Consider the following 90,474-nt stretch of genomic DNA (forward strand, 5'->3'; position numbering starts at 1 on the left):
TTTCGGAATCCCCCAAAACGAGCTTTATCGATTCAGCAATTTATCGACGTGTCCTTAGGTCACGGTCAGCGCGCCAGCATCCAGGCCAACCGCCTCATCACCTCGCGGTCGCGCGGCGCCGTCGTCAAGGCGCGCGTCGTCCGTCATTCCGCGCGCTCCGCTCCGCTTGGCACCCACCTCAGCTATCTGCGTCGCGAGGGTGTCAGCCGGGACGGGGAGAAGGGGCATCTGTTCGGCCCGGGCACGGAGAATGCCGATGGCGCGGATTTCGCCGCGCGCGCCCAGGACGATCGTCACCATTTCCGCTTCATCGTCTCGCCGGACGACGCTCTCGAAATGGCGGACCTCAACGCCTTCACCCGCGATCTGGTGGGGCAGATGGAGAAGGACCTCGACACGCGGCTCGACTGGGTGGCGGTCGATCACTGGAACACCGAGCATCCCCACATTCACCTGATCGTGCGTGGCGTCCGCGACGATGGCCAGGATCTGGTCATCGCGCGTGACTACATCAAGGAAGGTATGCGCGACCGGGCTCGCGATCTGGTTACCCAGGAACTGGGTCCGCGCACCGATCTCGATATCCGCCACAGGCTCGAAAGCCAGATCCAGTCCGAGCGGTGGACGCAACTCGATCGGCAGTTGCTTCGCGACAGCCGTGACAGCGGGATCATCGATCTCGCGCCATCTCGCCTAAGGCAACCGGACGAGTATCACGCTTTGAAAATCGGTCGCCTGCGCAAGCTCGAGACCCTTGGCCTTGCCCAACAGGCCGGGCCCGGCCAATGGGCAATCGACGAACGGGCCGAAGCAACACTGCGCGCGCTTGGCGAGCGCGGCGACATCATCAAGCGCATCCACCGCGCGATGAGAGCGGCTGGCATCGAGCGTGGCTTAGCCAATTATGTCCTGGCCGCGGAAAGCCTGGAGACGCCGGTAATCGGCCGGCTGGTCGATCGTGGGCTCGATGACGAACTGATCGGCACGGCCTATGCCGTTGTCGACGGCGTCGACGGACGCACCCATCACATCAAGCTTTCCGATCTGGAGGCGGCTGGCGACGGCGCACCGGGATCGATCGTCGAGCTGCGCAAATTCGATGATGCGCGCGGTCAACGCCGGGCCGCACTCGCAGTGCGCTCCGATCTTGGAGTGGATCAGCAGATTACAGCATCGGGTGCGACCTGGCTCGACCGTCAGGCAATCGCGCGCGAACCGGCCGCACTGGCCGAGTCCGGCTTCGGCGCCGAGGTTCGCGACGCCCTCGACCGGCGCGCCGAACATCTTGTCAAACAGGGGCTCGCGGAGCGGGAAGGCAGACGCGTCATCTTCACCCGAAGCCTGCTCGATACACTGCGGCGGGCGGAACTGGGGAGGCTTGGCGACAGGCTGGCGGCCGACACGGGCAAGCCCTTCCAGCGCGCCGCCAGCGGAGACTTTGTTGCCGGCGCCTATCGCCAGCGCCTGTCACTGGCCTCCGGCCGTTTCGCCATGATCGACGACGGGCTCGGCTTCCAGCTCGTCCCCTGGACGCCCTCACTCGAAAAGCATCTCGGCCAGCACGTCTCCGGTGTCGTGCGCGGCGATGGCGGCATCGACTGGAGTTGTGGCCGCAAGAAGGGGCTCGGCCTCTGAAAACCAGATGAAAGGCACACGCCATGTCCGCCACCAAAATCCTGTGGGGCCAGATCCTCACGGTCTTCCTGATCGTCCTCTTGACGACCTGGGCGGCGACCCAATGGACCGCATGGCAACTCGGTTTCCAGGCCGGGCTTGGTCCACCCTGGTTCGAGATTGCTGGGTTGCCCGTTTACTATCCGCCCGCTCTGTTCTGGTGGTGGTATTTCTACGACGCCTACGCCCCGTCTATCTTCGTGAAAGGCGGCTTGATCGCCGTGTCTGGTGGCTTCCTCTCGATCATTGTTGCCATCGGCATGTCGGTGTGGCGGGCGCGCGAAGCCAAGACTGTTCAGACCTACGGGTCGGCACGCTGGGCCGAAAGGCGAGAGGTCGAGGCAGCGGGCCTGATCGACAACGATGGTGTCGTGCTCGGGCGTTATGATCGCCATTATCTGCGCCACGATGGGCCTGAGCACGTGTTGTGCTTCGCCCCGACCCGGTCCGGCAAAGGCGTCGGCCTGGTGGTGCCTTCGCTTCTGACCTGGCCGGGCTCGGCGATCGTCCACGACATCAAGGGCGAGAATTGGCAGCTCACCGCAGGCTTTCGCGCTCTGCACGGTCGCGTGCTGCTTTTCGATCCGACCAATTCGAGATCTTCAGCCTACAATCCGCTTCTGGAAGTCCGCCGCGGCGAATGGGAGGTCCGCGACGTCCAGAACATCGCCGACATTCTCGTCGATCCGGAAGGTAGCCTGGAAAAGCGCAACCATTGGGAAAAGACCAGTCACGCGCTGCTGGTCGGCGCGATCCTCCACGTTCTGTACGCCGAGCAGGACAAGACGCTCGCCGGCGTCGCCGCCTTTCTTTCCGATCCGAAGCGCCCGATAGAATCGACGCTTGCCGCGATGATGAAGACCGCGCATCTCGGTGACGCCGGCCCGCATCCGGTCATCGCCAGTGCGGCGCGCGAGCTGCTCAACAAATCCGACAATGAACGCTCTGGCGTGCTGTCCACCGCGATGTCCTTCCTCGGTCTCTATCGCGATCCGGTTGTCGCCGGCGTGACCCGGCGCTGCGACTGGCGAATTTCCGACATTGTCGGCGGAAGGCGACCGGCAACGCTCTATCTCGTGGTGCCGCCTTCGGACATCAACCGGACCAAACCGCTCATCCGCCTCATCCTCAATCAGATCGGTCGCCGCCTCACCGAGGACCTGACTACCAAGACAACCCGCCACCGGTTGCTTCTGATGTTGGATGAGTTCCCGGCGCTGGGCCGCCTCGACTTCTTCGAGAGCGCGCTGGCTTTCATGGCCGGCTATGGCCTGAAAAGCTTTCTCATCGCGCAGTCGCTCAACCAGATCGAGAAGGCCTACGGTCCCAACAACTCGGTCCTCGATAATTGTCATGTCCGCGTCAGCTTCGCCACGAACGACGAGAGGACTGCCAAGCGGGTCTCGGACGCACTCGGCACGGCAACCGAAATGCGGGCGATGAAGAACTATGCCGGTCACCGGCTTTCGCCTTGGCTCGGGCATCTCATGGTGTCGCGGCAAGAGACGGCGCGGCAGTTGCTCACTCCTGGCGAGATCATGCAGCTTCCGCCGACCGACGAGATCGTCATGGTGGCGGGCGCGCCGCCGATCAGGGCCAAGAAGGCCCGGTATTACGAGGACGCCAGTTTCAAGGAGCGCGTGTTGCCGCCACCCGAACTGGCGCGGTCGCAAGAGGCCGTACCTGATGATTGGAGCCAGTTGCCGGTCCTGGCTCACTTGGAGGTCACGCAGGCTTCCGGAACGCTGCAGCAGGACGACGGAGATCCGACGGGATCGGAGCGCCGCCTGCAGGCCGAACTCAATCGGGCGCAGGCGGTCGAGAAAGCGGCGCCGATCGAAAACGAATTCGATATGGAACCGGACGACGATGCCGACGACGATGATGCGGTGCGCAACCGACGCCTGGCGCGCCTCATGCAGGGCGTTGCGCGGCAGGTTTCCCTAGACCCCGATGACGGCATGGAGTTGTAGGCGCCATGACGGCTCGCAAAAAGAAGGCGCAGATTTCCGTCTATCTCGATCAGAGCATCATGACGATGCTCGGCGATTATGCGGCACGGCGCGGTCAACCCCAATCCATGATTGCGGAAGCAGCACTGGCTTCCTTCCTGTCGCCGGATGCGGACGCACGCCGCGAGGCCGCTATCGCCAAACGCCTCGACCAGGTCGATCGCCGCCTGGCCAGGCAGGAGCGCGATATCGGCATTGCGGTCGAGACACTGGCGGTGTTCGTCCGCTTCTGGCTCGCGACAACGCCGGCGTTGCCCGAGCCCGCCGCCCAGGCCGCACGCGCCAAGGCGGCCGAACGTTACGAAGCCTTCGTGACGGCCTTGGGCAGGCGCCTGGCGAAGGGGCCGAAACTGCGGCAGGAGATTTCCGAAGATATCAATCCGATGGATAGCAGCGGAAACCCACCCTGACGGATTGCAGGCCAATAGTCGGCTAGCTTGGAGCCTGATGGCCATGCTCATGATAATGATGGCGATACGCGACGCCTCTGGCGGTCACGCGACGATAATGTCGTTGCACCGGTGACGACGATGATGATCAGCAGCGGCAACAGGATGGGCGAGCAAGTCCCGGCAGCCGGTTCGCCGCACACCTCGATCAGTCGATGGCATCAGCCTTGTCGTCGGCGAGGAGGGCCGCCCGCTTGCCGATAGCCGACTTGACCGCGTCGACAAGCTGTTCAGGAAAGCCGCGGGGCAGCGAGACGATCACCTCGTCGGCCTGCTTCTCCACGTTTTCAGCAATGTCATCGAAAACTCTGCGCATGACAGGGGTACCCACACCGGCAATGTCAGCGGTCTGCAGGAAGTGGCGTGGCATGATGTCAGGTACCGAATAGTGCCTGTTCTTGCCGACCGACATTGCCAGTTTGAATTTTTTGCGAGGAATCTGTCCGGTATCAAGGCTGGGCTGCGCGGTCAGCACGTCGTACAGGGGCGTCATGCGGAATCGTCCGCCTGGGCTGAGAAAAATACTGAAATTCTTGGCGTGGCCGTCGGTCGCGCCAATCAGCCAGAACAAGATGCAGGTGCGCAAGAAGGTGGCGATGTCTTGATCAGGCGTATCGCTACCCTTCAAAAGTTCGACAATCTCCCGCATCCCGGGACCGCCATCGGACTGGTACTTTCGCGTCGGCGGCACCGACAGCGCCTGACAGATATCTTCCTGCGGCAGGCGCAGGAGGCGGCCGTCGCGGGCCCACAGCCGGTCGAAGCGCTCTACGATCAGCGTGCGGCGCTCGCCGAAGTCAGCGATCTCCGCCTGGGCAGCAGGAACGCCAAACGCTTGCAGCAGCTTGAGACACAGATACTCGTTCTCGACGCTGTTGGAGAGATCGATGCCGTTCGGCAGCCGGCCGATCTGCGGCTTCAGGATATGGGTGGTCGCTGCCGTGCCGATCGGTTTAAACCAGCCTCCGTCCTTGCGCAGCAGCGCGGTCTTTTCCTGAGCGCCGGCAATCGAGATGCGAAAGTCCTCGTCCTCGCCGAGGCCTAGCGGGGCCGCAGCAAGGTTCTCGATTATTCCGGCGACGTCCTCGTTGCTGACCGGCTTGCCTTCGACACTGCCGGGAGGGCCTGGATCCATGCCATCGATCAGGAATTGCAACGCGCCGACGCAGTCATGGCCGAGCGCAGCCAGCATGCTGTAGGCATCCGTGCCGTCGGCGCCGACGCGTTCGGCAACACGCCTGCGTATGGCATCATTGTCGGGAAGCAGGTTGTCGAAGACGTTGGTCACCGGCGTGCCGATATAGCGGTCTTCCCGCAAGGGAAGCGAGAGTGAGATCGGGAAGGTGCCGCGCCAGTCCAGCCATTCGCGTGCGTATTGGAAGTCGATGGCGCCCGTCGATTCCCTGCGCAGTACGCCGACCGAACGCCCGTTCAGGAACACGTTCAGGGGGATGTGAGCCCGTCGCCGTGCCATCAGAACAGGTCCTCGATATCAGCAGAGCTGCCTTTGCTGCGCGCGCGCACGACGAGTTCAAGGTCGAGGGCGGAGAGGGCGGCCATCAAGGTGCGGAGTTGCATCGCGGGCTCGCCGGCCTCGAGGCGGGAGACCGTACCCTGGCGCAGGTGGATCTGGTTGCTGAGCGAGCCTTGCGTGAGTCCGGCGTTCTTGCGGGCGCGGCGCAGAATGGCCCCGAGTTGTTTTTCGTTGCGAGCGATCTGGTCTGTCATGATGGGTCTCCACGTCTGCAATATACGCGATCGCGTATTAACCGTCAATATACGGAGTTGCGTATAAAATGGAGATATACGCGATCACGTATATAAAGAAGATATACGCGATCGCGTATGATGCCGACGCGTCAGCTGGCAAGCGGTGGTCTTGGCGCCCCAGCTGAAACGAGCCCTGCAATCATAGGGACTAGCACCTAGTGACCCGACCCAAGAGGCCATATCGAGCCAGTATTACGCGCTCCGTTTTCGGACTCCAGGTAAACAGCCGAGAATAGAAACGAGATTGCAATTAAAAAATAGATTATTAACTTAATTCTACTCCACTTGTTCATTAAATTTTTCCACTATTATTGATCTATAGCTTCATTTCCATGGTATCATTGGTTTAGAAAAGTAACGACGGCAATCGGAGTGTCAAACAACACGCAGACTTCGACCGCTGCTCCATCGTGCGCGGTCAGGCAGCACCAGCCGGCAATCGACGCCTATGTCCCGGTAGGTGAAGGCGCTCGTGTTGAGCCGTCCCAGGAGGGATGTGCCAGCAACCGTGCCGACCCTGAATGCGACCGATTGCAATCCTGGAATGCCTGCCCCGTCCGGCCTTTCGTTCTGAGATTCTGCATCAAGGCAGACAAGTTGGCCAAGTACGTCTGGCCGCCCCGCCAGTACGCAGCCCTGCGCCACGTCAGCAAGTTCGATCTCGCTGGATACAAAGACGTTGGAGGCCGTCGCGGTGGCGCTCTGCGACAAGAAATCGATGATGCCAAGGGGCTCGGCGAACTCGAAATGCCGAAGCATCGGATGGGCCCGCAGCAGCTTGTATCGGCGCAGAGCTCGGCGGTCGCTGTCTCCCACGCGGATATAGAAAACCGGACCTGGCGGTCCCTTCGCCATGAAGGCCGCGAGGCCGTTGATCTGAGCGTCGGATTTCTCATGTATTGAGCAGCAGTCCTGCAAATCGTGCAGGCGAAGGCCCTGGATCTCGACAATCGGGATGCCGAGACTAGCGATCACCGCAATATCCTTCTTGCGGATCTCCAGGCTCTCGTCGACCAAAAGGGCGGCGCCGTCCAGACGCTGCGCCAGTGATCCGATGGCGGTCTCGATGGGGCAGTGGCTGCGAACCACGTGACAGACCGTGTAGCCTTGGCCGCTGATCGCTTCGAGGAATCCCGCTATGGCAGCCTGAGTCTTGCGGTTGAAGCGGATGCTGTCGTCGCTGCCCTGCAGCGCGATTAGGCCGATCGTGTTGGTCCGTCCAGTCCGAAGCGAGCGGCCGGCAAGCTGGGGTTGGTATTTAAGACGCTTGATTTCGTTCTCGATGATGGCGCGTGTCCGCTCGCTCACCAGGTCCCATCGTTCATTGACGACGTTGGAAACGCTCATGACGGACACGCCAGCCGCCGCCGCCACATCTTTCAGCGTCACCTGATCTCTGATCTTCCGGCCAGCCATCAAATCCCTTCCCGGGGTACTTGTAGCGTTAAATAGACTGCCCGGCGCTGCGAGGCAATCTCAGGAGGATTTTTGGCGTCGGAACCTCCCCTGAATGGTGAAGGCATTTAACGATAAATTCGAATTTTACACTGGGCGCAAAGTCCGGAACTTACGCTAAATACCTTAAATTAAACGATCTTTTTTGAAAAAGAGGCCGAAAGGGCGAGGCCGCAACAAAGCCCTTGACAGGTGTCGCCGAAAATCATTACCTTTAACGTTAAAGATAAGCGTTCAACCGCAAGAAAGGGGAATGACCATGAAAGGAAATTTCAACCTGTCCAGACGGGGATTTCTGGCTGCCGGCGCAGGAATCGCTACCATCGCGACGTTTGGAGGCACGGGAAAGCTCTCGGCGGCCGGCACCGGCAAGATCGGGTTCGCGATGGAGACGTTCACGGTCCCGAGATGGAAGAATTTGGACCGGCCGAGCTTTGAGCAGGCCGTCAAGGCCGCAGGTTTCGAGCCGATCGTCAATCAAGCGGACTTCAAGGTGGAGCAGCAGCTTGCTGATGTCGAGAACCTGCTTACCGTGGGAATAGATGCGCTCGCCATTGTCGCGGTGGTCGCCGAAGCCGGCGTCAACATGGCAAAGCGCGCCAAGCGTGCCGGTGTGCCCGTGTTGGCCTACAACACCGCGATCCCTTCGAAGGAGGTTGATGTCTACGTGGCCCGCAACAACCGCGGTGTTGGTCGCAAGGCGGCTCAGGCAGCGCTCGACGCCGGTGTGCTTAGGGGCAATTGGGTGGTGACCTCGGGCCAGGCTGGCAACACCGTGGCCGAAGAGATTACCAAAGGCTACTACGACATCATGCAGCCGCTGATCGACAAGGGCGAGTTGAAGGTGGTCAGCCACCTGTTTCACGATGGCTGGGATCCGGACGCGGCGCGTCGCCAAGCGGAAGATTCGCTGACGGCCAATCACAACGACATCGCCGGCTTCCTTTGCAACAACGACGGCATGGCGGGCGGCGTCATCGGCGCGCTCGAAAAGGTCGGGCTCGCCGGCAAGGCGTTCGTGACCGGCCAGGATGCGACCATCGAGGGCTGCCGACACATCCTGCTCGGCAACATGGCACTGTCGAGCTTCACCCTGTTCGATCAGATGGGCAAGATCTCCGGCGAGCTTTGCGCGAAGTTGGCGAAGGGCGAGGCGCTCGGTATTTCCGAAACCTACGATGCCGGAAATGGTGTGACACTGCCTTACGTTCCGGTCGAGGACCGCAATATCACCCGGGACAACATGGTCGAATACCTGAAGGCGTATAGCCCGATCTACGTCGATAGCAAGGCAATCCTCGACAGCATTCCGAAGGACAAATGGCCGGCCGGGGCGGACCAACTCTAACGGTCATCCAAGCCGGCGGACCCAGCCGCCGGTCCGAGGTCGAGCGCTCGAGAAGCCTCCCACTCGAGCGCTCGACCTGCCACTTCAGCAACGGGCTTGCGCGCCGGATGTCTTTTGCGGACACAATCCATGGTTCGCCGCCTGAATAGGAACTGGACCATGAACGCCAAAATAGCAGAAACGGCTATGTCGACCGAAAATGTCACGGCAACCGCCCCTTCCAGGCAGTCTTTCGAAGCGGAGCGAAGCAACTGGCGCATCATCATTCTGATCCTGGCGACGCTTGCCATCTGGATAGGCTTTCATGCCTGGACCGGCGTCTTCATAAGCCCACGCAATTTGTCCAATCTAGCGGTCCAGGCGGCGATAACCGCCATCATCGCTGCAGGCCTGTGCTGGCTGCTAGTGGCCCGTGAAATCGATCTGTCGGTCGGGTCGCTGCTTGCCATGTGCGGCGTGCTCTGCATGCTGCTGCTGCAGAAGGCCGGGCTTGATGCCTATCTCACAATCCTCATCGTGCTTCTGGTTGGTGTCGGTGTCGGGCTTCTCCAGGGCGGATTGCGCGTAACGCTTGGGATTCCCTCCTTCATCATCACCTTGGCCGGCTTTTCTTGGCTACGCGGCCTTGCCTACGTCCTGTCGGGCGCCGAAACGCTGTCGGGCGCCGGCGACACCTTCTATGAAATCGCCAATGGCGAAATCCCAACTACCATAAGCCTGTTCATCATCCTGGCACTCGCCGCCATCTATCTCCACGGGTGGGTGCGTGTATATACGGCGCTGCTCGGCCCCCAGAAATATGAGCGGCGCGCCGTCAATCTGGTTATCCTGGCACTGTCGCTATGCGCCGCCGCCTTGTCGGCCTGGGTGTTTGCCACTCGCAACGGCATTCCCTATCCGTTGGCCTTCCTAGCACTTTTGGTATTCGTGATGGAGTATAGCGGACGGCACACGCGCTTTGGCCGATACGTCTATGCCATCGGTGGAAACCCGACCTCGGCGAAGCGCGCAGGTATCAACGTCAACCGCATGGTCCTGGCACTGTTCGGGCTGATGGGCGCACTGACCGCAGTCGCAGCAATCATACAGACATCCAGGCTCGACGCTGGACCCCCGAACGTTGGGCTATTCGTCAATTTAAGCGCTCTCAGCGCGGCAATTATCGGCGGCACCTCCCTCTTTGGCGGGGAAGGCAGGGTTCTTGGCACCGTGATCGGGGCGCTACTCATGGCGAGTATCAACAATGGGCTCAGCCTCGCGGGGGTCGACACCTTCTATCAGATGATCATCACCGGCGGTCTGCTCATCGTTGCTGTGTCGGCCGATCACGCGGCCCAGAGGAGGCCTAGATGAGCACTTCAGTAACGTCGGCGTCGGCAGTTTCAGTGCGCGATCTGCGCAAGAACTATGGCGCCGTGGAGGCCACGCGGGGCGTCAGCTTCGAGATATTCCCCGGCGAGATCGTTGGACTTGTCGGCGACAATGGCGCAGGAAAGTCGACACTGACGAAGATGATCGCGGGCGATGTACCACCGACCTCTGGCGAGATCCGGATCGGCGGCACTTCGGTTCAGAGTTCCTCGACCACCTGGGCGCGCGACCACGGCGTGGAAATGGTCTATCAGGACCTGGCGCTGTGCGACAATCTCGATATCTGCGCCAACATCTTCCTCGGACGCGAGATAACCCGTCGTAGCGTGCTGGGTTACGCTCGGCTGAGCCACGACGTCATGATGGCGAAGGCGCAGCAGCTTCTCACCATGCTTGAAGTCAAGCTGCCGAACCTGCGCGAGCCAGTGACGGCCCTGTCCGGTGGTCAGCGCCAGATGGTCGCCATTGCCCGTTCGGTCGCCTATGAGCCGAAGCTTGTCATCATGGATGAACCAACCGCCGCGTTGTCGGTTTCGGCCGGCCAGCCGGTACTCGAGCTAATTCGGCGCCTGCCGCAACGCAACGTCGCTATCCTCTTGATCAGCCACCGGCTCAGCGACGTGCTCACCACCGCCGATCGTATCCTGGTGCTAAGGCGCGGCAAGATCGTCGCTGCGGTCCGGGCATCGGAGATAGACGAGGGCGAACTGCTTCACCTCATGGCCGGCATAAACGTGCCGAACGAAGATTGATGCCACCCGTGCGGGCTTGTTTGCGCCCCACACCGGCAGGAAAGGAACGACATGTCTTACATACTGGGTATCGACGTCGGCGGCACCTTCACCGACTTCGTAGCCTATAATGAGCAGAGCCGCGAAGTGACCGTCTGGAAGGATTTTTCGACGCCAGGCGATCCGTCCGACGGCATACTCAACGGCCTGAAGCAGTTTCCGCGCCGCAACGAGATCTCCGGCATCCGCTTGGGGACCACCATCGCAACCAACGCGATCCTGGAACGCAATGGCGCCAACGTCGCCTTCGTGACCACCCAGGGCTTTCGAGACGTCCCCTTCATCCAGCGCGGCAATCGCCGCTTCCATTTCAATTCACGCTGGGTGAAGCCGGAGCCATTGCTCCAGCGCGCCAACAGTTTCGAGGTCATCGAACGCGTGGACTGCGAGGGCAACATCATCCTTCCCCTGGACATGGATAGCCTGCGTCGCGTCGCCGACCGCATCGCCGAACGTGGCGATATCAAAGCGATCTCGGTTTGCCTCTTGTTTTCCTATATCAATCCCCAGAACGAGATCACGGCGCGCGACTATCTCGCGTCTCGCTTTCCGGACCTGCCGATCTCGATCTCCTACGATGTCCTACCAAAATGGAAGGAATATGAGCGGGCCTCGACAACAATAGCAGACGCCTATGTGAAGCCGATCGTCACCGATCAACTCGGCGAGCTCGAGAGCCGGATCGCCGAGGCAGTCGGGGCGGCCCGCGTGGTGGTGACCAAATCGAATGGCGGGCAGACAACCGTCGCAGGAGCCTGCGAGGCGCCGGTCCAGATGACCTTGTCGGGCCCGACAGGTGGCGTGGTGGCGGCGCAGTTCATAGGCAGCGTGACCGGCGAAAAGAACTTCGTCACCATCGACATGGGCGGCACGTCGACCGACTGCTCGCTGATTGTGAACGGCACCGCATCGCTCACAACCGATTTTGAAGTGGAATGGGGCATTCCAATCCAGGTGCCGATGCTGGACGTGCGTACAATTGGCGCCGGCGGAGGCTCGATCGCCTGGATCGACAAGGGCGGGCTGCTCCGCGTCGGTCCGCAGAGCGCCCGGTCGCGCCCCGGTCCCATTTGCTATGGTCGCGGAGGGACCGAGCCGACAGTGACGGACGCAAACTTGGTGCTGGGCCGCATCAATCCCGACAATTTCCTTGGTGGCACGGTGGCGCTCGACGCCGATGGCGCGCGCGCCGGCGTCAAGCGTTTGGCCGAGCGCCTCAGCCTCAGTGTCGATGACGCCGCCCTAGCGGTGATCAAGATCGTCAACAACAATATGGTTGGCGCAGTCCGCAGTGTGCTGATTGAAAAGGGTGAGTCACCTGACAAGTTCTCGCTGATGTTCTTCGGCGGGGCCGGGCCAGTGCATGCCTGCGATCTGCTGAAAGACCTTTCGATGTCACGGGCTATCATACCGGTCCATCCCGGTCAGTTCTCGGCGTTCGGATTCACCGCGACCGACGCCCGTGTCGACCGCCAGCGGACGGTGCAGATGACCTCGAATCGCATGGACCACGGTCGCGCCACGCAGCATCTCAAGGAACTTGAGGCCGACTGCCTGGCGCAACTCCACGCCCAAGGGTTCGCGGGCGATATCAGCGTCGAGCGCCGCGTCGAACTGCGCTATCACGGCCAGAACTACGAGCTCTCGTTGCCGCTCCGCTTCACCATATTCAACGACGCCACTGCGAAGGAACTGTGGGCCGGCTTCGACAAGGCGCACGAAGAGCGCTTCGGCTTCAACATTCCTGGTGAGTTCATCGAGATCGTGAACTTCAACGTAACGGCAGTCAAACGGCTTTCAAAACCGCAGGTGCCAAAGCTGGCCAGGACAAGCTTTGCACCGAAGCCGATTTCAATGCGGTCCGTTGGTTATGACGAAGGACGCCACGACACGCCGGTATATCGGCGCGAGGAACTGATGGCCGGCGACACGATCCAAGGCCCCGCGGTCATCGAAGAGGCTGTGTCCCTGGTCGTGTTGCATCCCGACCAGGAACTGCTCGTAGACGACTACGGCAACCTCCACGTTTCGGAAAGGCAAGCGCGATGAAGTTCTCAGACAACGGCTATTACCTCGAAGAGTACACGAAGTGCGACAACTGCGGGATTCTGCTCTACCGGTCGCCGATCCGCATCACCACAGACGGCGCCAACAAGCGCTACTGCTCCGACTGGTGCGTTGATTGGGACATGAAGCGCGAATCCGAGATCGCAAACCAGAAGCGTGGCGCAGATAGCGTCGAGCCGAAACGGCAACGCGTGGCAACGGGAAAATGACGATGCAGGGCAGACACGCCAAGAATATGGTCCAGATGAGCATTCTGGACGGCCGCCTGGTCCAGATTGCGAAGGAGATGGGCATCACTTTGATGATGACGTCTTATTCGACCATCTTCAACGAGGGCCTGGACTTCACCTGCGGCTTGGCCGACGCCAAGGGCAACCTGATCGGGACCGGTGACTTTCAACCGTCAATGATCGGCGGCTTGCCGCTGGTTATCCAAACGATCACCCAGGAGATCCCTGTCGAGACTCTTGAGGAGGGCGACGTGATCGTTCACAACGATCCGTATCGCGGTGGCATGCATACGCCCGAACACACTTTCATTCAGCCGGTGTTCGTCGACAAGACATTCGTCGGCTACTCGGTGGCGATCGGGCATGTTGCGGAGGTCGGCGGCATGGTGCCGGGGGCCTTCGCCGGCGAGGCGACCGAAATCTTCCACGAAGGCCTGCGCGTTCCTCCGGTGAAGATACGGCGTCGCGGCAAGGACGTGGAAGACATCTGGCGCCTTATGCTGGCCAACTACCGCACGCCCAGGCAGAACTTCGGCGATTTCCGCGCAATGATCAGCGCAGTCCAGCTCGGCGAGCAGCGCATGCGGGCGCTGGTCACCGAATTCGGTCTCGACCGCTTCACGCAGCTGACCGATAGCCTGCTCGACTATTCGGAGGCGCGCATGCGGGCCGAGCTCAAGGAATTTCCGAACGGCTGCTACAGTTTCGAGGATTATATGGAGGACGATGGCATCGAGAAGCGACGCTACAAGATCGCAGTCGACGTCTTTGTCCAAGACGACGAGATCGTTGTGGACTTCCGCCGCTCGGACAAGCAGGCTAAGGGTCCGATCAACGGCGTTCTTTCCGTTGCGCTCTCGGCCTCATACAACGCTATACTTCACCTGACCGACCCAAGTATCCCGAAGAATTCAGGCTGCTTCCGCCCGATTCGGGTAGTCGCTCCGCCCGGTCTGGTGGTCAACGCCAACTATCCAGCGCCTGAAGTCGGCGGCAACACCGAAACCCATATCCGCATCTGCTACACGGTCATCGGCGCATTGGCGGCGGCCGTGCCGGAACGAGCCTTCGCGACCGATGGCGGCACCCACTCGAACTTCCTGTTCGGCGGCTACAATGCGCGGACCGAGGAGTACGTCGTCTGCTACGATCTTTCCACCCCCGGCTGGGGCGGGCGCAGCCATGCCGATGGCAACAGCGCCTGCAACGCTATTAACGGCAATTCGCGGCTGAACCCTGTCGAGGTGTTCGAGACGCGTTTTCCATGGCGCATTGATGCTCATGAATTCGTCTCCGATACCGGCGGGCCTGGCGAATATCGCGGCGGCCTGGCACTGCGTAAAAAGATGACTTGCCTCGCCGAGGAACTCACGCTCTCCTTCATGTCGGATCGACAGGAACTGGCGCCGTGGGGGCTCTTCAAGGGCCAGGCCGGCGGCTGCGGCAGCCTACATATCAAGCGGTCCGGGTCTCAGGACTGGAAGGATTTCCATCAGGATAGCGGCAAGGTCTCGGCCTCGAAATTCTCGAACGCCAAGGTCTATCAAGGCGACCAGGTAATCGTCGTGGCGCCAGGCGGTGGAGGTTATGGCGACTCGCGCAAGCGCGATCCCGAGGCCATCCGAAAGGATCTTGCCGCAGGTTGGATCACTGAGACCGGCGCGGCCACCTATCGCTAGGATCGGACAAAGGCAGGCACTATCCATGAACGGTCAGGCAGTTGCGACGCGGCCAGCGGGGCACAAATATCTCGTCGTCGGCGCGTCCCGCGGAATCGGTCTCGGGCTGGTCAAAGTGCTGACGGCGCAGGGTCGGCAGGTGGTGGCAACCAGCAGGGATGGTGGCGCCCACGCGCCAGCGGCGCATTGGCTGGGGCTTGACATCACAGACAGCGCTTCCCGCGAGCGCCTTGTCGATACGCCGCTTCTTGAAGGCACAACCCATATCGTCATCGCGGCAGGGATCATGCCCAAGGATATCGATGAGACTCTCGACCCGGCAGTCGTGGCCGCGATTTTTGACACTAACAGCGTGGCGCCAGCCGTGCTGGCTGACATGTTGGCGCGGCGGCTCGGTCCATCCCTGAGCCACATCATGCTCCTTGGTTCGCGTATGGGCTCGGTCCGACTTAATACAAAGGGGGACGACTGGATCTATCGCGCCAGCAAGGCGGCACTGAATTCGGCCGCCAAGAGCTTCTACGATCGATGCGGCCGAGGGACTTTCGCCGTCACGGTCGCCCATCCAGGCTGGGTGCGCACCGACATGGGGGGCACGGAAGCCGACATCGATGTATCGACCTCTGTTCGCGGCCTGGTGGCGTTGCTCGAGGACGGGTCGGGCGCGAGCGCCTTTCGTTATTGCGACTACAGGGGGAAGTCACTGCCCTACTGAACGTCAATCGAGTACGAAAGCCACCTCGATCGGCGCACTCATGGCGCGAAAGGCTTCAAGCCGTTCCGCAGCCTTGCGGCTTGAGGTGAGCAGATGCCGGGTGAGACGGTCGCGTGCCAGCAGAAAGTCCTGCGCTTCGATCGCGTCAACGATCCCGAGATGCTCGTCGATAAAGGCATCAATCGACTCCGGACCGCGGACCGCGCGTTGAATGTGCTTGCCCGCGACCAATACGCAACGGGTCCGCTTCAAGGCCTCAAGCAATTCACCATTCGTGCCGTGACGCAAGGTATCGACATGAAGAACCTCCGATGGCGCTTGGCCTTCAAAGTCGGTCAGTTCGCGCCCAAATCGACGGTGCCCTTGCGAATAATCACGTTGCCGTAGAACAAGGTTTCGCCAGTGGCTATGACGGCGAATGCCTGCTTGGCGCGCTCGTAAAATGCGAAACGCTCAATCCGAGCAAGCTTTGTTGGCCGACCGGGCAAGGCATCGAGCACCGCCTGTATTGCGATATGTGCCGGTACGATTTTGTCCGGATCGCCGATGACTTCCATGCCCATCACCGGATCCGGCTCGGAATCGTCCACCGGCATCACCGATAGCACTGCCTTCAACATGCGCGGCAAATCGCTCGCTTCCATGCGGACCAGACGCTTCGACACCGTTTGTGCGGGGAAGCTCCCATCGGCGATAACAATTTCGTCGCCATGGCCCATGGCACGCAACGCGTGGAGAATGTCGGCATTCAGGATAGGGTCGATCCCAATCAGCATGATGGAGTATCCTTCAGGTCAGATCGTGGAGATCGGTGGTGATGGCCGGACCGATCGAGAATTCTGAAAAGCGGACACTCAGTCCGCTGCGCTCCGGCGTACAGGCTGTCGGACCGACCGCGTAGGAGGCCGCGGACGGGAAGGGCGCGAGGCGCAACAGCGGCCAGAATTTACCGTCCCGCGAGGCTTGAATGCGCAGGGCGCCTTTGGCAAGCGTCACCCGGATGTAAAAGTCCTCCAGTTCCTTGAAGGGCTTCGAGACCGACCAGTCGGATTTGCCGTCCGTTATGACTGTGCTGAGGAAGAGTTCGCCATCGGTGAACTCCACGCCGGTCTTGACCCAGCGCTTGTCATCGATGCGAACCATGAGCCCCGCCTGATCATACAGGGTCCGAAACTCGCCCTGGATGCGAATCACGGCGGTGAAACCGTCGGTTGCCGGAACGCCGAGAAAATGGCCGCTGTCCCGAGTAAAGTCGTAGTAGGTTTCTCGCCAGAAATCGGTCTTGGCATCCGTCGTCATGGTGAGGCTGGCATCCTCCGCCAACCAGTTTGCCGGCTGGTTGAGCCATACGCCGTCTTTCAGGTTGATTTTCATTTCGTTTCCTCTGGTGAGAATGATGGTCGTGACTCCGCCACCGACCGCAGGCGATAGGCATCAATCGCGTTGAGATGGAAAAATCGGTCGGCCAATGCGGGATTGGCATCGGCCAACCGGCCTGCGATTTCTCTCACGTCCTTGTAGCCAGCAGCCAATGTGCAAACTGGCCAATCAGAGCCGAACATTATGCGCTCGGGCCCGAAAGCATCCAATGCCACCTGCATGCAATGATCGAAATCTTCGGTCCGCCATGATCCCCATTCCGCTTCGGTCACGAGGCCGGAAATCTTGCACCAGACATTTCCATGCGCTGCGAGCTTTTCGAGGCCGGATTGCCAGGAGGTGATAGCCCCTGATGCGATCGGAGGCTTGGCCATATGATCCAGCACGAACCGGCCGCTTGGAAATTGTCGCACCAGATCGATGGCGGCAGGAACCTCCCGGGTTCGCACAAGCAGGTCGAAGGTCAACCCCGCCTCGAAAACGGCCGACACGCCAGCACGGACCGCTGGCCGTCGCAGCCAATCGGCATCCGGCTCGTCGTGAACATTGTGGCGGATGCCGACAAGTCGTTCCCCGCCCGGGAGAGTGCGCAGCTTTGCGATCTGGCGCGAGCAGTCGTTCGCTTGAAGATCGACCCAGCCGACGACACCCGCGACGAAGGCATGATCTTTGGCAATGGCAAGAAAGTCGCGGGTCTCCTCCCGATCATGACGGCATTGCACCAGGATGGTTGAATCGATGTGGGCTTCCGCCATCAGCGGCAGCAGGTCGCCGGGGCCGAAATCACGCCGTAGTGGGCGCATGGCGTCGCCGACCATCCATGGGTAGCTGCCTGTCGCCAGGTTCCAGAAATGTTGGTGAGCGTCGATCACGCGCGCTTGCATGCGGTTCAGACAGTGGGGGCTTGGGGTGAGATCAGTCCCGAGGATCGCAGATCGTCCCACATGGCCGCCGGGATGGGGTGCCGGAACAGCGCATCGTTTTCGATGATCTCCTCGCGGCTTCTGGCCCCGGTCAGGACGCTTGCGACCGCAGGATGAAACATCGGAAACTGAATGGCGGCGGCCTTCAGCGGCACGCCATGACGCAAGCAGACCCTTTCGAGTTGCAGAGCGCGGTCGATCAGCCCCTTGTCGGCCTCCTGGTAGTTGAATTTCGCGCCAGCTCCGGGATTTGCGAGAAGGCCGCTGTTGTACACGCCGCCAATGATGATCGAGATCTGCTTTTCCACGCAAAGTGGCAGGAGTTCGTCAAGCGCACCCTGTTCGAGGAGCGTGTAGCGGCCGGCAAGAAGGAAGCAATCGAAGACGCCGTGGCGCGCGAACTTCACCAGCATTTCGCTCTGGTTCATGCCCGCACCGACTGCGCCGATCTGGCCTTCCGAGCGCAGCTTGTCCAATGCCTTGTAGGCCCCGTCCATCGCCTGCGCATAATGTGCGTCAGGATCGTGGATGTGCAGCACATCTATGCGGTCGAGGCCGAGGCGCCGCAGGCTTTCCTCGACCGAAGTCATGACCCCGTCATAGCTGAAATCGAAGACCGGGCGCTCGGGGGGCGTACCCTTGTAGTAGTCGTCCTCGCCCTGCGGTTCTTGGGGAAGCCGCAGCAGCCTGCCAACCTTGGTGCATAGAATATAGCTGTCGCGCGGTTTGGTTTTCAGGAAGGAACCCAGGCGTTGTTCGGCCATGCCGTTACCGTATTGGGGGGCCGTGTCGAAGAATCGTATGCCGAGATCCCAGGCAGCTTCCATTGTTTCAAATGCGGCGGCATCGCTTGTCGCGGAGTACAGCCCGCCGATCGCCGTCGTCCCCAGACCCAGGGCTGTGGCCTTGAGCGAGGTGCGGCCCAGCGGCCTCAGTCCAGATGTTTCTTGCATAAAAGATTCGTCCCAAACGCGCCCCAAAAGGTCCGCTTGGAAGCTAATTCCCACCCTATTTCTCTAATGTCAATAAATTTCTCCAAGGAAAATTATCTTGCAAGTGAGCAATTTTTTTGTCACCTTCTTCATGCTCATTTCGGGAAGTGTAGGCTGCATCCATGAACGCTAAGCATGCAAACGGCGTCGCCTATTGCGATGGCAAGTTCGTCCCTGCCGGCGAAGCCAAGATATCCGTTCTGGATTGGGGTTTCTCCCGTTCCGATGTCACCTACGACGTCGTGCATGTGCGGGACGGGAGTTTCTTTCGTTTGGACGATCACCTTGCGCGGTTCGAGCGATCGATGCTTGGCGTCAGGTTGGCTCCACCTCATTCGATGGCGGAGATTGCTTCGATAGCAGAGCGATGCGTTGCCCTTTCTGGGCTGCGGGATGCCTATGTGGCTATGGTCTGCACCCGAGGTCGCCCTCGCGTTTTCGGTTCCAGGCGGCCGCAGGACTGCGACAACAAGCTTATCGTCTACGCCATTCCATGGATCGACGTCATCCCGCTCGATGTGCAGGCCCGCGGAGCCCATCTCCATATCGCTTCGGTGCCCCGAATCCCCCCGGCCTCCATTGACCCGACCGTCAAGAACTACCATTGGGGCGATCTGACCCGCGGCCTCTTCGAGGCCCATGATGCCGGAGCCGACACCGCCGTCCTGCTGGATTGCGACGGTTATGTCACCGAGGGGCCGGGGTTCAACGTCTTCATCGTGCGCCACGGCGAAGTGCTCACCCCCGATCGCGGCGTGCTCGAGGGCATCACGCGCCGCTCTGTGCTCGAACTTTGCGAAATGCTCGCCATTCCGGCACGGATTGCGCCGTTGCGGAAGCAGGATTTGCTGTCGGCGGACGAGATGTTCTGCACAACGACGGCGGGCGGCGTCATGCCCGTATCGCGCATCGACGATCACGTCATGAGCGGCGGCAAACCAGGAAAATTAAGCGTGCGGCTCAAGTCATTCTATTGGGAACAGCACAAGGCAGGTTGGTACCAGACACCAGTTAACTACTCCGCATAGAAAACTCAACGAAGGGGAATGAAAATGAAAAGACGTGAATTTCTGTCTCTGACCACCACCATGGCAGCTGGCGCATTGGCATCGTCCGCGTTCAAGCCAGCCAAAGCGGCCGGCAAGGAACTACGCATCCTGACCTGGGAGGGATATGCCGACGACCAGTGGGTTAAAGCCTTCGAACAAAAGACCGGATCGACCGTAAGCATCAGCTACACCGGCAGCGTCGATGAGATCTTCGCCAAGATGACAGCGTCGGGTGGCGCTGATTTCGACGTCATCGCCATCGAGACGTCATCCTACAAGCGGCTGACGCAGGAGAAGCTTCTTCAGCCTGTCGATCTCGCCAAAGTCCCGCAGTCGAGCAATCTTTTGCCGGCTTTCCGTTCCGTGTCGGCGATTATTTTCGATGGCAAGCCGTACGCGGTTCCCTTCGCCTGGGGTTCCATTCCGCTGATCTACAGCACCGACACGTTCAAAACCGCTCCTGACAGCTGGAGCATTCTTTGGGACCCGAAATACAAGGGGCGCATCATCGTGATGGATGATGCCAACAACGCGATCGTCACCACGGCGCTCTTGCTCGGCTTCAAGGATCCTTTCAACCTCTCGGCCGACCAGTTCTTGCAGGTCAAGGCCAAGCTTCTGGAGCAAAAGGCCAATGTCGCGAGCTATTATGCTGGCTTCGACGACGGCGTCAGTATTTTCGCTCAAGGAGGCATCGATCTCATGATGTCGATGGGTGAGCCTCAGGCGCCGATGTTGCGCAGCCGTGGCGCCAATGTCGGGCTTACAATTCCGAAGGAAGGCGCGATCGGCTGGATCGATTGCTGGGCGATCAGCGCCAAGGCCCGCGACACCGAGCTCGCTCACGCATGGGTCGACGCCATGCTTGAAAAGGCGGTTGGAACCTACATCAGCGAAAAGACCGGTTACGGTAACACCACCAATGGTGACGCCAATGAAAAGATCGGCTTGACCTATTCCGACAGGCTTGTCTTCCTCCAGGCGCCGGAAGATTTCGGCCGTCGCATCGAGTTGTGGAACGAGATCAAGGCAACTCCGGTTCAACAATGACTGCTGCACTCTCCGAAGAAGAGGTCGTCAGACCGAACGTCATCCAGCTGGTTGGCGTAACCAAGTCCTATAGGAACCTCAACGTTCTGAAACCGGTCGATCTCGACATCAAGGACGGTGAGTTCCTCACCATCCTTGGACCATCAGGATCGGGAAAGACGACAATCTTGCGGATGATCGGCGGCTTCACGCCGCCGACATCCGGCCGCATCTTGCTGCGCGGCGCCGATATCTCCCAGGTGCCGATCTTCAGGCGACCATTCAATACGGTGTTCCAGGACTACGCGCTTTTCCCTCATATGACGGTGGCAAAGAACGTGGCTTACGGGTTGCGGATCAGGCGCAGACCGGCTGAGGAGATCAAGACAAAGGTCGCTGCCGTCCTTGAAACCGTCAACCTGACTGACAAGGCCGAACGCTATCCCAGCGAATTGAGTGGTGGCCAGCGCCAGCGCGTGGCGCTGGCGAGAGCCATCGTGTGCGAGCCGCAGGTCATCCTCCTGGACGAGCCGCTGGCAGCGCTGGACGCCGAGTTGCGGCGTTCGATGCAGGAATTTCTGAAAGACCTGCAGCGGCGCATACGCACGACATTCGTGTTCATCACACATGATCAGGAAGAGGCGATCTCTATGTCGGATCGCATCGCCGTCATGGACCACGGCAATCTGATTCAGGTCGGCACGCCTCAAGAAATCTACTACAAGCCGCGAACCGAGTTCGTGGCGAAGTTCTTTGGCGAGAACAACCTGTTGCCGGCGCAGCCCGACAACAATGCCGCCAACATCCTGGAAAGTCCGCTTGGCAAACATTCTCTGCCCGCATCGGCCAAGGGTGGCGGCAGCTTTCTGCTGGCGATAAGACCGGAGAGCTTTTCCATCCATGACGGCAGCGAGTTGCGTCAGGGCCAATCAGTTTGCGTGGGGCGTCTGGAAAACGTCACGTTTCTCGGCGCCACAACCCAGTTGTCGCTAAACGTGGGCAAGGCGCAACAGACGATCAAGGTCAGGGTGCCGACGGGTCAATCCGGCAATAACCTAGCCTTTGGCGATGACGTGCCGCTGCGTTGGTCCGAGGCCGACGTCAACGTGCTGCCGCGAGGATGACATGATGACCGTCGTTTCCGCTGAGCTCGCTGACACCAGTGTTGGACCGCCTCGCTGGCTTGCCTCGCCAGGCAAGATCGTTGTGAGGCTACTCGTCTATGGCGTGCCCACGGTGATGATCCTGGCACCGCTGATGTCGTTCCTGGCCTACAGCTTTCTCGAACAGAAGGACAATATCGTTACCGGCCATCTGACCCTGGCAAACTACGCGGCGTTCTTCCAAAGCGGCAGCTACCTCTACGTGTTCTTCGGAACCGTAAAACTTGCCTTCGTCGTGGCGACGGTGGCGTTGTTCCTGGGCTACATCATCTCCTACCTGATCTGGCGGCTGGAGGGCTCGACGCGCTATCTGCTGCTCCTGCTTAGTGCGCTGCCGCTGGTCATGAACTATGTGGTCAAGATCTATGCGATGCGAAGCATTCTCGGCTTCAACGGTTTCCTGAATTCCTTCCTGATGGCGTCGGGCATCATCAATGCGCCGAGCAAACTGTTCATCTTCAACCAGACCGCTGTCATGCTGGCGATGGCTGTGATCTACCTGCCATTTGGAATCCTTCCGATCTTTCTGGCGCTGGAGCGCATACCGCAATCTCTGCTGAGTGCCGCGGCCGATCTCGGCGCCAAGCCGGGGCAGATATTCCTGACTGTCATCCTGCCGCTCAGCCTGCCGGGCTCGATTGCCGGCGCGCTGTTTGTCATGGTCATCGCACTCGGCGACTATCTAACGCCCCAGATGGTGGGAGGAAGCGAGGGCTTCACCTTCGGCCGCGCCATATGGAGCCAGTTCGGCATGGCATTCAACTGGCCTTTCGGGGCAGCACTCGCCGTGGTGTTGCTCGTCACCGTCATAGCGCTGATAGGCCTGGCCTCCCTCATCGCGCGAAAAGCGAGGTTGGGATGACCAGGTTGGAACGCCTCACCATCGCACTTCTGTGGGTTGTCGGCGGCTTTACATTCATGGTGCTCTACGCGCCAGCGCTGATCGTAATCCTGTTTTCATTTTTCGCCATGAAGAACCATCAGATCGACTGGTCGAACTTCAGCCTGGAATGGTACGGGCGGCTGGCGGACAATTCGCAGCTTTTGGCAGCCCTTTACAATTCGATCGTCGTCGGGATCTGCGCTGTGGTCAGCGCGACGATCATATCATTGGCGCTGGCCTACTACATGAAAACCGGTGTGCGGCGTGGCCGCGCCTACGTCGAGTTCATCATCTTTCTGCCATTCGTGCTGCCGGCTATCATCACGGGAATCTCGCTGCTGGTCGCATTCCGAGAAATCGGGCTGGAGCGAAGCCTGATCACGGTCACGATCGGCCACATCGTGCTGATCCTGGCGGTGGTCTATCGTATGGTCACAATCAGGCTCGACACACTTGAGAATTCGCAGATAGAGGCATCTCTCGATCTCGGCGCAAACGGTCTCGAAACCTTCCTCTATGTTGTTCTCCCGCAGTTGCGATCGGCACTGTTGACCAGCTCGCTGCTTGCTTTTGCGCTGTCGTTCGACGAAACATTGGTCACGTTCTTTCTCGTCGGCGGAGAGACGACGCTGCCCATGCGGCTCTGGGCAATGATGCGAACCGGCTTTACCCCTGAGATAAATGCGCTCGTTTCTGTCGTGCTGTGCGTAACGTTGTTGTTCGCGGCGTTGGGTGCAATGTCGCTCCGCGAAAGTATTGAACGCAAGCCATAGCGTGGCGAAGATTGTGGTCTAGGCAATTGGAAACGACGGCAAGATATGAACAAAAAAACCAAAGACCTTGGAAAATTGCTGAAGGAACGGCGCGCCTATCATGGATGGACGCTTGCCGAAGTCAGCTCCATGACCGGCATTGCCACTTCGACATTGTCGAAGATCGAGAACGGTCACATCTCACCGAATTTCGACACCATATTGAAGCTGTCGCACGGCCTTGGTGTCGAGATCGGCGATCTGCTGAATTCGCCGCCCAGCGAGCCCACGCCACCGCTTGTGGTTGCACGGCGCAGCATCAGCCGCAATTTCGAAGGCCAGAGGCTCGATCGCCAGCATTACAGCTACAGCTATCTGTCCGCCGACGTGGCGCACAAGCGCATCATTCCGATCTATATCGAGGTGCAGGCGATGACCCCCGAGGAGATGGGGCCACTGACCGCTCATGTGGGCGAGGAATTCATGCTCGTCCTGAGTGGCAAGGTGCGTCTGTACAGCGAGTATTATGAGCCGATGGATCTGGAGCAGGGAGACAGCGTCTATCTCGATAGCACCATGAAACACGGGTACATGTCGCTGCACGAGCCAACCAGTTCCATTCTCGTTTGCTGCTCGAGCGCCACGCCGAATCTGGCGCAGACGTTGCGGGAGATCATCAAGGACCAGATCATCCAGGAATCCCACTCCGGCCCGAAGGCCGACTGAGCGGCGATGCCTGTGTCCCGGCGCTAATCGATCAGATAGGACATATGCGAGACAACGCTGATTTTGCGAAACGCCCGCAAGCGCTCAACGGCCTTGTCGCTCGACCGCTGCAGATGTTCGCCCAGCGCGCTCTGCGCCGCAGCGGCGTTGCCGGCATCGATGGCGTCCATGATTTCCAGATGCTCGTCCATGAAGGCGTCGATCGGCAATCTGCCCCGCACCGCCCTCTGGATGTGCTTGCCCGCGACGAGGATGCCGCGCGTGCGGACGAGGGTTTCCAGTATGTCGGAATTGGAACTGTACTGCAGCAGATTCACATGCAGGTCCTCCTCGAGCCGATCCAGTTCGGCCGGTTCCACCAGCGGAAATTTTGCCGAGGCCTGCGTCAGGCGCCCGCGCATTTCGGAAAGTGTGTCGGAAGGAATGCGGGCCATCGCGGTGCGCAAAGCAGCCGGCTCAAGCAACAGCCGTATTTCATACAAATCCTGGAATCGGCGCTCGTCGAGCGGATTTATCCACCACCGGGATTTCTCGTCACTTATCACGATGCCGTTCTTCGCCGCATGGTTCAGAATGTCTCCGGCAACGGTCCTGCCCACCTTGTAGTGGCGCGCCAGAGCCAGCTCGTTGATGCGGCAGCTTCCAAACACCGCGCGCAGGACGACCGTTTCCTCGAAGTCGTAATAGTAGGATTGCCAGGCGAAGGCCTTGGCGTTCTTCGGCGCTTCAAGCTCGAGCATCTCGCCCGTTATCTTCAGCCGCAGCGGCGGCCCGCCGTTTCCAGCCAGCACGCCGCGGCCCTCGAACCGCCGCACCAGCCCTTCTGCCTCCAGCGTGGCAAGCGCCTGCTTGACCGGCGACCGGCTGGAGCCAAAGAGGGCGGCAATCGGTCCCTCGAGCAAGACAGTGCCTTCTGGAACGGATCCGCCGAGGACAGCCCTTCTGAGGGTGTCGGCGATGGATTCATAAGCGAGCGGGCGATGCCCCATGCGACCACTTCCGAGACGTCAGGTTACCGCCCCTATTTGCCAAGGGACGAATTCGGAGTCACCATAATTGTAACCTTCGCTCAGCGTGCGTTCGCCCGAAGCGATGGCGACAATCTTTTCGAAAATGCGCTCGCCTGCCTTGGCGATGCTGTCGCTTCCATCGATGATGCCGCCGCAATTGATGTCCATGTCCTCGCTCATATGCTCGAACATCGCGTTGTTCGTGGCAACCTTGATGCAGGGCGCCGGCTTGAACCCGGACACGGAGCCGCGACCCGTCGTGAACACGATCAGGTTGCACCCGCCCGCGACCTGTCCGGTGACGGCGACCGGGTCGTAGCCGGGCGTGTCCATGAAGACGAAACCGGGTTCCCGGATAGGTTCGGCGTATTCATAGACTTCTCGCAACGGCATCGATCCGCCCTTGGCGACCGCCCCCAGGGATTTCTCGAGGATCGTGGTCAGGCCGCCCTCCTTGTTGCCGTGCGAGGGATTGTTGTTGAGCTCAGCGCCGTTCTTTGCGGTGTAGTCGCGCCACCAGTCAATTCGCGCCATCAGCTTGCGGGCGATCTCCGGTGTCGCCGCGCGGCGCGTCAGCAGATGTTCGGCGCCGTAGATTTCGGGCGTTTCACTGAGCACAGCGGTGCCGCCATGCCTGACCAGAAGATCGGCGGCATAACCGAGCGCCGGGTTGGCGGTGATGCCGGAATAGCCGTCGGATCCGCCGCACTGAAGCGCCAGCTTGATGCCGGAAAGCGAAACGGTCGTCCGTTGCTCGTCGTTGATGGCTGGCAGCATCTCGCGAATGATGCCAATCGCTTCTTCGATCGTTTTGCGGGTGCCGCCAAGCTGCTGGATCGTCATGGTCCGCAGCATTGGGCCTTCCTTCAGGTCGAAGGCCTCGACGAGATGGCTAATCTGGTTCGTCTCGCAGCCGAGTCCGATCATCAGGATGGCGGCGAAATTCGGGTTCCTCGCGTAGCCACTCAGCGTTCGGCGCAGATACTGATATCCCTCGGTGTTCGTGGGGATCGCACATCCCGTACCGTGAGTGAGCGCTACGACGCCGTCGACATTGGTGAATTCACCAAAGCCGTTTGTCTTGAAATGCTCGGCGACCGCGCGAGCCACGGTCGCCGAGCAGTTCACCGAGGTGATGATGCCGATATAGTTCCTGGTGCCGACCAGCCCGGACGTGCGCTGATATCCCTGGAAGGTCCTGCGCTGGTCTTCGGGCAGCAAAGGCGTCTGCCCGCCATCGACGGCGAATTCATGCGAAACCGTGCTGTCGAGCATTGCGAGATTGTGCAGATGGACGTGGCTGCCGGGTCGGATATCGGTGCTCGCCCGGCCGATGACCTGTCCATATTTGGTCACCGGGTCGCCTTCGCGGATCGCGCGCAGGGCAAGCTTGTGGCCGCTAGGGATTGTTGCCTCCGCGACAATCCCGCCGAGGTCTTCGGCCGCTTCTATCCGCCTCGTGGCGACAGCGACATTGTCGGCGTCATGCAGTCGGATGATGGCCGGAGCGGACTGAGAAATTGGCACCTTCATCTCCATTAATGAGTATTGCGTGCAAAAATCATTTATGTTAAACAGGCTGAAAGTCAAGAGAAGACTTTGATTCAGAAAGGCCCTTGGGGGAGTTTTCGAAAATGGCTAAGGATCAACCGTATTCGGGCCTGTTTCCAGTCGCGCCGACGCCCTTCACGGAAACCGGAGAGATCGATGTTGCCGGTCAGCGCCGCGTTCTGGATTGCATGATCGATCAGAAGGTCGACGGCATATGCATCCTGGCCAATTATTCAGAGCAGTTCCTGCTGTCCGATGACGAGCGGAAACAACTCACGGAACTATGCCTGGAGCATGTGGCGGGCCGCGTGCCCGTTATGGTCACATGCAGCCATTTCAGCACCGGGATCGCCAGCGAGCGCGCACGCCATGCGGCGGATTGCGGCGCCAGCCTGATCATGTTGATGCCACCCTATCATGGCGCCGGTATCAAGCTCGATGAAGCTTCGATCCTGGAGCATTTCGCTGGGGTCGCGGACGCGGCACGTTTGCCGATCATGATCCAGGATGCGCCGTTGAGCGGCGTTTCCCTCTCAGTCGAATTCCTCGTCAGTCTGGCGCGCTCCCTGCCTCTGGTACGCTATTTCAAGATCGAGGTGCCGGGCACGGCCGGCAAGCTACGTGACCTGATCGAGAGGGGTGGCGACGCGATCGAGGGACCCTTCGATGGCGAGGAAGCGATCACCTTGATGGCCGATCTCGACGCCGGTGCCACCGGCGTCATGTCGAGCGCCTTGCTTCCGGACCTCATCGGCCCGGTCATCCAGCATCATCGCGACGGCAACAGGCAGGAGGCGATGAAGGCTTACGAGCGTATCCTGCCGCTGATCAACTATGAAAACCGACAATGCGGCTTGCGGGCGGCAAAGACCGTCATGGCTGAAGGCAAGGTCATCAAATCCGATCATGTCAGGCATCCACTGAAACCCCTGCATCCGGCGACGCGCGATGGCCTGCTCGAACTCGCGCGCAGCGTCGATCCCATAGCTCTGAACTGGGGCAGGTGACGTTTGCCAGTGCCGTGCACACCGATGACGTCGTCACGGACGGCGCCAGAAACGGCGCGCCGCTCGCAGCACGGACCTGCATCCAGAAACTGTGCGAACTGCGGAAGGGACTTGCCTTAGATGCTGTCGGGTCTTAAGCGCCAAAATATCGAGATCACCGGGAAGACGCGTCTTCTTGGGATCCTCGCGCATCCAACCGAACACGTAAAAGCGCCGCCTGAGATCAACCGCATTGCGAGGCTGAGGGGCGCGGATGCGGTCATGGTGCCGCTGAATGTAGCGCCGGCCGATCTGGAGGCCCTTGTTGGTGGACTGCGCGGGGTCAAGAGTTTCGACGGAGCGATCGTCACGGTGCCGCACAAGCAAGCGATCATCCGGCTTTGCGATGAGGTCAGCCCGCGGGCTCGCGCCGTTGGTGCCGCAAACGTCCTGCGCCGCGATACTGATGGGCGGATCATCGGCGATCAGCTCGACGGCATCGGTTTTGTGGAAGGGCTGCGGCACGCCGGCGTCGAATTGGAGGGCAAGTCTGCCTACCTCGTCGGCGCAGGAGGGGCGGCGAATGCGATAGCCTTTGCACTGGTCGAAGCAGGCGTGCGGTGTCTTACCCTTGCCAACCGCACACAGGCCAAGATCGGGGCCCTGCGCGAAAAGCTGATCGTTGCGCACGGTAGCATCGACGTGCGACTGGGGTCCGCAAACCCGGTCGGCCACGATCTCGTCGTGAATGGCACGACGCTGGGCATGAATGGATCCGACCCGCTTCCGCTCGACACCGCCATGCTGTCGCCAGGCATGGTGGTGGCCGAAGTCATCATGGAGCCCGAGATAACGCCGCTTCTCGAGGCTGCTCGCGGCATCGGCTGCAGGATCCATCTCGGCCGGCACATGCTTGAGCATCAGCTTCAACTCATGGCCAACTTCCTCGGCCTCTAGGCATTTCATCAGCCCCCAGTGGACCGGCAAACAAATGTTCCAGACCCCGAAAAGAGATGTCGTAATGCAAGATCTGGCTATCAATGGCGGCCCTCGCGCCATCGAAGGAACCCTTCCGAGCTTTCGCGATGCATCCGGGCGCACGCTCGGCGACGAAGAGATGAAAGAGTTGTCAGACGTGCTCAAGTCGGGCAGCCTTTCCTTTCTCGTGGGTCCGAAAACCGGCGAGTTCGAAAGGCAATTTGCGGCGAGATATGGTGTCAGCCATGCGGTTGCCGTCAGCAGCGGGACGGCGGCACTTCATACTGCCGTCATCTATCTCAATCCCGAACCTGGTGACGAGATCATCCTCTCGCCGGTAACGGATGTCGGCACCGTTATTCCCATCATTTCCCAACTCGCCATCCCGGTTTTTGCCGATGTCGATCCCCATACCCACAACATCGACCCGACGTCCATCGAGCGGAACATCAGCACGCGTACCCGGGCGATCATCGTCACGCACGTCTACGGTCATCCGGCGGACATGGATGCGATCATGGCGATCGCGAAGAAACACAACCTCTTCGTCATCGAGGACTGCGCACAAGCTCATCTCGCCTTGTACAAGGGAAAGCTGTGCGGCACCTTGGGTAATCTCGGCTGTTTCAGTTTCCAGCAGTCGAAACACATGACCACTGGCGACGGTGGCATGGTGATTAGCAATGAGGACGAGCGTTTCGGGCGCGGGCTCAGACATTGCAGCGACAAGGGATGGCCGCGCGAAAGGGGAGGCCGCGACCATCTGTTTCTCGCGCCGAACTACCACATGACGGAGTTGCAAGCTGCGGTGGGCCTGGCGCAGCTGAAAAAGCTGGACCAGTTTGTCAAGGCGCGGGTTAGCGCCGCCGACAGGCTGACCGCGCTGCTTTCCGGTACCGATGTCATTCCGGTCCTACCGTTGCCAGGGACAACCGGCGTCTATTTCTTCTACTCATTTCGCCTGGATCCCCACAGATTGTCGCGGCCGATCCCGGAAGTCATGAAAGCCCTGACGGCTGAGGGCATCGACGGTTTCATCGGCTATCCCGGTCAGATCCCCCTCTATCGATATCCCTTGATCAGGGAACACAAAACGTTCGGCAGTTCGGGCCTACCGTTCACCCTCGATGGCGTTCGCAAGGATGACTTTGACACCGAACTTTGTCCGGTGGCCGAGCGTGCCTGCCGAGAAACCATCTGCATGTGGTGGACGGACAGAATGGAGGACCATCATCTCGGGCAGATCGCCGATGCGATCCGCAAGGTGATCACGACTTATCGAAACTGAGATATGTCTGACCGGGCGCCGATGTGACGTCTCACTCTCGGACGAATCTGCTCGGGCCCGCGAGGAATTTGTACTTTTGCGACAAACCTCTGTGCATGACAGAGCCGCGCGTTCAGGACTGCAACGCAGCCCAGGTCGGAGGTAGTGTGGGACACCATGGCGGCTTTCGATCATTCAGCCTTGGTCGCGTACATCTGATCGGCGTTGCGGAAGTCCGCCATGGGAGAGTACCAACACTTAAAGGAACCGCTCGAGGGAATCGCGCTGACGTTCGTGTTCGCGGCTGCGACAAGCATGCCATCGCGTAGATGGCGGCGCGCAAGCTCCTGCTCACCGAAGGACCGGCGAAATTGCGAGAAGCACCATTCCATAGCTGAGGCAGCTACCCCAAAGCCGAATGTACAGAATCGCTACTCCGTCATGTTCTGCGCGGTTGCATCAGCAGTGAAGCGCTTTAGGACAAAGCCGTCCCGCGCTGCTTCCGTAGGTGTCGGGCGCCGGCTGGCGGAAGCCAAGAGGCGGCGCGCGGCCATGTGGTCTGCCGGCCGGTTAATCGATTCCACCGAGGTGAGCACGCCCTTTCGAAAGCACAGAACCGAGAGGCCGTTGGCTTCCCGCAGTTCGACGAATTCGTCGCATCCTGCAGCGAGCCCAGCAATCTGAAGCTTCAGGTTACCCTGATCCGACCAGAACCAAGGAACGGCGCTGTATTGCGCGTGTTCGCCTTTTGCCAGCCGCGCGGCGAGAAGCCGCGCCTGGTCAGTCGCATTCTGAACCGACTCCAGCCGACACCGCGTACCCGCAAGATCAAACAGGAAGTTGCAGCAATCCCCGATCGCGAAGATATTCGGATCGCTCGTGGTCAGTTGCCCGTCCACGATGATGCCGTTATCCACTTCTAGCCCGCAATCGCGCGCGAGCACGTCGTTGGGAATAACGCCGATGCCTGTGACGACGCAGTCCGCAGGCAGGAGCTGGCCGGATGATGTTTCGACACCCGTAACCGTTCCGCCCAATCCGGTGATACGGCCGACACCTTCTCCGAAAAGAAGTCTAGTGCCTTGCTGTGAGTGATACGCTTCGAAATAAGCGGACACTGCGGGACTGACCGCTCGGACCATGGCACGGGAAGCGGCGTCAACAACAGTGACGTCCAGCCCCAAGTGTCTTGCGACCGACGCGAATTCGAGCCCGACAAAGCCCGCGCCGATGATGACTGTCTGTCGGCAGCCGTTCCGGAGCGCGCTCTTCAACCTGTCCGCGTCGCCCAGTGTCGCGAGGCCATGGACCCGTTCGAGATCCGCGCCCTCCACTCGCAATTCCCGGCGGCAAGCCCCCATGGCGAGCACGAGCCGGTCGTACTCCACCGCGTCGCCGCGATCGAGGAGGACGCGCCGGCTTTTGCGATCAATGGCGGTGGCGGTGGCGGCAATGCGCTGGATACGGTTCTCGACGAAGAAGTCTTCCGGGCGGAAGATGAGTTCGGAGAGCGGAAGCTTGTCCAACAAATAGGCCTTCGACAGCGGCGGGCGCTGGTAGGGAAGGCCAGGCTCGTCACCTACGAGGACGATCGCTCCTCCGTACCCGGCCAGTCGCAGGGAAAGCACAAGCTGGAATCCGGCCTGGCCGGCTCCAACGATGACGATGCGTTCGTTCATACCTGACGCGCCGGGAGACGGACCCGCAGCCCGTCGAGGTCGCCCGTCAGCTTGACCTGGCAGCCAAGCCGGCTTTCCGAGGTCCGTCCTTCGGCGGTGCCTTCCAGAAGTTCGTCTTCCTCTTCCGAGAGTGATTTGAGGCGCTCGTCGGAGATGTATACGTGGCAGGTTGCGCACATCGCGTTCCCTCCGCACTCCCCAACGATGCCGTCAATGCCGTTGCTCGTAGCAACCGCCATGATGCTCATCCCCTCCCGCACGCTGATGCTGCGCTCGCTTCCGTCAGGCGACACAAATATTATCCGCATTGGATGCTCCGGATCATTCGATTTCCATCGGCAGGCTTCGCAGCCCGCGCAAGGTGTTGTTAAAAGCTCGGACCGGTTCCCCGGTGATCCGGATGCGCTTGACCTTCCGGGCCAACGCGCTGAGGATCAATTCGCCTTCCAGCCGTGCTACGAGCTGTCCAACGCACATGTGGATGCCCGCGCCGAATCCGACGTGCCCACTCGTGACGCGGCGAATGTCATAGTGTTCGGGCCGCTCCCATTTTCGGCCGTCCCGATTTGCGGCGCCAAGGAACATAAGGACCTTTGACCCTTCGGGAATGACATGGCCTCCGACCTCCGCTGCACGAGTGGTGGTCCGGAAAAAAGTCTGAACGGGAGACTCAAACCGGATACCTTCCTCGAAGGCATTCCTGGCGAGTTGCGGTTCGGACCTCAACGCTTCCCACTGGTCGTCGAAACGCGCGAGACAGTACAGCGCGGCTCCAATTCCATTTACAGTGGTGTCGATGCCTGCTGTCAGCAGGGAGCGCACGAGGAGCACAGCCTCTTCGGACGTTATCTGGCCGGCATCGACAGCCGCATGAACCTCGGCGCCAAACCCCGCGCCGGCCAGATTTTCCCGACGGCATTGTTCCGTCACGTATGCGACATGCGGAGTCGCCTTGGCGATTGCCTGGTCTCGCAGTTCGTTGGGAGGCCCGAACGCATTGAACGCCAATCCCGCGTATGGCAGTAGGTGTTCCCGGCCTTCCGCGCCCAGCCCCACGGCATCGGGAAATACGGACATTGGGTAGGCTTCGGCCAGGTCCCCAATCCCGTCGAAGCGACCCCTGACGAGCAGCGCGTCGACCGTACGTTCCGCGGAGGCCTCGAAAGACTCCCTTAGCTTCTTCACCGTTACCGGGGAAAGAACCTTCGAAAGTATCTTTCGCGCCCGGTCGTGCTCCGGCGGGTCTTTCTCAAGAACGAGGCTCGGCGGCCGCCAGGGTTTCTCCTTGGCGAAGTCCGCCAGGCCGACGCCGCGGCTCGAACAGAACGTTTGCCAATCCATAAGGACCTGATGGACCTGCTCGTACCGGGCAACTCCATAAATGCCATATCTTGAGAGGTAGAATAACGGGCCGCACTCCCGCAGTTCCTCATGGATGGGGAACGGGTCCTTGAAAAACTCGATGGAAAAGGGGTCAAAGTCGGAGACTGGCAAAGCTCCGCCGTTACCGCGGCGACCTTCCGTGGCGGGCTGTTCCTGTGGGACTGTCATGGGAAGCTCCTTCAACGTGATACCGCGTCTCTCAGCATGTGCGGCAAGGCCTCGCTGCGTGGGCATGGCGTTGCTCCAGGCGGCTGCATCGTGAACGTTCCGTCGTCTATCACTTTTTGGCTCGCGTCTGATGATGGCGCGGGTCTCGGCGTCGGTCTTGACCGACCGCGACAACCGGTTTGCGCTTTGGCCGCCTGCTTTCGTTGGTCGCTTTCGATCATCCTGTCGACGATCTCGGCGCCACATAGGCGCCAGCCGACCTAGTTAGCCCGATTGGGACAACGTTCGATCAGGCCTGTCAAAAACCGCCGATATTCGGCGTTCTCCTGAGCGAAACGGACTATCGGTGCCGTCGCGGCCCCGAAACTCTCCAGATAACCTCCCCCACAGCGCGTGGCTGTGGCCTCCTCAGTCCTCGGCATTCCGGCCCGAAACACTGCGCCTCGGATCGGTATTGCCCAGAATAATATTGATGTTCGCCTCCCAGCGCGTCGGGTCCTCAACCGACGAAGCCAAATTAGACGCCCTTAGAAAATTTGCCTAGCAAATTTTAGTAATAAGCATTATTTGAATTATGGATTTTAGGCGGCTCGACTTGAACCTCATGCAGGTGTTTGAGGTGCTATACGCGCAGCGGAGCGTAACGCTCGCCGCTCGCGTATTGGGCATGAGCCAGCCGACGATGAGTGTTGCGCTGAACAAGATGCGCATCTTCTTCAAAGATGAATTGTTCGTGAGGCAGGCGGGCTCCATGCAGCCTACTCCGTTCGCGGACTCGATCGCCGATCCCATCGGTCGGATTCTGCACACGATCAGGAGTGAACTCCTGCAAGAGAGGAGTTTCGATCCGGCTACGACCGACCGGGTATTCTCGGTGAGCATGTCCGACATCGGCGAGCTTGTTTGGTTGCCGGCGCTTCTGCGGGTCCTGCGTGAGCAGGCTCCGAACGCGTCCATCCGCTGCCTTTCCCTAAAGCCAAACGAACTCAAGGAAGCGATGGCGAACGGGTCGCTTGACCTCGCTGTCGGGTATTTCCCCGATCTCTCGGAGGCTTCATTTTTCCAGCAGAAGCTTTTCGACCATCCTTTCGCCTGCATCGTGCAGCGGAATCATCCAAGGATTGGCAACACAATCAGTATTGAAGAGTTCCTTGAAGCCGGGCATGCCATCGTCGCCGCGGAAGGCCGTAGTCAGGAAATTTTCGAGAAACGTATGCTCGACCTCGGGCTGAAGCGACGCGTGCTTCTGCGGTCCCCACACTACATGAGCCTGCCAATTCTGATCGCGCATTCCGACATGGTATCCGTCGTGCCGCGGGCGGTTGCCCAGCTTGCCGTGCAGACAGCGAATGTCAAAGCTCTGGAGCCACCATTCGACATACCTCCTATCGAGCTCAAACAATTTTGGCATCGACGCGTAAATGGCGATCTAGCTGTCATCTGGTTTCGAGGTCAGGTCGCACGACACTTCCTGAATCGTGATCCCACCTCCGATCCCGCGTCGACCTTGTTCGGACCGGTTTGAAAGTGGCCGGGACCCGTCAGCCGGCTGCGCTACGTGGTTTTTGGGGCAACGGACGTTCGCCGAAATGCCGTTCAAGTCAGGGTCGCCGACCAGGACATTACCTTACAAGTTCGGCCGAACCAGTCGTTGCTCGATGCGCTGATGAGGGCAGGGGTCGAGATGATCTACGACTGTCAACGTGGCGAATGCGGGCTTTGCGCCGCCAAGATTTCTCAACTTGAGGGGGTAACAACGGTCGACCACCGCGACGTCTTCGTCAGCGATCGAGAAAAACGAAAACCAATACATGTGCATTTGCGTCTCGCGATTGACCACCTGCCTCACGGTGATCGATATCGGCTATCGCTGACACGGGAGAAATAGTCACTGCATCGGTTGAGGCTGGTTTAGCCGACATCGCCTCCTAATCGAAAGTGATCGGGCCGGTCAGGTCGCCGCTGGCCTGGATGATGCAGAAATGTCCAAGGATTGATTAGATTTTTCTATTGTCTCCGATGATCGACTATCGCTACCGTCCACTCGTCATTGGAACTTCGAAACGCTTGAGCGACGACGCTCAGTCCAGTTTCGCTTGCCTCAATGCCATGGACGCTGGAAGCGGGGACCGGGGAGTGGCAAGAGCACACCATATGGGTAGGAAAATGGACGCGGCTCTGGAAGAAGATGTTTATGATGCGGTAATTATCGGCTCTGGGCCGTCGGGGGCGATAACCGCACATACACTCGCTATGGCAGGTTTCAGGGTCATTTGTCTGGAGCAGGGAGACTACGCGCTTCCGTCGGATTATGCCGCCAACCACGACATGTGGGAACTCGTTGCCCGGGGTCATTGGCAGGCTGAACCAAATCGCCGGGGAAATCCGGCTGACTATCCTTTGAACGTCTCCGAGACCGATCTTGCGCCATCGATGTACAATGCGGTTGGCGGTTCCACCATCCACTATAGCGCTCTCTGGTCGCGGCTTGCACCGTCGGATTTTCGCGTTCGTACTCTTGACGGCGTCGCCGACGATTGGCCGATTAGCTATGACAAGCTTGCTCCATTCTACGACGAGGTCGACGATTTTATCGGTGTGTCCGGCGTGGAAGGCGACACGGCTTATCCTGAAGGACTTTCGCCTAAGCTGCCCCCGATGCCCCTCGGCAAGCTTGGCTTGAAGGCCGCCGGGGCAATGAACGAGTTGGGCTGGCATTGGTGGCCACACGCAAACGCGATCCCCAGCCAGAAGATTGGCTCGCTTGCAGCATGCGCGCGTTGGGGCACCTGCATACAAGGGTGTCCCGAAGGTGCCAAAGCGTCGTTCGACATGGCGTATTGGCCCGCGGCCATCAAAGCTGGCGCTAAGTTGGTCACCGGTGCTCGTGTTTCCAGGATTACGACAGATGAGAGCGGTGCTGCGACGGGTGCTGCGTGGATCAGCAAGGGAACGCGGTATCACACGCGGGCCAAACAGGTCGTTGTTTGCGCCAATGGCATAGGCACGCCAAGGCTGCTTCTGCTTTCGGCAAGCGAGCAGCATCCTCATGGGCTGGCCAATTCATCCGGACTGGTGGGCAAGAACCTGATGCTGCACCCGAACTGTACCGTTATCGGCTACTATGACGAGGATCTGGAATCCTGGCGCGGTCCTGTCGGGTCCGTCATCAGTTCAATGCAGTTCTTTGAAACTGATCGTTCTCGCGGCTTCGTGCGTGGTCCGAAATTGCATGCCTGTCCAACGCCTGGGCTGCTGTTCAATGGTATCGACCCCCACAGGCTTTTGCCATTCGATGCGCTTTGGGGCGCGAACTTCCATCACGTCATTCGGGATGCGCGCAACGCGATCTTCTGGGGGGCAAATATCGACGACCTGCCAGAAGAAAGCAATCGGGTTACCCTGGATCCCGATCTTTGCGATGGTGATGGTATTCCCGCACCAAAAATCAGCTATCGGTACAGCGAAAATACGTTGAAGATGCGCAGTTACGTCATGGGGAAGCTCGCTGAAATTCATAAGGTGGCAGGGGCAAAGAAGCTCGTTGAGATCGCTGACTTGAAAGGCGAGCCCGGGCACCTGCTCGGAACCGGCAGGATGGGTCAAGATGCGAAGACCTCCGTGGTTGACGAATATGGCCGAGCTCATGACGTCCCCAATCTGGTCATCTCCGACGGGAGCATATTCGTGACCGGCGGCGCCGCGAACCCAACCAGCACGATTGCGGCGCTCGCGCTGCGCAACGCAAAACAGCTTATCGCGACCTTAAACGAGGCAAATTGACAATGGTTACTGTTCAGCAAGCCCACACAAATGAGCGCCTTTCCGTTTCCATGCCCCGGCAGGCTCCTCCTCGCAACTTCACCGACCTGGAAATGCAAACGCTGCGGGTTGTTGCCGACACTTTGATACCGGCCGCTAACGGAAATCCGTCCGGTAGCGGCCTCGCAAAATTCGAAAGTCTCGTCACCCGCGCGGCGGCAATCCTCGACAAACACTTCGCAACACTGACGGCAATCCTCGGCGAGCTGTCGGCGATACCTTCGGAACAGATGTGGGACCGGCTTCGTGAATTGGAGGCGCAGGACAACGAGACCTTTTATCTCCTCTCCACGTTGCTCGCAGGTGCATATTTATATTCCGATGAGATGAAAGCCGAACTGCAATACCCCGCACCACACCGAAACCCTCCTGGTCTTTTCGATGCCGCAGACGAACTCTCAACCGGTATTCTAGACCCAGTGATCGAACGGGGGCCAATCTTCGTTCGCGTCGATTGAGGTGAAAAAGTAGGATATGGGCCCGCGCCGTATCGAGCGCCTCATAGAACCCCAGTTCATCACGCCATTGTTGAAGAGCGCTGCACCATCTTGAATGGCCAGAGGATCTTATGATGTCCATAGCGGGCCCAATCGATCTGTCGATGCAATCGGTTATTTGGAGCAAGACCCTCGCCGAGCCGATCATCCGCTTCCCCACATTGGAAGAAGACCAAGTTGCCGACGTTTTGGTGATTGGAGGCGGGTTTTGTGGTCTGAGCGCCGCAATCCATGCAGCCCGCCATGGTGCCAGCGTTGTTCTTGTCGATGCGCGAACTGTGGGCGCGGGTGCATCCGGAAGAAATGGCGGCAATAGCATCCCACATTTCCCGGGGACGATGACACCTTCAGACGTTGCGTCGATCCTTGGTGCGAAGAAAGCGCAGGCTCTTTGCGAACTGGTCGTAGCCGGCTCGGACATGGTTTTCCAGCAAGCAGCTGAATTTCAAATCAACTGCTCGCCTGCGCAAAATGGCTGGATGCAGCCGGCGCACTCACAACACTCACTGCCAAAAGTTCGGCGCGCCTATGAACAATGGAAGGCTCTCGGAGCGCCGGTCCAGTGGCACTCCGCCGCTGACACCCACGACCTCCTTGGCGCCGTTGGCTATATCGGTGGCTGGTCGAACCCGACCGGCGGCTCGGTCAACCCCTACGGCTTGGCGCTGGGCCTTGCAAGGGTGGCGATGAAGGCGGGTGTTCGCATTTTTGAGAATACGTCAATCCAGAGCATCGAACAAACGACCACCCTGCCGGTCGCGGTTTGCGGCGAATTGCGGGTGAAAGCGAGCATCATCCTTATCGCCACCGGCGGCTACACTGGGGATGTCTTTAAAGAAGTACAGCGCTCTGCAATCCCTGTTAATCTTTATCAGGTTGCAACCAAGCCGCTGCGCAAAGAGCTTCGGGCATCTATCTTGAGAGCCCAGATGTGCTTTTCAGATCGCCGTAAGTCTGGCGGTTTCGGCAGGCTAGATGCCGAGGGCCGGTTAATCACGGGAGGGGCGGTGTTCGCACTTGGCAACAGCAGACGCTACGGTGAAAGTCACGCCCGCACCCGACTGAAACTCCTCTACCCGCAGTTGTCGGAGCAAGACGTCGCCCTGGAGGCCTACTGGGAGGGGTTTTGCGCGATGTCTGAATCACACCTCCCCCATGTCTTGCGGCTTGGAGCCAACGTCTTCTCGCTCGTCGGGTTTTCGACCCGCGGTCTCAATCTAGCTCAAAACCTCGGTCGGCTTCTGGGTGAGTTCGCAGCTGGGAAAGCAGCGTTGGAGGACGTACCGGTGGCACTTGTGGAGCGTAGGCGAGATATTGCTTACTGGCCCATCAAATCCTGCGCCGCGCGTTACATTTTCCCATGGTTTCAGGCACAAGACCGCTTAGGTCTATCGTAGGAGCTCGCCTGGTCTTCGCTCAAGGAGAAGCCTTAGCACCACCGTTGAACTCACGTTGGCCAGTGTCGGCTGAATTGAGCAGTGACTACGGGCGGACCGGCATTCTTGTTAACAGCACTGGCATCGTCACATATTGGCCGGTCGCCGAATGCAGTGACGAGGAATGGCAGCGCGTCCTCTCTGAAAATCGAAAGGCCCGGGGAAGCAGGCCTGGTTCACGAAGCTCACTGCGGCAGCTCGCGACACAAACCAAGCTCCAGGATTTTCGCCACCAGACGCGCAGCATGCATACGCCCGCTGTCAGCTACAAGCGCCACCGTCTTTCCTGCCGAGATAATTGCCGACGCGATCTGGCTGTAGTTTCAGCTCCGGCTAAGTCGGCGGAATGCCGCAGGAACCGGGCATGTTGGTTTCCTCCGAGACGATCCGCCGTCTGAATAAGAAGGATTCGGGCGTCGACCCGTGGGTGACGCGACAGAAGCACTTAGTCCAATGTTTTGTTGGATTTTACCATTGTCTGATAGCAGGCTGCATGATTACGTCGATCAGGCTGCGGTGACGGAAGCTTCCGGGACGGCCAGTACACATGGAGCAACGGAAATAGCCGCGATAGCGGCGCTGCATTTCAGATGGTAGCCGCAGAAGACGGCGCCACCTGGCTCGCACAGGAATGTCACGACAGTCATAAACCATACGGGAACAATGGTGGAGGCATACATGTCTAACGGTATCAATCATTGGGAAATGAGCCGCCGAACGGCCTTGAAGGCTGCTGCTGCGCTGTTCGCTGCCTATAATCTCAGTTCGTCTGGAGCGCGTGCCGCTAGCGGCAAAAGCCTCAACATTCTGAATACAAATCTGCTTTTTTGCGACGTCCTGGCAAAGGTGATCCCGAAGGTTTATACCGATGCGGAAATCACAGCCGAAGAAAATCCTCAAAACGAGCACTATGAAAAGCTCCTGGTTGAGATGTCGCAAGGTTCCTCGACCTACGATCTCTTAGTCTTGGACAATATGTTTTCTCATCAGTTTCTCGTCAACAAGTGGGTGAAAGCGGTTGATGACATCAAGGCTGATGATCCATCACTTCCGGCCTTGAAGTACGAAAACGTCGCCCCGGCGTCTTTGAAATATCTGCAGTATGAGGGCAAAAATTTCGGCATACCGATGACGCTTTCGACTCCGATCTTCGTCTATAGAAAGGATTTGTTCGAGGCCAAGGGTCTTTCGGTCCCCACGAACTGGGACGATTATCGAAAATGCGCTGAGGCGCTTCACACCGATGAAGTTGCTGGCAATATCTTGCTGCTTGGCGGCCAGGACGCTCACATGTCGGGGGACTGGGCGACCCGACTGATGAGCATGACAAAGCTAGGCCCGGACGACGATGGCGTGCTGGACAGCGCGCTCCGGCCGGTGTTCAATTCGGAAGGCCAGGGTGCAAGGGCCATCGAGCGAATTAAGGAAGTGCTCCCGTTTGCGCCGAAAGGTGCCGAAGGTCTCGATTATCCTGATGGCGTCTCGCTTTTCTCGCAGGGAAAAGCCGCGATGTTCATCAGCTGGTCGGATGTGTTCGCTGGCATGGAGAACGGCCCATTGAAGGGCAAAATTGGATATGCAGCCGTTCCAAGTGAGAAATACCAGCAGCAAATGACCGGCGGCCTTTCGCTGGCTGTCAGTGCCTTTTCGAATAATCCGAGCGAAGCTTACAAATTCCTGGATTGGATGCTGAAGGGCGAGGGCTACAGGCTCTTTCTGGAGAACGGCGAGACAAATCTTGTGCTGAAGTCGCAACTTGACGATCCGGCAGTGCGGGCAAAAATTCCGTCTCTGAATGTGTACGAGGATTTCAAGAAGCGAGGGACCACTACGATCGCGTTGACCCCTTATCGAGCTCCGAACGCGGTTGAAGTGCAGCGCGTTTTATACGAAGAAATTTTAGCCGCCGTCCTCGGCAGAAAGACCCCTGAACAAGCGATGAAGGACGCCGAAGTTCGCGTCCAGGGTGTTATCCGCTAACTTCGCACAAAATGTATAGAGGAATGGCCCCTGGAGGTCATTCCTCTCGTGTACGGGGAATTGTCGTGAGCATGACGGATTCAATTTCAACGGCAAAAGTGGGTGGCGATAAGGCGCAGAGGGCAGGGGAGCGCCGCGCCGGCTTGTTGCTTCTCACGCCAGCTTTCGTTCTGATGAACGTCGTCGGTTTTTTCCCGATGGTGTATTCGCTTTACATTTCTCTGACGGACTACAACCCCTCGCACGGCGGCATTGCTCGCTTCGTAGGCCTGGGAAACTACGCTAAGGCATTTTTTGATCTTCAATATTGGCATGCCCTGGGGCTCACTTTTGTTTTCGTCACACTGAGTGTGACGTCGTCACTGATACTCGCTGTGCTGTTGTCCCTGCTCTTCAATATGCGTTATCCCGGATTCTTCTTGTTACGCACGATCATATTGATTCCGATGTTGATTACGCCAATCGCGGTCGGGATCGTGTGGCGTGTCATGATGATGCCGGATCTCGGAGTGCTCAACTACATTCTAACCGTCATTGGCTTGCAGCCGCAACTTTGGACTTCCTCATCAAGCACCGCGCTCTTATCAATTGTTCTCGTGGATATTTGGCAATGGACGCCCTTTATGTTTCTTATCGTCTTTGCCGGCATTTCTTCGTTGCCAAAGAGTCCGTTTGAGGCTGCCGCGATCGACGGAGCGGGTGCCATAAGGGTATTTTTCTCGATAACCTTGCCGCTCCTCAGGCCGGTCATCGTTATCGCAACCCTCCTGCGCATCGTGGATGCTTTCCGGACATACGACGCTGCATTCATTATGACACGAGGCGGCCCCGATTTCGCAACCGACCTCGTTAGCGTTTATCTGCAGAGAGTAAACTTCCGAGTTTTTGATCTTGGCTACGGCTCCGCATTGTCGTGGATTACCCTCGTGATCCTGACTGTCATTATTTTGATCTTTACGAAGCTCTCCGGTTTCACACGCATCATTTCCGAAAAAGAAGGCCGGTAGGAGTTGTCAATGTCCGCACATCGAGCCCCTATTCGCCGCTTCTCCAAGATGATCCTTGTCTACATCCTGGCGCTTCTTGCCACAGCCTTTTTTGCTTTCCCAATTTTTTGGATGATCACTGCCTCTTTGAAAAGCGACCAAAGTATTACGACGTACCCGCCGGTATGGGTTTTCGCTCCGACTCTGCAAAACTATGTCAAGCTGGTCGAAGAACTTGGCATAATGAAAATGTTCATCAATAGCGCAGTCATAGTAGGCTTGTCCACATGTCTGGCAATGGTCTGCGGAACGCTTGCTGCCTATGCGCTGGCACGATTCGATATAAGAAACAAACAGTTGATCGCGTTCGAAGTTTTATCAATCCGCATGTTGCCGCCGATCGTTAGCGTTGTTCCGATGTTCATCCTGGCTCGCTGGCTTGGTGTGTTCGATACTTACTGGTTGCTTATCGCCGCATATGCCCTTTCCGGTCTCCCTTTTGTGGTTTGGGTCATGCGCGTCTTCATTCAGGACATTCCGCAGTCAATCGAAGAAGCCGCGTTGATCGACGGTTGTTCAAGGCTTGAAGCTTTTTGGCGAGTGATGTTGCCCCTGCTGTTGCCGGGGCTGGCCGCGACCATGGTCATCGTTTTCATGTTTGCCTGGAACGAGTTTCTCTTGGCGTCGATGCTGACATCGAATGCGGCCAAAACGCTGCCGGTCATAGCGGCTAATACTTTGAACGCAAAATCCATCGCGTGGGGCATGGCCTCAGCGGCGGGGGTCATCATGTCACTGCCTGTCGTTGTGCTTGTCCTGCTGATGCAACGCTATCTTGTTCGCGGCCTGACGCTAGGCGCGGTAAAGGGCTAGAGGAGATTATCGTGGGCATTCAGATCAGGAACGTGCAAAAGCGGTTCGGCGCCGTTACCGTCGTCAATGGAGTGTCGGTTGATATTGCCGATGGTGAGTTTTTCGTCATGCTGGGCGAGTCAGGCTGCGGGAAAACGACCACGCTGCGAATGGTCGCAGGGCTAGAATTGCCTACATCCGGCTCCATTCATATCAATGGCAAGGACGTGACCTTTGCAGAGCCCCGCCATCGCGACATCGCGATGGCATTCCAAGACTATGGGCTATACCCGAACATGACGGTTTTCGAGAACATCGCGTTTCCGTTGAAGATTCGTAAAGTGCCACAGGCCGATCGCCGCAGAAAGGTCGAGGAAACGGCCGGTAGGCTCGGGATTGCCGATTACCTTAGCCGCAAGCCCTTTCAGCTTTCCGGTGGTCAACGGCAGCGCGTTTCGCTTGCTCGAGCTCTGGTTCGAAATCCCAAGGTCTTCCTTATGGATGAGCCGCTTTCGAATCTTGACGCTAAGCTTCGCGCAGTCATGAGGACTGAGATCAAGAAGCTTGTCTCCGACCTCGGGATCACGACTATCTATGTAACCCACGACCAGATCGAGGCTATGTCCATGGCCGATCGCATAGCGGTTATGCGGAGAGGCGACATGGTACAGGTCGGATCACCGCTAGAGATCTATGACAGGCCCCTGACGCGCTTTGTGGCGGACTTTATGGGATCGCCACCTATGAACCTTTTTCCTGCATCTCTGAAGACGCCAGGTCGTCCGACCTGTCAGATACAAGAATTTGTAGACTCTATTCCCGATGACGAGCAGGCTTTGATCGCGGGTAGACTGGATTCAACAGGTCAGTTCAGCGCCGGCATTCGACCTGAACATTTGAAGCTTGTCCAACCAGGTTCTGCTGGCTCCGCGCGTGCGGTCGTGGATTTTGTCGAACCATTGGGTCAAACCACCAACGTATATCTGACGGCGGGAGAAACCCGTTTCATTGCGGTCACAGATCGATGCAATCGGCAGGTTGGTGATGTGGTTGGCGTGTACGCCCCGCCCGAATTCGTGCGTGTTATAGCCAACTAGCAGCGCTTTCTGTTCTCGGCGGGATGCATTCAGGCAGGTTGTCGAGGCAGCCGGCATTCCGACCTCTGACGATGACTTACTGGAATCGATTTCCGATGGAGGCCCATCTTGCTGCAGACTCAATCCCATCTTTCGCCCCGTATTTACGGCCACTTTATCGACGGCGTGCTGTCTGATCCCTCACAAACTTTGATCGACCGACATTCACCGGTGAACGGATCACTGCTTGCCCGCTTTTCGGCCGGCACGCCGAAAGATGTTGATGACGCCGTCTCGGCAGCGGTCAGAGCATTCCATCGCGAGGACTGGGCGCATCTCACCGGCTCCGCCCGCGCTAAATTGCTCAATAAATTTGCCGACCTGATCGCTGACCATGCCGACCATCTCGTCCAGATGGAGGCGGAAGAGGCAGCTAAAGCGATAAAGATCTCCGTCCATGAACTGGCAATGGTTGTTGAAATGACCCGTTTTGCGGCCTCGCTTGCCATCACGGCGAAAGGTGAAGCGCATACGCAGTTGGGTCCTGGAGTACTTGGTCTCGTGACGAAAGAACCGTCCGGGGTCGTTGGAATGATCGTACCGTGGAACTTTCCCCTGGTCTGCCTTTTCCAGAAACTTCCCTACGCGCTCGCTGCTGGCTGCACTGTGGTCATCAAGCCATCGGAACTGACCTCCAGCACCGCCCTGGAAATCGCGAAGCTAGCGACGAAAGCCGGTATTCCTCCGGGTGTTATCAACGTTGTGACAGGCAACGGTGCGATCGTGGGTGAAGCTCTCACCGGCCACCCCGATGTTTCGATGATCTCGTTCACCGGATCCACTGCCGTCGGACGGCGGATCGGCGCAAAATGTGGCGAGAGCGTAAAACGCGTTGCGTTGGAGCTTGGAGGAAAAGGTGCGAACATCGTGTTTGCCGATGCGGATCTCGACGCCGCACTGGATGGCATCCTTTTCGGTTTTGTCTTCAATCAGGGTGAGGTCTGCGCAGCCGGAGCGCGCTTGATCATTGAGGACAGCATTGCCGATGACTTCGTGTCGAAACTTGCGGAGCGTGCCAAGCTGATCAATGTCGGCCATCCGACGGATGAGCAGGCCGACATGAGTGCGCTTATTCACGAAAGCCACATGCACAAAGTCCTGGCTTATATTGCAGAAGGCCAAAAGGAAGGGGCTGTCGTGATTTGTGGCGGACAGCGTCTTCGCGGCCAGGAGTACGATGACGGCTATTTCATTGGTCCGACAATCCTGACTGAAGTCACGGCAGACATGCGAGTTTTCCGAGAGGAGATATTTGGACCGGTTCTATGCGTCACAAGGTTCAAAAGCCTGGAGGAGGCAATTAACCTTGCCAATCTCACCGAATATGGGTTGGCAAACGGCGTGTGGAGCAAGGACATCGACAAGGTTCTTCTGACCACGCGGAAGCTGAAATCGGGGACCGTTTTTGCCAACACCTATCTGGAGGGGGCCGTGCAGCTGCCGCAAGGTGGCGTCAAGCAAAGCGGTTTCGGCCGTGAGAACGGCCTGGACGCGCTTCATGAATACATGGAGACCAAGCAGACCTACGTGAAGCTAGGCCCACGTCTACCAATCCTTGCCCACACCATCGCGTAATTCTTCGGAGGATCTGTTTTGCCAAACGATAGAAGGCGCATCGCGGTTATTGGTTTTGGAGCGATGGTACGCAGCTTGCAGGCGTCGTTTCGCAGGTCTGGCAATCATTTTGAAGTTGCAGCGACGCTGGTTCCTAGGGAGTTCGCCCCGGCGCCGAGCGAACTGGGCGGGGTGAGGCTCTTCAATGATGTTGCGGACCTGATCGACTGGCATCCCTCACTCGTTGTTGAATGCGCGAGTCACGACGCTGTCCGTGACTTCGTTCCCGCGTTGTTGCGAAAAGGAATCGACACCATCATCGTTTCCGTGGGCAGTCTGAGTGACAAGACGCTGCTGGACAGCCTTGAAGCCGCCGCGACAAAGGGAGGTAGTCGCCTAACTGCAGTATCAGGTGCCATTGGGGGTCTTGATGTCCTGAGATCCGCAAGAAGCGCGGGACTAAGCTCCGTCGCTTATACCGGAACCAAACCTCCCAACGCCTGGACGGGTACACCGGCAGCGGATGCAGTTGACTTGGCGTCTCTTAGCCAGCCGACAGTAATATATAAAGGCAATGCAGAGCAGGCTGCACGACTTTATCCCAAAAACGCTAATGTGACCGCCGCGGTGGCCCTCGCTGGCATCGGCTTCGAGGCAACCAGCGTCGTGCTAATTGCAGACCCTGACGCGACTACGAACCTCCATCGAGTAGAGGCGACGGGTGCTTTTGGCAGTTTCTCGATTGAGCTTCAAAACAAGCCTTTGCCTGATAACCCAAAAACATCCTGGTTGGCGGCTTTAAGCATCGAAGAAGCCATTGTTCGGCACTTTAGAGCGATCGATGTTTAGCCAGCTCGGCTTGTCCTTGTCGATCGAGTACGTCATCGGGCGAAGCTTTCAGTGCGCAAGAAAGTATTGAGGGAACTCAATGAAGATATTGGTCCCCGTCAAGCGGGTAGTTGACTACAACGTAAAGATCCGCGTCAAGCCGGATGGCTCGGGCGTCGATCTGACCAACGTGAAGATGTCGATGAACCCGTTCGACGAGATTTCGGTCGAAGAAGCGCTTCGTCTGAAGGAAGCCGGCAAGGCCGACGAAGTGGTTGTCGTGTCGATCGGCCCGCCCAAGGCCGAGGAGACACTGCGCACCGCGCTCGCCATGGGCGCTGACCGGGCAATCCTGGTCGAGACCGAAGATCAGGTGGAGCCGTTGGCGGTTGCCAAGATCCTCAGGGGTATCGCCGATGCCGAAAAGCCTGGCCTGATCATTGTCGGCAAGCAAGCGATCGACGACGACTCGAACCAGACTGGCCAGATGCTGGCCGCCCTCCTCGGTTGGGTCCAGGCGACCTTCGCCTCGAAGATCGAGATCGGCGATGGCAAGGCAACCGTGACCCGGGAAGTCGATGGCGGCCTGCAGACGATCGACATCAAGATGCCGGCGGTTGTCACGACTGACCTGCGCCTGAACGAACCACGTTACGCCTCGCTGCCCAACATTATGAAGGCCAAGAAGAAGCCGCTCGACAAGAAGTCGCCAGCCGATTTCGGCATCGATACTGCAGCCCGCCTCAAGGTTCTGAAGACGGAGGAGCCGCGTGGCCGCGAGGCCGGCATCAAGGTCAAGTCGGTTGCCGAGCTCATCGACAAGCTGAAAAACGAAGCCGGCGTCCTCTAAGGTCCCGAAAACGAGATTTCATCATGCCTATTCTTCTTCTGGCTGATCACGACAACGCCACCCTGTCCGACCTGACCGCAAAGGCGCTGACAGCCGCTTCCAAGATCGGCGGCGATGTGCATGTGCTGGTTGCCGGCAAGGGCGCCAAGGCTGCCGCCGATGCAGCTGCAAAGCTATCCGGCGTTTCGAAGGTACTGCTTGCCGAGGGCGACGATCTTGCCAACAATCTCGCGGAGCCCTTGGCAGCCCTCATCGTCTCGCTCGCCGGCACTTACGATACCATCATCTCGGCCGCCACCTCGGTCGGCAAGAACGTACTTCCGCGCGTGGCGGGCCTGCTCGACGTCGCGCAGATCTCCGAGATCATCGAAGTCGTTTCGGCCGATACTTTCAAGCGTCCGATCTACGCCGGCAATGCCATCCAGACCGTGCAAGTAGCCGGCGCCAAGAGGATCATAACCGTGCGTACCTCTTCATTTGCCCCCGCCGCCTCCCAAGGCCCCCTTGCTGCCGTTGAGAAAATCTCAACGGCAGCTCTTTCTTCTTCTCTCTCGGCATTCGTTAAGGATGAACTGTCAACATCGGATCGACCTGAACTGACCTCCGCCAAAATCATTATTTCCGGCGGCCGTGCACTCGGCTCCGCGGAGAAGTTCGAGGAAGTCATTCTTCCCGTCGCCGACAAGCTCGGTGCCGCCGTCGGCGCTTCGCGCGCGGCGGTCGATGCGGGTTACGCGCCGAACGACTGGCAGGTCGGCCAGACCGGCAAGGTCGTCGCCCCGGAACTCTACATCGCCTGTGGCATCTCGGGTGCCATCCAGCACCTCGCCGGCATGAAGGATTCGAAGGTCATCGTCGCCATCAATAAGGATGAGGAAGCCCCGATCTTCCAAGTCGCCGACTACGGTCTCGTCGCTGGCCTCTTCGAGGCCCTACCGGAGCTGGAAAAAGGGCTTCGATAGAAACGTGCTGGACTTCTTTCAAGACACGCATGACTGCTTAGCAAAAGTCTGGAGAGAGCGATGGATACGAGCCTCGCATCCACGTGAAAGTCTCACTCGCTCGCCGTCCAATAGAGTCTGCCGCGCCGCCTGACATTCGCGTCCGGTCCAGGAGCGGCTGCTTGGCAAGCTGAAGCCTCTGTCGTCCATCGAACCTCGGCTGCCAGCGCCGCTCACCACCTTGAAACGTCGAGGTTAGGCTTCGGGTGGTATCTGCACCCTCCCTTGACGCTTAAATCTGATCGACGGGCAGGGCTTGTTCGGCGATCGGGCCTTTGGTTGCCAGCCGACGAAAAGCGATTGGCGATAGGCCCGTGTTCGTAGTGAAAAATCGAGTGAAGTAAGCCGCATCATCATACCCGAGCGTAAAAGAAATTTCCTTTACGCTCAAGTTTGTATTCGCTAAATACGAACGAGCCTGCTCCAAACTGCGCGCCTTTATATTTGAGTGTACGGTTTTACCGGTTGCTTGAACGGAGACCTTATTTAGATTTGAAAACGACATGTTCATTCGGTCAGCATAAAATTGCACATTTTTATGAGTTTTATAATATCTGTCGATAAGTTGCGACAATATTTCAATCTTACTTTTCCCTGCCGGATCGGCGGTATCGGTCGTTTTAACGCCGAACTGAAGCACGTTCCTTTCAGAAACAATCCTTAGAAATTCAACCATAAAAGAAAGGACTGCTGCTTCTCGTGCTATTATATAGGGATATGTCTCCGTGCTGTGCTCGTATATAACGCGTTCTATTGCCATCAAGATCTCTGGATTTCGATCTCTTTCGATCTGTTCGATGATGGTTATATGTTTGACCAAATCACTGGCGAGAAATCCCTTCTGAGCTAGTCGATCAAAATACGCAGTGCTAATTGTTATTACATGGCCAAACGTTTTCGTATCGATGTAGGAGTAGAAACCATGCTCCAGATTCGGCGGGATCATAACAAGGCTATTGCTGCCAAAATGATGCTGTCCGTCTGGATATATAAGCGTTGATCGCCCCTCGGAAATATAGACGAATTGATACAGATCGACATGCACATGCAAGTCGATATTTGACATTAGGTTGTTACTTCTAACGAGAATCGACTCGGCATTTGAGAAGATTGATCGACCAAACTCAGGGCTCTCGCCGTAGAGAGAATAGGCTGGCGCGCGGCTTGAGCCATTTACACGCGGCTTCGTTGTTTTCTGCATCGCGGATCACCTCTCAAATCTCAAACTCCAGCATTGCGGGAATGAGGAGAATGTCCAACATGATGTTGGATATTACCATTGCCCGCTTTGAGCGAAAGTGATTTCTTCAACTCAGGCATGGATTGAATGGCTACGACTTACGCAACTTTTGATTGTGTATGGTCGACGCTTCAATACACCCGTGAAGCATGTCCTGCGGGCTCCACCGAGTATCCAGGGTGGCCGAAGACGGAGGGCCGCTTGGGGAGACCGGGCGGAAACGGGCATCGCGTTTGTGCAATGTGGGGAGGAGGACCGAAGTCGTGCCATTTGACACCATCGGCGGCATCACGCTGCACCATCGCCACATCAAGGCGGCTGGCAACGGGGGCCCGATCGTGTTCATCAATTCGCTCGGCACCGACTTCCGCATCTGGGACCAGATCCTGTCGAACCTGGACGGGGAAATGCCGCTGCTGGTCTACGACAAGCGCGGCCACGGGCTCTCCAATAGCGGCGACATCAGGTCGATCGACGATCATGTCGAGGATCTCTCGGGGCTCATCGATCATTTCGGCTTGAAGAAGGTCGTGTTGTGCGGCCTGTCGGTCGGCGGTCTGATCGCGCAAGGGTTTTACATCAGGCACCCTGACATGGTCCAAGGCTTGATCTTGTGCGACACGGCACACAAGATCGGTACGCCCGAGAGCTGGAACGCGCGGATTTCGGCCGTCGAGCGCGACGGCATCGAGGCGATCGCAGACGGCGTAATGAAAGTGTGGTTCACGCCGAATTTCCATGACGCGCGCGCTGCCGACCTTGCTGGATACCGCAACATGCTGACCAGGCAGGCGCTGCCTGGCTATGTCAAAACCTGCATGGCGGTCCGCGACGCTGATTTCACCCACGCGACACACCGCATCGCCATACCGACGCTCTGCGTCGCTGGCGACCAGGATGGCTCCACGCCTCCCGATCTTGTTCGCTCGTTGGCCGAGATGATCCCCGGTGCGCGCTTCGAGATCATCCGCGAAGCCGGACACATTCCCTGCGTCGAACAGCCTGAAGCACTGACCGCCTTGATCCGCGATTTTGTCGCATCGCTTGCCCCTGGAGCAGAAACCCATGGATGAAGTCCCCGGCAACTCAGCCAGATATCGCAGTGGCCTCGCAATCCGTCGGTCCGTGCTCGGCGACCGCCATGTCGACCGAGCCGCGAATGCCGCCACTGATTTCGACCGGCCTTTCCAGAGCCTGATCACCGAGGCGGCTTGGGGAACCGTGTGGGCGCGACCTGGTCTGTCCAGGCGCGAGCGCTCGATCGTGACGTTGGCGCTGCTGGCGGCGCTCGGTCACGATGAAGAGGTCGCCATGCATGTGCGCGCCACCGCCAACACCGGGGCGTCACGCGACGATATCTGCGAAGCGTTCCTGCATGTCGGGATCTATGCCGGCGTACCGGCGGCCAACCGTGCCTTCAAGATCGCCAAGGGGGTATTTTCGGAAATGGACGAAAGCCAGGATGTCAATGTCCGCTAACCCCGGTTCGAACCGGACGCCGGAGACCGGCGCCTTCTTCCAGCGCGACCGGACATGGCATCCGCCCGCACTGACGCCGGGCTACAAGAGTTCGGTGCTGCGCTCGCCGCAAAAGGCGCTTTTGTCCTTCGACAACACGCTTTCGGAAATAGCCGGACCGGTCTTCGGCCACGCCATGCTAGGCGAACTCGACGCCGACCTGATCCACAATTTCGCCAGGCCGGGCGAGAGCGCCATCGGTGAGCGCATCATCGTCCATGGGCGGGTGCTCGACGAGCGCGGCGTTGGCGTTGCCGGCGTGCTCATCGAATTCTGGCAGGCCAATGCCGGCGGCCGCTACCGCCACAAGAAGGACGGCTATCTGGCCCCGCTCGACCCGAATTTCGGCGGCTGCGGCCGCACCATCACCGATGAGCGCGGCTTCTATGCTTTCCGCACCGTCAAACCCGGCCCCTATCCCTGGCCGAACGGTCCCAATGACTGGCGCCCGGCGCATATCCATTTCTCGGTTTTCGGCCATGGCTTTGCCCAGCGGCTGATCACGCAGATGTATTTCGAGGGTGATCCGCTGATCTGGAAATGCCCGATCGTGCGCGGCATCGCCGACAAGGCGGCCATCGAGGCGCTGACGGCCATTCTCGACACGCAGGCGACAATCCCGATGGATGCGCTCGCCTACAAGTTCGACATCGTGCTGCGTGGCCGGCGCTCGTCGCTGTTCGAAAACCGGCTGGAGGGCAATTGATGGCGCAATCGCTCGACCGGCTCAGGGAGAGCCCCTCGCAGACCGCGGGCCCTTACGTCCATATCGGACTGACGCCGAATTTCTGCGGCATTAGCGGCGTCTATGCGACCGACCTCGGCGCTACCATGGTCAACGACAAGACCAAGGGCGAGCGGATCGGTCTCAAGATCCGGGTGCTCGACGGCACCGGCACGCCGCTCAAGGATGCGTTGATCGAGATCTGGCAAGCGGATGCGGACGGGCTGTACAATTCGCCCGCCGAATTGCGCGGTGCCGCCGATCCGAATTTCCAGGGCTGGGGCCGCTGCCCGACCGACATGGAGACGGGCCTATGCGATTTCGAAACGATCAAGCCCGGCCGCGTGCCGTACCAGGACGGGCGACTGATGGCGCCGCATGTCAGCCTTTGGATCGTCGCTCGTGGCATCAACATCGGCCTGCAGACGCGGCTGTATTTTTCCGATGAGGCGCAGGCCAATGCGCAGGATCCTATCCTGGCGCGCATTGAGCACCGCGTTCGCGTGCCGACACTGATCGCCGAGCGCCAGGACAACACTTACGTCTTCGACGTCCATCTCCAGGGCGACAAGGAGACGGTCTTCTTCGACAGCTGACCGGCACCATGACCGTATCGCCTTTCGATCATCCGCTGCTTTCCAGCCTTCTCGGCGACGAAGAGACCGCCAGGCATTTTTCTGTCGAAGCAGAAATCGCCGCGGCGTTGGCATTTGAGGGCGCGCTGGCGGAGGCGGAGGCCGACAACGGTATTGTCGGCCTGGACGCCGCCGCAGCGATCGTTGCGGCGCTGAACTCGTTCAGGCCAGACACAGGCTTGCTACGTGCCGGCGTGGCGAAGGATGGCGTCATGGTTCCGGAACTGGTGCGCCAGATCAGGGCGGCGGTCGGCGAACCGCACGGCGCTTCCGTTCATTTCGGTGCAACCAGCCAGGATGTCATCGACACGGCGCTGGTGCTGCGGCTGAAGTCCGTGGTCGACCATCTCAGTCTGCTGCTGACCGAAAACATCGTGCGCCTTTCGGCGCTCGATGATCGTTTCGGGGGCAGAGCGCTTACCGGAATGACGCGGATGCGGCCGGCGATCCCTATTCGAGCGCTGGATCGCGTAGCCACATGGCTGGTGCCGCTGCTGCGTCATCAGCAAAGATTGTCGGACCAGTCCGCACGTCTGCTTGTGGTTCAGTTCGGTGGTGCCGCCGGCACGCTGGAAAAGCTTGGCGGCAAGGGGCCGGCCGTGCGTGCCGCACTTGCCGCAAAACTCGGCCTTGCCGATGCGCCGCAATGGCAGTGCCAGCGCGACACCCTTGCGGATTTTGCCGGCTGGCTGTCGCTGGTGACCGGCAGCCTCGGCAAGTTCGGCCAGGACATTGCGCTGATGGCGCAAAGGGGCACCGAAATCGCGCTATCGGGCGGTGGCGGCTCGTCGGCCATGCCGCACAAGCAGAACCCGGTGAAGGCCGAAGCGCTGGTGGCGCTCGCCCGCTTCAACGCCACGCAGCTTTCCGGCATGCATCAGGCGCTGGTGCATGAGCAGGAGCGCTCGGGCGCGGCCTGGACGCTGGAATGGCTGCTGCTGCCGCAGATGATCGTCGCCACCGCCGCGTCATTGCGGCTGGCCGCCGAACTGGCCGCGCAGATCGAAAACCTGGGGCACTGATGCGTACACAAGTCGTCATCGTCGGTTCGGGTCCGTCCGGCTTGTTGCTCGGGCAGCTGCTGGCCGGCATCGGTGTCGAAACCGTCATCCTCGAGCGTTCGAGCCGCGAGCATGTGCTTTCCCGCGTGCGCGCCGGTGTGCTCGAGCAGGGCACGGTGGCATTGCTGCAGGAGGCGGGCGCCGCGGCACGGCTGCGCGCCGAGGGGCTGCCGCACACAGGCTTCTCGCTGGCTTTCAACGACGGCCTGCACCGCATCGACCTCGAGGCTTTGACTGGCGGCAGGCATGTTACCGTCTACGGCCAGACCGAAGTGACGCATGATCTGATGGACAAGCGCGATGCGGCAGGACTGACCACGATCTACGAGGCGGCAAACGTTGCGCTCCATCGTTTCGACGGTGACGCACCTTTCGCCACCTACGACAAGGGCGGTGTCACCGAGCGCATCGACTGCGATTTCATCGCCGGTTGCGACGGCTATCATGGCGTCAGCCGCAAATCGGTGCCGGAGCGCGCGCTGAAGACGTTCGAGCGGCAATATCCGTTCGGTTGGCTCGGCGTGCTGGCCGAAGTGCCGCCGGCCGACCACGAACTGGTCTACGCCAATCACGAGCGCGGTTTTGCGCTGTGCTCGATGCGGTCGACGCACCGCAGCCGCTACTATGTGCAATGTCCTCTCGACGACCAGGTCGAGGCGTGGTCGGACGACCGCTTCTGGGAAGAGTTGCGCCGCCGCTTGCCGCCGCAGACAGCGGCTGCGGTCACCACAGGTCCATCCTTCGAGAAATCGATCGCGCCGCTGCGCTCCTTCGTTGCCGAGCCGCTGCGCTTCGGCCGGCTGTTCCTGGTCGGCGACGCCGCCCACATCGTCCCGCCGACGGGCGCCAAGGGCCTCAACCTCGCTGCCAGCGACGTGCGCTATCTGTTTTCAGGCCTAAGCGATTTCTATGTCGAGAAATCACGTGCCGGTATCGACGCCTATTCGGGCAAGGCGCTGGCGCGGGTGTGGAAGGCGGTGCGCTTTTCCTGGTGGATGACGACGATGCTGCACCGCTTCCCTGATACCGGCGACTTTGGCCAGCGCATCCAGGAGGCCGAGCTCGACTACCTCGTGCATTCGCAAGCGGCGTCGACCGCGCTCGCCGAGAATTATGTCGGGCTGCCTTACTAGGGTGTGCCGATATTCAGGTGAGGCCGGCCTGCAATGGAGGCTATTTGCGCGTCGGGTGCTGACATGTGGACGTATTTGGACCCGCCCTATTGCTATAGAGCGGCTGGATCGGGAACGTTGGTTATGACTGCAGACGTATATCAGGCTTCCTGATGCGGCTGGACAACGTGTCGCCCGAGCCCGATCGATTTTCGCGCGCTTCCACCCACTGGCTCCTAGACACCTGGAGCCATCTCAGCCAGTTCATGACGCGCCATCCGGCGACACCATCGCCACCGGGACACGCTCCTCGTCGGGCCGGGCATGGAGGCTCTTGAGCACATTGTCCAAGCCTTAGCTGGATTTTACCATTGTTGCCGGCAATGGATGGTGAGCATGTCGCGACACAGGATATGTCGTCGCACACTTTTTCGGAGATACAGTGTCGCGATCGTTTTTTTGCTTGAGACGCGCACTGAAATGCAGCCCCTGAAGAGACGCTCTCGGCACCTGGGCGCCAGCGCTCCGCAAATCGTTCTCGACCAGACTGTCGTCGAGCTTATCGGGCTTCTCGGCCAGCTCACAAACGTCTATCTCGCCTCTGGGGCTGCCATTGCATCATGGTGACGGATCGTTCCAGCCTCCGAGTCGGCCAGGAAGTCGGCGTGACCGCGCCTCAGGAATTCGTCCGGTTCATCACCGATTAAAGCAGTATTTTTGCGGGAGGAATCCTTCGTGAATTCACCGAGCTCATTGAACCCGCCACGCTTATACAGACATTTCATCAACGGCCGGTTCGCAGCACCCTCGAAGAGCCTCGGCGCGAGATTTTCACTCGCCGACGGTGGTCCGCCTCCGCGTTTGTCCTCGGGCAAGGCCGAGGACGTTGACATCTTGGTCGTTGCGCGCAACGCCTTCAAACGGGAGAGCGGGGCAGCCATGACGGGGTCTTCGCGTGCCGCCCCGCTGCACAGGTTTCGCGGACTTGATATGCCAAAACCCCGAGCGCCTTATCAGGATCGAGGGCGCCGTCGCCTGAGCGGTAGCCGACTTTCACGACACGCAGTCATACCCGTGGCCGAACGCGCCGCGCGCGACGTAAGCAAATTTCAAAATGCACAGGCGAGGCAACCATGAGCGTGACAAGTGCTGACGACGATAGCTATGACGTGCTGATCATCGGCGCCGGGCCTTCCGGTGCCATCACCGCGCATGCGGTGGCCGGCGCGGGCTTCAAGGTCATATGCCTTGAGCAGGGCGACTACGCACTTCCGTCGGACTATCCGGCAAACTTTGATATGTGGGAGCTGGTGGCGCGTGGCCACTGGCAGGCCGAGCCCAACCGCCGCCGTAATCCTGCGGACTACCCGCTGGAGGTGTCCGACACCGACCTCGCCCCTTCAATGTACAGCGCCGTAGGCGGATCCACCATTCATTTCAGCGCCCTTTGGGCACGCCTCGCCCCTTCCGACTTTCGCGTGCGCACGTTGGACGGGGTAGCGAGCGACTGGCCGATAAGCTACGAAACCCTCTCTCCTTTCTATGACAAGGTGGACGACTTCATCGGGGTATCCGGACTGGAAGGTGATCCCGCCTATCCAGAGGGCTACGCTCCCAAGATGCCCCCGCTGCCTCTAGGAAAGTTCGGCAGGAAGGCTGCCGAAGCGATGAATGCACTGCAGTGGCACTGGTGGCCCCATGCAAACGCGATCCCTAGTCAAAAGATCGGCTCCCTTGCCGCCTGTGCCCGTTGGGGCACCTGCACACAGGGCTGCCCCGAGGGAGCTAAGGCATCCTTTGATCTGGCTTACTGGCCCAGTGCCATCAAGGCCGGTGCCAAATTGGTCACCGGCGCACGCGTGTCCAAGATCACCACCGACGCGGGCGGTGCGGCGACCGGCGCCACGTGGATTTCCAAGGGTGAAGAACGCCATACCAAGGCCAAACAGGTCGTCGTCTGCGCCAACGGCATCGGCACCCCGAGGCTGCTCCTGCTGTCGGCAAGCGAACGTCATCCCCAAGGATTGGCCAATTCGTCGGGTCTCGTCGGCAAGAACCTGATGCTGCACCCGAACTGCGCCGTCATTGGATACTACGACGAAGAACTCGAATCGTGGCGCGGGCCGGCGGGTTCCGCGGCCAGTTCCATGCAATTCTATGAAACGGATCGCTCGCGGGGTTTCGTGCGCGGCAGCAAGATGCATGCCTGCCCCACGCCGGGATTGCTGTTCAACGGCGTGGACCCGCACAGACTTCTGCCTTTCGAGGATTTGTGGGGCCCGAGTTTCCATCAAGTTATCCGTGACGCGAGAAACGCGATTTTCTGGGCGGCGAACATAGATGACCTCCCCGAGGAAAGTAACCGAGTCACTCTCGACCCCACGCTTCGCGATAGTGACGGCATTCCGGCGCCTAAAATAAGCTATCGATATAGCGAGAACACGCTGAAGATCCGTGACTTTACCGTGGCTCGTCTGTCCGAGATCCACAGGGCCGCCGGAGCTAAGAAAACCATCGAGATAAATGACCTGCAAGGGGAGCCCGGTCACCTTCTCGGGACCGCCAGGATGGGAAGCGACCCCAAAACTTCCGTTGTGGATGAATACGGCAGGGCGCACGACGTGCCGAACCTGACTATCTCGGACGGAAGCATCTTCGTCACCGGGGGCGCGGCAAACCCCACCAGCACCATTGCGGCGCTGGCGCTTCGCAATGCCGAGAAACTCGTTCAGACCTTGTTGGAAGCCAATTGAAATGAACAACAGCCAGTCCATCGTCAAAGGGGAGCGGCTGTCGGTGTCAGCACCGAAGCCGGTTCACGCGCCGCCTTTTTCTCCGGAGGAAATCCGTACACTTGGGATTTTCGCCGATACCCTGCTCAAACCCGAGCTCAACCACGCTGTGCTGCAAAGCAACCCTCCCGGTCTGTTCGACGCGGCCGATCAACTCTCCGATGGCAAAGTGCGCACTCAGGCGAAGCAAAAGTTCCCGCTCGCATAAGACGGCTGGCGATCCGCCGGTCAAAAACGACGAATGGGATCGGACCAGCGGTTCAACGAAGCGTTGGCCCTGAGCTGAAAACTCGACGAAGGGGCTGCGCTCCGCGATGAACGATGCCGAGATCGCGCTGCCGTAACGGTTCGCGCAGGATTTCGCGGCCCACTTCGTCGCGATCGAAGACATGTCCTCCTTGCGGGGGAGGTGATTGAACACGGTCATCCGCCCGACGTCGGCGGCCGCGATGTCATCCCCCGTCACATGATCGACGCCCCGCTTCAGTGGAGCGACCCTTTGATAATACCAGTCGACATGCAAATGCATCTCGATGTCGGTGGTCAGATCTGCCTCTGACCATTGCCTGCGGCATTGAGCAAAAAGTCCAGCTATTTATTGGATTTTACCATTGTTCCCACCCGAGTTAAATGGTGTTCTTGGCCTGCCTTCGCGGCAACAGGCGGAAAAGTAATTCACGCCACCTGCAGAGCTGCGCGCGGAAAAGTTCGGCTCTTTTCGAGCGTTGTTCTCTATCTGTCAGGCGTAGCGAAAGCGCCCTTGTTGAGGAAATTTGAAAGTCGGCGACGCCCGGCGAGACTGGTCGGATAAGTCGATTTGGCAAGATTTTAAAGCATCGTCTAGGACAAGTGGAGCACCATGCAGAATACGGTTCCGTTTAAGGTCAGCACGAAGGCGCCAGTTGAAGCAGTACTCGTAGCAGCAAACGAGGGGACGCCGGTGGGCCTCGGCTCCGAAGACGGCGGCTCGGCGCTGGTAAAGGTATCGCCAATTAGTCACAAATACACTCACTTCGCTGTCGTGGGTGTGGATTTGCCGAAAGGCGGGCACCTCCGTTCGCGGGCCTATGAACTGAACGAACGGTTGGTCATCTGTTTTTCCGGGAAAGGTCGGGTGTTCTGCGGCGGCAAGCAGCACGCGGTCTCCAAGGGCACATTCATGTTCTGGGGCCGCGGCGTCGCCGTGAAAGTGGAGCAGGAGGGCGAAGAGCCGCTTCGCCTCTCCGTGATCTCCTTCCCCCCCGGCCCGGACTCTCGTTTTGATCTCTTCCCGGTGGGTGGAAAGGGCGCCGAGGCTTCGAAGGAGTCGGCAGCTATGTTGGGCGTCGAAGATGGCGACGCCGCCGACGGCGACTTTGACGGTCATTTTATCATCGTGCAGGATGATGAGGGGGAAGAGTATTGGCAGGCTGCACCCAGCCTGGGTTACGTCAGCATCATGATTGCTGCACCTGCTTTGCCTCTGACCTATTTCTGCGCGGCATCGCAGCTCCTGGAGCCTGGCGCCAACGTTCGGCACCACGGTCACGTGATGTCCGAGGAGATCGTGATCGTTACCCACGGTAAGGGCCTCGCAATTTTGGGCGATGTCGCATACCCGATCGCCGAGGGCGATTTGATCGTTTTGCCCCCGACCCTGATGCACCACTTCGTCAATAACGGTACGGAACCGCTGAAATATGGCGGCGTCTTTCTGCCCCCCAGTGTGGAGGGGGCCTTAAGGGAAACGGGAGTGCGTAAGCTTCCCGGCGCGGAAAGGCCAACGGCCATCCCTCGCAATCCAACGACGGAAAAGCTTCTCGTAGACAAGTACGGGTTTATCATCCCCGGCATCTGAGTTCCGAGTTGAGCATCGTCATCCGCAGTCTTAAAAGGGATAACTCCATGGCACTTCCATTAGACGGCATTCGCATCTGTGATCTGTCCCAGATCATGTTTGGGCCGTGTGGCACCCAAGTGCTTGGCGATTTCGGCGCCGATATCATCAAGATCGAGAAACCCGGTCTGGGGGACATCAGTCGGGCGATCGACCGTCATCGCCCGAACAAGGGCGACGAGAGCTCCAACTTCATGGCTATGAACCGAAACAAGAGAAGTTTGGCACTCGACATGAAGACCGAGGAGGGTAGGGAAATCCTCCGGAAGATCGCCAGAGAGTCCGATGTCTTCGTCCATAATTTCCGGCCGGGCGTCATCGAGCGTCTTGGATTGGGTTATGAGGATATCCGTAAGGACAACGATCGGATCATCTACGTCGAGGGCTCGGGGTTTGGCACGACCGGTCCTCTGTCGCAGAAGGGCGGGATGGACTTCGTGGCCCAGGCTCTCGCCGGCGTCGCGCACGGCAACAAGGATCCAAGCGGAAAGCCGCAGCTGTTTCCTGTTTCGGCGGCCGACTTCTCCGCTGGAATGATCCTCGTCCAAAGCGTTCTTCTGGCACTCCTTCATCGTGAACGAGCAGGTCGGGGGCAGAAAATCGAGATCAACCTGCTCGACGTATTTCTGGTCATGCAGCAGCAGGAGGTCACGCAGAAGCTTCGCACGGGCCACGACTTCAATCCGCTCGAGTCAGACCCCATGGACATTTTCGCCGCATCCGACGGATTTGTTGCGGTCATAGCGGTGCTTAGGCCAAATCCGGTTTCTGATGTCTGCCGAGCCCTGGAAATACCCGACATCACGACCGATCCCGAATTCGCTACGCTGGCACAGCAGATGGCGAACAGAACCGAATACAGACGGCGCATAAGCGAGGGGTTCAGCAAGTTCACGACAGAAGAGTGCCTCACGCGGCTCGACAGGGTAGATATTCTGTGCAGTCCGGTGCTCCCGCTTGGCGAAACGCTTAAGCATCCTCAAGTGAAGGAAAACAATATCCTCATTGAGCTCGATCATCCCAAACACGGACTTCTTCGTACGGTGGGTAACGCGATCAAGTCCTCAGAATTTCCACAAATCGCGTTGAAGCCGCCGCCGTTGTTGGGACAGCACTCCGAAGAGATTTTGGCGGAGTACGGCTATTCCCAGGATCAGATCGGCCAGCTGATCGAAAAGAAGGTGATCGATACCCAGCGGGCCTGATTCGCGCGGCGATCAGGTCAGAAGTCCCAACGACACGGTGAGATCGAACAATGGTACTGGCTTACAATCGTGAAGGAACCGGCGCCCGGACGATCTTGCTTGTGACGGGCCTCGGCGGGCATGCAAACTTCTGGAACGCCCATCGGCCCAAACTGGCAGAACGCTTCACGGTCCTGAGCTTCGACCAGCGAGGCTGCGGCGCCAATCGCGCGCGGGAAGGCGTACACACCCTCCAGGAAATTGTCGGAGATGCCATCGACATTCTCGCCGAGGCGGAAGCCAGCAGGGTCACCGTAGTCGGACATTCGATGGGCGGTGTCATCGCCCAGTGCCTGGTGCTCGATCATCCTGAGCTTTTTGAGGCTGCGGTCTTCAGCGGGACGTTCTGCGCTTTCGACAGGTATATGGAATTCATAAACGACCTGCGGCAACGTGTGCTTGACGCCGCCGGCACGGTGACTTGCGGCCATCTTTCTGCGATCCTTGCGATGCCCGGTGGCGACGTCCTCGATCCGAATTACGATCTTATGGGTCGTATTCAGAATATCACCCAAAGCATGGCGGATGAGGTCTTGTCCGCCCGGATGAGGGCACCCTACAAGTTCGATCGGCGAGAAGAATTACGCAGCGTCGAACTGCCTAGTTTGGTGATCGGTGCGTCGGACGACATGCTCGCTGCCGAATATCAATCCCGCGAGATCGCGGCTCTCATCAAAGGCGCCAGGTTGGAGATAATGAACGGCGGTCATTTTTTTCCCAACACGCGCCCGCAAAGATATTGGGAGATACTGGAAGGCTTCCTTCGATCCACAGATCGATAGCGCTCGCACAATCGTGGATTGAAGCTCGGCAAGGCAAGTTCCAAAGCTGGAACTCGTAACCGGTAAGGAGCGTGCATGTATGCCCTGATGAACATCTATTTTGCGGACCCTGTCCCGCCGGAAAGTAACGTCACGGACGTGATCGTTGTCGGCTCCGGCGCTGCCGCCCTTACCGCGGCGTTGACCGTGGCCGTTGCAGGAAAGACCGTTCGTATCATCGAGAAGACGGATGTGCTCGGCGGCACGAGTGCCATGTCTGGTGGAATGACCTGGCTTCCCGTCAATCACTACGCCGCACGGGCCGGTCTGTCGGACAGCTTCGCCGAGGCTCTCGCCTATATGCGGGCCGCCTCTCCCAAAGGATGGCAGGAAACGGAAGACGAGCTGTGGAAAAGCCAGATCGAAAACGGCCCGCAGATGCTCAAGCTGGTCGAGGCCCACAGTCCGCTGAGGTTCAGCCTAACCCAGATACCGGACCCCTTCGAGGAGTGCGAAGGCGCAAAATCGAGCAGAATTCTGGCGGTTGAGCCCCTTAGCAAAGCGATTCTCGGTTGGTGGCGCGGCCGCGTACGGCGGTCCACCTTGCCGCAGAGGCTCACCTTCCAGGAAACCGTGGACGCGAAGCTGGACCGTCATCCCATCCTCGGCATGCTTCAATCGCTGCCCCTGCTGTTTCGACGATGGTGGTCGGACTCAATGGCCCAGGGAAACGGCTTGATCATCGGCCTGCTCAAGGGCTGCCTGGACCAAGGCTGCCTGATAGAACTGTCCACCCGCGCGACGACGCTCAAAACCGATGACGCCGGCGTGGTGACGGGCGTTCAGGTGGAGCGGTACGGTGCGCTTCACACCTTTGAGGCGCGTAGCGCCGTGGTACTGGCGACAGGCGGCTTCGAATGGGATGAGCAGATGCTGGCCACCTACTTTCCCAGCGAGGTAGACTTCAAAAGCTCGCCGAGCAGCAATGAAGGTGACGGACACAAAATGGCGCAGGCTGTCGGTGCAACTTTCGCCCACATGGATCAGGGCAATATCGTCATTCAGCCCCCGGTCAAATATGAGGGCGAGCTACACGGACTTCCCTTGAGAATACACGCGGAGCCTGACGCTATCATCGTGGACAGGCACGGGCGTCGTTTTGCGAGCGAGTACGAGTTTTGGGTGTACGATCGCATCATGGACAGAAACGAAGCGGGAGAGCTAATCCACCAGCCTGCATGGGTCATCAGCCACTGGCCTATGGTTAAAAGGACGCCGTTGATCCGGTGGTACCGCCGGTACAAACGTGATTGGCTTCTCAAAGCGTCGTCGATAGAGGAATTGGCTGAGCGGACCAAACTGCCCGTTCAGAACCTGAAGGACACGGTGGAGCGTTTCAACGGTTTCGCGCGCACCGGAAGGGATCTCGATTTCCAGCGCGGGACTTCGAATGCCTACGAGAGAAAGCTTGCGGCGAACTTGGGGCTGATGGAGGAGATCGATACTCCGCCATACGTCGCCTACCGGTTCAGACCCTCCTTGCTCGGTACCAAGGGCGGAGTGCGCACAAATGCCCGGGGTCAGGCGCTCCGCGCCGACGGCACCGTCATTCCGGGGCTTTACTGCGCCGGTAATGTGATGGCCAGCCCGACCGGTGCGCGCACGCCGAGCCAGGTCGGTACCACCCTCGGCCCGTACATGACATGGGGCTTCATCTGCGGCCAAACTATCCTCCAAAGCAACCGCTGATGCAAACAATAGTACCCCACCCAGCCTTCGGAACTTTTATTGCCCTGAATGCCCCCGGCATTACCGGAATTCATGAACGCCCTAAACAATCGTGCTCGGAAGAACTGGAGAATTCATGACTTTAGCGGACAATCATTCCGACAAGGTGATGCTGGAGCGCCCGGCCGAGTACGTCGCCTTGATAAGATTCGACCGGCCCGAAAAAAAGAATGCGCTGCACAGTTCCATGATCGTTGAGTTGGGTCGCCTGCTTACACAATTGGAAACCGACAGCTCCGTCCGTTGTGTCGTCATCACCGGTTCGGATTCAAGCTTCGCGGCCGGCGCGGATATCAAGGAAATGGTGGCGTTCGGACCTATGGCGGTGGCGAACAGTCCGGCCAGGGTAGCCGCCTGGCGGGCGATCGAGTTCTTCGGCAAGCCTCTTATCGCGGCGGTGAACGGTATTGCGTTCGGTGCCGGATGCGAGCTTGCAATGGTGTGCGATTTCATCGTCGCCGGCGACAACGCCGAATTCGGGCAACCCGAGATCAAGATCGGCGGCATGGCAGGCGACGGAGGAACTCAGCGGCTTCCGCGCAAGCTGTCTCCCAATCTGGCGTCCTACATGCTCCTGACGGGAGAGCCCATCAATGCCGAGCGGGCCCTTCAATTCGGATTTGCGGTGGAAGTGTGCACGGTGGCCGACACCGTTCCTCGCGCCGTGCAAATTGCGGCGACGATCGCGCAGCGTGCCCCTGCCGCAGTGCGTGCAACGAAGGCCTGCATCCGAACTGCAGTCGGCGCCACGGCCGAAAACGGCCTTGCGTTCGAGCAAAGCGCTATCGCCCGTCTGACCATGACGGACGACTCCAAGGAGGGCATGCTCGCGTTTACGGAGAAGCGCCCGCCTGACTTTACCGGGACCTGACCTTATAGAGCAGGCACTTGAGAGCCGGAACAGGATGGTTCTTCGCTAGGTGAGATTCATCGCCCGCAACGGCGAACGGTTCGTTGCTGCCGATCCAGACGGTGGCGGTTGGCAGCCCCCGGCGATCAGTGGCGGCTGGAAACGCGTCAGCCGCGGCGCGAGCGGTGCCGGCGGAGGGTCTTCAAAGGAGAATGTAGACCGCATCCACGAGGATCGCCGCAACCAGCCGCTCGCCCAGTTCGTGCGCGTTCGCGAAATGAGCAGTACCTCCCGCTAGCCCGAGCAGCTGCGGGAAGGCGACAGTTCGGACGAGCAGTGGTGACATCAATTGTCGCGGTTCGGCGGGCGTCCCAACCAAAGAGAGGCACATCTGCTTCAGACTGCCCTCTTCATGGCCGCTCCCGCTTGATGGTTTAAGCTGGCTGCAATGTTTGCGACATGGCTTCCCTGGTAGCGGGCTCCGCCTAATTCGATCGCGGAGGGCTGACGCGAGCCGTCCGTGCCAGTGATCGTCGATGCGCCGTAGGGCGAGCCGCCAAGGATTTCGCCCAAACCGAGCTGTCCTTCGAAGGCGTAAGGTAGCCCCACCACCACCATGCCGTGGTGAAGCAGCGTTGGGATGAAGCCCAGCAGTGTGGACTCCTGGCCGCCATGCTGCGTGGCGGTTGCGGTGAAGACCGAACCGACCTTGCCTAAAAGCTTGCCCGATGCCCAAAGACCGCCGGTCTGGTCCCAGAAATTGCGCATCTGTGAAGCCACGGTTCCGAAACGAGTGCCGGCGCCGACGATGATGGCGTCATACTGATCCAGTTCGTTGGGATCCGCGATGGGGGCTTCCTGATCCATCTTGAAAAAGGACGCCCGCGCCACTTCGTCCGGCACCAGTTCCGGAACGCGCTTGACCGTCACTTCCGCGCCAGCATCGCGAGCGCCTTCGGCAACGGCTTTGGCCATGGTTTCGATGTGGCCATAGGCCGAGTGATATAGAACGAGAACTTTTGCCATTATCTACTCCGGTGGGTTATCGCCTCGCAGGGAGGCCAATGAGGGTTTTATTGAAGAGTCACAGCGGCTTGCTTCAGCGCGGCATCCCCACTTCGATCGAAAGATCGCCTATCGAAGCTATGTGCGCGTCGATCCTGTCACCGGGAAACACCGGCCCGACCCCTTCGGGAGTGCCCGTCATGATCACGTCGCCAGGATGGAGGGTGTAGAAGCTCGACGCGTATTCGATCAGACGTGCAACGCCGAAGATTAGAAACCTGGTGTTGGACCTCTGTCTCTCGATCCCGTTGACGGACAGTCGCAGGTCGAGTGCGTCGGCGGACGGAATTTCATCGGACGTCACCAGCCACGGGCCAAGCACGCAGTGAGTGTCAGGCGACTTCCGAAACGTCGGAAATTCCTTGCCACGGATGGTCATATCCAATCCCACGGTGAAGCCGAGGACATGGCTTAAGGCATCTTCCTTCCGGATGGCCCGCGCTTCCTTCCCGATAACGACGGCCAGCTCTACTTCATGGTCGGTGCGCCGGTCGGCGAATCTCGGCGTGAATCTGTCCGACGGCCCGATCAGGGAACTGCCCGCTTTGAGGAACAGCCCGAACTCGTCAAGATTGGTATAAGTCGTTCCGTTATTGATCTGGCTGTCTGCGTTCGCCTCTTCGATGTGGGCTTTGTAATTAATCGGCGCCCCGATGATCTTCCCGGGGTTTGCGACCGGGGCGTCCAGCCTTGTGTCGCGCAGCGCGTGGCGCGTGGAACTCTTCGACACCGCATCGCGCAGTCTTGCCGTGTCCGTCAGCTGGTTTGCGATCCAGTCACCCGCAGGGACGGGCCAGGGAGGGCTGCGATCGTAAGCGTCCGTTACATCGATGACCTCATCCCTGTCCACAACACCAATCCGATTGGAGTTGAATCTACATATTTTCATCCAGACCAACCCCACCTGCGGAGATGCATCATTATTATTGCATTTGCAATTGTTGCATATGCATTATATTAGCTTGAGGTGGCTGTCAATCGCGCCGAAGGCCCCGGCAACGAGGACTCATAGATGACCAATAAACCTGATTTGGCACCGGCAACGGACCGGTCTGCCTACTACTCCGAACTCAGCAAACTGCAGCTGGCACCTTTATGGGAGAGACTGAAGGGGCTGGTTCCCACAGATCCAAAGCCGGCTTCAGTGCCTTATCACTGGGCGTGGCAAACTGTACGTCCACTGCTGATCAAGGCCGGAGAGACGATCACCGCCGAGGAGGCCGAGCGTCGAGTTCTGGTGCTGGAAAACCCGGGACTGCAGGGAAAGTCGCAAATCACCGACACGCTGTACGCAGGTTTGCAGCTGATACTTCCAAAAGAGGTGGCGCCGGCGCATCGGCACACACAGTCAGCCTTGCGCTTCATGCTCGAGGGCACCGGGGGTTTCACAGCGGTCGATGGCGAAAGGACGACAATGCGGCGCGGGGATCTGATCCTGACCCCCTATTGGACGTGGCATGACCACGGTCACCACGGCGACGAACCCGTCATCTGGCTCGACGGCTTGGACGTACCGCTTGTGAGTTTCCTGAAGGCGGGCTTCCGGGAAGAACACCGCGAAAATTCGCAAGTGCTGACACGTCCCGAGGGCGACTCCCTGGCCCGGTACGGCAGCGGTTTGCTGCCCGTCGATCTGACGCCGGTTTCTTCCACGTCGCCTGTGTTCAATTACCCGTATGAAAGAACGCGGGAAGCGTTGGAAGCTATGCGCGGTTCCGCCCACATCGATAGGCACTTCGGGATCTGCATGCGTTACGTCAATCCGGTGACCGGGGATTGGGCAATTCCGACGATCGGAACGACGATCCGCCTATTGCCCAAGAACTTCTCGTCGGCCTTCTATCGGTCCACGGACAGCTGCGCATTCGTGGTCTTGGAAGGTGAGCCGTCTATCATCATCGAGGGTCAGGCTCCAGTGCACCTGAAACCCAACGACGTATTCGCGGTCCCCGGCTGGATCAGGTACAGGTTCGAGGGCGGGGACGCGGACAGCGTGGTATTTTCCTTTTCGGATCGGCCCGTGCATCAAAAGCTCGGTTTGCTTCGTGAAGAGCGCCTCTGAATAGCCCGTAGTTCGCCCTGCCTTTTGGAGCGGACTCTTATGGAAAGCGGGGTCAGATCCACCGTTGGATTTGGGGTGCAGGCGAATTCCGGGGGGAAAGTCAGTGCCCATTGCTGTTGTCCTTCCTGCGGGGTCCGGATTAGGTTCCGTCATCACTTGGCAAGTGCGCCGAGTTGTATGGCAGGCAAGCAAAGGACGCTAAATGGGCGACAGTACTTACAAGCTCGACGAACGGCTGTCCTACCTGTCCAACCGGGTCGCCTTCGCAATCAACGAACGGTTCCTGCTCAAGCTGCAGCCGTATGATCTGACGATCCCCATGTGGCGGGTCCTTGTCGTTCTGCATGACCGCGGCGAGCAAAAGCTCATCGATCTCTCGGGACTGACATCTATCGAAGGATCGACGCTCTCCCGGCTGACGGAAGCGATGCACGATCGCAAACTGATTCGCAAAGCTCGATCCACTCGAAGCAAGCGAGAGATAGTGATCTCCTTAAGGTCTTCCGGTTTGTCGCTGGTGGAGGCGCTGATACCCGAGGCGCTGAAACTGGAGATGTTGATGCTTGGCGATATGGCCGAAGGCGATATCGCTACGACGAGACGCGTCCTGAAAACCATGTATTCCTTGCTCACTCGCGATTCATTGCCCCTCGGCGAGGATCAAGGTTCTTAAGCGACACGAGCGTCTGCCGAGCGGCTTACGCCTCGAGTCACTTGTCCGTCCGCCTCTCTGCTCTTGGGACGCGACACATCTAGGCGACCGCGGATTTGGGTAGCTTGCTCGAATTCCCGATGCGGCTGCTCGAAGTAGCGCCAAGCCTCAACGCAGGCAGGCGGCTGTTCAGCATAGTCGAGACGATACCCCAGGATCTTGCGAGCCTTGTTGAAGCGCGTGGATCCCGCATGGGCCTGGTCAAGAATGGGGAAACGGCGTTCGTCACTGTGACGAGAGGCGGGCGGTGAGCGCGCCGCTCCCGACGGATCGCTTTAGGCACCCGGTCTTGGCGCTTCGCGAATGGATTGAAGCAGGATCCTGAAGGTGGGCGAGGGGGCTGTGTCGGTACGCATCGTTTGTCGAGAGGCGGCACTAGACTTTGAATATTGGATATTATAGATTGGATATAAGAATGGTGTAAGGTGCGCCATCGAACGCGAGAGGAAAAATATGAATCAGTGGACAGGGGTGCTTCCCGCCGTAACCACAAAGCTGAATCAGGATGGCTCGATCAATGTGCAGGCTAATCAGTCTGCCATTGACAGGCTGATCACAAATGGCGTGTCGGGGGTGATCGTTTTGCCGATGCTTGGCGAAAATGCCTGCCTAACTCCTTCCGAGAAGGAACTCGTCATCCGCAGCGCGCAGGAAGCGGCCGCCGGGCGGGTTCCAGTGCTGTCGGGATTGGCCGAGATCACCCAGTCCGACGCCAATTCGCGGGCTCGTGAATTCGAGAAGCTTGGTGTGGATGGCTTGATGGCGTTCCCTACTCTCGGATACAAGTCCGATCCGCGAGAGACAACCGAATGGTACAGGAGCCTCGCCAAGGCCAGCGGGCTCCCGATCATGATCTATAACAATCCGATCGCTTACGGCGTCGACGTCACGCCCCAGATTTTGAAGGAACTGGCCGACTCGCCGACCATCGTTGCCGTAAAGGATGAGGCCGGTGATGTCCGCCGCGTGACCGATATGTATATTGCGCTCGGCAATCGGTATCAGATTTTCTGCGGTGTTGACGATCAGATCGTCGAGAGCGTCGCGCTCGGTTCGGTCGGCTGGGTGTCGGGCATGACGAATGTCTGGCCCAAGGAATGCGTCACGCTCTTCAACCTCTGCAACCAGGGTCGCAAGGAAGAGGCGCTGCGGCTTTACAGGTTGCTCACGCCAGCCTTCCACCTCGATACTCACGTGAAGCTCGTCCAGTACATCAAGCTCTCCGAGAGCTTGGTCTATGGCGCGCCAGAGTGGGTGCGTGGACCGCGCCTGCCGCTCGTCGGCGACGAGAGGGAATTCGTGACGCGCACCATCAAAGACGCGATCAAGCAGCTCGAGAGCTACTCGCTCCCGAAGGCGGCATGATCTCCAGATTGTCATATTGAGAAGAAGCGGCGGACGGTTTGCACTAGGTTGTCCGCCTTTCTTCATTGCCGAGTTTTGGATCCGGAGTGAGACAGGTGCGTTCGAAAAAATATGATTACATTGTCGTGGGTTCCGGCGCGGCGGGTTCCATTGTCGCCGCCCGGCTCGGCGAAGACCGCAATGTCAGCGTTCTGGTCCTTGAGGCGGGGCCGCACGACAATTCGATCTATGTTCGCATGCCTGCCGCGATGTCCTATCCGCTGACCGACAAGAAGCGAACGTGGGAATTCGAAACAGGGCCCGAGGCGGCTCTCGATGGCCGCATGGTCACCCATCTCCGCGGCAAGATGCTTGGCGGTTCTGGATCCCTGAACGGCATGGTCTATGTCCGGGGAAATCCGCGCGACTTCGACCGCTGGGCGGAAGATGGTTTGCCCAACTGGTCCTATGCCCATTGCCTTCCATACTTCAAGAAACTGGAATCGTACGACAAGGGAAGCAACGAATACCGAGGCGGGCAGGGGCCAATCCGGATCACGACCCTGAAGGCCGAGCTCGAACCCTTCCGGGCGTTCCTGGAAGCCGGGCAACAGGCTGGGCACCCGTTGAGCGAAGATTACAACGGCTATCGCCAGGAAGGCGTACACGCCTATCAGGCCAACATCGACAACGGCATTCGTGCCAGTGGCGGCAGGGCCTATCTTCGCCCCGCCCTCAAGCGCGGCAATGTCGAACTGGTTTTGAATGCCCTGGTTCACAAGGTCGATTTCAGCGGCAAGAAGGCTGTCGGCGTCACCTTCGAGAAGAATGGCGCGGTTCAGTCGGTTGAAGCCGAGCGCGAGGTCATCCTGTGCGGTGGCGCCTTCAATTCGCCGCAAGTGCTTCTCCTGTCCGGCGTCGGTCCAGCAGCGGAACTCGCAGCCTATGGCATCAAGAGCGTGGCCGATGTTCCCGGTGTGGGAAAAGGCTTGCAGGACCATGTCGCCGTATCCATCAAGTATCGTGCCTCGCATAAGGGCGTGTCGCCCGCGGTCGACATGAACCTCCTCAAGATGGCGTTCATTGGCGCGCAATGGCTGTTCTTCAGGAAGGGCTTGGGCATTACCAACCTCTGGGAAGTCGGCTCTTTCTTCAAAAGCAGTGACTCCGTCGAGTATGCCAACATCCAGCACGAGTTCCTGCCGATGCTGGGCGAGCTGATGCACGGAAAGGTCAACATCGAGGAAGGGTTCCAGTACCAGGTCTGCCTTGGCCGGCCGGAAAGCCGCGGCGCGGTGACGCTCAAATCAGCTGACCCAAGACTGCACCCGTCAATCGTGTTGAATTATCTCCAGCAGCAGCAAGACAGGCGAAATCTGATCGACGGCGTTCGTCATACCGACGAGATCATCCAACAAAAGGGCTGGGACAGCATCCGCGGCGAAGCCATCGTCCCCGGCTTGCGCAAGCAATCCGACGAGGAGATTTTTTCCTGGCTCAAGGAGAATATGGGGACCCAATACCATCCGTGCTCGAGTTGCCGGATGGGCAATGACGACTTGGCTGTCGTTGACGACGAAGGCCGGGTCCATGGTGTCGAACAGCTCCGGGTGATCGATGCATCGGTCATGCCGCGCATTCCCAACGGCAATCTCCACTGCCCGACGATGATGATCGCCGAGAAGATGGTCGATCGCGTGCGAGGTCGCCAGGCGCTGCCGCCGCAAATCGCTCACTACGCCGACGAAAGACGCCCGGGCTGAAAGCCACCGGGGGGCATCGGTCGCAGGGCCGAACTGCCCGACCGAGCCCGCGCCAAAATCGAGACAAGGATGCAAAGGACGACGGCATCACAAATGATTTGACTGCGAATTTATTATATCCAATATCCATTATAAAAGCGTGAATGAACCAACACGAAAGGGGAAGTACCATGGCGATTGAACCGAAGACGTCTATGCTCGAAACAATCCAACTCACCCGACGTACCGCGCTGCTCGGACTTGCAGGGGCCGGCCTTGGAGTGTCGACGGGACGGCTGTTCGTGACACCCGCCCGTGCAGCGGCGGGTGGCTCATTGCAGATTATGGCGTGGGAAGGCTACGACATGACGAATGAGCTGCGAGACTGGCGGTCGGCGAATGGTGTCACCGCGGAAACCTCCTCGATCGCGTCTCAGGACGATGTCCAGGCCAAGTTTATCGCCGGCAATCCGCCCCCCATCGATCTTGCCGAATACAATCAGGCCTATAGCAAGCTTTACATCAAGGACATGAAGATCGTTTCGCCAATCGATATGTCGAAAATACCGAATTACAACGCGGACAATCTCTTCGATGTGTTCTTCGACAAGCCGACATGGTTCTCAGACGGCAAGCATTGGGGGTCGCCCTATATATGGGGCTTCAACACCCTGCTCTATAATTCCGACATGATGAAAAAACCCAAATCCTACAAGGATTTGCTCGATCCGAGTCTGAAAGGAAAGATCGCGATCATGGACGATGCGACGGGCAACTGGCCGTTGATCGCCCGGTTGGTTGGCTTGGGAGACAACTATCCGCTTCTGACGCGCGAGGAATTAGGCAAGGCGTTCGAGAACTTCGTCCTGTATCGGAACCAGGCTCGCCTGATCTCGATCAATCAGGGCGATGTCGCGAATTTCGTCGCGTCGAAGGAAGTCGCGGCGGTTCTCGTAGCGGATCCGTCGATCATCACGCAGGTGCACGCGCAAGGCGTGCCGCTCGAAATGGCGATCCCCGAGGAGGGGCCGGTGCTGTGGGTCGACGCCTGGTTCATTCCCGTATCGGCCGACAACATCGACACCGCGCACGCCTTCATCAACCAGTCCCTCGATCCCCAGATACAGGCCAAGGTCGCGACGGCGGTCGTGCAGGCACCGGTCTCGAAGAAGGCCGTCGAGTTCCTGGGCGCAGACGCTCGAGCTAGGATCGACTATTCGAAGATCGACGAGATATTCGCCTCCGGCTTGCCGGGGATCCCGCCGGTCGACGATGATGGCGAGCACGCGACCTATGCGGACTGGGTCCAGGCCTGGCAGGAATTCAAGGCAGGCTTGTAATCGCTCACAGCCGATCGTCGGAGCCGGTCGATGAGGCCGGCTCCGGCACTTCTTTGTCAAAGGAGTTGCGATGACCCCATCACAAAGAACCGGAGGCATCCTGGCCGCGCCGGCGGCAACCTATATGCTTTTGTTCTTCGTGGTGCCCGCCATATTGCTGTTCTCCTATAGTTTCTGGATATCGTCCGGCTTCCGCATTGTTCCGGATTTCGTGCTGACCAATTACATCTCGGCGATACGATCGCCGCTCTTTCTGCGTGTGACCTACAACGCCATCGTAATCGGACTCGTCACCGCATCCGTAACACTCTGCCTATCCATCCCTGTCGGATATTACCTGACTTACGTCGCCAGATCGAAGATCATCTTCTACCTCATTCTCGTCACCTGGTTCTCCAGCTACCTCGTCAGAATCTATGCCTGGCGCACATTGCTCGGCACAAACGGCTTGCTCAACGCAGTGTTGCTACAGCTCGGAATCGTCGACACACCCGTCCAGGCGTTTCTGTTCAGCCCATTCGCGGTCGCGATCACGCTGACCCATATCTACCTGCCATTCGCGATCCTGATGGTCGTCTCGGCGATGAGCGAGATCAAGGCCGAGCTTATCGAGGCGTCGCGGGATCTCGGCACATCGGCCTTGGGGGCTTTCTTCCGGGTTGTCGCTCCCAACGCTGCACAAGGCCTCATCGGCGCTTTCATGCTGACCTTCATCCTGGTGGCGGGTGACTACGTCACGCCGCAGATGGTCGGCGGGTCCTCTGGTCAAACGACGGGCCTGCTCATCGCGGACCAGTTCCGCAAGACCGGCAATTGGCCGCTCGGCGCCGCCCAGGCCTTTCTCATGTTTCTTGTCTCGCTGGTCATCTATGCGCTCGTGCTCGCTCTGGGCCGCCTCACAGGGCTCATTCCGGCCAGGCGCAAGACGAAACCCGCCAGGGAGGTTGCATGATGTTACTGAAGGCCGTCGTCTACGCGACCCTAGCATATCTCCTGATCCCGCTCGTCGTGATCATCTTGTTCAGCTTCAATGCCGAGCAGTCGTTTTCCTTTCCCATCAACGGTTACAGCCTGCGCTGGTATGCGCTGATCTTCGAGGATCCGCAGCTAGGCCAGGCGCTTGTCAAAAGTCTGATGATCGCCACGGCGACAGCAATCGTCACCCTTGTCCTTGGCACGGCCGCATCCCTTGCCTGGTTGCGGCTGGGCAGATTTGGCAGAAGCGTTCTCGAAATCCTCTGCATCACGCCAATCGCCCTGCCTGGGCTCTTCCTTGGTGTCTCATTGCTGGTCTTGGCCGCGCAACTGGGCGTCCGGCTTTCGACGGTCACGATCGTCGTTTCTCACGTCGTTCTGTCGGTGCCGATGCTCATGATCGCGATGCGGGCCCGGCTTGCGCTTTTCGATCGAACCCTGGAGGAGGCATCTCGCGATCTTGGCGCCTCGCAGATCGGGACATTCAAGAGGATAACGCTGCCGCTGATCGCGCCGACCCTGATCTCCTGCGCGATCCTGAGCTTTGCCTTGTCGTTCGACGAGTTCGTTGTCACGTCATTTGTTGCCGGCACCGAAACCACCTTGCCCATGTACATCTGGTCGATGATGCGTCGCACGGTCACGCCATTGATCAACTCGGTCTCGACACTCGCCCTTTTGTTCTCGATCGCCGTCATGGCGATCGGCTTCTTCGTCGGACGGTTCAAACGAGCATCCGCCCTGTCAGAACGCGCGTCCTCCTGAGGCTACAAATGAACAATGGAACATCAGCAGAAGCACCGTTGATCGAGCTATCCAACGGTCAAAAACAGTTCGGCCTCTTTCAAGCCCTGACCAATATCAATCTCGCGATCAACGAGGGGGAGATCGTGACCCTCCTCGGCCCGAGCGGCTGCGGCAAAACCACCTTGATGCGCATCATCGCCGGCTTCGAGACGCTCACGTCCGGGACCCTCAAGATCGATGGCAAGGACGTCGCTTCGCTGCCACCGGAAAAGCGGCCAGTGAACATGGTCTTCCAGCGATATGCGCTGTTTCCTCATCTCGACGTCTTCGACAATGTCGCATACGGCCTCAAGGTCAAAGGTGTTGAGAAGGAGGAGCGCCGCAGACGCGTCCAGGCGATGCTCAGGACCGTGCAAATGGAGAGCCTCTCGCATCGTTTCATCGGCGAACTCAGCGGTGGCCAGTGCCAGCGGGTCGCGCTGGCCCGGGCGTTGGTAAACGGCCCCCGGGTTCTGTTGCTCGACGAGCCTCTGGCGGCGCTCGACCTGAAGATTCGCCAGCATATGCTGGGAGAGATGAAACGGATCCAATTGGAGACGGGCGCGACCTTCGTTTACGTGACGCACGATCAGGATGAGGCGATGATCCTCTCCGACCGGGTCGTGCTGATCGACCACGGCCAGATCGTTCAGGTCGACAGGCCGCAGGACATGTATTTTCGCCCAAGATCTCTGTTTGCGGCAAAATTTCTTGGCGAGACAAATCTGTTCGAGGGAAAGCTGACGGTGTCTGGCATAGGGCAGCTTTCGCTGGAAACCCAAGACGGGCCGTTCGAGGTGGTTTCGAATGATGCCGCGGTGTCCGGGAATGATGCCGCGGTGATGTCCGTTCGGCCGGAAGCAATGTCCTTCCGGCAATCCAATGCGCAGCTTGACTATGCGGTGGATGCAGAAATTGCCGACGTGATTTTTTCAGGCAGTCGCTCTTTCTTCCATCTCGTCAGCTTGGGCGGCCAAAAGTTCCGCGTCCAGGTCCAGAACATGCCAGGTGCTGCCCTTCCGGTGGCGGGAGACAAGGTCCATGTCTCGTGGCGGAAAGACAGCGCGACCGTTCTGCCGCTTTCCCGCATCTCCTCGTGACATCCATTGGGACGTGCTGTCTGAGCACCGACTAGCGTTACAATTTTATATCCTATATTCAATATGCCTAGAGTCTTCCTGATAGGTCATAAATGGATCCTTCTGTCGCCATCAAGCGCCGAACCGTTACGTCGTCGGTCGTTGACCTGATCCGCGGCAGGATCATATCCGGGTTTTACAAAGGCGGTCAGCAGATCAAGCAGGAGGCGATCGCCGAGGAAGCTGGCGTGAGCCGTATCCCGATCCGCGAGGCTCTTCTTCAGCTCGAGGCCGAGGGGCTCGTCGTCATTCACACCCATAAGGGAGCGGTTGTTGCTTCGCTGACGGTGGATGACGCCGTCGATATCTTCGAAGCACGTCTTGCGCTTGAGCCATTCATCTTGAAGAAGGCGATCGAGCGGGCAACCAAGATTGACATCGAGCATGTGCGGAACGCCCTGGACGACTACACCAAGGGTGTGAAGGCAAAGGAATCGCCGGCCAAGCTCAGCGAGTTGAACTGGGCGTTCCACAAGGCAATGTCCCGTCCCGCAAGGCGGCCGCGGTCTCTGGCTCTGCTGTCGTCACTCTACAATTCCGCTGACCGGTATCTCCGCCTTCAGATCGATGCCCGATCGGCGCAGACCAAAGCCCTGGAAGATCACAAGGCGTTGGCGGTTGCGTTCGCCGAGGGCAATCAGACGCTGGCGCAGAAGCTTCTCAGGAAGCACATCGAGGACGCTCGCGACGACGTGATGGCTGGCCTGCGGGCGCGGCCAGATTTCGAAAACACCTGATCGTCGACTTCTAATTTTTGCGCGAAGCCGCCAATGGCTATTGCTTGCTCTGAATAAATATTGGATATTGGATATAGAAGCCATTGGAGCCGAGCATGCAGTTGGACCGCGTTATAACTGTCGTCGGCGCGCACGCGGAAGGAGAGGTCGGCCGGGTCATCACTGGCGGCATTCTTCCTCCGCGCGGGGCGACGATGTTCGAGAGGATGGAGAATCTGGAGCGCGACAGTACATGGCTCAGGAACATGCTTCTGTTCGATCCGAGAGGCAGCGTGAATGCCGCAGTCAACCTGATCACGCCGCCAATCCACCCTGACGCCGATATCGGCATGATCGTCATGGAGTCGGATTACTTTGTGCCGATGTCGGGCTCTAACCTGATCTGCACGGTGACCGTCGCGCTTGAGGCGGGCATGATTCCCATGAAGGAGCCCCAGACGATCGTCCGGGTCGACACGCCCGCAGGATTGGTGGACGTGATCGCCGAGTGCCGGGCGGGCAAGTGTCGAAGCATTACCTTTCGCAACATCCCCTCCTTCGTCATGCATCGTGACAGCATGATCGACGTTCCCGGGCTCGGTTCACTGCGGGTCGATGTCGCGTATGGCGGCATGATCTACTGCATCGTGAACTCGATGGATCTGGACCTGACGCTTGAGCGTGGCGAGGCCAGACAGCTTGTCGAAATCGGCGAGCGGATCAAGGCGGCAGCGGCCGTCCAGCTGCCTTCTATTCATCCCGAGAATCCGCTCATCCATACGATCAATCAAGCCGAGTTCGCTGGCCCCGTGGAGGTCATCGGCGGCGTCAAGACATCCAAGAACGCGGTGGTCGTGTCGCCCGGCCGGCTCGATCGCTGCCCATGCGGGACAGGCACGTCTGCGCGCATGGCGCTTCTCCATGCGCGTGGTGAGCTCGCGGTCGGTGAGAAGTTCAGACACCTCTCCATTCTCGATACGGTTTTCGACTGCGAGATCATCGCCGAAGCAAAGGCAGGCGACGTGCCCGCCGTCATTCCGCAGGTCTCCGGTCGCGCCTGGCTGACGGGTGTGAGCCATTACGGCGTTGATCCCGAGGATCCGTTTCCGGAAGGCTACCGTCTATCCGACACCTGGTTCAATTGATTGACAGGCAGCCTTGGCCCAAGGCGCTCGAATGTCTCAACACCACGGACGCAACCGAACGGGAAGGCGGAGATGGCGGAAGAACAGTTGAAATGGCTCAACGAGCCACCGCAGTACACAAGCGACGGCGGCGTCCTTCGTGTCGTGACAGGCCACGAAACCGACTTCTGGCGGGAGACATTTTACGGTTTCTGGCGTGACAATGGCCATTTTTTCTATCGCAACGTCGTCGGGGATTTCACCGCCGAGGTGACGATCAAGGGCAACTATGAAGCCCTCTACGACCAGGCCGGCCTGATGATGCGGCTCAGCGAAACCCATTGGGTGAAAGCCGGAGTAGAGTTTACCGACGGGCGGATGTACTTTTCCGTGGTTATCACGAACGATGTTTCCGACTGGTCCCTGGTTCCCATTCCGACGGATCCGGCGGGCGTCAGGATCCGCCTTACCCGGCATCGCGAGGCGGTTCGCGTTCAGTATCTGGACACCGGCGACAACAGCTGGCAGCCGGTAAGGCTCGGCTATTTTCCACCCTCTGACCGGGTGGATGTCGGCATGATGTGCTGCTCTCCCCAACGTGCGGGGTTCGAGGTGGCTTTCACCGACTTCGTGGTCGGGGCGCCGATCTCCAAAGAGCTGCATGACTGACCTGAAGCCGCAAGGAGCAGCCGCGAGGCATCTGCTGCCTTGCCGGTCTTCATCGGGATTTTGAAATGACCAAGCGTGAATACGGAATCTGGATAAATGGCGCTGCCGAATTGCCGGCGGAAAGCACCGTCTTCGACAGAAGCTCGCCGTCCACAGGCGAAATCGTCGCCAGCGTTCATCTCGCCGGGAAGACAGAACTCGACCGTGCCGTCATTCTCGCGAAGGAAACGTTCAAGAAGGGCAGTTGGAAGGGGCTTGCGGCGAGCGAGCGCGGGAAGATCCTGCTGCGTTGGGCCGACCTCATCCTGGGGGAACTCGCAACGCTCAGCCGTATCGAGGCCGACGAAGCCGGCAAAACGATCGCAGCCGCCAGGGGCGAGATCGAGTGGTCGGTGGAGTTGCTGCGTTATGCCGCATCGCTCGCCTGGAGCATTCCCGGCCGCATCATCAATCACGAGGGCGCCGAGAAGTTGGGCCTGGTGACCTATGAGCCACTGCCCGTCATCGGCATGATTCTTCCCTGGAATTTTCCCACGGTGACGCTGTTCCAAAAGTTGCCCTATGCCCTTGTTGCGGGATGTTGCGTCGTGATCAAGCCGTCGGAGCTCACGGCGGGTACAGCACTTGAATATGCGCGACTGGCCAAACACGCCGGGGTTCCGGACGGGGTCCTTGCGGTTCTGCCTGGCACCGGCGAGGTGGTCGGCCAAAGCATGTGCGTGCACCCGGACATCGACATGATCTCCTTTACGGGGTCCACCGCGGTGGGGCGCAAGATCGCCAGCCTCGCCGGCCAGTCGCTGAAAAAGGTGGCGCTTGAACTCGGCGGCAAGGGCGCCAACATCGTCTTCGCTGACGCGCAGCTCGACGCGGCGGTCGCCGGCGCGCTTGCAGCCTTCACAATCAATCAGGGCGAGGAGTGTTGCGCCGGTGGAAGGCTGTTGGTCCAGGACACCATTGCTTCGGAATTTGTCGCCAGGCTGGCAGAAAAGGCTGGTATGCTGAAGCTCGGAACGCCTGACGACGTTGATGCCGATCTCGGCCCCTTGATTCACCAGCAGCATCAGCGGAAAGTCCTCGACTATATCGAAAAGGCGCGGCAGGAAGGCGCAACGCTCGTGACCGGCGGCGGCGCGCCGACGAGTGTCGGACTGCGGAACGGCTGCTTCGTCGAGCCGACCATTTTCAGCGGCGTCAAGCCGCACATGACGATCTTCAAGGAAGAGATATTCGGACCCGTGCTTGGGGTTACCACTTTCAAGGATGTTTCCGAGGCAATCGCGCTGGCCAACCTGACACATTACGGCTTGGCCAACGGCGTCTGGACCTCCAACCTCGACACCGCAATGGCCGTCTCCAGCGCCCTCGAAAGCGGGTTCGTTTACGTCAACACCTATCTTGAGACGGTTCCCCAGCTGCCATTCGGCGGCAGCAAGTCCAGCGGGCTCGGCAGGGAAAACGGTCCTGACGGGTTGCTGGAATTCATGCAGGCGAAGTCCACATTCGTTCGCCTGCGTCCGAACGCGTGATTCCATCAGATGCAACGGAGAGCAAGACGATGAAGCCGGTCCGTTTCGGGATTGTGTCGACGGCGAAGATCGCCCGCGACTGGGTCATCCCGGCAATGAAGGCCGTGCCGGAGTGTGAAGTGGTCGCCATCTGCTCACGCGACGCTTCTCGTGCGGCCCGCGTCGCCACGGAATTCGATATTTCGAGACACTATGCGTCTCTCTCCGACTTGCTGGACGACGACGAGGTCGAGGCCCTCTATATCCCGACACCGAACAATCGGCACGTCGACGATGCAATTGCCGCCGCGAGGGCTGGCAAGCACGTCTTGTGCGAGAAACCACTTGCTTTGGACGCGGCGGACGCCCTGCGCTTGGCCGAGGTTCAACGCCAGACAGGTGTGCAGATATCGGAGGCCTTCATGGTCCGGTATCATCCGCGATGGCTCGCCGCGCGTGAGATCATCCGCGGTGGCAGGCTCGGACGCGTCACCCAGATTCACGCAACCTACAGTGTGATCAACGACAATCCGCAGGACATCAGGTTCCAGCCGGAACTCGGCGGTGGTGCGTTGGGAGACGTTGGCGTCTATCCGATAACGGCGGGCCGCTTCCTTTTCGAGGCCGAGCCGATCGCTGCGACGGCGACATTCGAAAAGCTCGCGCCTGATGGTGTCGATATCGCTGTCGCCGGCATGCTGGAATTTCCGGACAATCGCAATCTTCTGTTCAGCGGCGCCCTGCTTCAGGCATGGGCACACTGGGTCATGGTCATTGGTACCGACGGCTGGATGGAAATCCCGGTCGCCGTCTGGCCCTCGTCAAGACAAGAGACGATCATCAAGCTGCGCAAGCGTGACGACATCTATGACCAGGATGCCGAAGTCATCCGCTTTGCGCCGGCAAATCAGTATGAAGAAGAGGTCCGCGAGTTCGCGCGCGCCATAAGGGGTGAGATTAAGCAGCCTTGGCCAATCAAAGATGCGGTAGCGGGAATGCACGTACTGGATGCCGTCAGACAGGCCGCTGCTCAGAAAGCGCGTGTCCCAATCCGGAGTGAGCGCTGATTTAACAATGGGCCGGTTCAACGCATTGCGCGACGAAGGTCGGGACCGGGCAGCCGTACTGACTTGTCGAGGGTTAGTGTCGGCACCCTGCCATAAGATAACGAGGCCAGACGAGGCGAGGACTGGCGCCTCACCGTCTGCTTCCGCGCCTGCCACGGCCGGGTGCTGCTGCTGAATCCGACCAATGCCAGGTCGGACGCTTACAACCCTCTGCTCGAGGTCCGGCGTGGCGAATGGGTGGTCCGCGACGTGCAAAACATCACCGACATCGTGGTCGATCCCGGAGGCTCGCTTGAAAGGCGCAACCATTGGGAAAGACGAACCACGCGCTGCTGGTCGGTGCGATCCTGCATGTGCTCTATGCCGGACCGGAAAAGACCCTGGCCGGCGTCGCGGCATCCAGCGCCGCACGGGAACTTCTGAACAAGTCCGACAACGAATGAAAGGCATGTCGGCAGAGGCGCCCGCGCTAGCGCGGCGCCGCCTGCGCTGTTGATGCCAGCTGGGTTCTGTTGCTGTTCAGTTGGCGGCTCCGCACAACTGCGACGTCGTCAATCCTGGCGGAACGTTCTCCGTGGGGCCAAATCCGTACTTCGCCATGATGGTGGCGATCGTGCCATTCGACATGACCTTCGCCAGACCCCGATTGTAGAGGTCGCGCAGATCGCCATCGTCCTTCCTGAACGCGATCGCGATGTAGCTGATCGACTTCTCGTCCGTCGTAAACGGGTTGGCGCGCTCCAGATCGGGGCTCTTGTTGCCGGCAAGCAGCCCGATGACAGTCGGGGAAGAGAACAGAGCCGCGTCGATGCGGCCGGCTCGCAGGGCCGCGATGTTGGTCTCGATGTCGGGGAACTGCAGGATGCGGTCCTCCGGCACGCCCTCGGTGATGGCGTTCTTGATGACATTGCTGCCGCGGCCGCCGCCCATGATCGCGTCGGATTTCTTGGCAAGATCCGCATAGCTATGGATCGCCTTGGGGTTGCCTGCGAGCACGACCGCCGCGTCGTCGGACCTCAGGTCGGGAGCGCCGAAGGCAACCTGCTGACATCGCTCCGGCGTTATCGACAGTCCGGAAGCGACGGCATCGAAACGGCCGGCCATCAGGCCAGGGATCAAGGCGCCGAACTCGGTGACCTCGAAGTCGACCTGCTTGACGCCGAGATCGGCAAAGGCAGCCCTGAGAAGATCCGGATGCCAGCCGAGCAGCTCGCCGGTTCCCTCCTTCTTGTAGCCCCATGGCGAGCGGTTGTGGATGCCGATGACGATGCGCCCTTCCTTCAAGACGCGTTCTTTCGTGGTCTCTGCCGTTGCCGGCAGCACAGATCCAACAAGCGTGGCATAGGCGATGCAGGCCAAGCCAATCGCAGCCGATCGGGCTCGAAATTTCATCGGGGGGTCCTCCCATGAGTTTGCGTTGCGCCAAGGCGTCCCGCCTCAGCCGCTCAACGCTACGGTTGGATGCGGCGTCTCGTCAATGTATATATACAAAATATAGACAAAATATTGCGGATGAAGTGGTGAGTGAATCAGGCCTGCCCGTCGAGGAGATACATGCCCTGCGTGATTGCGCATCGGGTGACGCGGTGCCCCAACCTCGCTTCCGCCGCCGCCGCTTGAACCGATGCCGAACAACCGGTCGCCTAGACAGGCAAGGCTTCCGAGCGCTTGACCTGGCCGAGCGCGAAGCTGCTTTCGATCGAGGCGATGTTGTCCAGCCGCGTCAGCTTGTCCTTGATGAACCGCTCATAGGCCTCGAGGTCACGCACCACGATGCGCATCAGGTAATCGCGCTGGCCGGTCATCAGATAGCAGTCGACAACCTCCGGCCAGCGCAGCACCGCCTGGGAGAAGCGGTCGAGATCGTCCTCGCGTTGCCGTTCAAGCTTGATCGACGCGAAAGCGCTGATCGGCAGGCCGAGCTTCTTCTGGTCGACGACCACCGTATAGCCTTTGATGACGCCGGCGCTTTCCAGGAGCCTCACGCGCCGGGCGCAAGGTGAAGGCGAAAGACCGACGGCTTCGGCGAGGTCGTTTGTCGTCGCTTTTGCGTTCTTCTGCAGCGCGGCGATGATTTTAAGGTCGATGGCATCGAGCGTCGGATTTGGCACGTTTACCTCGTTTGAAGACCAGTGTTGGCTCAACCAGCCAATATCATCGAACGGATCGTGCAAGAATAGCCACATTTCGACGACCGCGGCAGGTATCGTCAAGACCCGATTGACAGGAGCCGACGATGACGATCCTCTCCGAGCTTGAACGCAAGGTTCTGTGGCTGGCGGTCTGGATGATCCATCATGCCAACCATGTTCGCGGGTCGGAGGACGGCCTCAAGGTCGGCGGCCATCAGGCGTCGTCGGCGTCCGCCTCGACCTTGATGACGGCGCTCTACTTCCAGATTCTCAGGCCTGAAGACCGCGTTGCCGTCAAGCCGCATGCCAGCCCGGTTTTCCATGCCATCCAGTATCTGTTCGGCAGGCAGACGCTCGAGCAGCTGGAGAATTTTCGCGGCTATCGCGGCGCGCAGTCCTACCCGTCACGAACCAAGGATATCGACGATGTCGATTTCTCGACCGGGTCGGTCGGACTGGGCGTGGCGCAGACCCTGTTCTCCTCCATGGTCCAGGATTATGTCAGGGCAAAAGGCTGGAACGCGGACAAGCCGGAAGGCCGGATGATCGCCCTGCTCGGCGACGCCGAGATGGATGAAGGCAATATCTTCGAGGCTCTTCTCGAAGGCTGGAAGCACGGCCTGCGCAACACCTGGTGGGTCGTCGACTACAACAGGCAAAGCCTTGATGCGGTGGTGCGCGAAGGCCTGTGGCAGCGCTTCGAGTCCATCTTTCGCAACTTCGGCTGGGATGTGGTGATCCTCAAACATGGGACATTGCAGAAGGCGGCCTTCGAGGAAGAGGGCGGCGAAAAGCTGCGATCCTGGATCGATGCATGCCCCAATCAGCTTTATTCAGCGCTGACCTTCCAGGGCGGCGCCGCATGGCGCCGGCGCCTGCTGGACGACCTCGGTGACCAGGGACCGGTGACCCGCCTGATCGAGAAGCGCAGCGACGACGACCTTGCCGCCTTGATGGCAAACCTCGGCGGCCACGATCTGGCAACCATCATCGATGCCTTCGAGCAAGCGCGCGGGCATGATCGTCCGACCTGCTTCATCGCCTATACGATCAAAGGCTTCGGCCTGCCGCTCGCCGGCCACAAGGACAATCACGCCGGATTGATGACGCCGGCGCAAGTCGACGCGTTGCGGCAAGGCATGGGTGTCCGCGAGGGGCGTGAATGGGAGATGTTCGAGGGCCTTGCATACGATGAGGCCGCGATCCGGTCCTATCTCAAATCATCGCCTTTCGCGCAGGCAGCGACCCGTCGCCATAAAGCCCCGGCCGTAACCGTGCCGGCACAGATTGCCTTCAGCGCCCAGGTGTCCATGTCGACACAGCAGGGTTTCGGCCTGTTGATGCACGAGATCGCCAAGTCAGACAGCGATCTTGCGAAGCGTGTGGTCACCACGTCTCCGGACGTCACTGTCTCGACCAATCTTGGCGCCTGGGTCAACAGGCGGGGGCTGTTCGCGCGCGGCGACCAGGCCGACATTTTTCGCGAGGAACGCATTCCCTCGACCTTCAACTGGACGTTTTCGCCGTCGGGACAGCATTTCGAACTGGGCATCTCGGAGATGAACCTCTTCACGATGCTGTCGGCGCTGGGTTTGTCGCACTCGCTTCACGGCGAGCGCCTGCTTCCGGTCGGAACGCTCTACGACCCCTTCATCGAGCGTGGCCTCGATGCACTCAACTATGCTTGCTATCAGGACGCTCGCTTTATCCTGGCGGCGACACCCTCAGGCGTGACGCTGGCGCCCGAGGGCGGAGCGCATCAGTCGATCGCCACGCCGCTGATCGGCATGGCGCAGGACGGCCTGGCGACATTCGAGCCGGCCTATGTCGACGAGCTGGCAGTCATCCTGCGTTGGGCATTCGACTACATCCAGCGCTCCGGCGAGGCCGAGCCCGACGACCAGACCTGGCTGCGCGATCAGACTGGCGGTTCGGTCTACCTCAGGCTCTCGACGCGGCTGATCGAGCAGCCGACGCGCCAGACCGGCCGTCCCCTGGCGCGCGACATCGTCGATGGCGCCTACTGGTTGCGCACACCCGGGCCGAATGCCGCTGTGGTGATCGCCTATTCGGGAGCTGTCGCGCCGGAGGCGGTGCAGGCCTTGGGCCTGATGGCCGGTGACCGGCGCGATATTGGACTCTTGGCCGTGACCTCCGCCGACCGGCTGAATGCCGGCTGGTCGGCTGCTGCGCGCGCGCGCCAGTTTGGCCATCCTCGCGCCACGAGTCATGTCGAGCGCCTGCTGGCCGGTCTTCCGGCCTCCTGTGCCATCGTGACGGTGCTGGACGGGCATCCCGCAACGCTCGCCTGGCTGGGTTCGGTCCATGGCCATCGCACGCGCGCGCTCGGCGTCGAGCATTTCGGCCAGACCGGCACGATCGCGGATCTCTATCGGCATTACGGGATCGACGCGCAAGGCATCATGGCCGCCGTGCAATCGGTTTCGGCCGGCCCGCCGCTGAGGCACCTTGGCTCCGCCGCCTGACGATCCGCCAGCATCGCCTCGCGGCCGGCTCGCTCGATAGGGGCTGTCAATACCGGAATTCCCTGAGGGCGGCTTCCCATCCTCGGTGCCATCTTCCCGCGTTACGAAAAGCGGGCGAGATGAAAATGGCTGGGACCGGCGATCTTATGAGCCGTGAAGCGCTGCGGTCGCAGGTTGGGACGGCGGCGGCGATCGCGCATCACGGCGAACTCATCCAGGGCGTCTTCAAGGACGATGGTGGGCGCCTGCATCGGGGGCTCGTGACGCTGCCGATTACCGGCTTAAGATCGGAGGCGAGCTTTGCCAGGAGCGACGGCGATGCCGTCGTTGTCCACCCCAATCACAAGATCAAGGCGTCGGCAGCCGCGCAGCTCACGCTCGAATTCCTGAACGTCACCGGCGGTGGCGTGTTGAGACTTCAAAGCTCAATTCCCGTGGGGCACGGCTATGGCTCATCGACGGCTGACGTCGTCGCTTCCATTCGCGCCGTCGCCGCGGCCCTCAACGTCCAGCTGCGGCCCTCAAGCATCGGGCGCCTGGCCGTGGCTGCCGAGCGCGCGAGCGACGCGATCGCCTTCGATGAGCACGCGGTGCTGTTCGCGCAACGGGAAGGCACGGTGATCGAGAATTTCGCAGGCTCCCTGCCGCCTCTGCTTCTGCTCGGGTTCAAGGCAAATGCCGGGGCTCCGGTCGATACATTGCAGCTGCCGCCCGCACGCTACGACAGCGCCGAGATCCAGGAATTCGGCGTGCTTCGGGCGCTGGTGGCGCGGGCGGTTCGCCTTCAGGATCCCTATCTTCTGGGACGCGCCGCCTCGGCCAGTGCTCTGATCAGTCAACGGCACTTGCCAAAGCAGGGCTTCGGCGAGATCGCCGAAATCGCTCGGCGAGCCGGGGCGTGTGGCGTGCAAGTTGCCCATAGCGGTTCGTTGTTCGGCCTGATTTTCGATCTTTTCGCATCGAATCTGAAGCGGCGAGCGGCCCTCGTCGCGCAGCAGATAAGACGTGCCGGCTTCAAGGATGTCGAAGTCCACCTGGTCAATGCGGAGGGCAGGACATGGTGACCCTCGACGTGGACTATTTCAGGGACCTTGAGACCCCGCGCCTTGCGCGCCTGGCGCCTAATCTAGTGGCCGCGGCTTTTCCGCTGATGAAGCTGATGCCGGCCCGCTTCATTCTGGATCGGGCAGCGTCGAATGGCGAGCTGAAGCGAGGCTCCCATATCGTCGAGACGACGTCCGGCACGTTCGGCATGGCGGTGGCGCTGCTGGCGGCGGCGCGTGACTATCGCCTTACGCTCGTCACCGCTTCAACGCTCATCGATGCCAAATACAAAGCCCGCCTGGAGCGCATCGGCGCCACGGTCATCGCGCTTGACGATCCGCGCGGCGACGGCAACCAGCCGGGCCGGCTGGAGCGCCTCAAGGAAATCCTCGCCACCGAGCCGGACGGGTTCTGGACCCGTCAATACGACAGCCCGGGTAACTGGCTTGCCTATGCGCGGTTGGCCGAACTCTTCATCCGCGCAATGGGCAAGGTTGACTGTCTGGTCGGCTGCGTCGGCACGGGCGGTTCGCTATGCGGCACCGCCTCCTTTTTGCGAACGGTCTTTCCGCATCTGACGGTGTTTGCCGTCGATACCCATCGCAGCGTTCTGTTCGGGCAGCCCGTCGGTAAACGCATGCTGCGGGGCCTGGGCAACAGCGTTCTGCCGCAAAATGTCAGGCATGAGCTTGTCGACGAGATCCATTGGGTTGGCGCCTACCCGGCGTATAGGACCGCGCACCGTTTGCTGCGCGAGCACGGCCTTTTCATGGGGCCGACCAGCGGCGCAGCCGCCTTGGTGGCGCAATGGGTTGCAACGACCCTTCCGGATGCGCAAGTGGCGGTCATCATGCCTGACGAAGGCCATCGCCATGCCGAGACTGTCTACAATGACGAATGGCTCAGCGCGCTGCCTGGCTGGCCCTGCAAGGAACCGTCCGAGCCGAGGACGCTGACCACCATCGCGCCAGCCGCGGAGACACAATGGACGCGCTTTCTTTGGCTACGCCGCAGCCTCGGCGATGTGCTGGAAACGCAGGCAGCAGGTGAAGTGCCACCGGCTGTTGGCGCCGCGGAAAACCTATGAAACGAGATCCAGTCCGTTCCTGCCAAGCCAGCGCCAGGCGTCGTCCGTCGTCTGGAAGATCGGATCGTGTTCGTTCGATCCGGCGGACCGATCGAGGTCCTTGAGACCGCTCGCTGTCACGACGGCCACGACCCGGTCTGTGGCTGCGATGACACCTTGGTCCTTCAATGTCGATATCGCGATCAGCGGCGTGACCGACGCCAGTTCGGCAAAAACCCCTTCGTCCCGCGCGAGGCGTTCCTGCATGGCGATCAGGCCGTGATTGCTGACGGGGACGGCATGCCCTCGGGATTCGCGCAGCGCCTTCAGCGCCTGAAAGGTGCTGCGCGGCGTGCCGATCGATACGGCCAGGCTGTCGAACAGCATCTTGCGTTCACTCAACGCATCGGCGCCGCTCGCCAAAGCGTCCGCCAGCGACCCATGCACCTCCGCCGCGACGAGACGAGGTAGGCGCGTGATCGACCCTTGCGCGAACAGCTCGCAAAAGCCGGCCCACACGCCGGACAGGGCGTCGCCGTAGCAGACCGGCAGGACGCACCAGTCAGGCGCCGTGCCATCCGATTGCTCGACGATCTCATAGGCGATCGTCTTGTAGCCCTCGATGCCGAGTGGATGGCTGCCGACGACCGGACCGTGATAGGGCGAGGCGATGAACCAGTCGTAGCGGGCAGCCGCCTGTTCAAGAAGCGACCATCGGTCCATTTTGCTGACCAAGGGCAGGACCGTCGCGCCATATTTCCGGATCTGCGCCAGCATCGCGCCGGCCGATCCCGCAAACGTGGTGACGACGCATTTCAGCCCGGCGCGGGCAGCGTAGGCCGCCAGCGAAGCGCCGGCGTTTCCCGATGAGGCGGTCGCGACGATCTTCGCGCCACGTGCGCGCGCCACGCTGACCGCGATCGTCGAAAAGCGGTCCTTGTGCGACCAGGTCGGGTTTCGGCCTTCGTCCTTGATTGCAAGGTCCGGCACGCCGAGAAACGCGCCGATGCGCGGTGCGGCAAGCAAAGGCGTCAGACCCTCGCCGAGGCTCACCGCCTCCGCTTCTGTGCAAGGCAGCATATGCGCGAAACGCCACAGCGATCGCGAGGTGGTGGCGCCGGCCAAGGGGTGAGACTGCGGGGCCGCATAGACCGGCCGAAGGTTTGCTGGCGCGGTGTCCTGGCAGCGCGCGCACCCTTTGGAGTCGATGGTGACATCCGCAGGGTAGGAAGTGCTGCATCGGATGCAGGCGAACTCCAGGACCCGATTTGTGTCCATGCCGGGTCGGGTTAGCTCGCCTGGGAGGTGCGCCGACAGGTCGTGTGCTAGGTCGCGAAACGGCCGGCTCGTCATGGCAATTCCTTGTCCAGGAAACGATGAAATCGCTGGTTGTTTCAAACAGCCAACAGCACCGCTGTCAATGCGGAATGTGCACTATAGTGTGTCGCACCATAGTGCGCGTCGTAGCATCCGTTGTTTGATGAAACTTCGCGGCGTTTTTGGCCTGAACGTGCAGCGGCTCCGGAGAGAGAGAAAACTCTCTCAGGAGCAGTTGTCTTTCGTTTCGGGCCGCACGCGTGCCTATATCAGCAGCGTCGAGGCCGGGCGGCGCAACGCCACGCTGGATACAGTCGAAATTTTGGCCAAGGCATTGAATGTCGAGCCGCAAGAGTTGGTTTCGGCAGGCCCGGCAAATAAGCGAGCTATTCGGGTGACGAAACCGGCCGCTTCAAAGTCGACCGATTGAAGCCAACCTTCCATAAAGCAGTGCTGACCTGATTTTCACTTGTCTCTTCGTTGTGGCACGGGATTGACTCCTTCAGTGTACATTCGATGCGCGTCCTATTGAAGATTGTATCTAGACAGCCATAGGTTGTTCCGCGGGGTATGGCCTGATTGTGGTTGAGGTCTACCGATGGAGAACGAAGCTGTTGCCGACCTCTTTGCGGCGATCACAAAAATCGACACCGCGCGGTCGGCCGATGCAATCCTTCAGGAGTTCCGCTTCGCCATGGAGCGCTACGGATTGCGCAATTTTCTGATCACCGGACTGCCTGTGCCGCACGGCACGGACTGGCAGCGTGAGATTCTTGCGGATGGCTGGTCTCCTGAATGGCATCGTCGCTATGTCGCCCAGGAGTATTTCTTGCACGATCCTTGTGTCGCCCAGTGCCGGCACTCGCCAGAGCCTTTCCGATGGGGCGAGCTGCCGGCCGCAAGGCTGGTTCCACGCGCGAAGCTGGTCATGGACGAGGCGGCCGAGTTTGGGATGAAAGAAGGTATCTGTGTCCCCATTCATGTTCCGTTGGCCGGGCCGGGCGTCGTCACGATGGCGAGTGACCGGATGGACGTTCCGCCAAGCGCCATGCCCTTTATCGAGACACTTTGCGTGCATACCTTTCGCAGCCTCTCAGCGCTGGGAACACCCGGCGATGGCGATGAGCCGACGCCCTTGACGGCACGCGAGCGCGAACTTCTCGAATGGAGCGCACAAGGCAAATCCACCGATGACATCGCTTGTATCCTCGGTGTCACCAGGAACACGGTCGAAAGCCATCAGCGCAACATTCGAGGCAAGCTTGATGCAATCAACGTCGCGCATGCCATTGTCAAGGCGCTGCGACGGCAGGAAATCCAAATCTAGCAATACCTGAATTCCGTCATACGTACGGCAAGTCCATTTTCCTACGACCCTCCGCCTGGAGGCGTCATGGTTCGTATGCATCTGGTCACTTGGGATAACAGGAAGCACTACAGGAAAGTTCTGGAGCGCTATTTTCGGATACGGTACGAGATTTACGTCAAGCAGAGGCGTTGGCGCGACGTCGCACGGCCCATCAACATCGAGATCGACGCCTTCGACAACGAGCATGCGCTTTATGTTCTGGCGCTTGACACCAATGGCAAGATCGCAGGCGGCTCGCGCCTCGTGCCGACGCTGGAGCCGCATCTCATGAGCGAGGTCTTCCCGGGTCTCGCCGGCGGCAGGCCTCCGAGAGCAGCTGAAATCTTCGAATGGACGCGTTTCTTCGTTGTTCCATCGCTTCGTACGCAAGGCGCCCCGTCGCCGATCGCAGGCTTCGTTCTTTGCGGTCTGCTCGAGACGGCGCAAAGCCTGGGGATTCGACAGATCAGCGTGGTGTGCGAGACATTCTGGCCAAAGCGGCTGCGCGCGCTTGGCTGGACGCTGATCGAACTCGGCGACGCTCTGGAACATCCCGACGGCGACATCATCGCGCTGTTGATCGATGTCACCTCCGAGGCTGTCGAACAGACGCGCCGCGCTTACGGCATCAGCGGCGTCATACTTGCCGACAAGATCTAGAATGATACCCATCGCCAGCTGAAGGTCGCCAGCCGGCGACCGCCAATCGATCGCAAATTGTAGAACTATTCGACGACCATTTTGGGCCGTAGAACGAACCCGCTGCGCGGGATGGGCGCGTGGGGTGAGGTAGAGATCACGAACCGGAT

The 90,474-nt window shown here is 59.5% G+C and carries 84 protein-coding genes and 1 pseudogene; 64 read left to right on the plus strand and 21 right to left on the minus strand.

The window, feature by feature from the left end:
• Positions 1-48 precede the first annotated feature (48 nt).
• The 3 genes from QQK95_RS21425 to QQK95_RS21435 are packed head-to-tail and all read left to right on the plus strand — an operon-like array spanning position 49 to position 4,096.
• A complete protein-coding gene (locus QQK95_RS21425; protein ID WP_284276431.1) occupies positions 49-1,635 on the plus strand; it encodes a relaxase/mobilization nuclease domain-containing protein in 1,587 nt (528 codons plus the stop codon).
• Positions 1,636-1,658: 23 nt separating this feature from the next.
• A complete protein-coding gene (locus QQK95_RS21430) occupies positions 1,659-3,647 on the plus strand; it encodes a conjugal transfer protein TraG (RefSeq protein ID WP_284276433.1) in 1,989 nt (662 codons plus the stop codon).
• A 5-nt stretch (positions 3,648-3,652) separates the two neighbouring features.
• Complete coding sequence (locus QQK95_RS21435) at positions 3,653-4,096, plus strand: CopG family transcriptional regulator (RefSeq protein WP_064982442.1); 444 nt, start codon at positions 3,653-3,655, stop codon at positions 4,094-4,096.
• A gap of 187 nt (positions 4,097-4,283) precedes the next feature.
• Here QQK95_RS21435 and QQK95_RS21440 read toward each other — a convergent pair whose 3' ends face one another.
• The 3 genes from QQK95_RS21440 to QQK95_RS21450 form a co-directional block, all read right to left on the minus strand.
• On the minus strand, positions 4,284-5,609 hold the full coding sequence (locus QQK95_RS21440; RefSeq protein WP_284276437.1) for a type II toxin-antitoxin system HipA family toxin: 1,326 nt from the start codon (positions 5,607-5,609) through the stop codon (positions 4,284-4,286).
• A complete protein-coding gene (locus QQK95_RS21445; RefSeq protein ID WP_284276439.1) occupies positions 5,609-5,863 on the minus strand; it encodes a helix-turn-helix domain-containing protein in 255 nt (84 codons plus the stop codon). Before QQK95_RS21445 ends, QQK95_RS21440 begins: the two co-directional genes overlap by 1 nt.
• Before the next feature lie 417 nt (positions 5,864-6,280).
• Positions 6,281-7,321, minus strand: a complete 1,041-nt coding sequence (locus QQK95_RS21450) for a LacI family DNA-binding transcriptional regulator (protein ID WP_284276441.1) — start codon at positions 7,319-7,321, stop codon at positions 6,281-6,283.
• A 292-nt stretch (positions 7,322-7,613) separates the two neighbouring features.
• Here QQK95_RS21450 and QQK95_RS21455 point away from each other — a divergent pair, with 292 nt between their 5' ends.
• From QQK95_RS21455 to QQK95_RS21485, 7 genes are all read left to right on the plus strand, one after another.
• Positions 7,614-8,708 (plus strand): sugar ABC transporter substrate-binding protein, encoded by a 1,095-nt coding sequence (locus QQK95_RS21455; RefSeq protein WP_284276443.1) that lies wholly within the window; start codon positions 7,614-7,616, stop codon positions 8,706-8,708.
• A gap of 159 nt (positions 8,709-8,867) precedes the next feature.
• Positions 8,868-10,061, plus strand: coding sequence for a sugar ABC transporter permease (locus tag QQK95_RS21460; RefSeq protein ID WP_284276445.1), 1,194 nt, complete (start codon positions 8,868-8,870; stop codon positions 10,059-10,061).
• On the plus strand, positions 10,058-10,831 hold the full coding sequence (locus QQK95_RS21465; RefSeq protein ID WP_284276447.1) for an ATP-binding cassette domain-containing protein: 774 nt from the start codon (positions 10,058-10,060) through the stop codon (positions 10,829-10,831). The genes QQK95_RS21460 and QQK95_RS21465 overlap by 4 nt, the downstream gene beginning before the upstream one ends.
• Before the next feature lie 51 nt (positions 10,832-10,882).
• Complete coding sequence (locus QQK95_RS21470) at positions 10,883-12,919, plus strand: hydantoinase/oxoprolinase family protein (RefSeq protein ID WP_284276448.1); 2,037 nt, start codon at positions 10,883-10,885, stop codon at positions 12,917-12,919.
• Positions 12,916-13,146: a hypothetical protein gene (locus QQK95_RS21475; RefSeq protein ID WP_284276450.1), complete on the plus strand. Its 231-nt coding sequence runs from the start codon at positions 12,916-12,918 to the stop codon at positions 13,144-13,146. The genes QQK95_RS21470 and QQK95_RS21475 overlap by 4 nt, the downstream gene beginning before the upstream one ends.
• Before the next feature lie 35 nt (positions 13,147-13,181).
• On the plus strand, positions 13,182-14,846 hold the full coding sequence (locus QQK95_RS21480; RefSeq protein ID WP_284276452.1) for a hydantoinase B/oxoprolinase family protein: 1,665 nt from the start codon (positions 13,182-13,184) through the stop codon (positions 14,844-14,846).
• 25 nt (positions 14,847-14,871) lie between these two features.
• Complete coding sequence (locus tag QQK95_RS21485) at positions 14,872-15,561, plus strand: SDR family NAD(P)-dependent oxidoreductase (RefSeq protein WP_284276454.1); 690 nt, start codon at positions 14,872-14,874, stop codon at positions 15,559-15,561.
• 3 nt (positions 15,562-15,564) lie between these two features.
• Here QQK95_RS21485 and QQK95_RS21490 read toward each other — a convergent pair whose 3' ends face one another.
• The 5 genes from QQK95_RS21490 to QQK95_RS21510 are packed head-to-tail and all read right to left on the minus strand — an operon-like array spanning position 15,565 to position 18,817.
• Positions 15,565-15,849 (minus strand): FCD domain-containing protein, encoded by a 285-nt coding sequence (locus tag QQK95_RS21490; RefSeq protein ID WP_284276456.1) that lies wholly within the window; start codon positions 15,847-15,849, stop codon positions 15,565-15,567.
• 47 nt (positions 15,850-15,896) lie between these two features.
• Positions 15,897-16,337, minus strand: coding sequence for an RbsD/FucU family protein (locus QQK95_RS21495; protein WP_284276457.1), 441 nt, complete (start codon positions 16,335-16,337; stop codon positions 15,897-15,899).
• Positions 16,338-16,350: 13 nt separating this feature from the next.
• Positions 16,351-16,935, minus strand: a complete 585-nt coding sequence (locus QQK95_RS21500) for a DUF1349 domain-containing protein (protein ID WP_284276459.1) — start codon at positions 16,933-16,935, stop codon at positions 16,351-16,353.
• Entirely contained in the window at positions 16,932-17,813 is an 882-nt protein-coding gene (locus QQK95_RS21505; RefSeq protein ID WP_284276461.1) for an amidohydrolase family protein, read from the minus strand. Before QQK95_RS21505 ends, QQK95_RS21500 begins: the two co-directional genes overlap by 4 nt.
• Before the next feature lie 17 nt (positions 17,814-17,830).
• On the minus strand, positions 17,831-18,817 hold the full coding sequence (locus QQK95_RS21510; protein ID WP_284276527.1) for an aldo/keto reductase: 987 nt from the start codon (positions 18,815-18,817) through the stop codon (positions 17,831-17,833).
• A 161-nt stretch (positions 18,818-18,978) separates the two neighbouring features.
• Here QQK95_RS21510 and QQK95_RS21515 point away from each other — a divergent pair, with 161 nt between their 5' ends.
• From QQK95_RS21515 to QQK95_RS21540, 6 genes are read left to right on the plus strand one after another with little or no spacing between them, the layout of a single operon-like run.
• On the plus strand, positions 18,979-19,884 hold the full coding sequence (locus tag QQK95_RS21515) for an aminotransferase class IV (RefSeq protein WP_284276463.1): 906 nt from the start codon (positions 18,979-18,981) through the stop codon (positions 19,882-19,884).
• Between the two features lie 24 nt (positions 19,885-19,908).
• A complete protein-coding gene (locus QQK95_RS21520; RefSeq protein ID WP_284276465.1) occupies positions 19,909-20,955 on the plus strand; it encodes an ABC transporter substrate-binding protein in 1,047 nt (348 codons plus the stop codon).
• Positions 20,952-22,058: an ABC transporter ATP-binding protein gene (locus QQK95_RS21525; protein ID WP_284276467.1), complete on the plus strand. Its 1,107-nt coding sequence runs from the start codon at positions 20,952-20,954 to the stop codon at positions 22,056-22,058. The genes QQK95_RS21520 and QQK95_RS21525 overlap by 4 nt, the downstream gene beginning before the upstream one ends.
• Before the next feature lie 4 nt (positions 22,059-22,062).
• Positions 22,063-22,959, plus strand: a complete 897-nt coding sequence (locus QQK95_RS21530) for an ABC transporter permease (RefSeq protein ID WP_284276468.1) — start codon at positions 22,063-22,065, stop codon at positions 22,957-22,959.
• 5 nt (positions 22,960-22,964) lie between these two features.
• Positions 22,965-23,753 (plus strand): ABC transporter permease, encoded by a 789-nt coding sequence (locus tag QQK95_RS21535; protein WP_284276470.1) that lies wholly within the window; start codon positions 22,965-22,967, stop codon positions 23,751-23,753.
• A 45-nt stretch (positions 23,754-23,798) separates the two neighbouring features.
• Complete coding sequence (locus tag QQK95_RS21540) at positions 23,799-24,458, plus strand: helix-turn-helix domain-containing protein (protein WP_284276471.1); 660 nt, start codon at positions 23,799-23,801, stop codon at positions 24,456-24,458.
• Between the two features lie 23 nt (positions 24,459-24,481).
• Here the strand turns inward: QQK95_RS21540 and QQK95_RS21545 are convergent, their stop codons facing one another.
• Positions 24,482-25,447 (minus strand): GntR family transcriptional regulator, encoded by a 966-nt coding sequence (locus QQK95_RS21545; RefSeq protein WP_284276473.1) that lies wholly within the window; start codon positions 25,445-25,447, stop codon positions 24,482-24,484.
• A gap of 18 nt (positions 25,448-25,465) precedes the next feature.
• Entirely contained in the window at positions 25,466-26,989 is a 1,524-nt protein-coding gene (locus QQK95_RS21550; RefSeq protein ID WP_284276528.1) for a UxaA family hydrolase, read from the minus strand.
• A 113-nt stretch (positions 26,990-27,102) separates the two neighbouring features.
• Here QQK95_RS21550 and QQK95_RS21555 point away from each other — a divergent pair, with 113 nt between their 5' ends.
• From QQK95_RS21555 to QQK95_RS21565, 3 genes are all read left to right on the plus strand, one after another.
• Entirely contained in the window at positions 27,103-28,026 is a 924-nt protein-coding gene (locus QQK95_RS21555) for a dihydrodipicolinate synthase family protein (RefSeq protein ID WP_284276475.1), read from the plus strand.
• A 120-nt stretch (positions 28,027-28,146) separates the two neighbouring features.
• A complete protein-coding gene (locus QQK95_RS21560) occupies positions 28,147-28,962 on the plus strand; it encodes a shikimate dehydrogenase family protein (RefSeq protein ID WP_284276477.1) in 816 nt (271 codons plus the stop codon).
• Positions 28,963-29,026: 64 nt separating this feature from the next.
• Positions 29,027-30,271 (plus strand): DegT/DnrJ/EryC1/StrS family aminotransferase, encoded by a 1,245-nt coding sequence (locus QQK95_RS21565; RefSeq protein ID WP_284276479.1) that lies wholly within the window; start codon positions 29,027-29,029, stop codon positions 30,269-30,271.
• A gap of 410 nt (positions 30,272-30,681) precedes the next feature.
• Here the strand turns inward: QQK95_RS21565 and QQK95_RS21570 are convergent, their stop codons facing one another.
• The 3 genes from QQK95_RS21570 to QQK95_RS21580 are packed head-to-tail and all read right to left on the minus strand — an operon-like array spanning position 30,682 to position 33,480.
• Positions 30,682-31,929, minus strand: coding sequence for an NAD(P)/FAD-dependent oxidoreductase (locus QQK95_RS21570; protein WP_284276480.1), 1,248 nt, complete (start codon positions 31,927-31,929; stop codon positions 30,682-30,684).
• On the minus strand, positions 31,926-32,237 hold the full coding sequence (locus QQK95_RS21575; protein ID WP_284276481.1) for a 2Fe-2S iron-sulfur cluster-binding protein: 312 nt from the start codon (positions 32,235-32,237) through the stop codon (positions 31,926-31,928). Before QQK95_RS21575 ends, QQK95_RS21570 begins: the two co-directional genes overlap by 4 nt.
• A 13-nt stretch (positions 32,238-32,250) precedes the next feature.
• Positions 32,251-33,480 (minus strand): cytochrome P450, encoded by a 1,230-nt coding sequence (locus QQK95_RS21580; protein ID WP_284276482.1) that lies wholly within the window; start codon positions 33,478-33,480, stop codon positions 32,251-32,253.
• Positions 33,481-34,084: 604 nt separating this feature from the next.
• On the opposite strand from QQK95_RS21580, the gene QQK95_RS21585 reads away from it, so the two are divergent.
• From QQK95_RS21585 to QQK95_RS21640, 13 genes are all read left to right on the plus strand, one after another.
• Positions 34,085-35,005, plus strand: a complete 921-nt coding sequence (locus QQK95_RS21585; protein ID WP_284276529.1) for a LysR family transcriptional regulator — start codon at positions 34,085-34,087, stop codon at positions 35,003-35,005.
• A 33-nt stretch (positions 35,006-35,038) separates the two neighbouring features.
• Entirely contained in the window at positions 35,039-35,368 is a 330-nt protein-coding gene (locus QQK95_RS33540; RefSeq protein ID WP_409371703.1) for a 2Fe-2S iron-sulfur cluster-binding protein, read from the plus strand.
• Positions 35,369-35,646: 278 nt separating this feature from the next.
• Complete coding sequence (locus QQK95_RS21590) at positions 35,647-37,263, plus strand: GMC family oxidoreductase (protein WP_284276483.1); 1,617 nt, start codon at positions 35,647-35,649, stop codon at positions 37,261-37,263.
• A 2-nt stretch (positions 37,264-37,265) separates the two neighbouring features.
• Positions 37,266-37,760 carry a hypothetical protein gene (locus QQK95_RS21595; protein WP_284276484.1) on the plus strand — a complete coding sequence of 165 codons (495 nt, stop codon included), beginning with the start codon at positions 37,266-37,268 and terminating at the stop codon, positions 37,758-37,760.
• 113 nt (positions 37,761-37,873) lie between these two features.
• Entirely contained in the window at positions 37,874-39,196 is a 1,323-nt protein-coding gene (locus QQK95_RS21600; protein WP_284276485.1) for an NAD(P)/FAD-dependent oxidoreductase, read from the plus strand.
• Between the two features lie 717 nt (positions 39,197-39,913).
• On the plus strand, positions 39,914-41,215 hold the full coding sequence (locus QQK95_RS21605; RefSeq protein WP_284276486.1) for an ABC transporter substrate-binding protein: 1,302 nt from the start codon (positions 39,914-39,916) through the stop codon (positions 41,213-41,215).
• A 71-nt stretch (positions 41,216-41,286) separates the two neighbouring features.
• Positions 41,287-42,222 carry a carbohydrate ABC transporter permease gene (locus tag QQK95_RS21610; RefSeq protein WP_284276530.1) on the plus strand — a complete coding sequence of 312 codons (936 nt, stop codon included), beginning with the start codon at positions 41,287-41,289 and terminating at the stop codon, positions 42,220-42,222.
• Between the two features lie 9 nt (positions 42,223-42,231).
• On the plus strand, positions 42,232-43,074 hold the full coding sequence (locus QQK95_RS21615) for a carbohydrate ABC transporter permease (RefSeq protein WP_284276487.1): 843 nt from the start codon (positions 42,232-42,234) through the stop codon (positions 43,072-43,074).
• An 11-nt stretch (positions 43,075-43,085) separates the two neighbouring features.
• Positions 43,086-44,150 carry an ABC transporter ATP-binding protein gene (locus QQK95_RS21620; protein WP_284276488.1) on the plus strand — a complete coding sequence of 355 codons (1,065 nt, stop codon included), beginning with the start codon at positions 43,086-43,088 and terminating at the stop codon, positions 44,148-44,150.
• Positions 44,151-44,258: 108 nt separating this feature from the next.
• Entirely contained in the window at positions 44,259-45,764 is a 1,506-nt protein-coding gene (locus QQK95_RS21625) for an aldehyde dehydrogenase family protein (protein WP_284276489.1), read from the plus strand.
• An 18-nt stretch (positions 45,765-45,782) separates the two neighbouring features.
• Positions 45,783-46,592 (plus strand): aspartate dehydrogenase, encoded by an 810-nt coding sequence (locus QQK95_RS21630; protein WP_284276490.1) that lies wholly within the window; start codon positions 45,783-45,785, stop codon positions 46,590-46,592.
• A 79-nt stretch (positions 46,593-46,671) separates the two neighbouring features.
• Positions 46,672-47,421: an electron transfer flavoprotein subunit beta/FixA family protein gene (locus tag QQK95_RS21635; protein ID WP_284276491.1), complete on the plus strand. Its 750-nt coding sequence runs from the start codon at positions 46,672-46,674 to the stop codon at positions 47,419-47,421.
• A 23-nt stretch (positions 47,422-47,444) separates the two neighbouring features.
• Positions 47,445-48,383 carry an electron transfer flavoprotein subunit alpha/FixB family protein gene (locus QQK95_RS21640; RefSeq protein ID WP_284276492.1) on the plus strand — a complete coding sequence of 313 codons (939 nt, stop codon included), beginning with the start codon at positions 47,445-47,447 and terminating at the stop codon, positions 48,381-48,383.
• 271 nt (positions 48,384-48,654) lie between these two features.
• Here the strand turns inward: QQK95_RS21640 and QQK95_RS21645 are convergent, their stop codons facing one another.
• The gene (locus QQK95_RS21645) at positions 48,655-49,623 is read right to left on the minus strand and encodes a helix-turn-helix domain-containing protein (RefSeq protein WP_284276493.1); all 969 of its coding nucleotides are present in this window, start codon (positions 49,621-49,623) and stop codon (positions 48,655-48,657) included.
• A gap of 302 nt (positions 49,624-49,925) precedes the next feature.
• On the opposite strand from QQK95_RS21645, the gene pcaD reads away from it, so the two are divergent.
• From pcaD to pobA, 6 genes are read left to right on the plus strand one after another with little or no spacing between them, the layout of a single operon-like run.
• A complete protein-coding gene (gene pcaD, locus QQK95_RS21650; protein ID WP_284276494.1) occupies positions 49,926-50,735 on the plus strand; it encodes a 3-oxoadipate enol-lactonase in 810 nt (269 codons plus the stop codon).
• Positions 50,728-51,141 carry a 4-carboxymuconolactone decarboxylase gene (pcaC, locus tag QQK95_RS21655; protein WP_284276495.1) on the plus strand — a complete coding sequence of 138 codons (414 nt, stop codon included), beginning with the start codon at positions 50,728-50,730 and terminating at the stop codon, positions 51,139-51,141. The genes pcaD and pcaC overlap by 8 nt, the downstream gene beginning before the upstream one ends.
• Complete coding sequence (pcaH, locus tag QQK95_RS21660) at positions 51,131-51,886, plus strand: protocatechuate 3,4-dioxygenase subunit beta (RefSeq protein ID WP_284276531.1); 756 nt, start codon at positions 51,131-51,133, stop codon at positions 51,884-51,886. The genes pcaC and pcaH overlap by 11 nt, the downstream gene beginning before the upstream one ends.
• Positions 51,886-52,500 carry a protocatechuate 3,4-dioxygenase subunit alpha gene (pcaG, locus tag QQK95_RS21665; protein WP_284276496.1) on the plus strand — a complete coding sequence of 205 codons (615 nt, stop codon included), beginning with the start codon at positions 51,886-51,888 and terminating at the stop codon, positions 52,498-52,500. The genes pcaH and pcaG overlap by 1 nt, the downstream gene beginning before the upstream one ends.
• Before the next feature lie 8 nt (positions 52,501-52,508).
• Positions 52,509-53,561, plus strand: coding sequence for a 3-carboxy-cis,cis-muconate cycloisomerase (locus tag QQK95_RS21670; RefSeq protein ID WP_284276497.1), 1,053 nt, complete (start codon positions 52,509-52,511; stop codon positions 53,559-53,561).
• Positions 53,561-54,733: a 4-hydroxybenzoate 3-monooxygenase gene (gene pobA, locus QQK95_RS21675; protein WP_284276498.1), complete on the plus strand. Its 1,173-nt coding sequence runs from the start codon at positions 53,561-53,563 to the stop codon at positions 54,731-54,733. The genes QQK95_RS21670 and pobA overlap by 1 nt, the downstream gene beginning before the upstream one ends.
• Before the next feature lie 569 nt (positions 54,734-55,302).
• On the opposite strand, the gene QQK95_RS21680 is transcribed toward pobA, so the two are convergent.
• Positions 55,303-55,653, minus strand: coding sequence for a hypothetical protein (locus tag QQK95_RS21680; RefSeq protein WP_284276499.1), 351 nt, complete (start codon positions 55,651-55,653; stop codon positions 55,303-55,305).
• A 192-nt stretch (positions 55,654-55,845) separates the two neighbouring features.
• On the opposite strand from QQK95_RS21680, the gene QQK95_RS21685 reads away from it, so the two are divergent.
• The gene (locus QQK95_RS21685) at positions 55,846-57,465 is read left to right on the plus strand and encodes a GMC family oxidoreductase (protein WP_284276500.1); all 1,620 of its coding nucleotides are present in this window, start codon (positions 55,846-55,848) and stop codon (positions 57,463-57,465) included.
• Between the two features lie 46 nt (positions 57,466-57,511).
• Here QQK95_RS21685 and QQK95_RS33545 read toward each other — a convergent pair whose 3' ends face one another.
• Positions 57,512-58,033, minus strand: a complete 522-nt coding sequence (locus tag QQK95_RS33545; protein WP_409371704.1) for a hypothetical protein — start codon at positions 58,031-58,033, stop codon at positions 57,512-57,514.
• A gap of 330 nt (positions 58,034-58,363) precedes the next feature.
• On the opposite strand from QQK95_RS33545, the gene QQK95_RS21695 reads away from it, so the two are divergent.
• From QQK95_RS21695 to QQK95_RS21715, 5 genes are all read left to right on the plus strand, one after another.
• On the plus strand, positions 58,364-59,341 hold the full coding sequence (locus tag QQK95_RS21695) for a cupin domain-containing protein (protein ID WP_284276501.1): 978 nt from the start codon (positions 58,364-58,366) through the stop codon (positions 59,339-59,341).
• Positions 59,342-59,349: 8 nt separating this feature from the next.
• Positions 59,350-60,585, plus strand: coding sequence for a CaiB/BaiF CoA transferase family protein (locus QQK95_RS21700; protein ID WP_284276502.1), 1,236 nt, complete (start codon positions 59,350-59,352; stop codon positions 60,583-60,585).
• Between the two features lie 50 nt (positions 60,586-60,635).
• Positions 60,636-61,406 carry an alpha/beta fold hydrolase gene (locus tag QQK95_RS21705; protein ID WP_284276503.1) on the plus strand — a complete coding sequence of 257 codons (771 nt, stop codon included), beginning with the start codon at positions 60,636-60,638 and terminating at the stop codon, positions 61,404-61,406.
• A gap of 75 nt (positions 61,407-61,481) precedes the next feature.
• Positions 61,482-63,134: an FAD-dependent oxidoreductase gene (locus QQK95_RS21710; protein WP_284276504.1), complete on the plus strand. Its 1,653-nt coding sequence runs from the start codon at positions 61,482-61,484 to the stop codon at positions 63,132-63,134.
• A gap of 115 nt (positions 63,135-63,249) precedes the next feature.
• Entirely contained in the window at positions 63,250-64,044 is a 795-nt protein-coding gene (locus tag QQK95_RS21715) for an enoyl-CoA hydratase/isomerase family protein (RefSeq protein ID WP_284276505.1), read from the plus strand.
• A 375-nt stretch (positions 64,045-64,419) separates the two neighbouring features.
• Here the strand turns inward: QQK95_RS21715 and wrbA are convergent, their stop codons facing one another.
• Both wrbA and QQK95_RS21725 read right to left on the minus strand, forming a co-directional pair.
• Complete coding sequence (gene wrbA, locus QQK95_RS21720; RefSeq protein ID WP_284276506.1) at positions 64,420-65,049, minus strand: NAD(P)H:quinone oxidoreductase; 630 nt, start codon at positions 65,047-65,049, stop codon at positions 64,420-64,422.
• Between the two features lie 73 nt (positions 65,050-65,122).
• Complete coding sequence (locus QQK95_RS21725) at positions 65,123-65,938, minus strand: fumarylacetoacetate hydrolase family protein (RefSeq protein ID WP_284276507.1); 816 nt, start codon at positions 65,936-65,938, stop codon at positions 65,123-65,125.
• 162 nt (positions 65,939-66,100) lie between these two features.
• Here QQK95_RS21725 and gtdA point away from each other — a divergent pair, with 162 nt between their 5' ends.
• The 14 genes and pseudogenes from gtdA to QQK95_RS21795 all read left to right on the plus strand — a co-directional run.
• Positions 66,101-67,150: a gentisate 1,2-dioxygenase gene (gtdA, locus tag QQK95_RS21730; RefSeq protein ID WP_284276508.1), complete on the plus strand. Its 1,050-nt coding sequence runs from the start codon at positions 66,101-66,103 to the stop codon at positions 67,148-67,150.
• A 202-nt stretch (positions 67,151-67,352) separates the two neighbouring features.
• Positions 67,353-67,823, plus strand: a complete 471-nt coding sequence (locus tag QQK95_RS21735; RefSeq protein WP_284276509.1) for a MarR family winged helix-turn-helix transcriptional regulator — start codon at positions 67,353-67,355, stop codon at positions 67,821-67,823.
• A 492-nt stretch (positions 67,824-68,315) separates the two neighbouring features.
• The gene (locus tag QQK95_RS21740) at positions 68,316-69,227 is read left to right on the plus strand and encodes a dihydrodipicolinate synthase family protein (RefSeq protein WP_027042707.1); all 912 of its coding nucleotides are present in this window, start codon (positions 68,316-68,318) and stop codon (positions 69,225-69,227) included.
• Positions 69,228-69,322: 95 nt separating this feature from the next.
• The gene (locus QQK95_RS21745; RefSeq protein ID WP_284276510.1) at positions 69,323-70,969 is read left to right on the plus strand and encodes a choline dehydrogenase; all 1,647 of its coding nucleotides are present in this window, start codon (positions 69,323-69,325) and stop codon (positions 70,967-70,969) included.
• Positions 70,970-71,139: 170 nt separating this feature from the next.
• A complete protein-coding gene (locus QQK95_RS21750) occupies positions 71,140-72,288 on the plus strand; it encodes an ABC transporter substrate-binding protein (RefSeq protein WP_284276511.1) in 1,149 nt (382 codons plus the stop codon).
• A 70-nt stretch (positions 72,289-72,358) separates the two neighbouring features.
• Positions 72,359-73,240 (plus strand): ABC transporter permease, encoded by an 882-nt coding sequence (locus QQK95_RS21755; RefSeq protein ID WP_284276512.1) that lies wholly within the window; start codon positions 72,359-72,361, stop codon positions 73,238-73,240.
• Entirely contained in the window at positions 73,240-74,028 is a 789-nt protein-coding gene (locus tag QQK95_RS21760; protein ID WP_027042710.1) for an ABC transporter permease, read from the plus strand. Before QQK95_RS21755 ends, QQK95_RS21760 begins: the two co-directional genes overlap by 1 nt.
• 8 nt (positions 74,029-74,036) lie before the next feature.
• Positions 74,037-75,149 carry an ABC transporter ATP-binding protein gene (locus QQK95_RS21765; RefSeq protein WP_284276513.1) on the plus strand — a complete coding sequence of 371 codons (1,113 nt, stop codon included), beginning with the start codon at positions 74,037-74,039 and terminating at the stop codon, positions 75,147-75,149.
• A 92-nt stretch (positions 75,150-75,241) separates the two neighbouring features.
• The gene (locus QQK95_RS21770) at positions 75,242-75,925 is read left to right on the plus strand and encodes a GntR family transcriptional regulator (RefSeq protein ID WP_284276514.1); all 684 of its coding nucleotides are present in this window, start codon (positions 75,242-75,244) and stop codon (positions 75,923-75,925) included.
• 95 nt (positions 75,926-76,020) lie between these two features.
• Positions 76,021-77,049 carry a proline racemase family protein gene (locus QQK95_RS21775; RefSeq protein ID WP_284276515.1) on the plus strand — a complete coding sequence of 343 codons (1,029 nt, stop codon included), beginning with the start codon at positions 76,021-76,023 and terminating at the stop codon, positions 77,047-77,049.
• A 72-nt stretch (positions 77,050-77,121) separates the two neighbouring features.
• On the plus strand, positions 77,122-77,697 hold the full coding sequence (locus QQK95_RS21780) for a DUF1349 domain-containing protein (protein ID WP_284276516.1): 576 nt from the start codon (positions 77,122-77,124) through the stop codon (positions 77,695-77,697).
• Between the two features lie 65 nt (positions 77,698-77,762).
• Positions 77,763-79,226, plus strand: a complete 1,464-nt coding sequence (locus QQK95_RS21785; protein WP_284276517.1) for an aldehyde dehydrogenase family protein — start codon at positions 77,763-77,765, stop codon at positions 79,224-79,226.
• 29 nt (positions 79,227-79,255) lie between these two features.
• Positions 79,256-80,272 carry a Gfo/Idh/MocA family protein gene (locus QQK95_RS21790; RefSeq protein ID WP_284276518.1) on the plus strand — a complete coding sequence of 339 codons (1,017 nt, stop codon included), beginning with the start codon at positions 79,256-79,258 and terminating at the stop codon, positions 80,270-80,272.
• Between the two features lie 111 nt (positions 80,273-80,383).
• Positions 80,384-80,712 (plus strand): annotated as a pseudogene (locus tag QQK95_RS21795) (type IV secretory system conjugative DNA transfer family protein); the annotation flags it as partial.
• A gap of 79 nt (positions 80,713-80,791) precedes the next feature.
• Here the strand turns inward: QQK95_RS21795 and ehuB are convergent.
• Positions 80,792-81,664 (minus strand): ectoine/hydroxyectoine ABC transporter substrate-binding protein EhuB, encoded by an 873-nt coding sequence (ehuB, locus tag QQK95_RS21800; protein ID WP_284276519.1) that lies wholly within the window; start codon positions 81,662-81,664, stop codon positions 80,792-80,794.
• Between the two features lie 251 nt (positions 81,665-81,915).
• Complete coding sequence (locus QQK95_RS21805; protein WP_284276520.1) at positions 81,916-82,383, minus strand: Lrp/AsnC family transcriptional regulator; 468 nt, start codon at positions 82,381-82,383, stop codon at positions 81,916-81,918.
• Positions 82,384-82,508: 125 nt separating this feature from the next.
• On the opposite strand from QQK95_RS21805, the gene QQK95_RS21810 reads away from it, so the two are divergent.
• From QQK95_RS21810 to QQK95_RS21820, 3 genes are all read left to right on the plus strand, one after another.
• Positions 82,509-84,890, plus strand: a complete 2,382-nt coding sequence (locus tag QQK95_RS21810) for a pyruvate dehydrogenase (acetyl-transferring), homodimeric type (protein WP_284276521.1) — start codon at positions 82,509-82,511, stop codon at positions 84,888-84,890.
• A 125-nt stretch (positions 84,891-85,015) separates the two neighbouring features.
• Positions 85,016-85,954: a GHMP family kinase ATP-binding protein gene (locus tag QQK95_RS21815; RefSeq protein WP_284276522.1), complete on the plus strand. Its 939-nt coding sequence runs from the start codon at positions 85,016-85,018 to the stop codon at positions 85,952-85,954.
• Positions 85,948-87,021 carry a PLP-dependent cysteine synthase family protein gene (locus tag QQK95_RS21820; RefSeq protein WP_284276523.1) on the plus strand — a complete coding sequence of 358 codons (1,074 nt, stop codon included), beginning with the start codon at positions 85,948-85,950 and terminating at the stop codon, positions 87,019-87,021. The genes QQK95_RS21815 and QQK95_RS21820 overlap by 7 nt, the downstream gene beginning before the upstream one ends.
• Here QQK95_RS21820 and QQK95_RS21825 read toward each other — a convergent pair.
• Complete coding sequence (locus QQK95_RS21825; RefSeq protein WP_284276524.1) at positions 87,016-88,278, minus strand: threonine synthase; 1,263 nt, start codon at positions 88,276-88,278, stop codon at positions 87,016-87,018. The genes QQK95_RS21820 and QQK95_RS21825 overlap by 6 nt on opposite strands.
• 202 nt (positions 88,279-88,480) lie before the next feature.
• Between QQK95_RS21825 and QQK95_RS21830 the strand changes: the two genes are divergently transcribed.
• The 3 genes from QQK95_RS21830 to QQK95_RS21840 all read left to right on the plus strand — a co-directional run bounded on the left by QQK95_RS21830 (position 88,481) and on the right by QQK95_RS21840 (position 90,325).
• Positions 88,481-88,747: a helix-turn-helix domain-containing protein gene (locus QQK95_RS21830; protein ID WP_064982052.1), complete on the plus strand. Its 267-nt coding sequence runs from the start codon at positions 88,481-88,483 to the stop codon at positions 88,745-88,747.
• A 168-nt stretch (positions 88,748-88,915) separates the two neighbouring features.
• The gene (locus QQK95_RS21835; RefSeq protein WP_284276525.1) at positions 88,916-89,644 is read left to right on the plus strand and encodes a LuxR family transcriptional regulator; all 729 of its coding nucleotides are present in this window, start codon (positions 88,916-88,918) and stop codon (positions 89,642-89,644) included.
• Between the two features lie 66 nt (positions 89,645-89,710).
• Entirely contained in the window at positions 89,711-90,325 is a 615-nt protein-coding gene (locus QQK95_RS21840; protein ID WP_284276526.1) for an acyl-homoserine-lactone synthase, read from the plus strand.
• Positions 90,326-90,474: the final 149 nt, after the last annotated feature.

Origin of the sequence: Mesorhizobium huakuii (genome assembly GCF_030160235.1) — a bacterium.
Classification (GTDB): Bacteria; Pseudomonadota; Alphaproteobacteria; order Rhizobiales; family Rhizobiaceae; genus Mesorhizobium; species Mesorhizobium huakuii.

Bases quoted from the DNA above. Each gene is read 5' to 3' on its own strand.
- QQK95_RS21430 (WP_284276433.1), top strand. From the start codon at position 1,659: ATGTCCGCCACCAAAATCCTGTGGGGCCAGATCCTCACGGTCTTCCTG.
- QQK95_RS21435 (WP_064982442.1), top strand. From the start codon at position 3,653: ATGACGGCTCGCAAAAAGAAGGCGCAGATTTCCGTCTATCTCGATCAG.
- QQK95_RS21440 (WP_284276437.1), bottom strand. From the start codon at position 5,609: ATGGCACGGCGACGGGCTCACATCCCCCTGAACGTGTTCCTGAACGGG.
- QQK95_RS21445 (WP_284276439.1), bottom strand. From the start codon at position 5,863: ATGACAGACCAGATCGCTCGCAACGAAAAACAACTCGGGGCCATTCTG.
- QQK95_RS21450 (WP_284276441.1), bottom strand. From the start codon at position 7,321: ATGGCTGGCCGGAAGATCAGAGATCAGGTGACGCTGAAAGATGTGGCG.
- QQK95_RS21455 (WP_284276443.1), top strand. From the start codon at position 7,614: ATGACCATGAAAGGAAATTTCAACCTGTCCAGACGGGGATTTCTGGCT.
- QQK95_RS21460 (WP_284276445.1), top strand. From the start codon at position 8,868: ATGAACGCCAAAATAGCAGAAACGGCTATGTCGACCGAAAATGTCACG.
- QQK95_RS21465 (WP_284276447.1), top strand. From the start codon at position 10,058: ATGAGCACTTCAGTAACGTCGGCGTCGGCAGTTTCAGTGCGCGATCTG.
- QQK95_RS21470 (WP_284276448.1), top strand. From the start codon at position 10,883: ATGTCTTACATACTGGGTATCGACGTCGGCGGCACCTTCACCGACTTC.
- QQK95_RS21475 (WP_284276450.1), top strand. From the start codon at position 12,916: ATGAAGTTCTCAGACAACGGCTATTACCTCGAAGAGTACACGAAGTGC.
- QQK95_RS21480 (WP_284276452.1), top strand. From the start codon at position 13,182: ATGAGCATTCTGGACGGCCGCCTGGTCCAGATTGCGAAGGAGATGGGC.
- QQK95_RS21485 (WP_284276454.1), top strand. From the start codon at position 14,872: ATGAACGGTCAGGCAGTTGCGACGCGGCCAGCGGGGCACAAATATCTC.
- QQK95_RS21495 (WP_284276457.1), bottom strand. From the start codon at position 16,337: ATGCTGATTGGGATCGACCCTATCCTGAATGCCGACATTCTCCACGCG.
- QQK95_RS21500 (WP_284276459.1), bottom strand. From the start codon at position 16,935: ATGAAAATCAACCTGAAAGACGGCGTATGGCTCAACCAGCCGGCAAAC.
- QQK95_RS21510 (WP_284276527.1), bottom strand. From the start codon at position 18,817: ATGCAAGAAACATCTGGACTGAGGCCGCTGGGCCGCACCTCGCTCAAG.
- QQK95_RS21515 (WP_284276463.1), top strand. From the start codon at position 18,979: ATGAACGCTAAGCATGCAAACGGCGTCGCCTATTGCGATGGCAAGTTC.
- QQK95_RS21520 (WP_284276465.1), top strand. From the start codon at position 19,909: ATGAAAAGACGTGAATTTCTGTCTCTGACCACCACCATGGCAGCTGGC.
- QQK95_RS21525 (WP_284276467.1), top strand. From the start codon at position 20,952: ATGACTGCTGCACTCTCCGAAGAAGAGGTCGTCAGACCGAACGTCATC.
- QQK95_RS21530 (WP_284276468.1), top strand. From the start codon at position 22,063: ATGACCGTCGTTTCCGCTGAGCTCGCTGACACCAGTGTTGGACCGCCT.
- QQK95_RS21540 (WP_284276471.1), top strand. From the start codon at position 23,799: ATGAACAAAAAAACCAAAGACCTTGGAAAATTGCTGAAGGAACGGCGC.
- QQK95_RS21545 (WP_284276473.1), bottom strand. From the start codon at position 25,447: ATGGGGCATCGCCCGCTCGCTTATGAATCCATCGCCGACACCCTCAGA.
- QQK95_RS21555 (WP_284276475.1), top strand. From the start codon at position 27,103: ATGGCTAAGGATCAACCGTATTCGGGCCTGTTTCCAGTCGCGCCGACG.
- QQK95_RS21560 (WP_284276477.1), top strand. From the start codon at position 28,147: ATGCTGTCGGGTCTTAAGCGCCAAAATATCGAGATCACCGGGAAGACG.
- QQK95_RS21565 (WP_284276479.1), top strand. From the start codon at position 29,027: ATGCAAGATCTGGCTATCAATGGCGGCCCTCGCGCCATCGAAGGAACC.
- QQK95_RS21570 (WP_284276480.1), bottom strand. From the start codon at position 31,929: ATGAACGAACGCATCGTCATCGTTGGAGCCGGCCAGGCCGGATTCCAG.
- QQK95_RS21575 (WP_284276481.1), bottom strand. From the start codon at position 32,237: ATGCGGATAATATTTGTGTCGCCTGACGGAAGCGAGCGCAGCATCAGC.
- QQK95_RS21580 (WP_284276482.1), bottom strand. From the start codon at position 33,480: ATGACAGTCCCACAGGAACAGCCCGCCACGGAAGGTCGCCGCGGTAAC.
- QQK95_RS21585 (WP_284276529.1), top strand. From the start codon at position 34,085: ATGCAGGTGTTTGAGGTGCTATACGCGCAGCGGAGCGTAACGCTCGCC.
- QQK95_RS21590 (WP_284276483.1), top strand. From the start codon at position 35,647: ATGGACGCGGCTCTGGAAGAAGATGTTTATGATGCGGTAATTATCGGC.
- QQK95_RS21595 (WP_284276484.1), top strand. From the start codon at position 37,266: ATGGTTACTGTTCAGCAAGCCCACACAAATGAGCGCCTTTCCGTTTCC.
- QQK95_RS21600 (WP_284276485.1), top strand. From the start codon at position 37,874: ATGTCCATAGCGGGCCCAATCGATCTGTCGATGCAATCGGTTATTTGG.
- QQK95_RS21605 (WP_284276486.1), top strand. From the start codon at position 39,914: ATGTCTAACGGTATCAATCATTGGGAAATGAGCCGCCGAACGGCCTTG.
- QQK95_RS21610 (WP_284276530.1), top strand. From the start codon at position 41,287: ATGACGGATTCAATTTCAACGGCAAAAGTGGGTGGCGATAAGGCGCAG.
- QQK95_RS21615 (WP_284276487.1), top strand. From the start codon at position 42,232: ATGTCCGCACATCGAGCCCCTATTCGCCGCTTCTCCAAGATGATCCTT.
- QQK95_RS21635 (WP_284276491.1), top strand. From the start codon at position 46,672: ATGAAGATATTGGTCCCCGTCAAGCGGGTAGTTGACTACAACGTAAAG.
- QQK95_RS21640 (WP_284276492.1), top strand. From the start codon at position 47,445: ATGCCTATTCTTCTTCTGGCTGATCACGACAACGCCACCCTGTCCGAC.
- QQK95_RS21645 (WP_284276493.1), bottom strand. From the start codon at position 49,623: ATGCAGAAAACAACGAAGCCGCGTGTAAATGGCTCAAGCCGCGCGCCA.
- pcaC (WP_284276495.1), top strand. From the start codon at position 50,728: ATGGATGAAGTCCCCGGCAACTCAGCCAGATATCGCAGTGGCCTCGCA.
- pcaH (WP_284276531.1), top strand. From the start codon at position 51,131: ATGTCCGCTAACCCCGGTTCGAACCGGACGCCGGAGACCGGCGCCTTC.
- pcaG (WP_284276496.1), top strand. From the start codon at position 51,886: ATGGCGCAATCGCTCGACCGGCTCAGGGAGAGCCCCTCGCAGACCGCG.
- QQK95_RS21670 (WP_284276497.1), top strand. From the start codon at position 52,509: ATGACCGTATCGCCTTTCGATCATCCGCTGCTTTCCAGCCTTCTCGGC.
- pobA (WP_284276498.1), top strand. From the start codon at position 53,561: ATGCGTACACAAGTCGTCATCGTCGGTTCGGGTCCGTCCGGCTTGTTG.
- QQK95_RS21680 (WP_284276499.1), bottom strand. From the start codon at position 55,653: ATGGCTGCCCCGCTCTCCCGTTTGAAGGCGTTGCGCGCAACGACCAAG.
- QQK95_RS21685 (WP_284276500.1), top strand. From the start codon at position 55,846: ATGAGCGTGACAAGTGCTGACGACGATAGCTATGACGTGCTGATCATC.
- QQK95_RS33545 (WP_409371704.1), bottom strand. From the start codon at position 58,033: ATGCATTTGCATGTCGACTGGTATTATCAAAGGGTCGCTCCACTGAAG.
- QQK95_RS21695 (WP_284276501.1), top strand. From the start codon at position 58,364: ATGCAGAATACGGTTCCGTTTAAGGTCAGCACGAAGGCGCCAGTTGAA.
- QQK95_RS21705 (WP_284276503.1), top strand. From the start codon at position 60,636: ATGGTACTGGCTTACAATCGTGAAGGAACCGGCGCCCGGACGATCTTG.
- QQK95_RS21710 (WP_284276504.1), top strand. From the start codon at position 61,482: ATGTATGCCCTGATGAACATCTATTTTGCGGACCCTGTCCCGCCGGAA.
- QQK95_RS21715 (WP_284276505.1), top strand. From the start codon at position 63,250: ATGACTTTAGCGGACAATCATTCCGACAAGGTGATGCTGGAGCGCCCG.
- wrbA (WP_284276506.1), bottom strand. From the start codon at position 65,049: ATGGCAAAAGTTCTCGTTCTATATCACTCGGCCTATGGCCACATCGAA.
- gtdA (WP_284276508.1), top strand. From the start codon at position 66,101: ATGACCAATAAACCTGATTTGGCACCGGCAACGGACCGGTCTGCCTAC.
- QQK95_RS21735 (WP_284276509.1), top strand. From the start codon at position 67,353: ATGGGCGACAGTACTTACAAGCTCGACGAACGGCTGTCCTACCTGTCC.
- QQK95_RS21740 (WP_027042707.1), top strand. From the start codon at position 68,316: ATGAATCAGTGGACAGGGGTGCTTCCCGCCGTAACCACAAAGCTGAAT.
- QQK95_RS21750 (WP_284276511.1), top strand. From the start codon at position 71,140: ATGGCGATTGAACCGAAGACGTCTATGCTCGAAACAATCCAACTCACC.
- QQK95_RS21755 (WP_284276512.1), top strand. From the start codon at position 72,359: ATGACCCCATCACAAAGAACCGGAGGCATCCTGGCCGCGCCGGCGGCA.
- QQK95_RS21760 (WP_027042710.1), top strand. From the start codon at position 73,240: ATGTTACTGAAGGCCGTCGTCTACGCGACCCTAGCATATCTCCTGATC.
- QQK95_RS21765 (WP_284276513.1), top strand. From the start codon at position 74,037: ATGAACAATGGAACATCAGCAGAAGCACCGTTGATCGAGCTATCCAAC.
- QQK95_RS21770 (WP_284276514.1), top strand. From the start codon at position 75,242: ATGGATCCTTCTGTCGCCATCAAGCGCCGAACCGTTACGTCGTCGGTC.
- QQK95_RS21775 (WP_284276515.1), top strand. From the start codon at position 76,021: ATGCAGTTGGACCGCGTTATAACTGTCGTCGGCGCGCACGCGGAAGGA.
- QQK95_RS21780 (WP_284276516.1), top strand. From the start codon at position 77,122: ATGGCGGAAGAACAGTTGAAATGGCTCAACGAGCCACCGCAGTACACA.
- QQK95_RS21785 (WP_284276517.1), top strand. From the start codon at position 77,763: ATGACCAAGCGTGAATACGGAATCTGGATAAATGGCGCTGCCGAATTG.
- QQK95_RS21790 (WP_284276518.1), top strand. From the start codon at position 79,256: ATGAAGCCGGTCCGTTTCGGGATTGTGTCGACGGCGAAGATCGCCCGC.
- ehuB (WP_284276519.1), bottom strand. From the start codon at position 81,664: ATGAAATTTCGAGCCCGATCGGCTGCGATTGGCTTGGCCTGCATCGCC.
- QQK95_RS21810 (WP_284276521.1), top strand. From the start codon at position 82,509: ATGACGATCCTCTCCGAGCTTGAACGCAAGGTTCTGTGGCTGGCGGTC.
- QQK95_RS21815 (WP_284276522.1), top strand. From the start codon at position 85,016: ATGGCTGGGACCGGCGATCTTATGAGCCGTGAAGCGCTGCGGTCGCAG.
- QQK95_RS21820 (WP_284276523.1), top strand. From the start codon at position 85,948: ATGGTGACCCTCGACGTGGACTATTTCAGGGACCTTGAGACCCCGCGC.
- QQK95_RS21825 (WP_284276524.1), bottom strand. From the start codon at position 88,278: ATGGACACAAATCGGGTCCTGGAGTTCGCCTGCATCCGATGCAGCACT.
- QQK95_RS21830 (WP_064982052.1), top strand. From the start codon at position 88,481: ATGAAACTTCGCGGCGTTTTTGGCCTGAACGTGCAGCGGCTCCGGAGA.
- QQK95_RS21835 (WP_284276525.1), top strand. From the start codon at position 88,916: ATGGAGAACGAAGCTGTTGCCGACCTCTTTGCGGCGATCACAAAAATC.
- QQK95_RS21840 (WP_284276526.1), top strand. From the start codon at position 89,711: ATGGTTCGTATGCATCTGGTCACTTGGGATAACAGGAAGCACTACAGG.